The following is a 113,126-nucleotide window of genomic DNA, read 5'->3' as shown; positions in this document are numbered from 1 at the left end:
GCCGAGATGACGCTGCTCACCGCGCTGCGCACGGCCGCGACGTCGGCCCTGGCCGCCCGCTACCTCGCGCCGGCCGGGTCCCGGACCCTGGCCCTGATCGGCTGCGGCTCGCAGGCCGAGTTCCAGGCGCTCGGCATGCGGGCGGAGCTGGGCATCGAGACGCTGCGCGTCTTCGACGTCGACCGCGACGCGATGGACAAGCTGGCGCGGCACGCCAAGGCGCTCGGCTTCGACGTCGTCCTGGCCGACGACGCCGCTGACGCGGCCCGCGGCGCCGACGTCATCACGACGTGCACCGCCGACAAGCAGAACGCGACCGTGCTGCAGGACGCCGACGTGCGCGGCGGGGTCTTCATCAACGCGATCGGCGGCGACTGCCCGGGCAAGACCGAGCTGGACCCGGCGACCGTGGCCCGCGCGAGCGTGTTCGTGGAGCTCCCGGAGCAGACCCGGATCGAGGGCGAGATCCAGCGCCAGGCAGCCGACTTCCCGGTCACCGAGCTCTGGCAGGTCGTCACCGGGGCCGCGCAGGGCCGCCGGAGCCAGGACGAGCTGGTCGTATGGGACTCCGTCGGGTTCGCCGTCGAGGACTGGACCGCGCTGAAGTTCGTGCTCGACGACGTCACCGCGAACGCGCCGGAGCTGCTCCAGCACCTCGACCTGATCGCCGAGCCGGAGGACCCGAAGGACCTCTTCTCCCTGGTCGCCGAGGCCTGAGTTTCCCGGGCGCCGCGCCCGACCTGCGCTGTTCCTGCCGGCGGGCTCGATCGAGCCATGTCGCACGGCGTGTGCCAACGGCGTGTGTCGCATGACGTGTGTCGCATGACGTGTGCCAACGGCGTGTGTCGCACGCCGTGTCGCGCCGGGGGGAACGTATGCGCGCGGGGCGTGTTGCTCTGCGTAGACATCGTCTACGCAGAGCAACACGCCCCGCAGACGTGGGTTCACCCCGCCACGACACGCCGTGCGACACGCCGTGGGGCGGGTGGCAGGGGTGACCGGTCAGCTGTCCGGGTCCGGCACGGAACGGAACGGTTCACACGGAACGGTTCAGAGGAGCTCGGCGCGGAGCTCTGGCTCGGTGTCGAAGGTGTGGAACGGGTGGATCGGGGTTGCCAGGCGGTGGTGACCAAGGCGGAGCAGGTCCTGATCGACGCCGCCGGGGGTGAGCATGAGCATCCAGTCGGCGGCCATGTCGTACAGCTCGGGCTCCAGGTAGCCGATCTTCACCACGACGACGTCGGTGCCGCGCGGGTTCAGCCCGATCTTCGTGAAGTCGGACTCCAGGTGGTACGGCTTGCGCCGCTCCGTGAGGATCACGCGGAGCCCGCCCACGCGCACGACGGCGACGATCCCGGCGTCGGGGTCGCCCTCGCTGACGTGCTCGACGACGCCGCGTAGCCGCACCGGCCCGTGCGGGCCGTCGTCGACCCGGGCACCGGCCTCGACATCCACCTCGGCCCCGGCGCCGTGCTTCGCGAAGACCTCCGCGACGGCGCGAGCGGCGTCTGCGTCGGGCAGCGAGGCGTAGATCGCGGTGCGCCCGCCGATGCCGGCCGGAGATCCGCTGTGATCGGTTGGGGACTTGCCGGTGTCGGCCGGGGATCCGTCGTCATCGGCTTGGGGCTTGCCGTCCTCGGACGGCCGGGCGAAGGCCGGCTCGGCGAGGAGCTGCGCGAGTGTCCAGGTGACGTCGCCCGCGCCGCCCGCCGTGGGGTTGTCGCCCGAGTCGGACAGGAAGTAGGGCCGCTGCTCGCTCGCCAGGGCGGTCGCCACGCACTCCTCGTACGGCGCGGCCGGTGCGACGAATGCGAACTCGTCGCGCGCGTCCCAGTACTGCCGGGCGAGCTGCTCGGCCTCGCGGACGATCACCTCCTCGGAGTCGCCCGTGACGACGACGGCGGCCTGGCAGCTCGGCTCGTCCGCCCACGCGTACCCGACCCAGAGCGCCGCGTCGACCACGCCGGGCAGCTCGGCCACGCGTGCGACGTCGGCGTAGATGCCCTTCGCGGGCTCCAGGCGGGTGCTGGTCTTCTCGCCCGGGAGCAGCACGGGGACCTGCAGCCATGCCTTCTTGGGCGCGCCCCCTGACCGCAGCCGCGAGAGCAGGTTCGCGGCGGCGCGCTCGCGCGTCTCCCATGCGTCCTCGTGCGGGGCCATCCGGTAGCAGGTGATCAGGTCGCTGGCCTCGGCCAGCTCTCGCGGCACGTTGCCGTGCAGGTCCATGGTGGTGCTGATCAGGGTTCCGGATCCGACGGCGGCGCGCACGGCCGCCGCGAGGTCGGCCTCGGCGTCATCCCGCCCGGCGACGGTCATGGCGCCGTGGATGTCGAGAAGCAGGCCGTCGTACGGGCCGTGCTCGGCCTGCTGGGTGCGCAGGGTCGCGACTATCTCGTCGCGCACCGACTCGTAGACCTCTTCGGGGACGGCGCCGCCGGGCAGCGACCGCGCGTGCAGCACGCCGGTCCAGGCGGCGGCGTCGCGCAGCGGAGCACCGTCGGCGAGGAACGGGTAGTGCAGCACCAGCTCGTCGCCGCGCCGGAGCGTGAAGGCCTCCCACCCGGAGCGGTGCGGCGAGAACGTGCTGGACTCGATCGACATGCCGGCGATCGCGACCCGCGGGCGGGTGTTCGTCATCGTGGTCCTTCCGAGGGGTTGCGGGCGGGGATACGGCGTCAGCCGGCCAGGGCGTGCGGCACCAGCGCGTCCTCCAGGAGGCGGCCCACACCCACCAGGTTCGCGTCGGCGCCCAGGGCGGACGGCGCGATCACGAGGTCGCGGGTCATGAGCGGGTGCGCGCCCTCGTAGATCTGGCTGCGGATCGCCGAGACGAACGGCTCGAGCGTGGACAGGGCGCCGCCCAGGTACACCGCGCCCGGGTTGAAGAAGTTGACGACCGCGCACAGCACCTCGCCGAGATGGCGCCCAGCGGTCCTGGTCAGGGTGGTCGCCACCGGTTCGGCGTCTCGCACGAGGGCGAGGACGTCGGCGGTAGCGGCGACGTCGTACCCCTGCTCGCGGAGCAGCCGCACGAGGGCCGCACCCGAGGCGACCGTCTCCAGGCAGCCGCGGTTCCCGCAGGAGCAGGGGGTGTCGCCGCCGGCGGGGATGCGCGTGTGCGTGATGTCGCCCGCCGCGCCGCCGGTGCCGCGATGCAGCCGGTCGTCGACCAGGATCCCGGCCCCGATCGCGCTGCCCGCCTTGACCGACACCGAGTGCCGCGTCCTGCGGGCGTGCCCGAAGTGCTCGCCGACGGCCATCGCGTTGGCGTCGTTCTCGACCACGGCGGGGATGCCCAGGGCGTCCTCGAGCCAGGTGCCGACGTCGAACCCCGACCACCCGGGCATGCGCGACGGGCTGTCGAGGGCGCGCCGCGCGACGTCGACGGGGCCGGGCAGGGAGATGCCGACGCCGAGCAAGCGGCCGCCGTCGGACGCCGTGCCGGCCAGCTCCCGCAGCGCGGCCGTGACCTGCGTCAGCACCGGTTCGGGGCCGTCAGCTATCGCGAGCGCGACCTCCGTCGTCGTGGTGAGCTCGCCGCCGTGCCGCAGGATCCCGAGCCGGGCGTGGGTGCCGCCGATGTCGACGACGCCGAGGTGGCCCGTGCTGCCGGGGACGCGCAGCGCCCGGGGGCGCCGTCCGCCGCTGGACGCGCCCTCGCCCGTCTCCTCGATGGCGCCGGAGGCGAGCATCGCCTGCACCCGCTGGGAGACGGTGGAGGGCGCGATGCCGAGCGACTCGGCGATCTCCTTGCGGGACCGGGCGCGGCCGCTCGACACGAGCACGAGAATCTCCCGCTCGAGCCGTGCGGCGGCGACCCGGGGACGCGCGAGCTGAGCCACGGCCACCTCCAGACTTTTTTTCGAACGTGGAACAAGCGACGGGCAAGAGTCTGCACCACGTCGACTCCGGGTAGGGCAGAGCGGGCTTTTTGCGGTGCCGAATTAACAGCTTTGTTACGGATTCTGCATAGATTCGGGCAACTTTGTACGTCTACGGTGCTGGATTATTCGGCCGCCGAATCAAGTGCCCGAGCCGCACAGGCTCCCGCTGCGACGGCCCCGCGAACCAAGGAGACCTCTGATGCGCACCACGCATGCCGGACGGGCGGCACGGCTGGCCGTCGGCGCGGCCGCCGCCGTCGCCCTCCTCGCCGGATGCTCCGCGTCCTCCGGCGCGGACGAGGCGGCCGGCCGCACCGACGTCAACTACGCCCTGCCCGCCAACGCGACCCCCAACTGGATAGTGCCGCTGGGCATCGCGGGCAAGCTCGCGACCCACAACTCCGCGATCATGCGCACCCTCTGGGAGCCGCTCGTCGCGTACGACGGCTCCGAGGGCGAGGTGGGCCGCGTGGCGACGGCCGATCTCGCCTCCGACATCACCTTCTCCGACGACGGCCGCTCCGTGACCATCACCCTCGACGAGGGCCGCACCTGGAGCGACGGCGAGCCCGTCACCTCGGCGGACGTGAAGTTCTGGTTCGACCTCGTGCGCGCCAACACGGACGTCTGGGCCAGCTACTCCGAGGGCCGCATGCCCGACAACGTCACCGACGTCGCCACGCCCGACGACAAGACCGTCGAGCTCACGTTCGACAAGGTCTACAACCCGGAGTGGCTGCAGGCCTCCCAGCTCAACCTCATCGTGCCCCTCCCGGCCCACGCCTGGGCCAAGACCGCCGACGACGAAGAGCCCGACCCGGCGCTCGCGGAGACCGAGAAGGGCGCCAAGGCGATCTTCGACTACCTCGTCACCCAGAGCGAGGACCTGGGCACGTACGAGACCAACCCGCTGTGGCAGACAATCAACGGCCCGTACTCGCTGACCGGGTTCTCGGACGCCGGCCAGGTCGAGCTGACCAGGAACGAGAAGTACGACGGCGACGACGCCGCCTCGATCGACACCGTCAACCTGCTCCCGTACACGTCCACGGACGCCGAGGTGAACGCGGTGCGGTCCGGCGCCGTCGACTACGGGTACATCCCGACGACGGGCCTCGACGCGCCGGAGCAGTACGAGCAGCTCGGCTACGCCGTCGAGCCGTGGGCGGGCTGGTCCATCACGTATATGCCGTACAACTTCAACCACCCCGAGATGGGCCCGGTCTACCGCCAGCTCTACGTGCGCCAGGCGCTGCAGCAGCTCGTGGACCAGGAGCAGATCTCCGACGTCATCTGGAAGGGTGCGGCGCTGCCCGGCTACGGCCCCGTGCCGCAGAACCCCGAGAGCGACTTCCTCTCCGACGAGCAGAAGGAGAACCCGTACCCCTTCGACCCGGAGGCCGCGGCCGCGCTGCTGGCCGACCACGGCTGGACCGCCGGCTCGGACGGCGTGCTCGAGTGCACCGCCCCCGGCGACGGCGACGACGAGTGCGGTGACGGCATCGAGGACGGGCAGCAGCTCGCCATCACGATCCTGTCGCAGAGCGGCTCGGCCGAGACGGACAACATGTTCGCGGAGATCAAGTCCACCTTCGACCAGGCGGGCGTCGCCGTCAGCATCGAGTCGGCGCCGCTGAACACGGTGCTCTCCTCGATCGCCCCGTGCACCGCCGACCAGCCCGACTGCGACTGGGAGCTGCCGTTCTTCGGCACGGCGGGCAGCTGGTACTTCGGCGGCTACCCGAGCGGCGAGCGCGTGTTCGGCACGGGCGCGGCGTCGAACTTCGGCTCCTACTCCGACGACGAGTTCGACACGCTCATGCTCGACTCCACCGAGAGCACCGACCCGTCGGTGATGCAGGCGTACTCGAAGTACGGGGCCGAGAACCTCCCGGTCATGTGGCTGCCCAACCCCGTCTACCAGGTCTCGGTGATCAAGGACGGCCTGGAGGGCACCACGCAGGACCCGCTGGCCAGCTTCCACCCGCAGCGCTGGAGCTGGGCCGGCTGACATGACGACAGCCATCCCCGTACAGAGCGGGTCCGTCGAAGCCGGAGTCGCCGCGCCAGGGCTCGTCAGAGCCCAGCGCGGCGGCTTCGGCCGCTTCCTGGTCCGGCGCGTCCTGCAGGCGCTCGCCGTGATCCTCGTGGTCAGCGTCATCGTGTTCGCGCTGCTGCACGCGCTGCCGGGCGGACCGGCCCGCGGCGTCCTCGGCCAGCAGGCCACGCCGGAGCAGATAGCGGCGTTCGAGGCCGCCAACGGCCTGGACCAGCCCGTGGTGCTGCAGTACCTGTCGTTCCTCGGGCGATCGCTGACGGGCGACCTCGGCGAGTCGTACCTGCTGAACCAGTCGGTCGCCGACGCGATAGGCATGCGGCTGCCCAAGACGCTGCTGCTGACCGGCCTCTCGCTGGTCGTCGCTGTGATCGTCGCCGTGCCGGTCGGCGTCTACCAGGCGGTGCGCCGCAACCGCGCCGTCGACTACTGGTTCTCGACCCTCGCGATCGTCGCCTACTCGACCCCCACGTTCTTTCTCGGGATGCTCCTGATCCTGCTGCTCAGCCAGAACGCGGGGCTGTTCCCGGCGGCGGCGCCGCAGGGCAACGGGATAGCCGAGGTCCTGTCCCAGCCCGCCGGGCTCGTGCTGCCCGTGCTCACGGGCGCCGTGCCGATCGTGGCGACGTTCAGCCGCTACATGCGCTCCTCGACGCTGGACAACCTCGGCGAGGACTACGTCCGCACCGCCCGCGCCAAAGGCACCGCCTACCGGGACGTGGTGGTCCGGCACGTGCTGCGCAACTCGCTGACGCCGGTGGTCGCGATGCTCGGCTACTACCTGCCCGTCATGTTCGGCGGCGCGCTCGTCGTCGAGCAGCTGTTCAACTACCCCGGCATGGGCCTGCTGTTCTGGAGCGCCGCGCAGAGCAGCGACTTCCCGGTGCTGCTCGGCTGCGTGCTGGTCATCTCGGTGGCCACCGTCGTGGGCTCCCTGCTCGCCGACGTCATCCAGGCGCTCCTGGACCCGCGCACCCGGGGAGGCCTGCGATGACCGGGCTGCGGCGGTTCGCCACCAACCGGCTGGCCGTGGTGGGCGCGGTCGCGCTCGCGATCCTCGTGCTGTTCGCGGTGCTCGGCCCGCTGGTCCACCCCACCGAGCAGGTGGCGACCGACCTCGGCGCCGCCAACCTGCCGCCCGGTGTCGACGGGCATCCCCTCGGCACGGATGCGCTCGGCTACGACAACCTGGGCCGGCTCATGGTCGCCGGCCGGGTGTCGCTGCTGGTCGGGGTCCTGGCGGGGGCGCTCGCGACGGTGGTCGGCACCCTCTGGGGCGCGGTCGCCGGGTACGTGGGCGGCGTCGTGGACGCCGTCATGATGCGCGTGGTCGACGCCGGGATCGCGATCCCCGCGATCTTCCTGCTGCTGGTGCTGTCCACCATCGTGCGGCCGACGGTCGGGATGATGATCGTCGTCCTGGGCCTGGTGTCCTGGCTGGTGCCCGCCCGGCTGATCCGGGCGGAGGCCCTGTCGGTCCGGACGCGCGACTACGTGGTCGCGGCCCGCGCGATGGGCGCCACCCACAGCCGCACCGTGCTGTCGCACGTCATCCCGAACACCGTCGGCACCGTGGTGGTGAACGCGACCTTCCAGGTCGCCGACGCCATCCTGCTCGTCGCGTACATCAGCTTTCTCGGGATGGGCGTCCAGCCGCCCACGACCGACTGGGGCGCGATGCTCAACGACGGCATCAACTACATCTACCAGGGCGCGTGGTGGCTCATCCTGCCGCCGGGCCTCGCGATAGTGATCGTGGTGTGCGCCCTGAACTTCGTGGGTGACGGGCTGCGGGACGTCGTCGACGTGAAGGGGAGGACGGCATGAGCGCGCTGCCCGCATCCGGGCCCGGGCAGGAGGCGCCGGCCGACGACGTCGTCCTGCGCATCCGGGACCTGAACGTCACCTTCACCACCGGCTCGGGCGAGGTGCCCGCCGTGCGCGGCATCGACCTCGAGGTGCGGCGCGGCCGGGTGGTCGCCCTGGTGGGCGAGTCGGGCTCGGGCAAGAGCGTCACCTCGCTCTCGGTGCTGGGGTTGCTGCCCTCGACGGCGCGGGTCACCGGGTCGGTGGAGCTGGACGACGGCGGGCGGTTGCGCGGCGTCGTCGCCACACCCGAGGACCAGCTCGTGGACCTGCGGGGCCGCGTGGCGTCCATGGTCTTCCAGGAGCCGATGACGGCGCTCAACCCGACCATGACCCTCGGCGACCAGATCGCCGAGGCGGTGCTGAACCACGAGCGGATCCCGCGCGTCGTCGCCCGGGAGCGGGCCGTCGAGCTGCTCCGGTCGGTCGGGATCCCCGACCCGGAGCGGCGGGCGCGGCAGTACCCGCACGAACTGTCCGGCGGCCAGCGGCAGCGGGTGGTCGTCGCCATCGCGCTGGCGTGCGAGCCGCGCCTGATCGTCGCGGACGAGCCGACCACCGCGCTCGACGTCACCGTGCAGGCCGAGATCCTCGACCTGCTGCGCGAGCTGGTCGCCGAGCGCGGCACCGCGCTGCTGCTCGTCACGCACAACATGGGCGTGGTCGCGGACATCGCTGACGAGGTGGCCGTGATGAGCGGCGGCCGGATCGTGGAGCACGGGCTCGTGGAGCAGGTGCTGCTCGACCCCGCGCACGAGTACACACGCGCCCTGCTCGATGCCGTGCCGGCAGCGCCGCCGGCGAGCGCGGGGGTGGCAGGCGCTGTGTCGGACGGCGGTGCGCTGTCGGCGTCGGACCGGGTGGCTGTCGCCGATCCTGCCGATGACCGCGAGATCGTCCTGGACCTGCGCGGCGTCAGCCTCGACTACCGCGTGCAGGGCCGACACGTCCGCGCGGTCGACGGCCTGGACCTGACCGTGCGCGCGGGCGAGATGCTGGGGCTGGTCGGCGAGTCCGGCTCGGGCAAGTCGACGGCAGGGCGGGCGTGCCTCGGCCTGCTGACGCCGTCCGCGGGCGAGGTGCTGCTGCTCGGGACCTCGATCGCGCGCGCCAGGGGCCGGGCGCGCCGGCGCCTGCTGGCCGACGTCGGCGTCGTGTTCCAGGACCCGGGCGGGTCGCTGGACCCGCGCAAGCTGGTCGGCGAGTCGATCGCCGAACCGCTGGCGATCCACGGCCGGGACGGGCGGCGTCTGTCCGGGGCCGAGCGGCAGGCGCGGGTCCGCGAGCTGCTCGACGCGGTGCGGCTGCCCGCGGGCGCGGAGCGCCGCTACCCGCACGAGTTCTCCGGCGGGCAGCGTCAGCGCATCGGCCTGGCGCGCGCCCTGGCCCTGCGCCCGCGCCTGCTGGTGGCCGACGAGCCGACGAGCGCCCTCGACGTCTCCGTGCAGGCCGAGGTGCTGCAGGTCCTGCGCGACCTGCACGAGGAGCTGGGTTTCGGCTGCCTGTTCATCAGCCACGACCTCGGCGTGGTGCACGAGCTGACCGACCGGGTGGCCGTGCTGCGGTCCGGTCGCCTGGTCGAGAGCGGCCCGACGGCGGAGGTGTTCAGCGCGCCGCGCGAGCTGTACACGGCCGAGCTGCTGGCGTCCGTCCCGACGCCGGACCCGGCGGCGCAGCGCGAGCGGCGCGAGGCGCGGCTGCGGCTGGTGTCGGTTGGCGCCGAGGCCCCCGGCGCCGCCCGATGACGGACCAGCCCACGGCGGGCGTCGACATCGGTGGCACCAAGATCCGCGCCGCCGTCGTCACGCCCGACGGCGAGGTGCTCGCCTCGGCGACCGCGCCGACGCCGTCGGGCGGGGCCGCGATGCTCGACGTCGCCGCGGATCTGGTGGCGCGTGCGACGGCCTCGGCAGGGGTGCGGGTGGCGGCCGTCGGCGTCGGCGCGGCGGGCATCGTCGACCCGGTGACGGGCGAGGTGCTCGCGGCGAGCGACTCGTTCGTCGACTGGGCCGGCACGAACCTGCGCTCCGGGCTCGCGGCCCGGACCGGCCTGCCGGTCACCGTCGCGAACGACGTCGACTCGTTCCTCGTGGGCGAGGCAACCTGGGGGGCCGTCCGCGGGGTCGGGTCCGCGGCGGGCATCGCGCTCGGGACCGGCGTCGGGGGAGCGCTGTGGCTGGACGGCGCGCTGTACCGGGGCTCGGGCGCGGCCGGGGAGATCGGGCACATGCCGGGGTTCGGCGACGCGCGGTGCACGTGCGGCCAGCGGGGACACCTGGAGACGTTGGCGTCGGGGCGCTCGGTGGAGCGCCGGTACGCGGAGCTCACGGGGGGCGGCGGCAGCGCCGGGGCTGTGGGTGTTGCGAGTGCCGGGGGAGGTGGTGCCGCGAGAGCTGTGGGGAGTGCAGGTGCCGGTGGAGTCGGCGACACGAGGGCCGTCGGCGTCGGCGCTATGGAGATCGAGGCTCGGGCGCGCGCCGGCGACGAGATTGCGGCCCAGGTGCTCGCCGACGCCGGCCGCGCCGTCGGGTCGGCGGTCCTCGTGCTGGCGGCGCTGCTCGACGTCGGACACGTGGTGGTGGGCGGCGGGCTGGCCCGCGCCTGGGACCTGCTGGAGCCCGCGCTCCTGGACCGGTTGCGCGACGAGCCGCCCGTGTCGGGGCACACGATCGAGGTGCGCAGGGCGTCGCTCGGCGGGGACGCGATGGTGGTGGGTGCCGCGGCGCTGGCCCGCTGACATCAACCCAAGCGCGCGGAGGGCCGGTGACTTCGGTCCGATGTCATCTCGCGTGGATGAGATCGGTCGGTTGCCTCGAGATCGGTCAACCGTTGGACCGATCTCGAGGCAACCGACCGAAATCGGTGAGCAAGGTCAAACGTCCGACCGAAGTCGGTCGGACGTCCTGGAGCGAGAACGCGGACGGCGTCCGGCCGCGGGGTGCGGTCGGACGCCGTCGTGAGCCGGGGCCTGAGTGATCAGGCGGCGGTGGTGACCTCGATGCGCTGCGGCGTCGTGCCGGCGAAGACGCCGGGCACGGTGACCGTCAGGACGCCCGCGTCGTAGGACGCGCGGACGGCGTCGCCGTCCACGGTCTTCGGCAGCGTGACGACACGACGGAAGGAGCCGAAGCGGACCTCCGAGATGCGGCGGCCCTCGGACTCCTCCGAGCGCTGGTCCTTGCGCTCGCCGCGCACGACGAGCTTGCGGCCCTCGACCTCGACGGTGACGTCGTCGGCCGGGTCGACGCCCGGCAGGTCGAGGCGGGCGACGAGGTCCTCGCCCTCGCGGTAGACGTCGGCCGCGGGCACGGGGCCCTCGGCGGCGGCGGCGAGCTGCGAGCTCCACGGGTCGCGGACCCAGGTGCGGGCGAACGGTGAACGGGTCAGAACGGTGGTCATGATGTTCTCCTCCGGAAGGGGTTGATGATCGGTTCAACCTGAGTCGACCCGACTCAATTTCCGGGTTCGCCGACGGCGTACGGCGGCTCTGGGTCGAGGCGAGTCGCGACCGCGCGCGTTTGAGCCGCGACGGCATCCCTCACGGACCGGGTGTCAGTGCCGGGCGGTAGCGTGCGCGCCACACTCAACCACTCGATTCCACACCGGAGATGACATGACCGACGCGTACTCACCCATTTCCGAGCTGAACTTGCTCAAGGGGTTCTCCGACGGCCCCGGAGATGCCTATTTCTCGGACGGGTTCGAGTTCTACGAGTACGACCGGCCCGACGCCGGTCTGGTCGAGTGGCTGATCCTGGAGGGGCGGGAAGAGGAAGCTCGAGGCCACCTCGACCGGCTTACCCCGTTCGCACAGGCCACCGGCTCGGGTTCGTTCTACGCCCTGTGGCACTGCGATGACCGCGCCGACCTTGCCACGCTTCCCGTCATCCGCTTCGGCGACGAAGGCGATCTCGATGTGATCGAGGGTCTGCGGAACCTGTTCCGGCTGCTCGCTGTCGACGACGAGTTGTTCAGCCCTTGGGACGAGGAGCGCGAGGCGGACTCCGACGAGGAGCACTCCCCTGGGCACGAGGCGTACGTGGTCTGGCTGAAGGAGACGTTCGGCCTGACCCCTCCCACCGAAGCGGAATCCGACGAGATCCTGGGGTCGGGCGGCAAGAAGTACGGCGCCCGGTTCGTGGACTGGCTGGAGGAGTTCGGGTCCGAGGAGATCGACTTCGACTCGTGGCGCAAGGAGTTCGGCGGCTCCTGAACGTGAATGTGTCCCGGTCAGTGCCGCGTGATCGTCAGGCTCGCGCCGTCTGCCCCGATCAAGAGCTCCGCCGTCCCGCCGACCGGGAACGTGAGCAGCGGGCTCGTGTGCCCGAAGTCCACGCCGGCCAGGACCGGCTTGCCGCGCAGCGCAGGCTGACGCGCGACGATCTCGTCGAGTGCCTCGCGCGTCACGCCGGAGCTGGTCTGGAACCGGCCGATCACCAGCCCGGTGACGCCGCCGGCGTCGGGCAGCTGGAGCAGCGAGGTGAGGTGGCGCGCGAAGGCCGCCGCGTCCGACTCGAAGTCGTCCTCGAGGAAGAGCAGCGCGCCGTCGAGGGAGGGCATGTACCCCGTGCCCTGAAGCAGCGCGAGCGTGCCGAGGTTGCCGCCGACGATCCGGCCGGAGGCCTGCCCCGGGCGCAGCCGCCACCAGCCCTCGTTGGGCACCGGGGTGCGGGCGTCCTGGTCGGCGAACCACATGTCGTCGGTCCAGGCCCGCGATGGTTCGACGGCGATCGGGGCGTCGTCCGCCACCGCGGCGCGGAACCAGTCGCCGGTGGGCTCGAAGTGGTCGCGCATGCCCCAGCTCGACCAGTGCGGGCCGGAGTAGGTGACCAGGCCCGTGCGGGCGAGGATCGCGTTCTGCAGCGCGGTGATGTCCGAGTAGCCGCAGAAGACCTTCGGGTTGGCCGCGATGAGGTCGAAGTCCAGGTGGGGGAGCAGCTCGTTGCTGTTGAACCCGCCGATCACGGTGAGGATCCCGGCCACGCCGGGGTCGGCGAACGCGGCGTGCAGGTCGGCCACGCGGTGCTCGATCGAGCTGCTGCGGAACTGGTCGTCCTCGTCGACGTGCTCGCCGAACGTGAGGGTGAGCCCCATGGCGGCGAACCGCTCGTCGATCCAGCGGGTGTTGTCGTGCTCCACGACCATCGTTCGCGACATCGCGGGTGCGATCACCCGGACGGTGTCGCCGGGGCGGAGCTTGGGCGGGACGACGGTCTGTGCTGGTTCGAACATGCCAGCAGCCTAGATCCACATCGGGTATGGGTCCGCTTCGACCTGAGTGGACAGGCCGCGGCGTTCGGACGAACATCGCGGATATCCGTACACGGGAGGGCACAATGCGCGCCGCACGCATCACGGCCAACCTTCGAGTGGCCGACATCGAGACGGCGAAGAGCTTCTACGCCGACTACCTCGGGCTCAGCACCGAGGAGCTCAACCTGGGCTGGGTGGCCCGCTACACCTCCCCCGATACCGGGGCGCACGTCCAGCTCGTGACGGGCGATGCGACGTCACCCGAGGACTCGGTGATCTCGGTCCACACGCCGGACGTCGACGCCGCTTACGAAGAGGCGCAGCGGCTCGGCTACGAGATCGTGCACCCGCTCACCACGGAGCCGTGGGGCGTGCGCCGGTTCCTCGTGCGGGCGCCGGACGGCAACGTGATCAACGTCGTGCACCACCTGGACTGAGCCCACGTCAGATGCGCCGACCAAGCAGCCGACCTCGCACAGGTGCGACCGCTTCATCCAGTAGCCGAGCGTCGGCGCTGCGCAAGATGCCGTCCAGAACGCACGAAGGCCTGTCCTGCGAATGGCCTGGCCACAGTGTCCGTGGTTTCGGAGTTGTGGTGGGTGTCGGGTAGTGAGCTAGGACCGCTCAAGCCATACCGCAGGTCCACCATCCGTCCTCGATGGGAGTCGGGTCCTCACAGGCCATGCCGCGCATGTCGTACCCCGCGGGGCTCGCGGCAGGCGAGTAGAAATAGCCGCCCGCGTCGTCAACAAGCCGAGCCCACTGCGGGACGAAGATCGTGAGAGTTCCTGCCTGCTCCGATCCCGCGACGTCGACGGTTCCCGTCACGGACACGAAGCCAAGAGTCGCGGGCAACTCGACGGAGTAGCCCTGTTCACCGTTGTCGGCGAACCATTCCACGACGCGGTCGAGCCCGGGGCGCAGCGTGCGGAAATCCTGCAGCGCGTCGCGATGGGTCAGACCATTCGTTCCCTGAAACAGCGCCGACGACGCCCACGGCGTGATGCCGATGGCCACGGCGAGGCACATCAACGCCACGGTCAGCCGGAACGTATTGAGAGTGCGGCGGTGCCGGACTATGAGCACAGACACAGCAACCGTCATGGCGAGGCCCACCAGGTAGGACGCACTCCGTACCAGCACCGCCCCGACGTTCTCCGGCAGGAGACCATTGCTGCCGCCGTTGTCCAAGAACCACCACATCTGCAACGGCAGGACGCGCCACGAGTACGCCATCCAAGCCCAGGACTCCAACGTCGCGACAACGAACAGTCCGACAGCGGCCGACGCGAGCAACAGGGCTACTCGACCGCGCCGTGAGATCGGCCCCGGTGCAGGTGGCTGCAGAGCGTTCTTGCCCGAGGCGGTCATGGACCGATCGTAGCGATACCGTCGCTTTCGTCGGCGGGCGTGCGTTAGGGCCGACGGCTCGGCGATTCACCGGACACGGCGTAATCGATCTCGCCTGCAGCGAGGCCTGCGACGTGCTTGGTGCTCACGTCTACTTCGATGTCGTCAAGAGCGGCGTCGAGGGTGACGGCGATGAGCTCGCGGGCCATCTGGCCGGCGTCAGCGAGGCGGCGAGACTGGGTGAGGCCGTCGATCTCGGGGACGTGGATCATCCACCAGCCGTCCTCGCGAGTAACGGTGGCTCGGTAGGTCGTGGTCATCTCTCTAGCCTCCTTGGCTCTCCTTGATCGTGCCGTGGATCGGGCCTTTCGTCTTGCTCAGGGGGCGGGCCGAGGCGCCCGACCTGGCCGCGATCATCTCCGCCGCGATCGAGACGGCGGTCTCGTCCGGGGTGCGCGCACCGAGGTCCAGCCCGATCGGGCTGCGCGGCCGGGCCAGCGCCTCGGGCGGAACGCCGTCCTCGACCAGCCGGGCCTCCCGCTCGGCGTGGGTCCGATGCCGCACGAGTTGCCGGTACGCCTGACACGCCGGGGCATCCGGGGAGATGATGGAGGGGATCGCAACGACGCGAGGAGGACCCGATGAGAGCAGCAGTGGGCGACCGGATCGTCACGGCGTCCGGAGTGGTCGGCGGCGCGGTACGCGACGGCGTGGTGACCGAGTGTCCCCACGGCGACGGTTCGCCGCCCTACCGGGTGCGGTGGTCCGACACCGGCGAGGAGACGCTCGTCTACCCGGGCGCGGACACGTTCGTGGACCCGCAGACCGAGGCGGGCTCGGGCGAGTGGAGCGAGGCGCGCCAGGGGCGCGCGCTCACCTGGGACGTCCGGATCACCCTGGTCGAGACGGCGGGCAGCACGACGGCGGAGGCAACCGTGATGAACGGTCCGCCGGACGCGCTGCGCGGCGTCGGGCACGCCAGGAAGTCACCGGACGACGACGAGGTGCCTCTGATCGGCGACGAGATCGCCGCCGGCCGGGCGCTGCGGCGGCTGGCCGACCGGCTGCTCGCCGTGGCCGAGGCGGACGTCTCGGCGGCGGTCGGGCACCGGGCGCACCTGCACAGGTAAGCCCTGGGCCGGGCCGGTTACGCCAGGATGCCGGTGGCGTTCAGTGCGGCGCGCACCTCGTCGTCGAGCCATGGCTCGATGCCCTCCCACGTGGTGCGCCACGAGATGCCGGTGATCACGCTGCCGTCGGGGAACGTCTCGATGTAGTCGGCCTGGAGCACACCGAAGTTGTCGCACCAGAACGCGTTCGCGGGGGTGCCGTCGAGGAGCTGGTCGATGCGCATCGCCGACGTCGAGACGCCGTCGGGCAGCACGAGCGGCTGGGTGTCGGTGCGGACCAGCAGGGCCTGCCGCGTGCGCGTCGGGTCGGCGTCGTCGAGCTGGGTGTACTCGACCCAGGCGCCGACGGTCGCGAGCTCCAGCACCAGCAGGTACCGCGCGAACGAGGGGACGCCGTTCCCGACGCCGGGCGGCAGGTCGGCGCGCTCGAACGCGACGTCCACGCCGCCGGGCTCGCGCTGCAGGGAGTAACGCACCCAGCCGCGGATGTCGCCGTCGTACTCGACGCGCTGCCTGGCATGCAGCACGACGTCGGGCACGGGGCGCATGGCCAGCACGGAGTCGAGGACCCGCAGACCGTCATGGGTCCACGAGTCCCGGCGCACGAGGACGCCGTCGGGCGTGGTCCCGTTGTTGCTCAGCGCGTGGATGTACATGGTTGATTCTTGCGCGCGGCCCCGGGGTAGTACACCTCATCGCCGGGTGGTTCTTGCGCCGAGCAGACGATGACCACGCAGAGCAACACGGCTGGCGGAGGTCGGTACCGCCCGGGCGGGGCGGCTCCGGGATAGGTTGCGGACATGAGCGAGCGCGTGGACGTGGAACAGCACCGGACCGACGTCGCGGAGCTCCTCGCGGAGCTCGCCGACCGGCCGGCCACGGAGGTGTCTATCGACCGGGGCGTGCTCGGCCGGGTCCTGGCGCGCGACGTCGTCGCCCCGGGGCCGCTGCCGCGCTTCCGCAACTCGCAGATGGACGGGTTCGCGGTGCGCGCCGCCGACGTCGCCTCGGCCGCCCCGGGCGCGCCCGTCACCCTGCCCGTGGCGGGCGACGTCGCCGCCGCGCCGGGCGAGCCGGCTCCGCTGGAGCCGGGCACCGCGGTCCGGATCATGACCGGCGCACCAATGCCCGACGGCGCGGACGCCGTGATCCCCGTCGAGGACACCGACCACATGACCTTCAACAGGGCGCCGGGCACCGCGGGGGCGGGCACCGCGGCGGTGGGCACCGCGGAGGCGGGCGACACGGTGGCGGGCGACGCCGGGGCGGGCAACGTGGCGGCGGGCAACGGGGCCGCGGCCGCTCCGGCGGCCTCGGCGACGCACGTCGTGGTGGCACGCGGGCGGGCGGCCGGGGAGTTCGTCCGGGAGTCGGGGTCCGACGTCGCTCCGGGCGCCGTCGTGCTGCGGGCCGGGACCGTCCTGGCGCCGCACCACGTGGCCGCGGCCGCGGCGTGCGGTATCGCCCGGCTGACGGTCCTGGTGCCGGTCTCGGTGGCGGTCGTGTCCACGGGCAGCGAGCTCGTCGCGGCGGACGGCGAGCCCGGCCCCGGCCAGATCTGGGACGCCAACGGCCCGGCGCTGGACGCCGCCGTCCGGGCCGCGGGCGGGCGGGTCGGCCTGCGCCTGACCGTCCCCGACGACCCGGAGATCGTGCGCGTCGGCCTGGAACGCGCAGCGGCGCTGTGCGACCTCGTGCTCACGACCGGGGGCGTCAGCCAGGGCGCGTACGAGGTGGTCAAGGACGCCCTGCCGGAGGTCACCTTTCGCTCGGTTGCCATGCAGCCCGGCGGCCCCCAGGGCCTCGGCCGCATCAACGGCACGCCCGTGCTCGCCTTCCCGGGCAACCCCGTCAGCGCGCAGGTCTCGTTCGTGGTGTTCCTCCGGGACATCCTGCGGCGGGCGGGCGGCCTGCCGCCGGTCGAGCGGGTCGCGGCGGTGCTCGACGGCGCGATCGGCTCCCCGGCCGGGAAGCGGCAGCTGCTGCGCGGGCGCTGGGTGCGCGGCGGCGGCGCGGCGGGTTCTCGACCGGCGGGCTCGGCGGACTCGGCGGGGTCGGCTGGCTCGGCCGGCTCGACGGTGCCGACGGACTCGGCAGGGTCTGCCGGCGCCGCGGTGCCGACGGGCTCGGTGACGCCGCGCGTCGCCGTCGTCGGCGGACCCGGCTCGCACCTCGTGGCGTCGATGGCCGCCGCGGACGTGCTGATCGAGGTCCCCGCCGCCGCGACTACGCTCGAACCGGGTGCCGAGGTGGCCGTGTGGCCGCTTTGACACCGCACCCGCCGGCGGACGAGGACTCTGGAACGAGGGATACGTGATGGACGAGGTCGTGCGCGTGACGCAGGAGGTGCTCGACGACGCCGTCGGGCACGCCGTCGAGGCGGTAGTGGCCGCGCCCGAGTGCGGCGCGGTGGTCACGTTCCGGGGCGTGGTCCGCTCGGACGACGGCGGCCGCGACGTCACGAGCCTCGACTACGAGGCGCACCCCGACGCGACCGCCGTCCTGCAAAAAGTGTGTCAGGCGGTGGCCGACGAGACCGGCCTCCGGGTGGCCGCGACGCACCGGTACGGGCACCTCGAGGTGGGGGACGTCGCGCTCGTGGCGTCAGCGTCGGCCGGGCACCGCAAGGAGGCGTTCGAGGCGTGCTCCCTGCTCGTGGAGCGCATCAAGGCCGAGGTGCCGATCTGGAAGAAGCAGCAGTTCACGGACGGCGAGTCCGAATGGGTCGGTCTCTAGATTCTGGTAGCCATCCAGCGCACCTGACAAGTGCGTAGGTCGACTCTCTGGACCGGCTGTCGGTAGCACCTGTGCCGCACCGGATCACGTGGGCGAGGGCACGCGCGCTGCGGTGTGCGATGGGCCCTCGTGCTCGGCGGGCAGCGGCGGCTCGTTCCTTGCCTCAAAGTGAAAGGTCAGCGCTATCCAGGCTGGAGCGGCCAGAGTGGCAATTATGCAGATAATGTCCGTGACCCACATCCACGCCCCACTTGGCGGCGACCGAAAGATTGACAGAATGGCGAAGACAAAGAACGTCGCCGGCGCCGCGAATTCAAAAAATGTTCCGAGCAACACAAATTTCGGTTTGAGCGCGTGGCCCGCGGCGAAGCGCTCCCATCCGGGCGAATCTGTCTGCTCGCCTAGTTCCTGAAGCCTCGGCCAGATGTCCCGCCGAATGTACATGCCGAGGAACAGAATCCAGTACCAGTTAGAGACGCTCAACAGACTCATAGACATTGCTGCAATCGGAATGAATGTTGTTGCCGTATCATCCCCGAAACTGAAGAAAGCGCCGAACGCGGTCACGCTGATGCCGATGCTTGCCGTCTGGGCCGAAACGCGCGCGACCATTTCCGAACGAAGTGCATTGAACTCGGCGAGCGTGACTTCAAGCGCCGCGCGGCGGGTGTCCTCTGTGTGGCCCATGTGAGCATGTTGCCAGCCGCGATCTGCCCGGAGAAGTGTGTTATGTGGTGAGTTGGGTAGATTTGTGCGTAACGCTCTGACCTGCAGGGTTGCTAGCTGGCACTCAGGTTCGGTAGATCGAGGCTGATCGGCCGCGTTTGACAGGCTCCCACCCGCCGACCGCAAAGGATGCGAGCGCGCGACTCGACGGTCCTGGTCGGCCGCCGATCTCCCCCGACCTTTGTCGTGAGCGCAACCGTTGCGACTGCCTGCCCGCTCTGGGCGCAATGGCTGCGCTCACAACAAGAGGTCGTGCTCAGTCCTGCGCGCCCAGGTACGGCTCCACGTTCTCGGTGTACGCCGTCTCGATGCGCGGCGTGACCGACTCGAACGCCGTCTTCGGGTCGGTGCCCTCGATGACTATCTGCTCGAGGGCCTCGTTGAGCAGCGCGTCGGCGCCGGGCACGAAGACGCGGACGTCGTCCTGCTTGCGGGCCTTGTCGGCGAGCTGGTCCACCGCGGTACGGAACTGCGGCGTCTGCTCGTAGGTCTTTGTCATCGTGTCGCTCTCCACCGCGGAGGTGCGCACGGGCATGTAGCCCGTGTTCTGCGAGAACGCGGCGGTGTTCTCGGTGTTGGTGAGGAACTCGAGGAACATCGCGGCCGCGAGCTGCTCCTCCGGGGTCTTGGACGACGGGATGGCGAGGCCCGTGCCGCCGGTCGGGGTGCCCCCGCCCTGCGGGCCGTCGGGCAGGTAGGCCGTACCGACGTCGAACTTCGCCGCGTCGAGCGCGCCCTTGAGCGAGCCCGTCGAGCCGATGGTGGAGGCGATGAGGCCGGACGAGAAGTCGGCCATCGCGTCGTCCGCCGACAGCGTCGCCACACCCGACTCGTGGAAGAGGTCGTGCACGAACTGGCCGCCCGCGATCGCCTCAGGGGCGTCGAGGGTGAGCTCGAAGCCGTCCGAGTACGCCCCGCCCTGGCCCCAGATCATGTTCTCGAACCACCAGGCGCCCCACGACGGGCCGGTCGACAGGCCGAACGTCGAACCCTTCTCGGGGACCTCCTTCTTGAGGGAGGCGTCCCACTCCTCGAGCTCGGCCCAGGTCTCCGGGCCGCGGTCGGGGAGGCCGGCGCCGGCCCACAGGTCCTTGTTGTAGTAGAACAGCGGAGTCGAGCGCGCGTACGGCACGGCCCAGTGCTGGTCGTCGTACTCGTAGTCGGAGTACAGCGCGGGCTGGAAGTCAGCGGCGTCGGCGTCGAGGAACTCCATGACGTCGTCGAGGGGCATGATCTGGTCGTTCAGGTGGTAGCGGAACCACCACACGTCGGACGCGATGACGAGGTCCGGCAGCTCGTCCGTCTGCGATGCCGCCTGGAAGCGCTGCGCGACCTCGTCGTAGTCGGCACCCGCGGTCACGAGGTTCACGCTGATGCCGGTCTCGGCCTTGAACTCGTCGATGAACTTCTCCTCGACCACCTTCGACTCGCCCGGGTGGTTGCTCCACCAGGTGATCTCCTTGGCCGGCTCGACCTGCGACCAGTCGACGGCCTCGGCGGTCGCGTCGTCGGATCCGGCGGTCGCGCCGACGCTCGGGCCGGCGCACGCGGTGATGGTCAGGGCGGTGGCCGCGGCGAGCGCGGTGACGACGACGGTGCGCGCACGCCTGGCGGCGCGGCGGGCAGGACTGTGGGACACGGGATGCTCCTTGAGCTCACGGGAAGGTCGCGCACCCAGGTCAGGGTGCGGGGGTCTGGTGGGCGGTGGGTGGGGACCAGGGCTGTGGCTGTCGCGGCTCAGCCGGTGACGGCGCCCGCGGTGAGGCCGTCGACGAGCCGGCGCTGCAGGACCAGGAAGACGAGCAGGATGGGGAGGGTCACGACGACGGTCGCGGCGAGCAGCACGCCCCAGTCCGACATGCCGTCGGTGTTCTGCAGCAGCGTGAGGCCGACGGGCAGCGTCATCGTCTCCGGGTGGTCGACGACCAGGAACGGCCACAGGTAGTCGTTCCACTCCGTCACCACCGACACCAGCGCGACGGCGGCGAGCGTCGGCGTGCTCATCGGCACGACGAACCGCCACAGCTTGCGCCAGTGCCCTGCGCCGTCGAGCTCGGCCGCCTCGAGGATGGAGGCAGGCAGCGTGAGGAAGTGCTGGCGGAACAGGAAGGTGCCGAACGCGCTGGCCAGTCCCGGCACGAGGATCCCCTGATACGTGTTGAGCCAGCCGAGGCTCGCCACCAGCGTGTAGTTGGGGATGATCGTGATCTGCGGCGGGATCATCAGGGTCACGATCACCAGCCCGAACACGGCCTTCCTGAACGGGAAGTCCAGGAAGACCAGCGCGTACGCGCAGCACAGGCCGAGCACTACCTTGAGACCGGCGCCGACGACCGTCAGGCCGATGCTGTTGGCCAGCAGCCGGCCGAGCGGGATGGCGCTCGCGGCCTGCGCGTAGTTGTCGAGGTCCGGCCGGGCCGGGAGCCACTGCAGCGGCAGCTGGTAGAGCTCGTCGGGGGCCTTGAGGCTCGCGAGCGCCAGCCACAGCAGCGGGGCGCCGACGACGACGGTCGCGAAGATCATCGTGACGTAGCCGGCTACCCGCGGCGACCGCCGTCGTCGGGCGGCCGGGTCCGCGAGGCGCGGGGCCGTGGTGGCGGTCACGCGTAGTGGACCTTCCGCTGGACGAACCGCATCTGCACGGCGGTGACGGCCAGCAGCACGAGGAACAGGATGGTGGCGACGGCGGACGCGTAGCCCGCGCGGCCGTTGACGAAGCTCTCCTCGTAGATCGAGTACATGAGCGTCGTGGTGGAGCCCAGCGGACCGCCCTGGGTCATCGCCTTGATGATGTCGAACGACTGCAGCGAGCTGAGCAGCATCGTCACGAGCAGGAAGAACGTGGTCGGCGTGAGCAGCGGCAGCACCACCGAGCGCAGCGTGCGGGCGGACGACGCGCCGTCGAGCGCGGCGGCGTCCCTGAGGTCCTGCGGCACCGCCTGCAGGCCCGCCAGGTAGATGAGGGCGACGTACCCGAGGTTCTTCCACAGGTAGACGACGATCACCATGACCAGCGGCCACGGGCGGCCCGTGTACCACTGGGGGGACGCGAGGCCCACCCAGCCGAGCACCTCCTGGATCAGGCCGTAGCGCGGGTCGAACATGAACAGCCAGAGGATGCCGACGGCGAAGCCGCCCAGCACGTACGGCGCGAACGCCACGGTGCGGGCGACGCCGCGGCCCCTGAGCCTGCTGTTGAGGAGCAGCGCCAGGCCGAGGCCCAGCACCATCGCGCCGCCGACGGTCGCGACGGTGAAGACGATGGTCGTGGTGACGATCCGCCCGGTGGTGGGAGCGCTGAACCACTCGATGTAGTTGCCGAGCCCCACGAACCGCGCGGTGGGCGAGCCGAGGTTCCACTGCAGGGTCGAGAGGTACAGGCTCTGCAGCAGCGGCCGGTACACGAAGACCAGGAGGAGGACGACGTTCGGGCCGGCGAGGAGCAGCGCCCAGAGGAGGGCCTTGCGCCGGCGGCTGGCGCCGAGGCGGCTGCGGTGCAGGCGCTGCGGCCGGGTTCGCCCCGGGATGGCGGAGCGGGCCGGTCCGGCGCCGGAGTCCTCCGGGGCCCGTGGCGTCGCGGTGGTGGTCACGGCCGGGAGCCTAGGAAGTCGTCCGGGTGCTATGTGGGGTTTTGTCCGTCGGGGGGCCGAGGCTTCGGGCAACGTACATCCCGCCGTCCCCGGGGCGTCATCTGGGACGGCTGGGCGTCACGTGGGCGACACGTCGGGCGCGGCCCGATTGAACGTGTCGACGGGTCCGTGCTGTGCAGATGGACGGGTTCCTGCTGTGCAGATGGACGACTTGCTCAGCCGCCGATGGCGCCCATGCTGCGCTGTGTCTCGGCGAAGGCGTCGGCCGCCAGCTCGACGGCGTCGCTGCCGTGCGCGCGAGGCTTGGCCCACATGGCGGCGCGCCACGCGTCGCCGACCTCGTCGTCCGTGGCACCGTTACGCAGCAGGGACTTCAGGTCGGTCTCCTCGTTGCCGAACAGGCAGGAGCGGACAGTGCCCTCGGCGGTCAGCCGGGTGCGGTCGCACGCCCCGCAGAAGGAGCGGGTCACGGAGGCGATGATCCCGACGGTGGCCGGTCCGTCGTCGACCAGCCACTCCTCCGCCGGGGCCGACGGGTCCTCGCGGCCCGCCGGGGTCAGGGTGAAGCGCTCGCCGAGCCGGTTCAGCAGGTCGGCGGCACTCACGACGTCGTCGCGCGTCCAGCGCCCGTCGGCGTCGAGCGGCATCTCCTCGATGAACCGCAGGTTGCAGCCGTGCTCGACGGCCCAGGCGAGCAGGTCGGCCGCGCCCTCCAGGGTCTCCGGCAGGAGCACCGCGTTGATCTTGACCGGCGCCAGCCCGGCGGCGAGGGCCGCGCGGATGCCCTTGAGCACGTCGTCCAGGCGGTCGCGCCGCGTCAGGGTCGCGAACGCCTCCCGGTCCACGGTGTCCAGGGAGATGTTGACCCGGTCCAGCCCGGCCGCGACCAGCGCGTCCACCCGCTTGTCGAGCCCGAGTGCGTTGGAGGTGATGGCGATGCGGACGCGTTCGCCCGACGTCGTTGTGCCTGACGCCGGGCTGCCCGGCTTCGTGCCGCTCGGCGTCGTGCCGCTCGACGTCGCGCCACTCGACGTCGCGCCGCTTGCCGAGGTGTCGTGCCGGAGCGAGGCCATCCCGTCGTCGGCCGCGGTCCGTGCCGCGCTAATGATCTGCTCGAGGTCGCGCCGCATGAGCGGCTCGCCGCCCGTGAACCGGATGTCGCGGATGCCGAGGTCGCGGACGCCGATGCCGACGAGCCGGCCGATCTCGTCCGGCGTCATCAGCTCGTCGCGCGGCACAAGGGGCAGGCCCTCGGCCGGCATGCAGTAGGTGCAGCGCAGGGAGCACGCCGTCGTGATCGAGACGCGCAGGTCCCGCGCGACGCGCCCGTACCGGTCGACGAGCAGCGGGGTCTCGGGGCGCGGTTTGCCCCCCGGGGTGGTGGCGCGCCGGGGCACGCCTCGCACCGACGGGATCCCGAGTGTCACAGCGGTCATCTTCCGAGACTAGTCGAGTGCGACCCCGGGATCGGCGGCTTGCCAATCCCCTGATACGCAGCTGTCCGCGGATGGCGCGCCCAAGGTTGGCCCTTTCCTGCGGGGATCGGCAGTTTGCACCGAGATCGGCTCAGGCCTGAGCCGATCTCAGTGCCAACTGCCGAGTTTGCTGGGCAAAGTGCCGACCCCGCTCGGTTCAGGAAGTTGCCGACCCAGGGTTCCCGCTGGATCTGCTGGATCTGCTGGCCGCTGGCTGCTGGCTGCTGGCTCCGCTGGCAGCGGGCTGCTGGCTGCTGGCTGCAGGCTGCTGGATCCGCTGGATCCGCTAGATCCGCGCGAGGGCGTCGAGCAGGTTCTCGGCCAGCTCGAGGTCGTTCCGTAGGTCTCGGTCGGTGTCGTCGGTCGGGAGTGCCGCCGTGACCTTGAGCGCGTCGTGCAGCGGGCCCGCGGGGAGGTCCACACCGCGCTGGCGGAGCAGTCGCACGGCGCCGACGAGCTCGCAGGCGAGCAGCGTCCGGTAGGCGGCGACCGCGCGCTCGGCCTGGACGACGGCCTGCGACGCGAAGCTCGCGTCCTCCTCCGTGCCGCGGGAGAGCGAGACGGAACCGAGCGAGGCGGGCTGAGCGGCCGCGCGCAGCTCGCCGAGGGCGCTCGCGGCGACGTACTCGGCCATCATCAGGCCGGAGGCGCCCTCGGGACCGGTCGCGAGGAACGGCCGTAGCCCGGTGAGGGCGGGCTCGTTGAGCATTCCGATCCGGGACATCACGAGCGGTCCGGTCTGCGCGAGGGCGAGGTTGCACCCGTCGAGCGCGAGCCCCAGCGCGGCCTGGTGGAAGGCGCCGTGATGAACGACGGCCGCACCGGCCAGGTCGAAAAACGGATTCTCCTGCGCGACGCCGAGGACCCGGCCGGCCTGCTCGGCCAGCGTCCCGAGCGCATGCGTGAAGGCGCCCTGGCTGATCGGGAACACGCGCAGCCCGAAGGCGTCCTGGATCCGGGCCGGCTGCCCGGCCCCGGCCTCAACCCCAGCCCCTGCTCCGGCGTCGGCTCCGACCTCAACCCCGGCTGATCGTTCAGCCGACCCGGCCCCGGCCCCCAGCAACCGCAGCGCACGCCCAGCCACCACATCCACCCCGGGCGCTGCCGCGGCGCGCACCGCGGTGGGGGAGAGGACCGAGGGATTCCCGTCGAGCCCCCGGAAGCTGAGCGCGTACACGACCGCGGCGGCGCGGTCGAGCCGGTCGAGGGCGTCGACCACCAGGCAGGCGCGGCCGATCGTGAGGGCGTTGGAGCTGATGAACGGCAGCGCGCTGTCCCGGTTCCACGGCTCCATGGGTTCGAGCGGCCCCGTCGCCGGGCGCTCGCCCATGAGGGTCAGCGCGGTCCCGGCGAGCGCGCCGAGGTCGCCTGTGCCGATGGAGGCGTGCGCGCGGACGGTTGGCGGGGCGTCCGTGTTCAGCATCCGCTCCAGCGCGGGAAGCACCACCGGGTCGACGCCGGAGCCCGCCACGCAGAGCTGGTTGAGCCGCACGGCGAGCATCGCCCGCACCGCCCGGGCGGGGAGCTCCGCGCCGGCGTCCACCGCGTGGCTGCGCAGGAGCCGGAGCCCGTGGGCACCGTCGTCCTCGACGACGGCGGTCTTGTTCGCGCCGACGCCGGTGGTCCGGCCGTAGGTCGGCACCTCCGCGACGAGCCGCTGCGTCAGCGCATGCGCCCGGCCCACGGCCTCGACGACGGCGTCGGGCACACGAACGGGTGCGCCATCGGCGATCGCGACCACGTCCGTCAGCCTCGCGGTCCCGGCGAGCTCGATCATCGGTGCGCCCTCTCCCTTGCGTTCGTACCGGACACCTGCCATTGTGCCGGTCAGCCTAGTGCCAGCCAGTGGCAAGCGAGTTTTACACAGTGGCAATGCGGTGGCGATGTGCCGAAAACTCTCGGCTCCTACGTTCGCTGCAGGGACACAGCTGCAGGAAGACAGCAGAGCACCCGACGACGTGGGAGGACCGAGACATGGCAGAAGCTGGGACCAGGACCGCCGAGCGGGTGCTCGCGCTCCTCGCCGTCGTCTGCGAACGGGGGCGGGCCAACCTCTCCGAGGCCGCCCGCGCCACCGAGCTCGCCCCGAGCACCGCACTGCGGCTCCTGCGCACGCTGGAAGGCGCGGGGTTCGTCCGCCGGGACGAGGACGCCTCGTTCACCCCGGGCGGGCGGATCATCCAGCTCGGTGCGCAGGCACTGAGCAACGAGTCCCTCGTCGATCTCACGCGGCCCGCGATGAAGGTCCTGGCGGAGGCGACGGGCGAGTCCGTCTACCTCAGCACGGTCGGCCACCACGAGTCCGCGCTCTACATCGCCATCGTGGAGGGCTCGCACTCCGTCCGGCACCGGAGCTGGGTGGGCGGCACGATCCCGCTCGACGGCACGGCCGCGGGACAGGCGCTCACCGGCGCGGTCCCGCCCGGATCGTGGGCGCTCGCCAGGAGCGGCGTCGAGAGCGACGTCACCGCCATCGCCGCGCCGATCCGGGTGGGCCGTCGCGTCGTCGCCGCCCTCAGTCTCGTCGCACCGAGCTACCGCATCGGCGAGGACGACGAGTCCCGCTACGGCCGCCTCCTCGCCACCGAGGTCGCCGCCATCTCGGCGGAGCTCGGCGGCCCGGCCGAAAAGACCCCGGCCGCCGGGGCCCCGGCCGCGGGGCCGACGGCGACCGACACCCCGGCTCCGACCACGGACGCACAGACGGCCAACCACCCGGAAGGAGCGACGGCATGATCACGTTCGAGCACGTCTCCAAGGTGTACCCCGACGGCACGCACGCCGTGCACGACCTCACCTTCGATGCCCCGAGCGGCCGGCTGACGGTACTCGTCGGCCCCTCGGGCTGCGGCAAGACGACGTCGATGCGGATGATCAACCGGCTGATCGACCCGACCGAGGGCGTCGTCAGCCTCGACGGCGAGGACACCCGGTCCGTCGACGCGATCGACCTGCGCCGCAAGATCGGCTACGTCATCCAGAGCGCCGGCCTGTTCCCGCACCGGACCGTCGTCGACAACGTCGCCGCGCTGCCCCGCCTGCTCGGCGCGGGCAAGAAGGAGGCCCGGGCCGACGCGCTGGCGCTGCTGGAGAAGGTCGGCCTGGACGAGCGCTACGCCCTGCGCTATCCCTACCAGCTCTCCGGCGGGCAGCAGCAGCGCGTCGGCGTGGCCCGGGCGCTCGCCACGGACCCGCCCTTCCTGCTCATGGACGAGCCCTTCAGCGCCGTCGACCCCGTCGTCCGCACCCAGCTCCAGGACTCCTTCCTCCAGCTGCAGCGGGACATCGGCAAGACGATAGTGATGGTCACCCACGACATCGACGAGGCGCTCAAGCTGGGCGACCGGGTCGCCGTCTTCCGGGAGGGCGGGACGCTGGCCCAGGTCGCGACACCGGCCGAGCTGCTCGCTCACCCTGCTGATCCGTTCGTCGCGGACTTCGTCGGGGCCTCGCGCGGGTACCGCGCCCTCGGCTTCGTCGAGGCGACGGCGACCGTCCGGCTCGCCGAGGAGGTGACGGTCCGGGTCGGCGCCCGCCCCGCCGACGTCGGCGGGGCCGACCCCTCGACCGGCTCAGGGCAGCGTGACGGCTGGAGCGTCGTCGTCGACGACGACGGCGCGCCGCTCGGCTGGGTGGACCTGAAGGCCACCGGCGAGGTCGTCGAGGAGCGCCACATCGACTTCTCGGGGACTGTCGCGCGCGCCGACGGCAGCCTCCGCGACCTGCTCGACGCCGCCCTCTCCAGCCCCACCGGGCGCGGCCTCGTGGCCGGACCCGACGGCCGTCTGCGGGGGAGCGTCGTCGCTGACGAAGTGCTCCGCCACCTGGGCCGTGGGCGGGAAGCGGAGGTCGCATCATGATCGGCGACTGGTTCGCGAGCAACGCCGCCCGCATCGGCGAGCTCACCGCGTGGCATGCGGCACTGAGCGTCATCCCCACGGTGCTCGGCCTGGTCATCGCGGTGCCGCTGGCATGGTGGGCGTCGCGCTCCGCGCGCATCTACCCCCTGGTCGTCGGCGCATCGGGCCTGCTCTACACGGTCCCGTCGATCGCGCTGTTCGTCCTCCTGCCCCAGGTCCTCGGCACCAAGATCCTCGACCCGCTCAATGTCGTCGTCGCCCTGACGCTCTACAGCGTCGCGCTGCTGGTCCGGGTCGTCGCGGACGGCCTGGCGTCGGTCCCGCACGACACGGTCCAGGCGGCGACGGCGATGGGCTACCGCCCGTGGCAGCGGCTCCTGCTCGTGGAGCTGCCCGTGGCCGTGCCGGCGATCGGCGGCGGCCTGCGCGTCGCCGTCGTCTCGAACGTGAGCATCGTGACGATGGCGGCCCTGCTCGGCATCCCGCAGCTGGGGTCGCTCTTCACCGAGGGGTTCTCGCTGCGGCTGACCCTGCCGATAGTGGTCGGGATCCTGCTGTGCCTGGTGCTGTCGGTGGTCCTGGACGTGCTCGTGCACGCGGGCACCCGGGCGCTGACCCCTTGGCAGCAGAAGCTGGAGACGGCATGAACATCCCCGGCTGGTTCCTCGACCCCGCGCACTGGACCGGTGCGGACTCCATCCCGGTCCAGGTCGGCTACCACCTCCTGTACTCGGGCATCGCGCTGCTCATCGCCCTGGCGATCGCCGTACCGCTGGGCGTCTACATCGGCTACACCGGGCGCGGGGAGCTCCTCGTCGCGGGCGCTGCCAACGCCCTGCGGGCACTGCCGACGTTCGGCCTCCTCGTGCTCGTCGTCATGCTCGTCGCGCCGCACATCGGCTCCCGGCTCGCGTTCGTCGGGCCGACGATCGTCGTCCTCGTGCTGCTCGCGGTGCCGCCGATTCTGTCGGGGACCGTCGCGGGGATCCAGGGCGCCGACCCGGGCGCCGTCGGCGCGGCCCGCGCGACGGGTTACACGCGCCCGCAGATCTTGTGGCACGTCCAGGTCCCGTGCGCGCTGCCGCTCTTCCTGTCCGGAGTCCGCAACGCGACGCTGCAGATCGTCTCCACCGCGACCGTCGCCGCTTACGTCTCCCTCAACGGCCTCGGCCGGTACATCATCGACGGCCGCGCCTCCTCCGACTACACGCAGATGGCCGCGGGCGCGATCCTCGTCGCGATCGTCGCCCTCGTGCTCGAGCTCGGATTCCTCGGCCTGGGCCGCGTCATCGTCTCGCCGGGCCTGACCAGGGCCGCGGCTCCCACCTTCCGGCGGAACCGGACAGCCCGCCCGGGCCCCGCCTCCGCCGTCGGCCCCGTTTCCCCCGCCACCCCCGTTTCCCCCAGCAGTCCAAGAGAGGCAACATCATGAAGCGACCCTCCGCCCGCGCCGGCCTGGCCGGCCTCACCGGCATCGCCCTGCTCGCCCTCACCGCCTGCGCCGGCGGCGACCCGCTCGAGGCGGACGCCGGAGGCGACGCGGACTCGGGCTCCGGCGTCGTCATCGGCTCCGCGGACTTCTCCGAGAGCCAGCTCCTCGCCACCATCTACTCCAGGGCCCTGCAGGACGCCGGCGTCGAGGTCGACGAGAAGTTCAACATCGGCAGCCGCGAGGTCTACATCGAGGCGGTGCAGGACGGCTCGATCGATCTGGTCCCGGACTACTCCGGCGCCCTGCTCAAGTACCTCGACACCGAGTCCACCGCGAGCAGCACCGAGGACGTGCTCGCCGAGCTGGAGGAGAAGCTGCCCGACGACCTCACCATGCTCGAGGCCTCGGACGCGCAGGACAAGGACGTGCTCGCCGTGACGCAGGAGACGGCCGACAAGTACGACCTCACGACCATCTCGGACCTCCAGCCGGTGGCGGGCGAGATCTCCCTCGGCGGGCCGCCGGAATGGAAGACGCGCGTCAACGGCGTCGTCGGCCTCGAGGACGTCTACGGCCTGAAGTTCAAGGAGTTCGTCCCGCTGGACGCGGGCGGCCCGCTGACCATGACGGCGCTGACCTCCGGTCAGGTCCAGGCCGGCGACATCTTCAGCACCGACCCCGGCATCGCCGAGAACGACCTCGTGGCGCTCGAGGACGACAAGTCCCTGTTCGCCGCCGAGAACGTCCTGCCCATCGTCCGCTCGGACAAGGTGGACGACACGATCACCGCGACGCTGAACGAGGTGTCCGCGGCGCTGACCACCGAGGACCTGATCGAGATGAACGGCCGCGCCGCAACGGGCGAGCCCCTCTCGGACATCGCCACCGACTGGCTGACTGACGCTGGCATCAGCTGAGGTGGTCTTGGACCGGTGACCATGCGGTTGTTACGGAATCAGTGCCCTGATTCCGTAACAACCGCATGGTCAACGCCCTAAAGGCCTCAGCGGGTCCGGGTGGTTGTCGGTGGGGCGACGACGAGCGGGGCGACCGTCACCCTGTCGATGTCGGGTGCCCAGGCCGAGGGGTTCCCGATCCGGATGTCGCCGTTGCTCGTGGTCAGCGTGACGGGCACGGTGCGCTGCCAGAAGCTGGTCCACGAGTAGGTGTAGCGGAAGAACGCGGAGCCGACGGGCGTCGCCTGCGCGCCCTCGGTCACGACGGCCTGGCGGTCGACCACCTGCGGGTTGTAGTCGTGCTCCCCGGCCAGCTCGGCGTTCGCGTAGTGGACGACGAGGTCATAGTCGCCCGGGGTGTCGAACCCGTCGCCGCGGGGGATCGCTATGTGGTTCTCGCTCCCCATGCCGACCCACCCGACGTACTTGCCGCCGGAGGCGTTCGACCCCGAGGCGGGATCGACGCTCGCCAAGGCGGCGTCCCCGCTCAGCGTCAGGTCCTCGGCCTCGAAGGTGGACGCCGCCGCGTCGCCGTCCGGCGCCCGCGTGACGGTCACCGACTTCACGCGGGCCCCTCGCGTCGACCGCAGCTCTAGCTCGTTGATCCCCTCGGTCAGGTGGGCGCGGACCGTGGTGCGGCGGTGGCCGCCGTTCGGGACCTGCACGTTCGCGAGGGAGCGGCCCCCGAGGTCGAGGCGCAGGTCAGAGGCCCCGGCCGTGTGGTACTCCACCGCGACGTCGTAGTAGCCGGTCTCCATCGCGTTGAGGTAGGCGTCGGCCCGCTGGCCCTGGCCGGCGATGCCGCCGAAGCCGCGCGTGCCCGACTGCCAGCCGAGGCCCGCCCCGCCGTAGTAGCGCAAGGTGCTCGCGGGGTACGTGGTCGGCTCGCCGTCGGTGACGTCGGTCAGGACGAACTTGTCCAGCGTGATGTCCGAGCCGGGCAGGACCTGGCTGCCGTCCTGGCTCGCGCGGACGGACAGGACATGGGTCCCCGCGGTGAGCTGCACCGCCACCTCCGTGCTGCCCCGGTACTGCCACCGGGCGGTGTTTGTGAGCGCGAGATCGGCCGTGTACTGGATATTGGTCCGGTGCGCGCCGTCGACGAAGAGGGCGTGCCTGCCGGGTGCGCCGGGCGTCGCGCCGATGATCTGGAACCGATAGGTGCCGGTCCGGGGAACGGTGACGGTCCAGTCGGCCTTGGAGGACGGCTGGTTGAACGACCCGACGTCGTGGCCGCCCGAGGCGAGGAACTTCCAGCCGCCGCCCGCCTGCGGGTCCTGGAAGTAGGTCTGGGCTGCGGTGAGGTCGGTGTCCTCGGCCTCGATGCTGGTCGTCCAGACCGGGTCCACCGTGACCGTCCGGTCCTGCGCCGGCGTGACGACCACCTGGTAGGCGGCGTACCGGTCGTACGTCGGGACCGTGAGGTTCAGCGTGCCGTTCGCCACGAGGGCGCCGTCGACGGCGTGGACGACGCGCGGCGTACCGGCGAGACCCTCGGCGCCGGTGACCGTGACCTCACGGACCTCGACGTCGACGGTGTTGCCGAAGACGGCGGGCGAGAGGCCGCGCAGGTCGAGCCGGACGTCCGAGTCGGTGCCGCCGTAGAGCACCGTCGCGCGGCGGTTGGCCGCGTCGATCGCGCCGATGCCCTGGAGGCTGTCGACGGCGTTCAGCTCGGGCGGTGTCACCCGGACGGTCTGCGACCCCGCCAGGTCGCCGTACCACTTGAACATCCACCAGCCGGCGTTGGCGCCGCCCGGCCGGGCGGTGTTGTCGGAGAGGTTGCCGGCGTAGTTCCAGTAGGCGGTCTGCGCGTCGACCTTGGTGTCCTCGAACATGGAGAGCCACTGGACGAGCTGCCCGGGCACGCCCATGTCGCGCAGCATGCCGTACTCGGTGATGTTGACGTGGATCGGCGAGATGCCCAGCCGCTGCTCGAGCGCGCGGTAGTCGGCGAAGTGCGACCGGTACGTGGCGAGGTTGTTGATGCCCAGCTCGTGCCAGATGAACACGTCCGGCAGGGTGCCGTCGTCCCGCGTGTACGTCAGGAAGTCGGCGGACCGTTCGGGCTGCCAGCGGGTGTCGCCGGGGCCGCCGATGCGCGCGTGCCCGAGGCCGTGGGCCTGCCACACCTCCTGGATCTTCGCGTGGACCGCCGACCAGTCGCCGAGGAACTGGTCGCGCTGGGTCGCCCAGTTCGGGTACCAGTTCCCGCCGTCCGGCTCGTTGAACGGGATGAACAGGTAGTCCTCGGGGTGGTCGGACTGGGTGGCCACGGCCTCGGTCACGAACTCCACGATCTCGAGGTAGTCCCAGACACCGTTCGGCGTCTCGGTGTACTCGCCGGTGGCCAGGTCGTAGGTGCGGGTGTCACCCGGGCGCTTCCCGCCGTTGTAGGCCCAGTCGGGGTAGTAGTCCTGGATGTAGATCGCCAGCTCCTCGCCGTGCTTGGCGAAGAACCCGTCCTCGATCCGCAGCGCGTCGCCGCTCGGGTGCTGGGTGCCGTACGGGGCGCGCTGGGACGAGTTGGTGATGTGGGCGCCGTTGACGAGCGCCGACGTCGGGACGCCGATGTCGCCGAACCCGTAGAGCGTGCCGGTCGCGCCGCCCCGGAACGCTCCGGTAGTGGTCCCGAAGTCCACCGTGAGGCTCTCGGGGTCGGCCGCGGCCGGCTGCGCGACCGTCAGGGTCGCAGCTACAAGGGTCATCACCGCGACACCGCTCCATCCTTGTCGACCGGTCCATCCTCGCCGACGGCGGGGCCGTCGCTCGAATCGGATCTGATCTGCGCTATCAGGAATGTTCACCTGTGTTCCACTCCTTCGTGGATCTGGACCATCGGTTGATCCTCCCTGCCGCCCGGCGTCGCAACGCCGCTGGGCCGGAGGAGGGCGGCGGTCGCGTCGAAGGCGCGGCGCCCGGGAACATGAAAGCGTCAATCATCCGGCTTGGCAAGGGCGGCCCCCGTGACCGACGCGGTTTGCACGTAACCTGGCCTCGTGGAACCTGATCGCCCGATGAAGCCGCCTGTCATCGCCGACGTCGCGCGCGTCGCCGGCGTCTCCGTCCCGACCGTCTCGCGCGTGCTCAGCGGCTCGGTGCCGGTCGGCCCTGAGCGCCGGGCCCGCGTCATGGCCGCGATCAAGGAGCTGGGGTTCCGGCCGAACGGTGCCGCGCGGGCGCTGGCGACCGGCGGCCAGCCGATGATCGCGGTGTTCGCGGGCAACACGACGCGGTACGGCTACGCCTCGACCCTCCAGGGCATCGAGGAGGCCGCGCGCCAGGCCGGCTACATGGTGGTCATCTCGGTCGTCGAGACCGACGACAAGCGCACCGTCGACGCGGCGATCGACCACGCGCTCGGCCAGCCGATGGCCGGCGCGATAGTCCTCGAGTACGACCCGCCGGGTGTGGCCGCGCTCGCGGCGATCCCGCCGTGGCTGCCCGTCGTCGCGGCGGCCTCGGGCCGGCCGGCCGACGAGCAGGTAGCGCACGCGTTCATGGACGACCGGTTCGCCGCCGCCCGCGCGACCAAGCATCTGCTGGAGATCGGCCACCGCACGGTGCACCACGTGGCGATCCCGTCGCCCGGCCGTCCGAGCGCCCGCATGCTGGGCTGGCGCGACGCACTCACCGAGGCGGGCGCGCCCGTCCCGGAGGTGCTCTACGCCGACTGGGCGCCGGACTCCGGCTACGACGCGGGCACGCGGCTCGCACTCTCGCCCGACGTGACGGCGGTGCTGTGCGGCAACGACGAGCTCGCCATGGGCCTGGCCAAGGGGCTGGCCGACGCGGGCAAGAGCGTCCCCGAGGCGGTCAGCGTCATCGGCTTCGACGACCATCCGCTCAGCCACCTGTGGACGCCGCCCCTGACGACCGTGCGGCAGGACTTCGTCCGGCTGGGGCAGAAGGCGTTCCAGCTGCTCAACGCGCAGATCGACAGCGGGACGGTCCCCGCGTCCGTGCGGTTCGTCCCCGACCTGATCCTCAGGTCGTCGGCGGCGCCGCGCGCCGCCCAGCCCGCCTGAAAGCGGTTGCGCCCCCGTAGGGCCCTGAATAACTGCCTGCCGGATGCGGTCTTGCGCTCCGTTCTGATATGCGCTTTCATGGCGTCGTGCAAGGAAGCCAGCCGACGACGGCGAACCACCGCTCCGCAGTGACGCGAGCAGTCCTCTGGACCCGGGACGAGGTCGAGCTCGCGCTCGTCCTGCCCGACGACGCCCCGGCCGGCCTGGCCACGAGCGGCGGCGCGGGAACACCGACGCAGCCCCTCGTGGAGATCCTCGCGGTCGGGCAGGGCCGGGCCAGCGGCAACACCCGCAACACGGCGACGGCGATCGGCGCGCGCCTGCGCGTGCTGGGTCACGACGTGACGTCGGAAGACGGCTGGACCGTCGTCCGGGTCTTCCAGGGCGACGCCGTCACCGGGCTGCACGTGACCTCGCACCTCCGGGTCCGCGAGGGTGGCAGCTCGCTCCAGTCGTGGACGTCCGTCCGCAACGACGGCTCCGCGCCGGTCGTGCTCCAGGCGGTGTCGTCCCTGATGATCGGCCACCCGGTCGGCACCGTCCCGGTCGCCGACACGCTCTCGCTGGAGGGCCACGGCGAGTGGGTCGGCGAGAACCGCTGGGCCTGGACGCGGCTCTCGGGCCAGGACGGGCTCGTCGGGCTCGACCTGCCCGCGCACCAGCACCAGGACGCGCGCGGCGCCCGCACCCTGGTCAGCACCGGCTCGTGGTCGTCGGGGCGGCACAACCCGTCCGGCGTCGTCCTGGCCGATGGCGGCTCTGCGGCGGCCGACGGCGGCCCCGCGCTGGCCTGGCAGGTCGAGCACAACGGCGCGTGGCGTGCCGAGCTCGGCGTCCGCCTCGATTCGAGCGACTCCGAAGTGCTCGTCCTGGGCCTGCTCGGCCCCACCGACGACGACCACGCCTGGACCCGCGTCCTCGGGGCCGGCGAGTCGTTCGACTCGGTCCGGGTCTCCCTCGCGGCGGCGTCGGGGTGGCAGGAGTCGCTGGCGGAGCTGACCCGGCACCGCCGGGCGCTGCGCCGCAACCCGCGCCGGCCCGCCGTCGTCTTCAACGACTACATGAACACGCTCATGGGGGACCCGACCACTGCCAAGCTCCTGCCGCTGGTCGACGCCGCGGCCCGGACCGGGGCCGAGTACTTCTGCATAGACGCCGGGTGGTACGACGACGGCGGCGACTGGTGGGACTCCGTCGGCCTCTGGGAGCCGTCGGTCTCGCGGTTCCCCGACGGCGGCCTGCGGCGGGTCGTCGACGCGATCCGCGCGGGCGGCATGGTGCCCGGCCTCTGGCTCGAGCCCGAGGTGGTGGGCGTGCGCAGCCCCCTGGCGGAGAGCCTGCCGGACGAGGCGTTCCTGCAGCGCCACGGCGTGCGGATCACCGAGCACGGCAGGCACCTGCTCGACCTGCGGCACCGCGATGTCGTCAAGCACCTGGACGAGGTGGTCGACCGCCTGGTCGAGGACTTCGGCGTCGGCTACTTCAAGCTCGATTACAACGTCACGCCCGGCGCGGGCACCGACCTGGGCGCCGACAGCCCGGGCGACGGCCTGCTCCAGCAGAACCGGGCGCACCTCGACTGGATCGACGGCGTCCTGGAGCGGCACCCCGACCTGGTGATCGAGAACTGCGCGTCAGGCGCCATGCGCGCCGACTACGCGCTGCTCTCCCGGCTCGACCTGCAGTCGACGTCGGACCAGCAGAACCCGCTGCTCTACCCGCCGATCGCCGCCGGCGCCCTGGTCGGGATCCTGCCCGAGCAGGCGGCGAACTGGGCCTACCCCCAGCCCGACATGACCGACGAGCAGATCGTCTTCACCATGAGCACGGGGCTCGCCGGCCGGCTCTACCTCTCCGGCAAGCTGCACGACATGACGCCCGAGCAGGCGGCGCTCGTCACGAGCGGGGTCGACCTGGCGAAGCGGTGGACGTCACGGCTGGTCGGCTCCGTCCCGTTCTGGCCGGTGGGCTTGCCGGCCTGGAGCGCGCCGCTCGTGGCCTCCGGCCTGCGGGACGCCGACGAGTCGCTCGTCGCCGTCTGGTGGCGCGGGACCGAGGCCACGACCCTCGACCTCGACCTTCCCGCGGGAGCGGTCGACATCGCGTATGGGCCGCCCGACGACGGGTGGCACGTCACGCGCGACGCGGACGGCCCCGTCCGTGTCCGCATCCCCGCCGGCCCGCAGGCCCGCGTCCTCAGAGTCCGGCACGCCGGCCTCGCCTGACCATCGGGGCCGCAGGACGGCCCCGCACGACCCGCAGTCGGCGAAGACTGCGTCCATCCAAGGAGTCGATATGAAGAGGTATCTGACCATCACGGCAGCGGCTGTCGCCGTCGGCCTCCTCGCGACCGGGTGCAGCGACCCGACCGCGGGCCCGGGCGGCGACGACGGCACCGGCTCGGCCACCGGGTCGACGGAGTGGCCCGCGCAGGACACGGACCTGACCGGGACCACGCTCACGATCTGGGCCGCGCAGAACTCCAACACCGCGCCCGACGCCGTCATCGCCGGGTTCGAGGAGCTGACCGGGGCGAAGGTGGACGTCGTCACGATCCCCGACCCGTACGAGCAGGGCGTGCAGACCAAGGTCGCCACCGGGGACAAGCCCGACCTGGCGTTCTGGCAGCCGACCGGCTCGATGCTGACCGCGCTCAACGCCCCGACCAACCTGCAGCCGCTCGACGGCGCGCCGTGGGTCGACTCGTACAGCGAGGGGCTCGCCGACATCACCGGCATCCTGGACGACACCCGCTACGCGGCCCTGATCACCAGCCCCGCGGTCGAGGGCGTGTACTACAACAAGGAGGTGTTCGCCGAGCACGGGATCACCGAGACGCCCACCGACTGGGACAGCTTCGTCGAGACCGCCCGCACCCTGAAGTCCGACGGCGAGACGCCGTTCTTCGAGATGGCCGGTGACCGCTGGGCCACGCAGTGGTGGGTCCAGGTCCAGCTCGCCGACGCCGCCAAGGACGGCCTGTGGGACCGCGTGAACACCGGCGAGGAGAAGTTCACCGACCCGACGATCCTCGGGGCCATCGAGACCTACCAGGGCCTGATCGACGACGGCCTCTTCAACGAGGACATCAAGACCGCGACGTTCGAGGACCAGGCGGACGCCCTGCTCGCCGGGGACGCCGCCATGGCGGTCCAGGTGAACTCGTTCTTCGGCCAGCTCCAGGCCAAGGTGGACTCCGACGAGCTCAACGAGAAGATCGGCTTCTTCCCGATCTCGCCCACCGGGAACGTCGGCACGTTCATCCCCGACCAGTCGAACGCGCTCGTCGCGTTCAAGACCGGCGACGCCGACCAGGAAGCCGCGGCGCGCCAGCTGCTCGCCTACTGGCTCGGTGACGGGTACGCCGACTTCGTGGCGGACCGCGACACGATCTCGCTGCAGGACAACGTCCCGACGCCGGACTCCGTGCCGCAGGCGCTCCTCGACGTGCACGCGTCCCTCGGCGAGTCCGTCGGCTCCATGCAGGCGCTCGCCGTGGCGAACCCCGACCTGTACATCTACCTGGCCGACATGATCCAGGGCACGACCACGCCCGAAGAGGTCGCGCAGCAGACCCAGGACCAGTTCGCCCAGCTCGCCCGCGCCCAGGGCATCGAAGGCTTCTGACCCAGACCCACCGGGTGCCGGGCCGTCGCGAGGCGGCCCGGCACCCACCGTCCGAGGACTGATCGTGACCGCACAGACCACCGCCATCTCGCCGATGCCGCCGACGCGACCCTCCACGTCGCGCCGGGCGACGGCACGTACCAACCAGGGCCATCGCGCCAACCACCCGGCCAGCTTCCTCATCCCGGCCTTCGCGGTCCTCGGCGTGTTCTTCTTCCTGCCGACGATCTTCAACTTCGTCTACGCGCTCACCGACTGGTCGAGCTTCAAGAGCGAGATCCGGTTCGTCGGGCTGCAGAACTTCCAGGACCTGATCTCGAGCGGCACCCTCCTGTCGTCCCTGCGGATCACCCTGGTCTACGCGGTCCTCGTGGCGATCTTCCAGAACCTCTTCGGGCTGCTGCTCGCGCTCCTCCTCGAACGCGATACCAGGATCAACCGCTTCGCCCGGGTCATGTTCTTCATCCCGGTGGTCATGTCCGCCCTCGCCGCCGGCTACGTGTTCCAGGCGATCCTCAAGCCGGACGGCGCGGCCAACGCGATCATCGGCGCCGTGGTCGGGCACCCGGTCACCATCCCCTGGCTGGGGGACACCACGTGGACGCTGGTGGTGGTCGCGCTGATCCACTCCTGGAAGTGGATGGGCCTGTCCATGCTCATCTACCTCGCGGGCCTGAAGACCATCAGCGAGGACGTGCTCGAAGCCGCCCGGCTGGACGGCGCCTCGGCGTGGAAGACCTTCCGCGACATCCGGTTCCCGCTCCTCGCGCCCGCGCTGACCTTCAACGTCGCGACCGCCCTGCTCGGCTCCATGAACGGGTTCGACATCGTCCAGGCGACGACCGGCGGCGGTCCGGCGCGCACCACCGAGCTGCTCAACATCTTCGTCTTCCGCACGTTCGGGCAGGGGCTGTTCGCGCAGGCCACGACCATGAGCCTCGTGCTCTTTGTCGTAGTGGTGGCCCTCGCGTTCCCCGTCATCCGGACCCTGCGCAAGCGAGAGGAAGTCCTGTGAACGCCACGACCCCCATATCGAGCCCCGGCCGGCGTCGCGCCGTGCGTCCCGGAGGGCGGGACGGCGTCTGGCGGCGCGTCCAGCCGGCCGTGGCGATCCTCGCCGTCGCCCTGCTCATCGGCATGCCGCTGTGGATCGTCGTGGTCACCGCGGGCAAGACCCAGGGCGAGGCCCTCAACCCCGACCTGTCCCTGCCCACTACCTGGCAGTACGCCGAGAACTTCGCGGCGGTCTGGGAGCAGGGCCGGGTGCCCGCGGCGTTCTTCGGGAGCCTGCTGGTCATGGTCCCGGCCGTCATCGGGGTGCTCGCGCTCGGGTCGCTCGCCTCGTGGGTGCTCGCGCGCCGCAGCTCGCGGCTCATGGCGGTGCTCTACGCACTGGCCATCAGCGGCATCGTGCTGCCGCCCGCCGTCGTGACCGTGGTGCTCCTGCTGCGCCAGCTCGGCCTGGCGGGCACGGCCATCGGGATGATCGGCGTCTACATGGGCATGTACATGTCGACGGTGATCTTCTTCGTCACCGGGTTCATCCGCACCATCCCGATCGAGCTCGAGGAGGCCGCTCGGGTCGACGGCGCCGGCCCGCTGCGCGTGTTCGGCAGGATCATCCTGCCGCTGCTCGCCCCCGTGCTGTCGACGGCGACGATCCTGATCTGCCTGTACGTGTGGAACGACGTCTTCTACGCGTTCTTCGTGGTCGGCGGGCGGCTGGACACCCTGCCGCTGAACCTGTTCCAGGTCGCCAGCGCCGGGCTGTACCTCGACAACTGGCACCTGATCTTCGCCTACGTGGTGCTCATGAGCCTGCCGCTGCTGGTCGTCTTTGTCGTCGCCCAGCGCAAGATCATCTCCGGGATCACGTCCGGGGCGGTCAAGTAGGTCTTCGTTGTGGGCGCGACCGTTGCGACTACGTGCCTGCTTTAGGCACAACGGTCGCGCCCACAACCAAGGACTCAGACGTAGCCGGCCTTGACGACCAGGACCGGGGCAGGGGAGTCGAGCAGCACCCGCTGCGTCGTCGACCCGACGAGGAACTTGCCGACCGTGGAGTGCTTGCGCGAGCCGATCACGACGAGGTCCGCGGAGACGGCCTCGGCCCGGTCGACTATCGCGTCGGCGACGTCGGCCTGCTCGGCGCGGAAGGCGATGGGCGCGATGGCTACCGTGGCGGGGACGACGTCGAGCAGGTGGGCGAGCGACGCGGGGACCTTGGTGTCCGCCTGCGGCGTGAGCACAAGGACGGCCAGCCCCTGCCGGCGCCGCACCGCCTCGGCGACTGCGGCGCGCATCGCGGCCTCACCCTGGGGTGACTCGTTGTACGCCACGAGGACGGTCATCGGTCCTTGCACCTCCGGACAGGTTCGCCGGGCTGTCACCCTGCCGGTGAAACTCTCTCACATGTCCGCTGGTCCGGCAGTCGTCGGCCACCAGGTCTCGCGTCAGGACGCGAGTTGTTCGCGGATGACGGCCTAGATCAAATTGACAAACTGACACACCAGATCGGCAAATATTGTATATTTGACAGGTGGAGAGTGTCAGTTTGAGCGTCGCGGACGTCGTCGACCTGCTACGGGCCGAGGGGAGCGATGTCAGTGACATCGAAGCGAAGGCTGCGCGCCGAGGCTATCCCCAGGACCTCGCGCCGACGCTCTCGGCGTTCGGGAACATGCCTGGTGGCGGCGTGGTTGTGCTGGGACTCGACGAGCGGGCCGGATTCGAGGCTGTCGGTGTCTACGATGCCGCGGATGCGCAGAGCCGCCTCGCGGCACAGGCACGCCAGGCAGTCGCTCCCCCGCTCCGGGTGTCGTTCGTGACCGACGTCGTCGAGGGAAGCACCGTCGTCCTCGCCCGCGTGCGAGAGCTGCCAACGACGGACAAGCCCTGTGAGGTCACCGCCACAGGGCATGCCTACCTACGTTCCTACGACGGCGACTATCCCCTCTCCGACCTTGAGCGCCAGGGCTTCGTGGCGAACCGCGGCGTGGCCCGCCACGACCAGGCAGCTGCTGACGGAGCGGCGCGGAGTGACCTGGATGACGTTCTGGTCGCCACGTACATCGCGAACTGCCGGGCGAGGTCGCCGCGTCTCGCCGCGATGCCGGACGACGACATCTTGCGGCACACCCGAGTCGTGACGCGCGACGGCATACCGACCCTCGCGGGCCTCTACGCGCTTGCAACATACCCGCAGACGCAGTACCCGACGCTGTCGATCACGGCGAGCGTCGCGCCCCGTCCCAACGACCCGGCGGGAACGCGCAGTGCCGACGTCGCCCACTTCGACGGGCCACTGCCTGAGCTGCTCGATCAGGCCGTCGCGTGGGTTCGGCGCAACACCAGGACCCGAGTGCGGTTCGGAGCCGACGGACACGGACGGGACGAGCCGGAGTACCCGGCAGAAGCAGTGCGTGAACTCGTCGCCAATGCACTCGTCCACCGCGACCTCGGTCCGCACGCCCTGAGCACCCGCGTCGCGATGACACTGCGGCACGACCGCCTCGTCATCGCGAACCCAGGAGGTCTCCATGGGCTCACTGTCGAACAGCTCGGCGCCGGGACCGGTGGTAGTGCTCGCAACCAGAGCCTTTATGACATCTGCAAGGACGTCCGCACACCCGATGGACGCCGGGTGATCGAAGGCATCGGGTCGGGGATCGCCACCGTCCGGCAGTCGCTGAACGAAGCTGGGATGACACCGCCCCACTTCGTCGACGCCGGTGTCAGGTTCACCGCGATCGTGCCCGACCACGCGCTGCTCGACCAGGACGACCTCGCATGGCTAGCCACACTTCCCGGAGCCCGCGGGCTGACCGATACGCAGCGGCACGTCCTGGCACTGATGCGGCACGGTGTGTCGTGGACGAACCGTTCGCTTCGCGACAGATTCCCGATGGACTCCACGCAGGCTCGCTCGCTCTTGACAGACCTCGTGGAACGCCAGCTCGCAGAACCGCTCGGAGACGGACGCGGACGGGCGTACCGGCTGGGGCCGGCAGCGGACCAGGGTTCGCGCGAAGTGAAGCCCGCAGACCACACGAAAAACAGCCAGGTGATCCTCAGCCTCCTTGCCGACGGCCCGCTCGGCGTCAAGGCGCTTGCCGATGCCAGCGGGCTGTCAGAGCGCCAGGTGCGCTACGCCGTCGCCCGGCTCCGCGACACAGGGGCGGTCGAGCTGCTTGGTGGAACTGGCCGGGCGGGCACGGTGTACCGGCGGACGGACCAGACCGGCTGACGGTCGTCTCGCCGCGCCCTTGCGGACCACCAGCAGAGCAGGGGCGCGAAGGAGGGCCGGTCACCGCCACGCTACCCGTGGCGGTGACCGACACATTGCGGAGGATCGCTAGGTCGTCAGGTAGTCGGGACTTCGGATTACCGACTACCTGACAGTCAGCCGATCACTCCGTGCGGCCCGGCGCTCCGTCCGCGCGGCGGGCCAGCCTCGAGCGCAGCACGATCAGAGCCGAGCCCGTCACCAGCAGTGCGAGCGCCGTCCAGATCGGCCAGCCGCCGGAGAACCCGGTCGCGGCCAGCTCGCCGTCGTCCGGACGGCCGGCGTCCGGGGTGGGCTCGGCGTCGTCGGGCTTGCTGTCGTCGGGCTTGTCACTACCGGGACCGTCGTTGTCGGGATCGTCGGTGCCGGGACCATCGCCGGGCGTCGTCGGGGTCGGGGTCGGTGTGGGTTCCGGGGCCTCCGGTTCCGGCTCCGGCAGCGTTCCGCCGCCGAGCCACGCCGTGCCGGCGTCGGCTTCCGGGTCGACGTCGCGGTCCGCCACCGCCTCGAACTTCGCGCTCTCCACGCTCTGCGGCAGGGTCGGGTGCTCCCGCTCGAACTGCGCCTCGGGCATCGGGTCGCGCGGGGCGTCGGGGAGCGCGATCCCGCCGGTGACGTCCTGGTAGTAGTCCATACCGCCGTGTTCGTACTCGTAGCGGAACTGCACGGTCTGCCGCGCCTCGAGGAACTCGTCGTACACGGACTGCGGGTCCCAGCCCTCCCGCACCGGCCACTGCGACACGTCGCCGCTGTCGATGATGTCGTGGAACGCCCCCGGCCGGACGGCGTCTCGCTCCCGGAGCCACTCCGCCGCGATCCGCGCGGTGTAGACGCGGCGCAGGTCGGCGTACTCGGGGGCGGTGTTCACGGCCTCCTCGACCAGCGGGGTCATGCTCTCGATGAGCCGCTGGAGGTTCCGGTCCGCGACATCCTCGGACACCAGGTCCTCGCAGGTGGCGGTGCCGGGCGGTGCCCCGTCGACGTCGAACGGCTCCATCTGGACCCGCAGCGGCGCGTCCAGGATGTACAGCTGGTCGCCGTCCTCACGGGCCGACGCCGGCAGCGGCTCGACCCACATGCGCCACGAGCTCCAGCAGAGCTCACCGTTGGGGCCGGGCTCGAGCGACTCGAAGAACTCCGCTCCCGACTCGGTCTCCGGGTTCATGTTGTCGTAGAGGCTGCTCTTGAGCTCGAAGTCCGACTCGAGCAGGACGCGCCCCGCCTCGGTGGTCGCGAACTGCTCGTCGATGATCGTGTCGGGCTGGTCGGGGTTGAGATTCACCCAGAACTGGCGCCGGTCGAGGGCGAGCCAGGTGAACAGCGCGTCCGACGACAGGTCGAGCACCGCCTCGCCGCCGTACGACGGCTCCGCGCCCTCGGGCATCTCGGTGGCCGAGAAGGCGTAGTCGAACTCCTGCGAGGCCGGGTCGTCCGAGACGTACCGCAGCTCCAGGGACCGCCAGTCGATGCCGCCGAACCGGAAGTTCGACTGGAACCCGCGCGGGGAGGAGTTCGTCAGCTGGTTGCTGGCGGTGCGCATGTTCGCGGCGTTGGCTGCGCTGGTGCCCGAGTTGCGTGCCATGTTGTTCACGGCACCGCCGCTCGCACGCCAGCTGCACCTCGCCCGCTTGTTGCAGTCCGGGTTGAACGGCCCGTTGCCGGGCGGGGGCGGGTTGGTCTGTACCCCGGTCGACCGCTGCACGGAGTAGGTCGCGCCGGAGGCCCGGACCTGCTGCGCCGTGTTCGTGCTCGGCGTGGTGCTGAACACGTGGTGCGCCCGGTAGCCGACGCGGGTCAGGTCCTTGTACGACTTGAGCTGGGCCCTCGAGATCGTGTTTCCAGGAGAGACGTTGACGAACTGTCGCGTCCGGTTGTTGACCGCACTCGTGGTCCGGCCGTTCTGCAGTTTGGTGTCCCGGCACAGCCATTCGGCGGTGTCCATCGGGTGGAAGGCCGAGAGCGCCGCCCGCTCGTAGGCCAGGCCTCGGCTCTGGTCACGGTTGACGCCCCCGTAGAGCCCCTTCCACTGATCCCAAGACAGATGGGGGCCCTCCCCAGCGAGATGAGTCTTGTACTCCCAGTCGAGGCGCTTCCTGGTGTCCATCGGCTCGGCGGCCCACTCGTCGGGGGCCCGGTCCAGATACTCCCTGGTCGGTTCCACATAGGAGTCGAGGATCGCGTCGAGCTCGGCCTCGTAGTCGTAGTTCTCGCCGTCGGTCTCGACGGGCGGGGCCCCCTCCTCGGGGAACTCCTCGTAGATGTACTCCTCGGACTGTTCGACGAGCTCCGAGCAGAGCTCCGTGTGCGAGTGCGCCCGCGCGTCCGGTAGATCGAGTACCGGTACAAGCACCGCCCCGCCGACGGCGGCGGTCACGCCGACGGCGACGATGCGGAGCAGGGGCCTTCCAGGACGTTTCCACCAGTGGTGGCGTACCGGCTCGGGATCTCGGGTCTCGGGCAGGTTCACTTCGGTCTTCCCCCTCGTGGTCGCGGACGGCGTGCCGGCTCGGGCAGCGCCGAGAGCAGATCGCCGTGACGCTAGTGCCCGGCCGATGCGGCGGACCAGGTATTGCAGCAGGACGCAATAGTGCGACCCGCTCGGGCGGGGGTGACGTTGACCTGCGGAAAGGCTGCTTTTCTTCCCCGTGTCGTACACGGCTTGTAAAGTCCGAGTGCCCGCAGCGTCCGGGCGGGAAACAGACGAGGGAGCGCGGCATGGGCCTGCTGGACAAGATCAAGGGCGAGCTGGTCGACATCGTCGAATGGCTCGACGACACGCGGGACACGATCGTGTGGCGGTTCCCCCGCTACGAGAACGAGATCAAGATGGGCGCGCGGCTCGTGGTGCGCGAGTCCCAGACCGCCGTCTTCGTCAACGAAGGCCAGATCGCCGACGTGTTCGAGCCCGGCACGTACACGCTCGAGACCCAGAACCTGCCCGTGCTGTCGACGCTCAAGGGCTGGAAGCACGGCTTCCACTCGCCGTTCAAGGCCGAGGTGTACTTCGTCAGCACCCGCCAGTTCACCGACATGAAGTGGGGCACCAAGAACCCCGTCATGATGCGGGACCCGGAGCTCGGCATGGTGCGGGTGCGTGCCTTCGGCGCGTACTCGGTCCGGGTCACCGACCCGCAGAAGCTGCTGCGCGAGCTGGTCGGCACGGACCCGCAGTTCCGCACCGACGAGGTGCACGAGTACCTGCGCCAGAACGTGGTGAGCCACTTCGCGAGCGTGCTCGCCTCGGCCGGCATCCCCGTCGTCGAGCTCGCCGCCCACCACGGTGACCTCGGCGACCAGCTCGCGGCCAGGCTCACCGACGAGCTGGCGGAGCTGGGCATCTCCGTGCCCAACTTCGTCATCGAGAACATCTCGCTGCCGCCCGAGGTCGAGGAGGCACTCGACAAGCGCACTTCCATGGGCATCGTCTCGTCCGGAACCGTGGGCAGCATGGCCGCCTTCCAGCAGTTCCAGGCCGGCCAGGCGATGGAGGCGGCGGCCGACGGCGGCGGCAGCGCCGGCGCCGTGATCGGCATGGGGCTCGGGCAGTCGGTGGGCAACGCGATAGTTCCGCCCGCCCAGCCCGCGCCGGCGGCGCCGTCCGCGCCCGCGCCGACGTCGGGCCCGCCGCCCCTGCCCGGGTGGTACCTGGGCAACGGCGGCTCACAGAGCGGCCCGTTCGACGACGCCGCGCTCGCCGGCCAGGTAGCGGCAGGCACCCTCACGCCCGCCACGCTCATCTGGCGCGCCGGGATGGCCGGCTGGGAGCCGGCGTCGTCCGTGCCCGACGTCGCGAAGCACCTCGGCGCGACACCGCCGCCGCTCCCGCCGCAGGCCTGAGCATGGCCGAGCTCATCGACGGTGGCACTACCGCCCACCACGCCTACCCGTGCGAGCAGTGCGGGGCCAGCGTCGAGTTCGCGGCCGGGACCGGGACGCTGACCTGCCCGTACTGCGGGCACGCGCAGCAGGTCGACGTCGGCACCCGGGAGGTGCGCGAGCACGACTTCGCGACGCTGGCCGCGACGCAGCGGCCCGTCGCACCGGCCACGCAGGACTACCGGTGCGGCAAGTGCGGCGCCGTCACGACCAGCGACCACCTGTCACAGAAGTGCGGGTTCTGCGGGTCGCCGATGGTCGCCGAGGTGGAGACCCTCGGGCTGGTCGAGCCGGAGGCCGTGCTCCCCTTCGAGGTCGACAGGGCATCCATGCAGAGTGCCCTGCAGAAGTGGGTGCGCTCGCGGTGGTTCGCGCCGTCGGCCCTGAAGAAGGTGGTGTCCGCCGAGCAGGCGCACGGCGTCTACCTGCCGCACTGGACCTTCGACGCACGGACGCGCTCCGACTACGTCGGGCAGCGGGGCGAGCACTACTGGGTCACCGAGACATACACCACCACCGACTCCGAGGGCCGGAGCCAGACCCACACCCGGCAGGTGCAGAAGACCCGGTGGTACCACGCGTCGGGCACGGTGGCACGGGACTTCGACGACGTGCTCGTCGCCGGGACCGGGCGGGTCATGCCCGAGCACTTGGCGAAGCTCAGCCCGTGGCCGCTGGACAAGGCGCTGTCGTACCAGCCCGACTATCTCGCCGGCTACGAGACCCTGCGGTACGACGTCGAGCCCGAGGCCGGGCTGGACGTGGCCAAGCAGGAGATGGCGCCGGTCATCGAGAACGACTGCGAGCGGGACATCGGCGGCGACGTGCAACGCGTGCACCAGGTAAGCACCGGTTACGCCGACGTGACGTACAAGCTCCTGCTGCTGCCGGTGTGGATCGCCACCTACCTGTACGGCGGCAAGCCGTTCCAGGTGCTGGTCAACGCGCGCACTGCCGAGGTGGTGGGGCAGCGGCCGTGGTCGGCCTGGAAGATCGTGCTCACCGTCCTCGCGGGGCTGCTCCTGATCGGCGCGATCGTATGGGCGGTTGTGGCGGCGCAGGGCGGCTGGACGGTGAGTGTCGTCAACTCGGATCTTGCGCTCAGCGGACATCCAGCGACCCGTGAGAGCGTGGGGCTCTACGCGGATCCGGGGTTGTAGGAACCGCACTACCGGCCCGTCCGTTGGTTGACCAGCAGACGACGACCGCAAGGAGACCATCCCGATGCTGTGCCCAATCGACCAGACCACGCTCGTCATGTCCGAGCGCAAGGGGATCGAGATCGACTACTGCCCCACGTGCCGTGGCGTGTGGCTCGACCGTGGTGAGCTCGACAAGGTCATCGACCGTTCGGTCGAGAACGAGATCGCCGCAGAGAACCGGCCGACGACGCCGTCCGCCCCCGCCGTTCCCGTCGCGCCGCCGGTGCCGAACCCCGTGCAGGCGGGTCCGGCGTACGGCTCGCCGCAGCCGGCCTACGACCCGCGGTACGACGACCGCCGTCGCGACGACGACCGCCGCTATGACCGTGACCGCCGGTACGACGACGACCGCCGGTACGACTCGTACAGCGGCGACCGCCGGCACGACCCGCGGTACAAGAAGAAGCGCAAGGAGTCGTTCCTCGAGGACCTCTTCGACTTCTGAGGTCGGCACTCTCGTGTGACGTCGGCAGCTTGCATCGAGGTCGGTCCAGTGCTGGGCCGACCTCGATGCAAGCTGCCGACTCCGTTGTGCAGACCGTCGAACGTTCAGGCGGCTGCCGACCTCGACGGGCAAGCCGCCGACCGCGCAGTGGCGAGCCCGCCGCGCTTGACCTCAAGTGCGCTTGAGGTCTTAGCGTCCAGCGCAGACAGGACGTGCGGACCAGGTCCGCGATCTGCGACGGGAGCTGCTGATGAGCGAGTTCGAGCTGGGGCCGCTGGGCCTTGTCCTCAATGTGGCGGAGGACCGTGCCCACATCGAGCAGGCCGCCGAGGCCGAACGGCTGGGCTTCTCCACGCTATGGCTGCCCGGCGGCCAGCTGGAGTCGTTGGAGCCGCTGGTCGAGCTGCTGCGCGCCACGGAGAAGGTAGCGGTCGCCCCAGGGATCATCGCGCTGGACGTCCACGGTGTCGCGGACGTCGTCCGCCTCGTCGACCTGCTGGACGACGGCGAGGCAGAGCGGCTGGTCGCGGGCTTCGGCGCGTCCCAGCGGGCGGCTCGGCCGCTCGCTGGAATGCGGGAGTTCCTGGACGAGCTCGATGCCGCGGAGGTGTTGCTGCCGGCCGGGCGCCGGCTGATCGCAGCGCTCGGCCCCCGCAAGCTGGAGCTCGCGCGGGAGCGCGCGGCGGGCGCCATCATGATGCTGGTGACGCCCGGCCACACGGCATGGGCCCGGGAGCTTCTCGGCCCGGACGCGACGCTGGTCGTGCACCAGCTGGTGGTCCTGGACACCGACGCCGAACGCGCGCGGCAGACCGTGCGCGGACCGCTGGGCTTCCTGCTGAGCATCGGCGGCTACGCGGCGAACGCGCGCCGGATGGGCTTCGGCGACGACGACATCGCCGGCCTGACCGACAACCTCGTCGACGCGATCGCGACCACCGGCGACGTGGAGGCGATAGTCGCCGGGGTACGGGCACACCTGGATGCCGGAGCCGATCACGTGGCGCTGTCCGTGCTCTCCGACGGCAACCAGCCCGGACCGATCGAGGTGGCCCGCGCCGTCGCGGCCGCCGACCCGACCCTGGCGAGGTAGACGGGCATCAGAGGGACGTCAGGGTCCTCGAAGCCCGCGTCAACATTCCGTCAAGGACCGCTTCTACGGGTCGCGCACCGGCGTAGACCAGTGGCATGACCGATCTGGCCTTCATCCTCCTGACCGTGGTGTTCTTCGCCGCGGTGGCCGTGGTGGCGCGTCGCGCCGCAACGCACGAGCCCGCCACGCGCGACTCCGTCGACCCTCAGGGGAGGCGGAGATGAACCCGTTCGACGCCGTGGGCCTGGTGCTTACCCTCGCCGGCCTCGTATACCTCTTCGTCGCGCTGATCCGCGCCGACCGGACGCGGTGATCACACCGTGAACACCGCAGTCCTCATGGCAGTGGCGCAGATCCTCGTCCTGGTCGCCGCCCTCGCCGCCGTGCACGCGCCGCTCGGCGCGTACATGGCGCGCACCTTCACCAGCCCCAAGCACCTGCGGGTCGAGCGCCTCTGGTACCGCGCGGTCCGCGTGGATCCGGACGCCGAGCAGCGCTGGACCACCTACCTGATGTCCCTGCTGGGTTTCTCGCTCGTCTCCGTCCTCTTCCTCTACGGGATGCTGCGCCTGCAGGCGTACCTGCCGCTGAGCCTCGGCTTCACCGGGTTCGACCCGGCCGGCGCCTGGAACACCGCGGTCAGCTTCACCACGAACACCAACTGGCAGTGGTACTCGGGCGAGGCGGCCGCTGGCCACCTGGTGCAGATGGCCGGGCTGGCCGTGCAGAACTTCGTCTCGGCGGCCGTGGGCCTGGCTGTCGCGATCGCCCTGGTGCGCGGCTTCGCCCGCTCCGGGACCGACGCCCGCATCGGCAACTTCTGGTCCGACCTGACCCGCGGCGTGATCCGCATCCTGCTGCCCCTGTCCGTGGTAGCGGCGATCGTGCTCATCGCCGGCGGCGTGATCCAGAACCTCGACCCGCACACCGCGCTCACCACTGTCGAGGGCGCCACGCAGCACGCGCTCGGCGGCCCGATCGCCTCCCAGGAGGCCATCAAGGAGCTCGGCACCAACGGTGGCGGCCCGTTCAACGCGAACTCCGCGCACCCGTTCGAGAACCCGACACCGTTCACGAACATCGTCGAGATCTTCCTGCTGCTGCTCATCCCGTTCACGCTGCCCCGCACGTTCGGCATCATGGTCGGCGACAAGCGCCAGGGCTGGGCGATCCTGGGCGTGATGGCCGGCCTGTTCGCCGTGTCGGTAGCGCTCGCCACCTGGGCCGAGCTGGCCGGGCCGGGCGCGGCGCCCCAGGCGGCGGGCGCCGCCATGGAGGGCAAGGAGACCCGGTTCGGGCTCGCCGGCAGCGCCCTGTTCGCGGCCGCGACGACGGCGACGTCGACAGGCGCGGTGAACTCCATGCACGACTCGTTCACGGCGCCGGGCGGAGGTGTCGTCCTGTTCAACATGCTGCTGGGCGAGGTCTCGCCGGGCGGGGTGGGCGCAGGGCTGTACGGCATGCTCGTCCTGGCCGTGGTCGCGGTGTTCATCGCGGGCCTCATGGTGGGCCGCACGCCCGAGTACCTGGGCAAGAAGATCGGCCGGCAGGAGATGACGCTGGTCGCGCTGTACGTGCTGACGGTGCCCGCGCTGATCCTGGTGGGCACGTCGATCGCCGTCGTCGTCGAGCCGGGCCTCGTGGGTATCCAGGAGTCGGGTCCGCACGGCCTGTCCGAGGTGCTGTACGCGTACGCGTCGGCGGCCAACAACAACGGCTCGGCGTTCGGCGGCCTGACCACCGGCACCCCGTTCTACGAGGTGACGCAGGGCCTGGCGATGCTCGCCGGGCGGTTCATCCCGATCGCCCTCGTGCTGGCCCTCGCCGGCCGGCTGGCGAGCCAGAAGTCGGTGCCCGCGACCGTTGGCACCCTGCCGACGCACCAGCCGCTGTTCGTGGGCCTGGTGGGCGCCGTGGCGCTCGTCGTCGTCGGGCTCACCTTCATCCCCGTACTTTCCCTCGGTCCCATCGTGGAGTCCCTGTCATGACCATCGACACCCGGAACATCCCGGACGTCCCCACTCACGAGCCTGCGCCCGGCGGCGGGATCCAGCACCACTCGAAGCGCGCGGCGCCCCGGGCCCTGACCTGGGCGCAGCTGCGTTCCGCGTTCCCGGGTGCGTTGCGCAAGCTCGACCCGCGCTTGCTGTACACCTCGCCCGTGATGTTCGTCGTCGAGGTGGGCGCGTTCGTGACGACCGTGCTGGCGATCATCGAGCCGGGCGTGTTCGCCTGGTGGATAGCGGTGTGGCTGTGGGCCACGGTGCTCTTCGCGACCCTCGCGGAGTCCGTGGCGGAGTCCCGCGGCAAGGCGCAGGCCTCCACCCTGCGCGCCACGCAGAAGCAGACGACGGCGCGCAAGGTCAGCGTTCCCCAGGACACCCTGGACACGGGCACGCGGCTCGACCTGCTGCCGACGGTCGAGGTGCCGTCCTCGACGCTGCAGGTGGGCGACGTCGTAGTGGTCATCGCCGGGGAGACCATCCCCGGTGACGGCGACGTCATCGAGGGCGTCGCGTCCGTTGACGAGTCGGCGATCACCGGCGAGTCGGCGCCCGTCATCCGGGAGTCGGGTGGCGACCGCAGCGCCGTCACGGGCGGCACGGTGGTGCTGTCCGACCAGATCGTCGTGCGCATCACGGCGCCCGCCGGGTCCACGTTCGTGGACCGGATGATCGCCCTGGTCGAGGGCAGCGAGCGGCAGAAGACGCCGAACGAGATCGCGCTGAACATCCTGCTCACGTCGCTGACCATCGTCTTCCTCCTGGCGGTCGCCACGCTGCAGCCGTTCGCGATCTACTCCGGCTCGCGGCAGTCGCTGCTGGTCCTGGTGGCGCTGCTGGTCTGCCTGATCCCGACCACCATCGGTGCGCTGCTCAGCGCGATCGGCATCGCAGGTATGGACCGGCTGGTGCAGCGCAACGTGCTGGCGATGTCCGGCCGCGCGGTCGAGGCGGCGGGCGACGTCGACGTGCTGCTGCTCGACAAGACCGGCACCATCACCTACGGCAACCGGCGTGCCACCCAGGTGCTGCCGGTGAGCAGGGTGACGCCGCAGGAGCTCGCCGTGGCGGCGCGCCTCGCATCGCTGGCCGACGAGACCCCGGAGGGGCGCAGCATCGTCGAGCTCGTGGACGGCAAGTACGGCCCGGGCGACGAGCTGCCGCTGGACGCCGAGCTGGTGCCGTTCACGGCGCAGACCCGCATGTCGGGCGTGGACCTGCCGCTCACTGACGGCGCCGGCCACACCGAGATGCACCGCATCCGCAAGGGTGCGGGCAGCGCGATCCAGCGCTGGGTGCACAGCACGGGTGCGCAGGTCTCCGCCAAGGAGGCCCAGGACCTGGAGAAGCACGTCGACGCGGTCTCCCGGGCGGGCGGCACGCCGCTCGTCGTCGCGGAGCAGGTGGGCGAGGCGCCGGCGCGGGTGCTCGGCGTCGTCCGCCTGAAGGACGTGGTCAAGGAGGGCATGCGCGAGCGGTTCGACGAGCTGCGCGCCATGGGCATCCGGTCCGTCATGGTCACGGGCGACAACGCCGTGACCGCACGGGCGATCGCGGCCGAGGCGGGGGTGGACGACGTCCTGGCGGAGGCCACGCCCGAGGACAAACTCGACCTGATCCGCCGCGAGCAGGAGGGCGGCAAGCTGGTCGCGATGGCCGGTGACGGCACGAACGACGCCCCGGCGCTCGCCCAGTCCGACGTCGGCGTCGCGATGAACACCGGGACGTCCGCCGCCAAGGAGGCGGGCAACATGGTGGACCTCGACTCCGATCCCACCAAGCTCATCGAGATCGTGGAGATCGGCAAGCAGCTGCTCATCACGCGCGGTGCGCTGACCACGTTCTCCGTGGCGAACGACGTCGCGAAGTACTTCGCGATCCTGCCCGCGATGTTCGTGACGGTGTTCCCGCAGCTCGACGTGCTGAACATCATGCGGCTGGCGAGCCCCGGCTCGGCGATCCTGTCGGCCGTCATCTTCAACGCGCTGATCATCCTGGCCCTGATCCCGCTGTCGCTGCGCGGCGTGCGGTACCGGCCGGCGTCGGCGTCGTCGCTGCTGACGCGCAACCTGTTGATCTACGGCCTCGGCGGGCTGGTGGCGCCGTTCATCGGCATCAAGCTCATCGACCTCGTCGTCTCGCTGCTCCCGGGCCTGTAACCCGGCCCTCGCATCGGCTGAGAAAGGAACTGACATGGCAACGACAACAGTGGCGAGCGACCTCGCGACGCTGACCCGCCACTCGATGGCCGGGCTGCGCATGCTGCTCGCCTTCACCCTCGTGACGGGGCTGGCCTACCCGCTCGCGATGACCGCCGTCGGGCAGGTGGCCTTCCCCTGGCAGGCCAACGGCTCGCTCGTCCAGGCCGACGGCGCCCGCACCACCTCGCGCTCCGATGCGGTGGGCTCCGCGCTCATCGCCCAGGGCTTCACGGGCGAGGAGTACTTCCACCCGCGGCCGTCGGCAGCGGGCGACGGGTACGACACGCTGGCCTCCGCCGGGTCGAACCTGGGGCCCCTCAACCCCGACCTGGTGGCGACGATCGAGGAGCGCAAGGCCGCGGTCGCCGAGGAGGAGGGTGTGGACCCCGCCGACGTGCCGGCTGACGCCGTCACGGCGTCGGGCTCGGGCCTGGACCCGCAGATCAGCCCTGAGTACGCGGCCATCCAGGTGGCGCGGGTCGCCAAGGCGCGCGGCCTGTCCGACGCCGACGTGGAGGCCCTCGTGGCGGAGCACACCGCCGGGCGCGACCTGGGCGTGCTGGGCGAGCCGCGGGTGAACGTCCTGGAGCTCAACCTGGCCCTCGATGCCGCGGACAGTGGTGCGGCGACCGAGTAGCGCGGAAATGCCGCAGACTGAAGACATGACCACCGGACGCCGGGGCCGCCTCACCGTCTACCTGGGGGCGGCCCCGGGCGTGGGCAAGACCTACGGCATGCTCGACGAGGCGCACCGGCGCCGCGCGCGGGGAACCGACGTCGTGATCGGTCTCGTGGAGACGCACGGCCGGGCCGCGACGATCGACCGGATCGGCGATCTCGAGATGCTCCAGCGGCGGCTCGTCGAGCACCGCGGGACCACGCTCACCGAGCTCGACGTCCAGGCCGTGCTGCGGCGCGCGCCCGAGGTGGCGCTCGTGGACGAGCTCGCGCACACCAACGCCCCGGGATCGGAGCACCCGAAGCGCTGGCAGGACGTGCACGACCTGCTGGACGCGGGTATCGACGTGGTGACCACGGTCAACGTGCAGCACCTCGCGTCGCTGACGGACGACGTCGAGGCCATCACCGGCGTCCGGCAGCGTGAGACGGTGCCCGACAAGGTGGTGCGCGAGGCGGACCAGATCCAGCTCGTGGACCTCTCCCCGGAGCAGCTGCGGCGCCGGCTCGCGCACGGCAACGTCTACCGGGCGGAGCAGATCGACGCCTCGATGTCGTCGTTCTTCCGCGTCGGGAACCTGACGGCGCTGCGCGAGCTCGCCCTGCTGTGGCTCGCCGACCGCGTCGACGACGCCCTGACCAGGTACCGCGCCGACCACGCGATCGGCGGCACGTGGCCCGCCCGCGAGCGCATAGTGGTGGCCGTCACCGGCGGTCCGGAGACGGAGACGCTGCTGCGCCGGGCCTCGCGCATCGCCCAGCGGGCCGCAGGCACCGAGCTGCTCGCGGTGCACGTGCTGCCCACCGACGGGCTGCCGTCGACGCCGTCGGCCACCATCGCAGCCCACCGCGCGCTCGCCGAGTCGCTCGGCGGCGTGTTCCACACTGTGGTGGGCGAGGACGTGCCGACCGCCGTCGTGGACTTCGCGCACGGGGTCAACGCGACGATGATCGTGGTGGGCGTGTCCCGGCACCCCGTGTGGCGGCAGGCGCTTCTCGGCTCGTCGAGCGCGGAGATCGCGCGGCTGTCCGGCACTATCGACGTGCACCTGGTGACACACGAGCAGGCGCGTGGCGGCGTTGGTGTGCGCTCGCGGTACTCGTCGCTGTCACCAGCCCGCCGGGCGGCGGGCTGGGGGTCGTCCCTGGTGGTACCCGCGGTCCTGACGACCGGTCTGCTGCTGATCGGCAGGGGCGACGTGGCTTTGGCCACGGACGCCATGCTGCTCCTGGCGGGCGTGGTCGGGGTGGCGCTGATCGGCGGGCTGTGGCCCGCGGTCGTGGCCGCGATCGTGTCCAACCTGTGCCTCAACTACTTCTTCGCGCCGCCGGTGGGCCGCCTGACGATCGCCGAGGCGGAGAACGTGTTCGCCCTGGCCGTGTTCGTGGTGGTCGCCGTCGCCGTCGCCTCGGTGGTCGACCTTGCGGCGCGGCGCACGACCCAGGCCTACCGGGCGCGCGCGGAGGCGTCCACGCTGGCCGCGCTGTCCCGCTCCGTGCTGTCGGGGCAGGACACGGCGCAGGCGATCGTGCAGCGACTTGCGCAGACCTTCGCGATGGCCGAGGTGCGCATCGAGGAGCGGGACGACGACCGCTCGCCGTGGACCGTGGTGGCGCACGAGAGATGGGTTACCGAACCGGGATCCGGGGCGGGGTCGGGCGCCACACCGGCCGGCTCGGGAGAGGGCGTCACCGAGGTGGCGATCGACGACCTGCATCGGCTCGTCCTCGTCGGCCGGGTGCTCCCGGCGAGCGACCGGCAGGTGGTCGAGGCGTTCGGGGCGCAGGCCGGCATCGTGCTGGAGCACCGGCGGCTGCGTGAGCAGGCCGCGCAGGCCGAGGTGCTGGAGCGGACCGAGAGCACCAGGACCGCGCTGCTCGCCGCCGTCTCGCACGACCTGCGGACGCCGCTCGCGGTGATCCGCACGGCCGTGGACGGCCTCGGCTCACCCGACGTCGAGCTCGACCGGGAGGACCGAGACGTCCTCACGGCCACGATCGCCGACTCGACCTACCGGCTGGAGCGGCTCATCGGCAACCTCCTGGACCTGTCCCGCCTGCAGACCGGCGCGGTGCGGCCGACCCTGCGTGCCGCGTCCCTGGAGGAGGTGGTGCCGATCGCCGTCGAGCCGTGGCTGTCCGACCTCGCGCTGGACGTACCGGAGGACCTGCCGCTCGTGCACACCGATCCCGGCCTGTTCGAGCGGGTCGTGGCGAACGTGGTCTCCAACGCGGTGCGGCACTCCCCGCCCGGCGCGAAGGTGCTGTTCACGGCGTCCGCCGTGCGGGACTCGGTGGAGCTCCGCGTCGCCGATACCGGCCCCGGCGTGCCCGACGACCGCAAGGCCACCATGTTCGAGCCGTTCCAGCGGCTCGACGACACCAGCACAGGAGGCCTGGGCCTCGGCCTGGCCGTGGCGTCGGGGCTCGCGACCGCCGTCGGCGCGCGGATCGCGGCCGAGGACACTCCCGGAGGGGGCCTGACGATGGTGCTGACGGTGCCGCGCGAACGGGTTGCTGAGGACGCGGCCCCCGATGATGTGGTCCCCGATGATGTGGTCGCCGAGTGATGTGGTTTCGAGCGATGGGGGTAGTTGCGTGATGGGATGGTCCCGTGACCGGTGAGTCGGACGGCGAGGGCGAGCAGGCGGCGTTCGGCAACCGCGTGCTCGTGGTGGACGACGACGCCGCGCTGGCCCGCGCACTGACCATCAACCTGCGAGCGCACGGCTGGGACGTGACGGCCGCGCCGACGGGTGCGGCCGCGCTGGACGCCGTGGCGTCGGCTCGGCCTGACGTGGTGCTGCTCGACCTCGGCCTGCCCGACATGCCCGGGCTCGACGTCATCGAGGGGATCCGGGGCTGGACCCGGGTGCCGATAGTGGTGCTGTCGGCCCGGCAGCTCGGCGACGACAAGGTCGACGCCCTCGACGCCGGCGCCGACGACTACGTGACCAAGCCGTTCGCGATGAACGAGCTGCTCGCGCGGCTGCGCGCCGCCGTGCGCCGGGCCTTGCCGACGCAGTCGGAGGAGCCAGTGGTCATGGCGGGCGAGCTGCGGATCGACCTGGCCCGGCGGCAGGTGTCGCGTGGCGGGGCCGACGTGCGGCTGAGCCCGACCGAGTGGGCGCTGCTGGAGGTGCTCGTGCGCAACCGCGGCCGGCTCGTGGACCGCAAGCAGCTGCTGCACGAGGTCTGGGGTCCGGCGTACTCGACGGAGACCAACTACCTCCGCGTCTACACGGCGCAGCTGCGGCGCAAGCTGGAGAAGGACGCGTCGCACCCGCGCCACATCCTCACCCACCCGGGGGCGGGGTACCGGTTCGAGGAGTGACCCGGGCGCCTCGAGGTCGCCGGCACGCCGGCGATGGTCAGGTCGTAGCTTTTCCTTCGTCGCGCACGGCGGCGACCTGGTCAGCCAGGAGGACCGCGATCAATCGTTGTTCGCGAGTCGCGAAGGTCAAGCTCGACACCGCGGTGACCAGGAAGTGGCCGATGACCTCAGGGCCCCGACGCACCAGGACGGCGATGTACTCGTCGGTCGGCAGACCGACACGATCGACGTCGACCGCACGACCGTTCCGGGTCAGGACGCCGTCCTGGTCCAGGACGGCGTTGCGCGTGTCTCGCACCGGGCCCACGACGTAGGTGCAGTCGTCAGCGCCGAGCACGTCGGTGATCTGACGTGCGACGAGATCGATCACCGTTTCTCTGGGCATGCCCTCGGCCGCCGCGCGTGCGGCGCCAAGCACTCCCGCAAGGTAGCCGGAGCGCCGGGCAGCTCGTCGTTGCTGACGGTTCCCCCACAGAGCGATCTCCGTCACCACAAGACTGATCACGACGAGAAGAACGGTCGCTTCGATGTCGTCGGCGTCGGCGATGGTGAAGCGCAAGTACGGCTCGGTGAGGAAGAAGTCGAACCACGCCCCTGCCGAGAATGCGGCGAGGAGGGCGGCCGGCCGGTCACCGGTGGCCGCGGCAGCCACGACCAGCACGACCAGGACCAGCACCGACGTCGCAGCGGTGACATCGTCGCGGACCGTCGACAGGATCGCGCAAGCCAGCAGTGGTGCCAGCACCGCCGTCACCCGCACTGACGGACGCCACCACGCCGCTTGAGGCCATGCCGAGACGCTTCCGGTCATGCTGCTCCCCACCTCTACGTCAAGTTTCCCATCATGGTGGCGCTCACGGTGATCCCACGCGAGCGCTGGAACCTTCACGAGCAGCATCGCGACGCCGGGCTCCGCAGAGCGGGCGATGCCGCTGATCGACGGCTACCGGTCGCTCGTCACCATGGCACGGTGGGCGGCGGACCTTCCCTGGAAGCGCCACCAGGTGCGCTGGATCACGAGGCACAGCACCGCGCCGGCCACGATCATGGTGACGTTGATGGCGAACTGGGCCAGCGAGCCCACGGTCTCCTCGCCGACGCCGTAGGCGAGCGCGACGGCGGCGTTGCCCACGGCCGGGACCGTGGTCACGGAGATGAGCACGCCCACGAGGACGCCGGACCGGCCAGTGGTCAGCGAGATCATGCCGGCCGCCCCGGCGAGGGCGCCGACCACCCAGCTCAGTGCGTCGGGTGCCCAGATGAACGACGTCTGCGGCCGGTCGGCCAGCAGTGTCGCCTGGTCGGCCAGGCCCCACGCCTGCAGGAGCAGGGCCATGACGACCGACGCCGCGAAGCCGGCCCCGAACCCGGCCGCCAGCGTGGCCACGGCGCGCCCGGCAGTGCGCCAGCGCCGTCCGACCAGAGCTACCGAGATCGCGGCGAGCGGGCCGAAGTCGGGGCCGACCACCATGGCGCCGACGACGAGGATCGGCTGGTCGAACAGGACGCCGATCATGCCGATGGTCGTGGCCAGGGCCATGAGGGCGAGATAACCCAGCGAGGTGCGCGACTCGGCTTCCGTGCGGTCCACGACCTCGTGCCACACGAGCGCGTCCTCCGAGAGACCGGGGGCGGCGTCCTCCGCGCGCGTGGCGTGTTGTGACAGTGAGGTGTCCACCGCCTCCACCGCAAGGGAGCCCTCGCGGTGCAGGCCCATGTCGGTCAGCCGGTCCAGGATCGGGTGGAGCGCCTCGCGTGCGATGTCGGCCATGACGACGTCGCCCGGCGGGTCGACCGCGCAGTCAGGGAGCACCACCACGTTGGTCGCGGCGGGGCTGGACTTCAACAGGTCCACGACGTCGGCAGTGGTCGCGGACGGGCTGACCACACGCAGGTGTTGCATCACGCCGCAACCGTATAGGGCGAACGGCGTCGGACGGTCTGGTTACGGACTGCCTGCGACCACGGTCGTTCGCGTGGAGCGGACGAGACAAGCTGCGATTGGCGTCAAGGTTCCGTTAAAGCCGCGCCAAGGTGCCCGGCACCTCTGTTTGACTCAGCCAGTGAATGCGCGCACTTCGGCCCCGCTCCTGAGCCGGCTCAACACCTGGCTCCTCGCCGACGGACCTCAGCGGCCAGAGCATCTGGGGCCCCACGCCGACCAGCGTGAGCCGGAGAAGACCCACTCGTGGTGGAAGGTCATGTGCCTGACGGGCGTGGACTACTTCTCCACGCTTGGCTACCAGCCAGGGATCGCGGCGGTAGCCGCAGGGCTGCTCTCCCCGGTGGCGACGCTCGTGCTCGTGGCGCTCACCCTCCTCGGCGCGCTGCCCGTCTACCGCCGGGTGGCCGCCGAGAGCCCGCACGGCCAGGGCTCGATCGCCATGCTCGAGCGGCTCCTCACCTTCTGGAACGGCAAGCTGTTCGTGCTGGTCCTGCTGGGCTTCGCCGCTACCGACTTCGTCATCACGATCACCCTGTCCGCCGCCGACGGCGCCGCGCACGTCGTCGAGAACCCGCACGTGGCGGAACTGTTCCACGGTGGCGAGATGTGGATCACGCTGGGCCTGATCGCCCTGCTCGGCGCGGTCTTCCTGCGCGGGTTCACCGAGGCGATCGGGGTGGCCGTCGCGATCGTCGCGGTCTACCTCGCCCTGAACGTCGTGGTGATCGCCGTCTCGCTGGTGCACGTCGTCGCCGAGCCGTTCGTCATCACCGCCTGGTCCACGGCGCTCATCACGCAGCACGGCAACCCGGTCATGATCGTCGCGCTCGCCCTGCTCGTCTTTCCCAAGCTGGCACTGGGTATGTCCGGCTTCGAGACGGGCGTAGCGGTCATGACCCACGTCAAGGGCGACCCGGGCGATACGGAGGCCCGGCCCGCCGGCCGCATCCGGAACACGAAGAAGCTCCTCACGGCCGCGGCGATCACCATGAGCTGCTTCCTCCTGGCGAGCAGCGTCGTGACCACGTGGCTCATCCCGGCCGAGGAGTTCCAGGACGGCGGGGCGGCGTCGGGCCGGGCGCTCGCGTTCCTGGCGCACCAGTACCTGGGCGACTGGTTCGGCACCGTCTACGATGTGTCGACCATCGCGATCCTGTGGTTCGCCGGGGCGTCGGCCATGGCCGGCCTGCTCAACCTCATCCCGCGGTACCTGCCGCGCTACGGCATGGCCCCCGAGTGGACGGCGGCGGTGCGGCCGCTGGTCGTGGTCATCACCGCCATCGCCTTCCTGATCACCTGGATCTTCGACGCCGACGTCAACGCGCAGGGCGGCGCCTACGCCACCGGTGTCCTGGTGCTGTTCTCGTCCGCGTGCGTGGCGGTCACGCTGGCGGCGCGCCGCGCCGGGCAGCACCGGCTCATGTGGGCGTTCGCGGTCATCACGGTCATCTTCCTCTACACCACCGCCGTGAACGTCGTGGAGCGGCCCGACGGCGTCAAGATCGGCGCCTGCTTCGTGCTCGCCATCGTCGCCGTCTCCCTGGCCTCCCGCCTCACCCGCGCGTTCGAGCTGCGCACCACGCACGTCGTCCTCGACCACCGTGCGGAGGCGTTCCTGCGCGACTGCGCCCGGCGCAGCATCCGCCTGGTCGCCAACGAGCCCGAGGAGCGCGACACCGCCGAGTACCTCGCCAAGGTGGAGCAGATCGTCGAGGACAACGACCTGCCCGACGAGAACGACATCATCTTCGTCGAGGTCACCGTCACCGACCCCTCGGACTTCGAGTCCGTGGTCGAGGCCCACGGCGAGGTCCGCGACGGCCGGTTCCGGGTGATCACCATGGAGGCGCCGAGCGTTCCCAACGGCCTGGCCGCGCTGCTCCTGCACGTCCAGGCGCACACGGGCGTCAAGCCGCACATCTACTTCGAGTGGACCGAGGGCAACCCGGTGCCGAACCTGCTGCGGTTCTTGCTGTTCGGCGTGGGCGAGGTCGCCCCCGTCACGCGCGAGGTCCTCCGCCGGGCCCAGCCCGACCGCGCGCTGCGCCCGCACGTGCACGTGGGCTGAGGCGCTTGCCGGTTGTCGGCGCACTGCGCGGTCGGATCGGCCTGGCCGTGCGGCCGGCGAAGGAGCTCACCGGAAGTTGGTGCATCACAGGACGGAGATGCCGTCTCCCAGCATCTTCGCGCCGATGACCAGGAGCAGGACGGCCATGATCGCCGCGTTGTTGTGGATCATCCACGTCTTCAGCTCATCGAGGACCTGGGCCGCCCGGGCCCCCATGGAGAAGTAGATGACGACCGGCGTGACCACGCCGGCGCTGGCCACCACCGCGAACACGATCGAGGCCACGACCGTCGCTGTGGTGTCCGCGGGCTGCGCTGCCGCGATGGCCACTCCACCGGACACGGTCAGGAGCAGGTTCTTCGGGTTGACGGCGCCGAGCAGCACCGCGAGCCCGGCGGACTTCACCGGAGTGAACTGCTCGATGGCCGCCATCCACTTCGGGGCCGGCGGCTCGGCGCCGTGCCGTGGCCTGCCCTGCCACTGCCGCACGCTGAGGAACAGCAACAGGACACCGAGGACGACCTTCAGCCAGCCCGTCCACGCGGCGGGCCCGTCGTCGTCGGGCGCAGCGGTCCCGGCCAGCAGCGCGACCACGCCGACCAGTACGAGGACTGCCAGGAACCAAGCGACCACGAACGCCAGCGCGTTCGCACGCGCCCGCTCGCTGACAAGCATCAGCACGACCGCGACGATCGGCAGGGGACTGACGAGCACTCCCACCGCAATGGGCAGGGACTGACCGATCGCCGCGCTCACACCGGCCACCTCCATCCGGGACGGACCTGGCCGTCCAGATCCGATCGGCCACCCGGCCGACGCTAGGCAACCGGTGGTCGGGCCGAGTCACCCGAACAGGGTGACCGTCCGGGCGGACCCGCGCCCCGTAGGCACCGGGTAATTCCGGTGCGTCGACGAACCGCGAACCCTAGATTGCGTGGCGTGAACCTCTCGCATCTCGGGACGCCGATCGGGCCGATGACCCGCGTCCACGGCGGGTTCGCCAACCGGATGTACCGGCTCGACACCGACCAGGGATCGTTCGCGGTGAAGGAGCTCAACGTCGTCGACCGCCGCTCGACCTACCACGTCGAGGACGTGTTCAGGTTCGAGCGGGCGGCCTTCGCCGCCGGCGTCCCGATGCCGGAGCCGATCTCGGCCAGCCACGACACGCTCGTCCACCGGTGGGTCGAGGGAGAGAAGATGCCCGAGGCGCCGGTGTCGGCGGCGTACGGGTCCGAGATCGGTGAGATCCTCGCGCGCATCCACGCGCTCGACGTCGAGTGGACCCACGTGCCGATCGAGGACCCGACGGCACGGGACTGGCCCGAGCTGGCCGAGCGGGCGGCGGCGACCGGGCAGCCGTGGGCCGACGAGCTCGCCTCCCACGTCGAGACGTTCCTCGCGATCGCCCGCTTCGTCGACACCTGCGAACGGCCGGGCCCCGTCGTGCTGACCCACAAGGACGTCCAACCGTGGAACCTGCTCGCTCGAGACGGTCGGCCGGTACTGCTCGACTGGGAGCTCTCGGGGATGCTGGACCTGTCCGGTGAGCTCGGCTCGACCGCGCTGAGCCTCGCGAAAGGACCTGGCTTCGACACCATCGAGCCCGCCATCTTCCGGTCGGTCCTCGACGGGTACGTCGCGGGGGGCGGGACGCTGCCGCCGTCGGGCCCGAGCTGGTTCGTCTTCATGATCGGCGGCTGGCTCGGGCACACGAGGTGGAACATCCTCCGCTGCCTCGCCGGCGCCGAGGCGACCACCGGTCCCGACCTCGCGTTGTCGCACGAGTCCGCGCGCAACGGCATTCGCGGTCTCCCCGACATGTTCGGCCGGCTTCCGGAGCTCGAGGCGCTGCTCGGGTGACGGCGCGTCGTTTCCGTGCTGGGTGCATTGTGAAACGCGCGCTCCCGATCCATCTCGCGGCGACGCCGCTGCCTGACGGGGTGCGGACCGGATCGGCGTCTTCACGACCCCTTCCGCGTCTCGCGGCTGATAAGTTCGATTGGGTCGGCTCCTGGTGTATCAACCGGAGATCTCATCTGTAGTGCATCGTGGAGAACACAGGGGGCCGCCAGTGACGTCGGACCCGGTCGTGCAGTGGGCCGTAACAGGTGTCTTCATCGCGTTGAGCGCTCACTCCCTCTGGCGCCTGGTCGCCGCCCGGAAACCGTTCGTCGGGCTGGGCTACCTGTTCCACCTGGGTATGAACCTCGGCATGGTGGTCATGGTGTGGCCGTGGTGGACCCGGCTACCGGCCCTTCCGCAGCTCGCGTTCTTCGTCGTGGCGGTGGCGTTCTTCGCGGCTGCCGCGGGGTGGCACGCGGTCGACGCGCTGTCCCAGGGCCCGGCGACGGGCCGACGGCGGACGAGTCATCACCGGGACGCCCGGGCTCAGGCGGTGCACGCCGTCATGATGCTGGCGATGGTGTGGGCGGTGGCGGTCATGAGCCGGACGCACTCCGTCGGGGCCCAGCACATCGGTCACGGGGCGGGCCGCGCGCAGCTGGGCACCTGGGCGACCGTCGCGGGAGCGGTGCTCGCCGCGGCGCTCGTGGCCGGCGGCGCCCTGTTCCTCGTCTACCTCGCCCGGCACCTGCGTGAGCGCGGCTCGGTCCTGGACCGCACCGGCACCGACTACCTCGCGAGCGCTCTCGCGAGCTTCGGGACGGTCGCCATGTGCGGGCTCATGCTTGTCGGCTGACCGGCCACCGCCGGCTCACCCTGCCTGACGCCTGCGCAGGGCGTGCCTCGGCCGCAGCGCACGTTCCAGCGTCTCGACGTCCCGCGCGGTCAAGTGGTCCGCGAACCGGACAAGTGCTTCCTCGCGGTCACCCGTGCCTTCGAGCGCCGACAGCATCGCCGCTCCCGCGCGTTCGCCGTCCGACCGGGTCGGCCTGAAGCGGACCTTTCGGGGGGAGGTCGCGATCCGGACCACCTCGCCCTTTTTCTGGAGCCGATCGAGCACCGTCAGGAGCGTCGTGTACGCCGGGACGTGACCGTCCCCGAACGCCTCCTGGATCACTCGCGCTCCGATCGCACCCTCGTGATCCCACAGGATGCGCATGACCTCCGCCTCGAGCTGACCGCGCTCGCGAGTCCTGCCAGACATGTTGCCCTCCTGGCAGGACCCTACTCCTCAGGTGACTGCCCACTCGGTAGTGGGCAGCCACCTGCGGCGTCGTCCGGTGAGTCGGACCCTGGCCCGGGGTCAGGCCGGCAGGAGCGCAGGCGCGTCCAGCGCGCCGCTGCGGGCCTGCTCCACCAGGTCTTCGAGCTGGTCCTGGCTCATCTGGATCCGCTGCCCGAAGTCGTCGGTGATCACGATCCGCTTCTCGGGCTCGGCGGTCGGGTCGACGAACAGCTCCGGGCAGCCGCAGTCGCACTTGCCGCAGAACGTGGCCACATGAACAAGCTGAGGGTTGTCGCTCATATTTGTCTCCTCTGCATGGAACGAATGGAACGGACTGGTACCGGGCTCGCGCGATGCCCTCTACGAGGGTCACGTATATCTCTACAAGACGTCAAGATGTGGAGGGTGTGGACCGGGCAGGGCCCGTGCGCATCCCCAGCACGACGCCGGCGACCACCACGGCGACGCCGAGCCACACGACCGGGCCGGGCACCGGGCCGCCCAGCAGCACGCCGCCCACCGCCGACGCCACGGGCACCACCCCGGTGAACAGCCCGGCGCGCCCCGGGCCGATCCGGCCGACCGCCGTGTACCAGAGCAGGAACGCCACGACGGTGACGGACAGCGCGAGGTGCAGCGTGGCGGGCACGTGCTCGGCCCGCAGGGTCAGGACGGCGGATGGGCCCTCCGTCGTCAGGGTCAGCGCCCACAGGGCCACCGCCGCGATCCACACGGCGTGGAGCGAGACGCCGTGCGGCCCGAGCCGGCGCAGCACCGGCACCGCCAGCAGCGTGAACCCGGCCTCGCAGACCAGCGTGAGGGCCGCGTAGCCCAGCCCCGCGGCGTCCGTGCGTCCGCCACCGGTGACCAGGACGGCGCCCAGCGTCACCACGAGCGCGGCGACCACCACCGACGGCGTGGGCCGGGTCCGCCCGAGCAGCGGCCCCACCAGCGCAAGCAGCACGGGCACGGCGGCGACCGCCACACCGATCACCGCGGGCTCGGCGTGCGCGACGCCGCGCACGACGCCCACGTTGAACAGCACCAGCCCGCTCAGCGCCACACCCACCAGCCATGCCCACTCCCGGCCGCGCGGCACGGGAACCGCCCGGCCGGTGGCCCGCAGGACCAGCAGCAGCGCCAGGGCCGCCAGCGTGTACCGGACGGCCTGCACGGCGAAGAGCGGCGCGTCGGCGAGCACCCCCGACACCGCTACCTGGCTGCCCACCAGCGCCATGCCGAGCCCCGCGAACAGCGGGCCCGACCAGGACCGCGCATGCGGGCCCGGTCGGGTGCTGCCGTCGGTGCTGTTGTGCGTGCCGTTCGCGGTGCCGTGCTCTGCGCCGGCGGGTCCGACGGCGTCGCCGGGTCCGACGGCGCCGGCCGGTCCGACAGCGCCGCCGGGTCCGGGGGACTCCGCCGCCGGTCGCGTCCTGGTTGTCATGCCCGCGAGCCTGCCTGCGCTTTGGTATACCTGACAGAGCCAAGATCGTGTCTTTCGAGGGGACCAAGATGGTTGGTGCCGACTTCCTCCAGCTCGACCCCGCCCAGGCCCGCCCCGGGAGCCTGACAGCGTGGCTCGCCGAGGCCGTGCGGGGCGCGGTGGCCGACGGTCGTCTCGCCCCGGGCGACCGGCTGCCCGCCACCCGCGTGCTGGCCGACCAGCTCGGCTGCTCACGCGGAGTGGTGGTCGACGCCTATCGGCGGCTCACGGACGAGGGCCTGCTGTCGGGTCGGCACGGTGGTGGCACGACGGTCCGTTCCGCCTGGGCACCGTCGTCCGACTCGTTGGCGCGGCTCGCCGGCCCCGGAGCGCGCCCCGCCGACCCCGGAGCACAGCCCGCCGGTGCGAGGACGCGGCCGGCCAGCACTGGGGTACGGCCCGCCGGCGTCGTCGGGCACGCTGCGCCGTCGGGCATGGCGAGCGCGATGCCGCCGGACCTGACCGGCCCGGACACCTCGGCAACCAACCTCATCGACCTCTCACCCGGCCTGCCCGACCTGTCCGCCTTCCCGCGCGCCGCCTGGGCTCGCGCCGAGCGCGCGGCGCTGAGCGGCCTGGCATCGAGCGAGCTCGGCTACGGCGACCCGCGCGGCCTGCCCGCGCTCCGCGAGGCGCTGGCGGGCTGGCTCGCCCGGACGCGGGGGCTGCGCGCGCACCCGGACGACATCCTCGTGGTCACCGGGGTGTCGCAGGGCCTGATGCTCCTCGCCAGGGCGCTCAGCCTCCGCGGAGCGAGCCGGATCGGGTTCGAGGACCCGGGCTCGTTCGGCGCGCGCGAGCACCTCCGGCGGTGGGACCTGGAACCCGTTCCCGTCCGGGTGGACCAGGACGGGCTCGACGTGGAGGCACTCGCCAGCACAGGGCTCGACGCCGTCCTGGTCACGCCCGCGCACCAGTTCCCCACGGGCGTCGTGCTCGCTCCGGACCGCCGCCGGGCCCTGATCGCCTGGGCGCGAGCCGGGCCGCCGTCGGGCCCCGGCGGGCTGCCCGGACGCCTGGTCATCGAGGACGACTACGACGCCGAGCACCGCTACGACCGCCCGCCGGTCCCGGCGTTGCGCGCCCTCGCACCCGACCACGTGGTGCACCTGGGCAGCGTCTCCAAGACGCTGGCCCCGGCCATCCGGATCGGCTGGCTGCTCGCGCCCGCCGCACTCCAGTCCGAGCTCGTCGAGGCCCGGTACTGGACCGATCTCGCCAGTCCCGCGCTGCCCCAGCTCGCGCTGGCGCACTTCATCACCTCGGGCGGGTTCGAGCGGCACCTGCGCCAGGTCCGACGTCGGCACCGCGCCCGCCGCGACGCCCTGCTGACGGCGCTCGCGGCCCACCTGCCCGGCGGCACCGCCCACGGCGTGGCCGCCGGCCTGCACCTGCTGGTCACGCTGCCGGGCGTCGACGACGCCGCCGTGGCCCGACGGGCTGCCGAGGCCGGGGTTCGAGTGCACCCCCTGTCGGCGCACCGGGTGGGCGACGGGCCGCCCGGGCTGGTGATCGGCTATGCCGCGAACACCCCGGACCGGCTGCACGAGGCGGTGCGCCGGATCGCGGGGATCGTCAACCCCGCACCAGTCGCCACAGCGAGGTGACCTCCCGGCGGTGCGGAACCCTCTCCGGTTGCCCGCCGCACGCTGGCAGACTGTCGCCGTGGAGAACATGTCGACCCGGTTCGCGCAGCACTGGGCCCAGGAGATCTCGCCGACGGCGTTCTGGCGGCGGACCGCGGAGCTGGACCGACAGGTGTTGCGAGGGTTGCCCCACTACGCGGCCGCCGTCGACGCAGTCGTGGGCGACTACCACGTCGAGGTCCGGGACGCGCGGACGGAGATCGACGCTCGGACTCGCCGCGTGGATCCCGCGGTGGCCGATCTCCGTTCCCCGCGGCGTACCGTCGGCACCGTGCTCGGCGCGCTCGGCATCGGTGGTGCGTTCGCGTTCTTCTTCAGCCGAGCCGACTTCGACCTGGTCGCCGTCCTCCCGTGGTCGTCGGCGTTCCTCGCGGCCGGGACCGTCGGTGTACTGATGGCGCTGCTCCCGGTCCGACGCTCGGCCCCGGCCACGCGTGGTCTCGTCCAGCGTTCGTGGTTGCTCGCGGGCTTTGCCACCGCCGCGGCGGTCGCTCCGCTCTTCTTCATCACCTTCTCGGAGCTTCCGGGGGCGGCACGCACCTCGCTCGGCGTGAACCTCGTGCTCGCCGGGGTTTGCTGCGCGGCGTCCGCGCTGGTCACGGTGACCTGGCTCCGTCTCGGAACGGAGGAGCACAGTGCCGTCGAGCGCCAGGTCGACGACGTCTCCGCGCAGCGCGAAGCAGTCGCCGAGTCCGCGCTGACCCGGTACCGCACCAGCCTTGAGGAGCTCCACCGAGACCTTGCTGCCGAGGAGCGGGAAATGCTGCACGGGGCGTACACCGCGGCGGGGGAGACCCTCGTAACGCGCGGCGTCGTCGACACGGTGGACCAGGTGTGCTCGCACGTCCCTGGGATGCTCATGCTCCAGGCGATCGCCGCCGCCACGATCCGCAACCGGACCGTCGTCCTCGTACCGCACCTGGCCCCGCCGCAGCGCTGACACACGCCGACCGACCCAGGTGAGTCGCCCGCCCGCGATTTCTCCTCGTCAGGGCGCGCGGGCGGTTGGCATGATCGCCGCATGACCCGCGTCCGACCCACCTGGCCAGACCTCCCCGCGCACGTACGCGACGCCATCGTCGCGAAGCTCGGCGGCCCGGTCACAGCGTGGGCGTCGCACGACGGCGGATACTCGCCCGGCTGGGCGCTCTCGCTGGAGTCGGCGTCCGGCAGCGCCTTCGTGAAGGTCGCCTCGACCGAGTACGAGGTCGCGGCGCGCCTGCACCGCCGCGAGGCCCAGCGCGCCGCGGCGTTGCCCGACGGCGTCCCCGCGCCCGCCTTCCGCTGGATCATGGAGCTGCCCGACGCCGGTGCGGCGGACCGTGCCGCGGTGGACCGTGCCGTGGTTGACCGCGGTGCGGTTGACCCTGGTGCGGTGGAGCCTGCCGTGGTTGACCGCGGTGCGGTTGACCCCGGAGTGGCGGATCCCGCGTGGGTGGTGATCGCGTCCGACGTCGTCCACGGGCGGGTGCCCCGCACCGAGCCGTGGGACCTGGACGACCTCGACCGCCTGCAACACCTCGCTTGCCGCATCGCCGAGCACGAGGTCCCGGCCGGCGGCGTTTTCCCCGCCTTCAGCGACAAGGTATGGCCTGACGCCGCCCTGCTGGCCGACGAACGACCGGCCGGGCTGACGACCTACGATCCCTGGCTCGCGGCGAACCTCGACCAGGTCGCCGCGCTGGCCGCGCCCGAGCGGCAGGCCGAGGCGTTCGCCGGACCGCACCTGGTGCACGCCGACCTGCGCGCCGACAACGCGCTCATCGTCCGGCGGCCGGCCGGGGAGGAAGCGGTGGCCGTCGACTGGCCGCACGCCCTGCGCGGTGCGCCGTTCCTGGACCAGACCGGCATGCTCCCGGCCGTGCACGCCACCGGTGGCCCCGCCCCGCACGAGGTCCTGGAGCGGACGCCGCTCCCGAACGGTTTCGACCCCGAGGCCGTCACCGTCTGGGTGGCGGTGCTGACCGCCTACTTCGCGCGAAACTCCCTGCAGGACCCGCCGCCCGGCATCCCGCACCTTCGGGCGTTCCAGCGGATCCAGGCCGAGGCGTGCATCCCGTGGCTGCGTGACCGCATCAACAACGCTGAGTAACTAGTCTTGGGCGACGGCTCGCTCCGCGCGCCGTCGGATCCAGGACCAGAACCTACGAAATTGGAGCATCCAGCGATGGCTCGCCACCTTGTCACCAGTGCGCTTCCGTACATCAACGGCATCAAGCACCTGGGGAACATGGTCGGGTCGATGCTCCCGGCCGACGTCTACGCGCGGTACCTGCGGCAGCGCGGCCACGACGTGCTGTACATCTGCGCCACGGACGAGCACGGCACGCCGGCCGAGCTCGCGGCGGCCGAGGCGGGCCTTCCGGTCGCGGAGTTCTGCGCGCAGGCGCACGAGACGCAGAAGAAGATCTACGACGGCTTCGGGCTGTCGTTCGACTACTTCGGGCGGAGCTCGTCGGCGCAGAACGCCGAGACGACGCAGCACTTCGCGCGCCGCCTGCACGAGAACGGCTTCATCGAGGAGCGCGCGATCCGGCAGGTGTACTCGCCGGTCGACGGCCGGTTCCTGCCCGACCGCTACGTCGAGGGCACGTGCCCACACTGCGGGTACGACCGGGCGCGCGGCGACCAGTGCGAGAACTGCACGCGCGTGCTGGACCCCACCGACCTGATCGAGCCCCGCTCGGCGATCAGCGGCTCCACCGACCTGGAGGTGCGCGAGACCAAGCACCTGTTCCTGCTCCAGTCGAAGCTCCAGGGCGAGGTCGAGGCGTGGATCGACCAGAACAGCAAGGACTGGCCCCTGCTGTCGACGTCGATCGCGCGCAAGTGGCTCACCGAGGGCCTCCAGGACCGCGCGATCACGCGTGACCTGGAGTGGGGCGTGCCCGTCCCGGCCGACACGTGGCCGGAGCTCGCGGCGGAGGGCAAGGTCTTCTACGTCTGGTTCGACGCCCCGATCGAGTACATCGGCTCCACCCAGGAGTGGGCGGACGCCGCCGCGCCGGGCGAGACCCGGGACTGGAAGTCCTGGTGGTACGAGGCCGACGACGTGCGCTACACGCAGTTCATGGCCAAGGACAACGTCCCGTTCCACACGGTGATGTTCCCCGCCACGCAGCTCGGCGTCCGCGAGCCGTGGACCATGGTCGACTACGTCAAGGGCTTCAGCTGGCTGACCTACTACGGCGGCAAGTTCTCGACGTCGCAGAAGCGGGGCGTCTTCACCGACGCCGCGCTGGAGATCCTGCCGGCCGACTACTGGCGGTACTTCCTGGTCGCGAACGCGCCTGAGTCCGACGACTCGTCGTTCACGTGGGAGCACTTCGCCGGGACGGTGAACAAGGACCTGGCGGACACGCTCGGCAACTTCGTCAACCGGGTCCTGACGTTCTCCGCCAAGCGGTTCGGGGACACCGTCCCCGCGGGCGGCGAGCCGGGTGCGGCCGAGGAGCGGCTCGGCGCGGAGGTGGCCCGGCTCCTCGCGGAGCTCGAGGAGCACATGGAGGCCCTCCAGTACCGCAAGGCCACGAACGCGCTGCGCGCGCTGTGGTCGGCGGGCAACGCGTACCTCGTCGAGAAGGAGCCCTGGAAGCAGGTCAAGGTCGACCCCGAGGCCGCTGCGGTCTCGCTGCGCACCGCGATGAACCTGATCCACCTGTACGCGGTGGTCTCCGAGCCGTTCATCCCGGAGACCGCCGCGACGCTCCGCGGCGTGTTCGCCCTCGACACCGACGCCACGACCTGGTTCACCCCCGAGGCCGCGACGTCGCTCGACGCCGTCCCGCCCGGGACGGCCTTCACCGTCCCGCCGGTCCTGTTCGCCAAGATCACCGACGAAGACCTGGACGCCTACCGCGACCGCTTCGGCGGCGGCGAGGCCTGACACCAGAAAGTCCGCCTCCAGCAAGCAGTTAGGCCTGGTAATCGCGAGGTTTTCAGGCCTAACTGCTTGGTGGAAGCGGACTTTCCGCGACCGCGCGGCTCAGACCTGCGCCGCCGCGAGCTGCTCCCGGACCTGGCGCTTGGCGCGGGTCAGCATGCCCGCCATGCCGTTCAGGCGCAGCGGGCTGACCAGCTTCGTCAGACCGAACTGCAGCGGGAAGTCCTCCGGCACGTCCAGCACCTGCTGGGCGGTCAGCCCGGTCAGGCCCTGCGCCAGGATCGACGCGAAGCCCCGCGTGGTGGGCGCCTCCTCCGGTGCGGTCGCGTGGAAGGCGACCACTCCGGCGTCGTCCACCTCGGCGAAGGCGTAGACCGGGGACTGGCACTCCTGGACCCGCTCCAGTCGCTCCGGCGCGTCCGCGTACCTGTCGGGCAGTGGCGGCAGCTCGCGCGACACCTCCAGCAGCAGCTGGAGGCGGTCGCGCTCGGGCGTGTCCAGGAAGGCGTCCCGGAGCTCGGCGAGGGCCTCGGGCAGGTCGACGTCGTTGGTGCTCATCTCTTCATCCTCCCACCGCTCGTCCGCCGGTCGTGGCGGCGTCAGACGGTGCCTGCCTCGGCGCCCGTGGCGACCGGGACCCGTACTGCGTTACCCCACTCGGTCCACGAGCCGTCGTAGTTGCGCACGGCTGTATAGCCGAGCAGGTAGGTGAGCGCGAACCAGGTGTGGCTGGAGCGCTCGCCGATGCGGCAGTAGGTGATCACTGCGTCGTCCGCGCTCAGGCCCAGGCCGGACGTGTAGATCGCGTCGAGCTCCGCGCGCGTCTTGTAGGTGCCGTCCTCGGCGACCGCCGTCGCCCACGGGACGTTGCGCGCCGTCGGGATGTGGCCGCCGCGCAGCACGCCCTCCTCCGGGTAGTCCGGGATGGCGATGCGCTCGCCGGTGTACTCCTGCGGGGAGCGGATGTCGACGAGCGGGCCGTTGCCCAGGTGCGCCAGGACATCCTCGCGGAAGGCGCGGATCGTGGTGTCGTCGCGCTCGACCGTCGGGTACTCGACCGGCGCGGGCGCCGGGACGTCGGTGGTGAGCTCGCGGCCCTCGGCGCTCCAGAGCCCGCGGCCGCCGTCGAGCAGGCGCACGTCCGAGTGGCCGAACAGCGTGAAGACCCACGCCGTGTACGCGGCCCACCAGTTGTTCTTGTCGCCGTACAGCACGATCGTGGTGTCGCGCGTGATGCCCTTGCTGCCCATCAGGGCGGCGAACGCCGCGCCGTCCAGGTAGTCGCGCATCTCGGGGTGCTGCAGCTCGGTGTGCCAGTCGACCTTTACAGCGCCCGGGATGTGCCCGGTCTCGTAGAGCAGGACGTCCTCGTCGGACTCGACCACGACGATCCCCGGGTCCTTCAGGCGCTGGGCCAGCCAGGTGGTGCTCACGAGGCGTTCGGGGTGGGCGTACTGCGCGATCTTGTCCGACGGGTCGATGGGGGCGGGCATGATTCCTCCTCGTAGAGCGCGTGCACTGACAAGAGGGGCAACACGGGGCCGCGTCAAAAAGATCCCGGGTTGCTCGACGGCGGAGTGGTCGGCCGCAACCGCACCGACGGTCACGACAGCTGCCGCTCCAGCACGCCCGGGTGCGCCCACGCTCGCGCCGACTGCGGCCCGCCCGGTTCCGCCAGAGGGGCCAGGTGCGTCCACGCCGCCACGAGGCCGCGACGACGGGGTCGATCCCGTCGGGCTCCTGCGCGCCAGCAGAACCGACGAAGCTCTCATATGCCGCGCGAACCCAGATCGCGTCCCGGTGTGGCACCTGCGTCATGCTGCCCCCGAACCTGTCCCGACGCCGTTGTCGAACCACGCCAGTGTAGGCACCGGACCATGGTCATCAACAGGTCGTCCACCGTTATCCCCAAGTTATCCACCGTCTCAGGGCGGTTTTCCACAGATCACAGATGCATTACGGCTTCGCCGCGCGAGACCGAGAAAGTAGTCCTAGCGTCATTCGCACCGGTTGTTTAGCGGGCCTCGAGTCCGACAGTTTGTTTTCATCGAACTCTCTTTGGGGGAAGAGTTGAACACCGTCGCTTTAGTCAGGCCGGAACCCACCATGTCAGGAACGGACGAAGAGCCGGGCGACAGTCCGGCTCTCCAACTACCCGAGCTCGCGCCGGCTCAGCTCCCCGCGCTGCCGGCGCTCGACACACCCGAACCTCCGCCCCTCGATCTGGCCGGTGCCCGCGGCCGCCGGCGCTGGACCTTCGGCGCGGCGATGGTCACCGGTGTCGCAGTCGCGATCAGCCTCTGGGCCGTGTCGGCCCGCGCCGACGAGGCCAGCCACCTCCTGACCCTCGCCGCCCAGATCGACAGCCAGGTCACCAGCACCTCCGCCCGCTCCCACGACCTGGCCGCAGTCATGGACACGGCCGAGCGGGTCTACGAGCACTCCGCCGGCCAGGTCGCGGACCCCGCCACCCGTGACGTCCTCGCCCAGGCGCTCGCCGAAGCCCGCCAGGCCGTGGCCCAGCGCATGACCGATGCCCCGCCGACCTCCGTGACGCAGGCCCGTACCCTGCTCGCCCAGGCCACCCACATGGAGAGCTCGCTCGACTGGGCCACGGAGGACCTCCGCGTCGCCGTCGACATGGTCCAGCAGTCGCAGGGCGCGCAGGGCGTCCTGGACTCCCGGGATCCGGTCGGCAACCGGACGCAGCTCACGTCGCACGACGGATCCTGACCGATCCGCGTCACCCGGCTCTCGGTCAATCGGTCCGCATCGAGAATGACCTCGGGCGCCAGAATGCGCCCAGATCGGTAACCAAAGGCATTCTCGAAGCGGGACAGATCCCGGAGAAGTCCGTGATTCTGCAGCGATCACGGTCGGCCGAAAATTCCGCGACCGACCACAGGTCGAAAACAACTTCCCGTGCATTCTGTATGTCTTTCGATGCGCCGCGTCGAAATCACAGGGCGTGGAGAAGGCCGAGCAAGGTCGAGATCACGCCAGGCCGCGGTAGGCGTCCACCAGGTCGACGAACTCCGCCCGCAGCCCGTACGGGTCCTCGCCCAGGGCGCCAGCCGCCCGCTCTTGGACCGCGTCGAGGTTCGCCCCGGCCTTGTACTCGGAGCCCGTGGCGATCAGCCCGAGCTCGGCCACCGCCGAGGCGAAGGCGAAGTCCGCCGTCGGTGTCGTCGTGAACGCGTCGGCGCCGACGGGGAACTCGACCTCGGTGCTGGCAGCGGTGCCGGTGGTGGTCTCGTTGCCGCCCGGCTCCTTGTACCGCACGTGCACGGTCATGAAGTCGTCGCTCGTGCCGACCTCCCGGTCGGAGTACTTCAGCTCGCCGTCGTCCGAGGTGTCGTCGCCGTCCGCGTCTGCAGGGACCAGCTCGTAGAACGCGGTGACGGAGTGCCCCGCCCCGACGTCGCCCGCGTCCTTGGTGTCGTCGTCGAAGTCCTCGTCCTCAAGGCGCCGGTTGTCGTACCCGATCAGCCGGTAGGAGGCGACGGCGGCCGGGTTGAGCTCGACCTGCAGCTTCAGGTCCTTGGCCACCACGAACATGGTCGAGCCGTACTCGTCGACCAGGACCTTGCGCGCCTCGGCAAGGGTGTCGATGTAGGCGTAGTTGCCGTTCCCGTGGTCGGCGATCGCCTCCATCGTGTTGTCCTTCAGGTTGTACATGCCGAAGCCCAGCACGGACAGGTAGACCCCGGACTCGCGCTCGGTCTCGATCAGCTCGGTGAGCTCCTCGGGCGTGGACGGGCCCACGTTGAAGTCGCCGTCGGTCGCGAGGATCACCCGGTTGTTGCCGCCCTCGACGAAGTTCTTCTCGGCCAGCTCGTACGCCGTCCGCAGCCCGGCCGCCCCGCCCGTGGACCCGCCGGCGCGCAGCGACCGCAGGTGGTCCACGAGCACGCCGTGCTCCGAACCCGGCACCGAGTCCGCGACCACCTGGTTGTCGCCCGCGTAGGTCACTATCGACACCCGGTCGTCCTCGTCGAGCTGCTCCACCAGGAGTGCGAACGACTCCGCAAGCAGCGGCAGCTTGTTCGGCTCGTCCATCGACCCGGACACGTCCAGCAGGAAGACGATGTTGTTGCCCTCCGACGTCGGTATCGCCTCCGTGGCCTGCACGCCCACCATCGCGAGCTGGTGTTCCGGGTTCCACGGCGCCCTCGCTACCTGGGTCGACACCGAGAACGGGTGCTCCGCACCGGCGTCGGGCGCCGGGTAGTCGTAGTCGAAGTAGTTGACCAGCTCCTCGATGCGCACGCCCTCGGGCGCCACTCCCTGGTTCACCTGGCGGCGCAGGTTCGAGTACGACGCCGTGTCGACGTCGGCCGAGAACGTGGACAGCGGGCTCGTGGCGACGTCCTGGAACGGAGTCTCGGGGGAGTCGTCGTACTCCTCCTGCTCCTCGATCAGCTGCCGCTGGTCTGTCGCGGGGCCGGTCTGCGCCGGCCCTGGGAGCAACGGCGCGGCCTCGGCGCCGCTCAGCGCCTCCGTGTCGCTGGGCGCCTCCAGGGCCGGAGCCGGCAGCTCCGCCGAGTCGACGGTGGTCTCTGACGGCTCGCCCTGGGCGGTGCAGCCCGTGAGTGCCAGCACCACGGTCAGCGCCGCGGCCAGCGGCACCATCAGTGGCACCGTCGGTGGCACGGCTCGCGGTCGTGCGCCTGCGGTGCGGTGGGTCCGGTCGGGTGCGGGGGTCATGGGGACGCCTCTCATCGTGGTCTGGGCAGGGTGGTCCGGGCAGGGTGCCCGGCTCGTCGTGTCCGGCTTCGTCGGTCCGCCGATCTGTCCTCTGCAGTCCATTTGTCCCGTCGCCCGCGCGGCTTGCGCCGCGAGGTCACGGTCCGGTTGCAGCTATCTGCAACCCAGACCTTCACCGAGGTGGCCCGCGGCGACGCCGACGACGCCGACGAGATCGACCGGGCCCCCGACGCCGCGCACGGCGCCGCGCCGACCTGGGGACGCGCGTCGGTCACGCAGCACGCGACGATCTCGATGCGGATCGGTCAGTCGGGGGACAGGGCCACGACGCCGTCCACCGTCGCGAGGAAGAACGCGGCGACCGCGAGGTCGTGCTCCGCGGCCGCCGCGCGGAGCGCCACCCGCCAGGCGTGGTCCTCGAACGAAGCCGCCGCCGAGCCGGGCCGCTCGAGCATGAGCAGGATCGACGCACCGGGCTCGCCCTGCAGGATCTCGCGCCAGGCGCTGCCCAGGTCGTTCACCATGTGCGGGTCGGGCTCGTCCGGCACGTGGTCGACCGGGACGATCACCGGCAGCGGACGGCGCTCGCCGTCGAGCATGACGAACCAGAGCGTGCGGCGGCGGGGCGTGACGTCGTCGTGCAGGAAGTTTGCGAAGGCGAGCAGCGCGGCGTCGTCGACTAGCGGTTGATCCGGGATGATCTCGTTTGATGATGTCATGCGGCTCAGTATTACCCCGCTGGCTGCCGCCGGGCCGTTATCCACAGGTGGTCATCGCCAGCGCCGCGCGCCCGTTGAAAAATAGGGGTTGAAGTTGACGCGGCGTCAACCTCTACCGTGGTGCACATGCAATGGTCCATCCAGGAGATAGCGCGGCTGACCGGCGTCACGAGCCGGACGCTGCGCCACTACGACGCCGTCGGGCTGCTGCCCGCCGCCCGGACGACGGCGAGCGGCCCGCGCCGCTACGACCGCACCGCGCTGGTGCGGCTGCAGCGGATCCTGCTGCTGCGCGACCTCGGGCTCGGTCTCGGCGACATCGCCGAGGTGCTCGACACCGACCAGGGCGAGGCGGAGGCGCTACGCACCCATCTCGTCTCGTTGCGGGCGGAGCAGGACCGGCTGGCGCGGCAGATCGCGTCGGTCGAACGGACCGTCGCAGCTCTCGAGAAGGACCCGGACACGAAGGAGGACATCATGGCGAAGGACATGTTCGACGGTTTTGACCACACGCAGTACGAGCAGGAGGTGACCGAGCGCTGGGGCCGCGACGCGTACCAGAAGAGCGACGCGTGGTGGCGCGGGCTTGGTGAGCAGGGGCAGCAGCAATGGAAGGCGCGGCTGGAAACGCTGATCAAGGCCTGGACCGACGCGGCGGAGGCGGGCCTGGACCCGGCTTCGGACGAGGCACAGGCGATTGCCGCCCGGCACGCCGAGTGGCTCGTCGCCGTCCCCGGCACGCCCGGCCACGAGCAGGGTCGCCCCGACCGGGGCTACCTGCTCGGCCTGGCCGACATGTACGTCGCGGACGAGCGGTTCGCCGCGAACTACGGCGGCACCGAAGGGGCGACGTTCGTTCGGGACGTGCTGCGCGTCTACGCGGACCAGGTCTACTGAGAGGCTCCGCCGGTGGGCAATGACGTTGCCCACCGGCGGGACCCCCAAGGACGGCGAGCGCCGAGCTCTTTACGGGTGTCAGCGGCGCCGCGGAGGTATGGTCGGCCTGGTCGTCGTCATGTTTGCGCGGTATGCCCGGTCTCTGACACTCGGTTTCAAAGGTAGCCTCTGCACATGTCCGACGCTCCAGCCGAAGCTCATCAAAAACTGCCTGTGACCTGCTGGTTTGCTGGTTTGGCGACGCTGGATGTGATCCATCGCAGCGCCGTCCGGCCGGGGCCCAACCAGAAGGTCACGGCTGTCCGTCAGGACGTGTCGGCGGGCGGTCCCGCGGCAAACGCCGCGGTCACGGCCGCGACGCTCGGGGCGCGGGCGCTGCTGATCAGCGCGATGGGTTCGGGTCCGGTTGCCTCGGCCGCACGGGGCGACCTGGAGCGCCACGGCGTGGAGATCCTCGACGCGGCGGAGGGGCGCGAGATTCCCCTCGCCGTGTCGGCCGTGATGGTCGACCAGGAGACCGGCGACAGGTCGGTGGTCTCGCCCGACGCTGCCCTCGCCGCCGGCTTCGACGTCACGCACGCAGCCCTCGACGCTCTGCCCCGGCCCGACGTCGTCCTGCTCGACGGCCACCATCCCGACCTGGCCAGGAGCGTGCTCGCGTACGCGAAGTCCCTCGAACCCCGCCCCCTGATCGTGCTCGACGCCGGCCGGTGGCGCCCGGTCTTCGCCGACCTCCTCGGCTCGGCGGACGTCACGGCCCGGTCCGCGGACTTCCGCGCGCCGGACGGTGTCGAGCAGTCCCGAGCCGTCGTCGCGACGCACGGTCCCGGGCCCGTGACCTGGTGCGACAAGGACGGCCGGCGCGGATCCACCGACGTGCCGACGGTCGCCGTGCGCGACACCCTCGGCGCGGGGGACGCCTTCCACGGCGCGCTGTCGGTGGCGCTCGCCCGAGGCGCCGGCCTGGAGGCCGCGGTCGAGGAGGCGGTGCGGGTCGCGACCATCCGGGTGCAGTACGTCGGCCCTCGCTCCTGGCTGGAGCACCTGTCGTGCGCCTGACCACCGGCGAGCTCGTCGAGCGCGCGGCCGGGCTCGCCGCCGAGGCCGCTCGGGCGGGCGGGGCGCGTGTCCTCGGGATCACCGGACCGCCCGGCGCCGGGAAGTCGACGCTGGCCACCGCCCTTGCCGCGGGCCTCCCGTCCGGCACGGCCGTGGTGGTCGGCATGGACGGCTTCCACCTGTCGAACAGGGTCCTGGAGGCCCACGGCAGCCGCGCCCGCAAGGGCGCGATCGACACGTTCGACGACGCCGGTTACGCCGCCCTGATCGACCGGATCGCGGACCGTCGGCCGGGCAGCCCGCCCGTCTACGCGCCGGAGTTCCGCCGCGAGATCGAGGAGCCGATAGCGGCCGGCACCGCCGTCACCGACGAGCCCCTGGTGATCACGGAGGGCAACTACCTCCTCGCCCCCGGCGGCGCCTGGCCCGCGGCCCGCGCCCGGATGGCAGAGGTCTGGTACATCGACCTGCCCGACGCCGAGCGCCTGCGGCGCCTCGTCGCGCGCCATCGGGCCTTCGGCAAGCCTCCGTCCGACGCCGAGGCGTGGGCGCGTGGTTCCGACCAGCGCAACGCGGACGTCATCGCGACCACCCGGGACGCCGCCGACCTGATCGTCGAGTGGGCGTAGCCGGCGCGGATCCGTGCCCGGCCGAAGCTGCTCAGCCGATCTCCAGGACCGCTACCCGCCAGACTCCCCGCCGCGCCTCCAGCCGGACCGCGGCGGCGCGCACCCGGCCCTCGTCGTGCAGGATCACAGTCGCCTCCGCCGACGTCGCGCCCAGCCGGACCATCCGCACGCGCCGGACCACCGCCGCATGCGCCTTGGGCCGAGGCGGCCGCACCTGCCGGGCCTCCCGCATGAGCCGGCCTCGTTCCAGCAGCTGGTCGTAGACCTGCGGCGTGACCCAGCGCGCGAGCTGAGCCGCGGGACGCTCGCCGCGGAGCACCTCCACGGCGGCGCGGACCACGCGGCACACCTGCGCGGTGGGGTCGGGCAGGGTGGGGTCCGGCTCGGGTACCGGGCGTCCGGACAGTGCTTCGAGGGCCGCGGCCGCGTTCTGCAGCTCGGGGTACGGCGTGCCGCCGATCCGCATGCGCCGCAGCCGCTGACCGATCCCCGGCCCGGTGACGGGTCCGACCGGCGGTGTGACAGGCCGCCGGGTCGGCGTCACCGTGCTGCTGGTGGTGCGCGGCGCCGTGCCGATGGCGAGTTGCGCCGGGGCCGGGGCCGGGGTGTCGGGACGGGGCCGCGCGGGTGCGGTCTCGGGCGGGACGTCGAGTGTGGTCACGCGGGATCTCCTGGGGACGATGCGGATCGGGAGCCGGTCGGGATGGTGGAGCTGTCAGGGCCGATGCAGCGCTGTGCCCGGAAGGATCAGGTCGGGGTTCGTGCCCAGCACCCGGCGGTTGGCGTCGTGCCACTGAGCGACCGCCTCGGCGATCTCGGCGTCGGACGGCGCGGTGTCGGTGTGGTCGACGCCGTCGCCAGCGGTGGCCGGTGTCGTGGCGTGCCGGTCCGCTGCGAGCTGGTCCGCGGCGATCGCCCACAGGGTGTCGCCTGACTCGACCACGACCAGCGGCTCACGCACCGATCCCGTGTGCCCGCCCCGGTTTACCAGCGACGATCGATCGGGTGCGGGATCGTGCAGCGGCGACACGGAGCGGCTCCGTGTGCGGTTGGCCGGCGGTTCCTGATCGGTCGCTCTCCCACCGGTCTTCTGCTCACGGGTCTTCTGCTGGCTGGTCTTCTGCTGGTCGGTCGCCTTCCGGTCCGTCGTCTCGTGGCTCGTCGGCTGCCAGCCGAGGTCGAGCACGACGGCGGGCCCGGCGTCCGCCGCCGCGGGGGTTCCGGGTGGGTCGGGCAGGGCCATCGCCGTGGGGGTTGTGAGTGCGAGACCGAGCCCGGCGCCCGCGGCCACGCGAGCGAGGCGGCGCACCACTGCCGGTGCGTGCCGCGCCACGGTCCGTTCGCCCGCCGCCCAGCGCACGCCGCGCCGATCCGCAAGGACGCACGTCAGCGCGACGAGCGCGTGCAGCCCGACCCAGCCCGCAACCACCGTGCCGACGGCGACCGCGGCGAGCTCGACGATGTCCTCGATCGGGAAGAGCGCCGAGCCGAGGCCCGCGCCGACCTGCCACGTGCGCGCCCCGAGCGCGCCGGCCGCCGCGGTGAGCGCGGCGCCGACGGCAAGCAGTCCGAGGAGCCCGCGCCTGGTGCCCGCCGTGTTCCGCGGCCCGTTCTCCGTCGTGTTCTCGGCCGTGTCTGCGATGCCCGCCGGTAGCCGGTCTCCCTGAGGCTCCGCCCGGCGATCCCTGACGCGACCCGCGGAAGGTGTGTGGTTGAGGGCATTGGTCGACATGGTTCCCCCTGCAGTATCCGATTTCGAACATGATGAGCCCATCAGGCGATGTTGATGCCTGTTGATGTTGTCCGGCGATCGATATTCAACATCGGTGTCGACAGGGTGTCTACCGGGGGGCGAGATGCCTGTGGATAGCGCATGGTTGTGTCCATGACGTCCCTGCACCCGGCCAGTCCTACGCGCTGGGAGTCGCTCTTCAGCGATCTCGAGGCGCAGGCTCGCGCGCAGTCAGCGGCCGAGGCCGACGCGCTCGTGTCCGAGATGACGCGTGCCGAGCACGCGACGATGACGCTCGCGGACCGGTTCCGCGCCGCGGTCGGGACGGTGGTCACGCTCGAGCTGCTCGACGGCGCACCGTTGCGCGGCGTCGTGCGGGAGGTGGCGGACGAGTGGGTGCTGCTGCAGGGGGTCCGGCCCGAACCGGCAAGCCAGCACCTCGTGCCGTTGGGCGCGGTGGCGGGCGTGCGCGGCCTTGCCCGTCAAGCGGCGTCCGCGACGTCGCGGCGGGACACGCTCGGGCTGGGGCCGGTGCTGCGGACCCTCCAGCGTGATCGGGCGCGTGTCACGGTGCGCACGCTGAGCGGCGCCGTGGGCGGCCGGATCGGGCGGGTCGGCCGTGACCACCTGGACATCGACGTGCTCGATGATCGCGGAACTCGGCTGGTCCCGTTCACGGCCTTGCTCGTCGTGAGCGAGGCGCCCTGAAGGCGTCGAGAAAACCCGGCAAATGGAGAGCGGGACCGGTGTCACTCCGCTTGGAGTGCGCCGGTCCCGTCGGTGTGCGGTGAGGCCTTTCAGCCGTCCGTGGCCGCGGAACCCTTGAGCCGCTCACGGCTCTTTGCGTACATACGCTCGATGTATGACTCGAGCTCGGCTGCTTCGACGCGCCAGACCTTCTTAGGGCCCACCTGGATGGCGGGAAGGTCGCCGGTCCGAACCAGTGCATAGCCCTGGGCCATCGAGATGTTCAGGGTCTCGACCACATCGGCCAGAGAGAGAAAGCGCTTTTCCATGGGAACAGTGTGGCACGAGACACCGACATGAGGGGGTTATCCACAAGAAGTGTTTATCTGATGCCGGATCAGCGACGTTCGATCACTATGGTTCCGGCGCTCTGCCCAGGCTGTGCACCATTCTGTGTGGGTTCGCCCTTCACTTGTAGTCGAAGGTCTACCCAAAGTCTACGAAAGTACGCGGAAGGACCGAGAGATGACGTATGCCCCGGCCGCCCCAGCGCGCACCGACCCGGGTCAGGGCCTTCCCGAACCGGCCGCGACCCGGCTGCGCCGACCCCGCTGGCGCGACCCGCGGCTCCTGACCGGTGTCGTCATCGTCGCGCTGTCGGTCGCGTTCGGTTCGTGGGTGGTCTCGGCGGCGAGCCGCATGGTCCCGGTCTTCGTGGCGGACGGCGCCCTGACTCCCGGCGAGCCCCTCACCGCCGACCTGGTCCGCGCCGTCGACGTCCGGCTCGGTGCCGGGACGAGCCGCTACCTTCCCGCCGACGAGCCGCTGCCGACCGACCTGGTGGTGCTCCGCGTGGTGGACGACGGCGAGCTGGTCCCGCTCACGGCCCTCGGCGCGGGCGCCGACGTCCGGTCCGTCGCCGTGCCCGTCGCCTCGGGCCTCTCGGACCGGATCCGGGCCGGCGCGGTGGTGGACCTGTGGTTCGTGCCGGACGCGCCGGTCACGCCGGAGGCGGGTGCCGACGAACCGGACCCGAGCACGCTCGCCAAGAACGTGGTGGTCGAGCAGGTCGACGCCGAGGACGGCGCGATAGTCGTGGACGGCACCGTCACGCTGCACGTGCTCGTCCCGACCGACGTGCTGCCGACCGTGCTGGCCGCGCTCTCGGACGCCGGCACCGTCGCCGTCGTGCCCGTGGCGGGCGGCGTCCGATGAGCGACGAGCGGGTGGTCACCGTCCTGGTCGCGGTGCAGGTGCCCGAGGAGGAAGCGGCAGCCGTTACCGTGCTCGGCGCACAGCCGCAGGTGACCGTGGCCCGGCGGTGCGCGGAGCTCACCGAGCTCCTGGCGGCGGCCGAGGCCGGAGCCGGCACGGCCGCCGTCGTCTCGGGGGACCTGCCCGGGCTGGACCGCGACGCGGTGGCGAGGCTGCGCCGAGCGGGCCTGCGGGTGGTCGCGATCGAGGATCCGGCCGCGCCGGCGGAACGGCTCGGGGGGCTGGGCTGCGACGCCGTCGTCGCGGGCGGGGACGCGGAGAACCTGGTTGCCGCGATTCGCGGCGACGCCCCGGAGACCGGCGAGCCCGTGGCCTCGGCGGAGCCCGACCTCGGCGCCCGGCCGGGCACCGTCATCGCCGTCTGGGGACCGGCGGGGTCGCCCGGCCGGACCACCACCGCGATCGAGCTCGCCGCAGCCCTCGCGGGGGTGGGTGCCGCGCCGCCGCGCCGTTCCGGCCTGCTGCGCCAGTCCGGCCTGCTGCGCCGGTCACGCCCCGCAGTTCCGCGGGCCGGTTCGAGGCCACGCGGTTCGGGGCCCAACGGCTCGGGGCCCCAAGGATCGAGCACGGTGCTCCTGGCCGACGCCGACACCTACGCCTCCTCGGTGACCTCCCGCCTCGGGCTGCTCGACGACGCCCCCGGCCTGGCCGCCGCAGCCCGCGCGGCCGGGCAGGGTGTGCTCGACGTCGTGACCCTGGCCGGGCACAGCCCGGTCGTGCTGCCGGGCGTGCGCGTACTGACTGGCATCACGCGCGCGTCGCGCTGGCCCGAGCTGCCGGCCAGCTCGCTCGACGTGGTGTTCCAGCGGTGCCGCGAGCTCGCGTCCTGGACCGTGGTCGACTGCGGTTCGGTGCTCGAGACCGACGAGGACCTCATGTACGACACGCGCGCGCCGCAGCGTAACGGCGCGACCCTGAGCGCCCTGGCGGCGGCGGACGTCGTCGTGGTGGTCGGCGGGGCCGACCCCGTTGGCCTCCAGCGCCTGGTGCGCGGCCTGGAGGACCTGCGCGAGGTCGCGGTCCCGGTCGCCGCCGCGCGCCTCGTGGTGGTGAACCGGGTGCGCGCCGCCGTCGTCGGACGGCGGGCCGAGGCCCAGGTGCGCGACGCGCTCGCACGCTACGGGGGCGTCGACGACTTGCACCTCGTGCCGGACGACCCCGCCGGGCTCGACGCCGCGCTGCTGGCGGGGCGGGCGCTCGCGGAGTGCGCGCCGGGATCGCCGGCGCGGGCCGCGTTCGAGGGGCTCGCCGCCCGGGTCCGGGAGCAGGTGCCTGCGGCCGTCTGACCGCACCCGCCCGGAGCCGCTTCGACCCCGAGCAGGGACTTCCCGCGTAACAATCCGCCCGACCGGCGCGGCTTGGCGACATAACTGTGACATCCGGCGCTAGGTTGTGCCCGTGGCCGCCGTGACGAAGGACAACTACGCCGACGACCTGCGTCTGGCGCACGTGATCGCCGACCAGGTCGATTCCATCACCATGTCCCGCTTCCGGGCGCTGGACCTCAAGGTGGAGACCAAGCCGGACCTGACGCCGGTGTCCGACGCCGACCGCGCGGCCGAGGACTTCATCCGCGGCCAGCTCGCCCGCGCCCGCACTCGCGACGCGATAGTCGGGGAGGAGTACGGCTCCGCCGGCAACGGCGCGCGCCGCTGGATCATCGACCCGATCGACGGCACCAAGAACTTCGTGCGCGGAGTCCCCGTCTGGGCCACGCTGATCGCCCTGGCCGACGGCGAAGAGGTGGTCGTGGGCCTGGTCAGCGCGCCAGCACTGGGCCGGCGCTGGTGGGCCGCGAAGGGCTCGGGCGCGTGGACGGGCAAGTCGTTGGCCGCCGCGTCGCGCATGTCGGTCTCCGGGATCTCGCGCGTGGCCGACGCGTCGTTCAGCTACGCGTCCCTCGGCGGCTGGGAGGAGCGCGGCAAGCTCGACGGGTTCCTCAACCTGACGCGGGCGTGCGCGCGTACCCGCGGGTTCGGCGACTTCTGGTCGTACATGCTGGTGGCCGACGGCGGCGTCGACATCGCCGCCGAGCCCGAGCTCGAGGTGTACGACATGGCCGCGCTCGTGCCGATCGTCACCGAGGCCGGCGGCACCTTCACGTCGCTCGAGGGCAAGCCCGGACCGTGGGGCGGCAACGCGATCGCTACCAACGGCAAGCTGCACAAGGAAGCGCTCGACTTCCTGTCCTGATCAGGCGCTGTGCCCTCTGCGAGCCTTCCCCGGGCCGGGCCGGGCCGGGCCGGGCGGGGCCCTGCGCCCGCCGCGTTCTCAGGCGCGGGGGACGTCCTTCAGCTCGCTCCAGTCGTACCAGAGCAGGTCGCGGTCGGTGACGCGCTGCAGCGCCTCGTCGAGAGCGGTCTCCGACTCCTCGCCGACCTCCGCCGTCGCCTCGGCATCGCTCTCCTCGTCCGCGGCGGCGAGCACGTCCGCGATGTCTGCGGCCGCCTCCACCTCGTCGACGTGCACGCAGATGATCGCGACGTGCTCGACGGTGCTGGTCACCTGGATCTCGGAGGCGACCGGCTCGTCGTCGTCCGATGCCTCCGAGACAAGGCCGATCGCCGCGTCCGGGACCTCCACCGTGATGATCACGCGCTGGTGCGGGGCATCGGGACGGCCGGCGATCAGCGCAAGGGAGTCGTCGGCGGCATTGAGCGCGGCGATGTACTCGAGGCCCTCGGCGTCCTCGTCGGGCAGGGCGGCCTCGAGGTCCTTCGTGACGGCGTGCGCGCGGCGCGGGGCTACGGTCCAGCGGGTCGCGTCGGTGGCGTGGGTGACGGCGTCGAGCTCGTCGAGCGTGGCGGGCACGTAGATGCGCATGTGCTCAGTCTGCCGCCGATCAGGCGACGGCGTGGCCGACGCGGCGGCGTGACCCTCATACGCCCGCCGACGCCGGTCGCCCGGCCGGGTCCACGTCGACCGCGCGGCCCTCGCGCCACGACCGGTAGGCAGCCTCGACGATCGCGGTGGTGCGGACTCCCACGTGGCCGTCCGGCTGGGGCGTCGCCCCGGTGCGCACCGCGTCCAGGAACGTCACCAGGAGTGCCTCGTCGAGGTCCGGCCCGTAGCCGAGCGCCAGCTCGTTGGCGGCGGACTCCGACCAGCCGGAGACCCGGGGCGCGAACGGGTCGACGTCGACCAGGCCGGCGTCGGACACCACGGAGAGCGTCAGGCCGCCCCAGATCGAGTGCGAGGCCGGGCGCGACCAGCTGCAGTCGATGGTGAGGTTGGTGCCGTCCGCGTAGGTGACCGTGACGATGCCCGCCGTCTCCACCGCGGCGTCCGGGTGCAGCAGGTTGTTGGCCGTGGCGTGCACACGCACGGCGGGCACGCCGCTGAGCAGGGCGTCGACCAGGTCGGCGAGGTGCACCGTGTGGTCGGTCATCGCGCCCCCGCCCGCCAGCACGGGATCGGTGAACCAGGCCCGCGCCGCGGGCACCTGGCCGTTGTTCGTGCCGGTGATCGCGTGGACCTTGCCGAGCGCGCCCGCCCGGTACTGATCGGCGAGGTCGGTGAACGCGGGGGAGAAGCGGACCGGGAACGCGACCATCAGCGGCACGCCCGCGGTCGCGCAGGCGGCGACCATCGCCTCGGCGTCGGCGACCGACGTCGCCAGCGGCTTCTCGCAGAGCACCGCCGCGCCCGCCGCGGCCGCGGCCTCGACGTGCGCGCGGTGGCGTGTGTTCTCGGAGCAGACGACGACGGCGTCCGGACCCCAGGCCAGCAGCTCGTCGTAGGTGTCCACGTAGTCGACGCCGAGCTCCGCGGCCAGCGCGGCGCCGCCGGACTCGCCGGCCGGGCGCGTGACGGCGTCCGGGTCGGAGGTGAGCAGCTCGACGCCGGGCATCGCAGCGAGCAGGCGTGCGTACCCGAGGGCGTGCGTGTGCGCGAACGACATCAGGGCGACCTTCATCGTGCTCCCTCCAGGGTGGTGTCGAGGCTGGTGTCCAGGTTGACGACCTCGCCCAGGGCGAGGGAGCGGCGCGCGGCATCCACTATGCGGACGGCCGCGAGCCCGTCGGCGGCGGTGACGCGGGGCTGCGGGCCACCGTGGATCGCCGCGAGGAACTCCCGCAGCTCGGTCACGTACGGGCTCTCGCCGAGCGTCGCCTTCGGCGCATAACCGTCGGCTCCCGCCGCCGCGCCCCCGTTGACCCAGGTCGTGGGGTTGGTGGTGGAGTCGTACCGCAGCACCCCGCCGGTCCCGGCCACCTCGAAGCGGGTGCGGAAGGCCACCGGCCGGGCAGACCAGACCCCGCCGATGCTGCTCACGCTGCCCGAGGCGTGGGTGAGGACGAGCTGGGCCGCGACCGTGCCCGACTCGTCCGGCACGGAACGCACCGCACGCAGGGACGCAACGGGTCCCGCGTTCCACCGTGCGAAGTCGATGTCGTGAATCATCAGGTCCGTGACGATCCCGCCCGAGAGCTCGTCGTCGAGGAACCAGGGGGAGACCGGCATGGTGCCCTGGCGGTCGTAGCGCTGCACGGCGACCGTCCCCAGGTCGCCGCGCTCGACGGCGTCGTGCACCGCCACGTGCTCGGGGAAGTACCGCACCACGTGGGCCGGGTAGAGGGCGACGCCGGCGTCCGCGCACGCGGCGATCATCGCCTCCGTGTCCTCGACGGTGAGCGCGAAGGGCTTCTCGCACACCACGTCACGACCGGCCGCGGCCGCGGCCTCCACCAGCGCCCGGTGCGTGAACGTCGGGGTGCAGACGTCGACGATGTCGCACTGGGCGAGCAGGTCGTCCAGCGACGAGGCGACCCGTCCGCCGTACCGGGCGACCAGCTTCGGTGCGCCCTCCCGGCTGTGGACGACGACGTCCACCCCGAGCTGGAGCCAGCCGGCGATGTGGGCGCCGGCGATTCCGCCGGCGCCGAGAAGTCCGACAGTGGTCATGAGCGATCCTGCCTTGTCTCTTCGTGTGGCACGTCGTGTCCTGGTGGCCACCCTAGGGTCATTGCTGTTCGTCGTGGGCGGCCTGCCTGCCGAACGTCTCGGCCGTGCCGGACGTCCGGGAGGGCCGTGGTGGTTCCTCGACCGAGGCGCTCGGCGGCGTCCGGGCTCATCCTGGAGCGCATTCTCACGGCGGATGCCGTGGACCGGCTGGTCGCGAGGGCCGAGAGCGATCGGGTGATCTTGGCCGTCGCTCCGCCGTTCGAGATGCGCGTCGGTAGGGTCTCGCTAGCCTGTCGGCGAGCAACGAGGGGGACGTGTGGGAGTGAAGACCGCGATGCTGGTGTACGCGGACGGAGACGTGGCGACAGGGCTGGAGGGGGCTGCCGAGTTCGCGGACGAGGCGAGCGCGGCCGAGCTGCTCGCGCTGCTGTGGCCACCAGCGCGGATCCGGCCGGACGGCGAGGAGCCGTGGGACCTCGGCGACGCCGTGTTCCCGCCGGAGGGCCGGGCGTGTGCGCTCTCGACGCCGGAGGTGGACATCCTGTGCGACCAGGCGCTGATGCTCGACCGACCCTCCCGGCTACCCGCGCACCTGGTCGATGCGAGCGTTGGCCGCACCCTGTACCTGCACGCGATGCACAGCGCGGTGGACTGGTTCGCCTTCGCGGTGTGGCGGGACGGCACGCTCGTCCGGTCGCTGAGCCTGTCGCCGGACGACGGCGTCCTGGAGAACACGGGGGAGCGGCTCGCCTTCGAGGAGCCGTTCTGGGCGGGGCAGCATCCCGGCCCGGGAGGCGACGCCTATCCGTTCCCGTTCCATCCGCTGGTCCTGGGCGACCACGCCCTCCGCGAGTTCTTCGGCTTCAGCGGCGAGGGGGCCGACGACGGCGGCCCGTCCGCCGGGCGGCTGGACCCGTGGGCCGTCGAGCTGTTCGGCTTCCAGGTCGTGTAGCGGTTCCGCGCTCGACAGATCCTGAAAAAACTCGTACAGTTGTTCGAAAGCGAGGAGGTCTGTCACATGCCTGAACCCACAGTCCTGCCTGAACCAGCTGTCGTGGCAGAACCCGCAGTGATTCCCATGCTGTCCTACCAGGACGGCGTCGCCGCCATGGACTGGCTCATCGAGGCGTTCGGCTTCACCGAGGCGGAGCGCTGGCTGGACGACGACGGCCACCTCTCCCACGGCGAGCTCCACGCCGGAGGCGGGCGCGTGATGCTCTCCGAGCTCGCGTCCTACGAAGGGCCCACCGCGCATCGTCGGCACTGCGCGGCGGCGGACGCCTGGCTGTCGACACCCTGGGTGATCGACGGCGTCCTGGTCCACGTGGCCGACGTCGACGCCCACTACGCCCGTGCGCAGGCGGCCGGCGCCGGGCTGCTCTCGAAGATCGAGGAGGAACCGTACGGCAGGCTGTACCGGGCGGAGGACGTGGAGGGCCACCGCTGGATGTTCCTCCAGCCGTGAGCCGGCGGCGGTAGGCCGATTGGGCGGCCCGGTCGGGCTGCTCAGCGCGGTGCTTGATCTGGTGCTTGTTCTGAGGCTCGCGCCGGCGCCCGCTCAGGGCGGCCGGCGTCGCGCTGCGGCTTAGGTGCGGCTGGCGTCGCGCCGCGGTTCAGGGGCGGCCGTCGTCGCGCCGCGGTTCAGGTGCGGCTGGCGTCGCGCCGCGGGCCAGCCGGTCCACACGTCGGAGCGCATCGGGGAACCGGGCGTCGCCCGCCATCTCTCGCACCAGATCCGCTGCGGCGTCGAGCGCCATCCCCGACGCCGTGACGTACAGCGGCCTGGCGGACTGCCCGCGCAGCACCTCGGCGGCGTGCGTCGCGGCCCGGAACCGGGTCTTGGCGACGCCGAGCACCACGGGCGCCAGGCCGGCGTCGGCAACGTGTGCACCCAGCCCGGGGCTCCCGGCGGGGTCGAGGTCCACGTATCCGTCCACGATCAGCAGGTCCAAGGGCAAGACGCCGGACAGCACCTGCCGCAGCGGTGGCAGCTCGCGCTCGTAGAACCTTCCGGGCCGGTACTCCGCCACCTGCTCGACGAGCACTGTGCGCTCGTCCACCACGGCGGCGAATGCCGGGTCCTCGGCGACGACCAGCGCGGCCCGCGCCCCGCCGTCGTCCAGGTACTGCACGTCCACCGCGCCGAAGCGCGTGGTGCTGCCCGCTACGGGCGCCGCGCTGAGTTCGTCAGTCACACGCACAGTCTGACGTGGACAGAAACCCGGTGTGAGCTGCGCGGGCCCGCTGGCTCGAGTCTCGCGCGCATTGACGATCGGGCGCCGGCCAGTGCCAGAGGCCGGCAGCGTCCGCCCGACCCGACCCGGCCCGGCGACGCCGAACCGCAAGCCGATGTTCGATCCGGGCGCCGAACCGAAGGCTGCGCGTCCATTGGGCGTCATATCGACGAGCAAGTTGCGGTTGGGCGCCTGGGATGACCACCGACTTGCGGTTCGGTGACTGGGCTGACCAGCAGGTTGCGGTTCGACGCCGCTCGCGGGGCCTATGGACGAACTTCTTGCGGTTCGACGCCGCCGGCCGGTCCGATGAACCATCAACTTGGGGCCGATGGACGAACTTCTTGCGGTTCGGCGCCCGGGTGGACGTGCAGGTTGCGGTTCGACGCCGTTCGCCGGTCCGATGAAGCATCAACTTGCGGTTCGCGGCGCGGTCTGGCGTCCGAGCGTGTCCTCGTCAGGCGTCCGAGCCCGTTCTGGAGGAGAGCAGGCGGCGGAACGACGTCAGCCGGGCCGCGCGGGCCGGCCGTTCGTCCTCCGGGGAGGCCTCGATCCAGTCGTCGAGGGCGCAGTCCGGGGCGTCCGCGAGGTGCGTGCAGCCGCGCGGGCACTCCTGTGCCACCTCGTCGAGGTCCTCGAACGCGTGCAGCAGGTGCCCTACCTCGACGTGAGCCAGCCCGAACGAGCGCACGCCTGGCGTGTCGACCACCCAGCCGTCGAACGTCTCCGCCACGGGCAGCCGCAGCGCCACCGCCGACGTCGAGGTGTGCCGGCCCCGGCCCGTCACGTCGTTGACGACCCCGGTGGCGCGCATGGCCTCGGGCACCAGGGCGTTGATCAGTGTCGACTTGCCCACGCCGGAGTGGCCCACCAGCACTGACACGAGGCCGCGCAGCCGGTCCCGAACCTCCTCGACGGACTCGGGCGCCAGGGCCATACCACCGGCCGTCTCGCCTGCGCTGTTCGCGCCGTCGGCCGCGTCGTCAGCCTCGCCATCGGACGGCGCCCGCCGCGTCACCACGACCTCTACCCCCAGCGGCTCGTAGAGCTCGCGGAGCACGTCGGGGGAGGCGAGGTCGGCCTTCGTCAGGCAGAGCAGCACCGACATCCCGGCGTCGTAGGCGGCCACCACGCAGCGGTCGATCATGCCGGTGCGGGGCTCGGGCTGGGCCAGCGCCGTCACGATGACGAGCTGGTCCGCGTTGGCGACGACTATTCGCTCGTACGGGTCCGTGTCGTCGGCGGTGCGGCGCAGCGTGGAGGTGCGTTCCTGGATGCGCACGATGCGCGCGAGCGATCCCTCCCCGCCGGAGACGTCGCCTACGACGTCGACCCGGTCGCCCACGACCACGCGCGTCCGGGTGAGCTCCCGCGCCTTCATCGCGGTCACTATCGTCTCGTCGGACGCGCTGCCGGCAGTCGTGCCTGGCGCTTTGCCGGCGGTCTTGCCCACCGCTCTGCCCGGAGACTTGCCCGCCACGCCGTCCGGCGCTTTGCCCGCCGCGCCGCCCGCCGTGCCGTCCGCCACGCCGCCCGCCACGCCCCCGACGAGGAGCGTGTAGCGCCCGCGGTCCACGCCCGTGACGAGGCCGGTCACGGCGTCGGAGTGCTCCGGACGCTGCTTGGTCCGGGGGCGTGAGCCGCGCTTGGACGGCCGGGAATGGAAGTCCGACTCGTCGCGGACGTCACGCCGGCCCATCAGGCCGGCCTCATCGGACGCGTCCCATCAGCGAGCGCCCATCAGGCGGCCGAGCCGAGCATGCCCAGCCACATGCCGGTGAAGTCAGGCAGGGTCTTGGCCGTGGTGCCGACGTTCTCCACCAGCACCCCGGGCACGCGCAGGCCGAGCAGCGCGGCGGACGTCGCCATCCGGTGGTCGGCATACGTGCGCACGACGTCGCCGCGCAGCGGCCGCGGGGTGATGACCAGGCCGTCGCGGGTCTCCTCCGCCTGCCCGCCGAGCCGGGTGATCTCGCGGGCCAGCGCGGCCAGGCGGTCGGTCTCGTGGCCCCGGAGGTGCGCGATCCCGCGCAGCCTGGACGGGGAGTCGGCCAGCGCGGCCAGCGCCGCGAACGTCGGCGCGAGCTCGCCGCCGGCGTGCAGGTCGACGTCGATCCCGTGCACCTCGCCCGTGCCGGTGACGCTCAGCACGCCGTCGGCCAGGGTGAACGTGCCGCCCATGCGCTCCAGCAGCTCGGGGACCATGGCGCCGGGCTGGGTGGTCAGCGTCGGCCAGCCGGGGACGCGGACGGTGCCGCCCGCCACCAGCGCGGACGCGAGGAACGGTGCGGCGTTGGACAGGTCGGGCTCGACGCGGACGTCGCGGCCGGCGATGGGACCGGGGGAGACGTCCCACATGCCGTCACGGGAGTCGTCGACGACGACGCCGGCGTCGCGCAGCGTGGCGACCGTCATCTCGATGTGCGGCAGGCTCGGCAGCGTCGCGCCGATGTGTCGCAGCGTGAGGCCGCGCTCGAAGCGCGGCGCGGCGAGCAGGAGCCCGGACACGAACTGGGAGGACCCGGAGGCGTCGACGTCGACGGCGCCGCCCCGCACTCCGCCCCGGCCCTCCACCGTGAAGGGGAGGTGGGTCGGCAGGTCCGCAGTGCCCGAGCCGGTCGGGCCCGCCGAACGGTCGTGCACGGTGACGCCGAGCGCGCTCAGCGCGGCGAGTACCGGCAGCATCGGGCGGACACGGGCCTCGGGGTCGCCGTCGAACCGGACCGGGCCGTCGGCGAGGGCCGCGAAGGGCGGCAGGAACCGCATCACCGTGCCGGCCAGCCCGGTGTCGACCTCGGTGCCGCCGGTGACCGGTCCGGGCGTCACGTGCAGCGTGCTCGGGTGGTCGCCCTCCTCGATGTGCGCGCCGAGCGCGCGCAGCGCGCCGATCATGAGGTCGGCGTCCCGGCTGCGCAGGGCCCCGCGCAGGGTGCCGGGGGCGTCCGCGAGGGCGGCGAGCACCAGGAGCCGGTTGGTGAGCGACTTGCTGCCCGGTATCTCGACCGTCGCGTCCAGCGGGGCGCCGGCGAGCGGCGCCTCCCATGTCGGTGCGGGCGCGGTGGTGGAGGAAGTCATGTGCCGAGATTATCGCGGACCGCACCGGAGCGGCCGCTCCGTGTCAGACGCACGGGCCACCCGAGTGGCCCGTGGTGACACTGCTCGTCCGTTGCGGGCGGGTCACGCCTCGGCGGCGGCCGCCTTCGCGTCCGCGCGCGCCGCACGCGCCTGCTGGACGCGCCACGTCAGGCCGGGCCGGCCCTCGAGGTCCGCGCCCGCGATGAGCGCCGCGCCCACGGCGGCGAGGTTGCGCAGGAACCGGTCCGTGCGCGGGCCGCGCTCCTCCTTGGGGGCGGTGAAGGGCTGGTTCACCACGGCGAGCGGCAGCGTGAGCAGCGCCAGCGCGACGGCGGACGCGCGGGGCGCCTTCCCGAGCGCGAGCAGCACGCCGGCGGTGGCGGTCGCCACCCCGTGCGCGCGCACGAGCGCGGTGACCTGCTTCTCGCTGAGCGGTTCCGCCCCGAGCGCCTGGGTGGCCAGGGCGGAGCCCGTCTTCGCGGCGGCCACGTGCTCGCTCGGCTTCCGGGCAGCCTGCAGTCCGTCGTAGATGAACGATGAGGCCAGCAGGGGTCGCGCGATGTGTCGAAGCAGCATGCCTCCACCTTGGCAGATGAGGGCGATCGATGCAGCAGGATGCCGGTGCGGAATGGCGCACAGGTGACGGCGGCCCCCAGCGGTAGGCCCGGCGAGAACCCCAGGGACAAGGCAGGAGCACGCATGGCCCCCGACACACCGGGAATTCGACGCCGCGGGCAAGGGTTGAACCGGACGTGGAGCGATGCCTCGAGAAGGATGCGGTGAAGAACACGGTGATCGGTACGGTGACAAACGCAGTAGCGAGTGCAGTGACAAGCCCGGCCACGGGCGCGCTGACCGATCCGGTGGCGGGGGCAGCGAGCCCGACGGCGGCCGCGCAGGGCGCTCCCCTGATGTTCGGAGCGGTCCCGGCGCATCTGCTGGACACCGGTGCGGACTCGGCGAAGTCCACCGCGGATGCTCTGTCGGCGGCCCTGGCGAACACCGGATGGCCGACGCGGCTAGGCTCAAGTGCGATGACTGACACTTCCCGCGAGCAGAACCAGGGCACCGGCGGCGACACCGTCGGCGCCGATGCCGGGGCGCGCCCCGGCAAGAACGCGAGCGAGGGTGTTGTCGGGACCACGGAAGCGACCGCGGCCGAGAGCACCATCGAGCGCACGAGCCCGGCCGTCGACAGCCCGGTCACCGGCGAACGGGCCACCGGCAGCCAGGCGACCAGCGACGAGATCGCCGGCGAAGAGGAGGGCACCGAGCGATCCCCGCAGGAGGAGGACGCGACGGCCCGTGCCGCGCGCTTCGAGCGGGACGCCCTCCAGTACCTCGACCAGCTCTACTCCGCGGCGCTGCGCATGACGCGTAACCCCGCGGACGCCGAGGACCTGGTGCAGGAGACGTTCGCCAAGGCGTTCGCCGCGTTCCACCAGTACCGGCCGGGCACCAACCTGAAGGCATGGCTGTACCGCATCCTGACGAACACGTTCATCAACAGCTACCGCAAGAAGCAGCGCGAGCCGCAGCAGTCCCAGACCGAGGACGTCGAGGACTGGCAGATCGCGCGGGCGGCGTCGCACACGTCGCGCGGGCTGCGCTCGGCCGAGGCCGAGGCGCTGGACCGGCTCCCGGACAGCGATGTGAAGCGGGCGCTCGCCGAGCTCCCGGAGGACCGTCGGATGGTCGTCTACTACGCCGACGTCGAAGGCTTCCCCTACAAGGAGATCGCGGAGATCATGGGGACTCCCATCGGGACCGTGATGTCCCGACTCCACCGCGGACGCCGGCAGCTGCGTGAGCTCCTCGCCGACTACGCCGCGCAGCGAGGACTCGTCAGCCAGGCGCCCGGAGGTGCGCAGTGAACAACGTCGAACCCATCCCGCACGACACCGCGGGGGAGTCCGAGTGCGAGCACGCACTCAAGCACCTGTACGAGTACCTGGACTCCGAGATGACGCCGGACGACGAGCAGCGCATGCGCGCACACGTCGCCCACTGCTCGCCGTGCCTGGCGGAGCTGAGCGTCGAGGACCTCGTGAAGCAGCTGGTACGCCGGTCGTGCAGCGAGCGCGCGCCGGACACGCTGCGGATACGCATCCACGAGCAGCTGACGGTGATGTCGGTAGCCGAGTGACGGCGTAGCAACAGGACACCGGGCATGACGAAGGGCCGGGACCCATAGGGTTCCGGCCCTTTCGTGTGCCCAGCTGGGCGGCTCGCGGTCCTGACGGACGCTCGAGCCGGCTCAGGTGTTGGGACGCTTGCCGTGGTTCGCTGCCTTGCCGGCACGGCTACGGCGCTTGCGACCGCGCTTGCTCATCTGTGTCTCCTGACAGGTGACGGACTGAATCGCTCCATGGTCCCACAGATCACGGGGCGGTCGCGTCACGGGGTCCGCGCGGCAAAAGGGGTTGCCGGCTTCGGGAACGCGATATATCGTGTCTGAGGTCAACGCGATATATCGCGTCCAGCGATCGACAGTCCGAGCCAGTCACGAGCACCGGAGGAACCATGAGCGCAGACAGCTGGACCGTCACCGGTCCGCAGACCATCGAGCTCGACGGTGTGACCACCGTCGACGCCCACGTCGTCGACGGCCGGCTCGACATCGTGGCCCACGACGAGCCGGTGGTCCGGGTGGAGGTGCACTCCGTCGAGGGCCGGTCCCTCGAGGTGCGCCTCGTGGACGGTCGCCTGGTGATCGAGCACGAGAGCGGCCTGTCGGGCTGGGGCTCGTTCGTGAAGCGGTTCGCCGACTTCGGTGGCAAGGCGCGCGCCGACATCCACGTGGCGGTGCCCGCGAGCACCACCGTGCGGCTCGGCACCGTCCGCGGCGAGGGCCTCCTGGCGGGGACGACGGCGGGCGCGTCCGCGTCCACCGTGTCCGGGTCGCTGCTGGTCTCCCGCACCGCAGGCGACCTCAAGCTGAACACCGTCTCCGGCGAGGTGACGGTCCGCGACCACGTGGGTGACGTCACGAGCAACACCGTCTCCGCCGACATCGTGGTCAGCGGGTCCGCCGACTCCGTCGTCTCGTCGTCGGTCTCCGGGGACGTGACGTTCGACCTGGTGACCCAGCCGCGGTCGGTGAAGGTCAACTCGGTGTCCGGGAACATGCTCCTGCGGGTACCGGACGAGCGGGCGGTCGAGGTGTCGGTGCAGAGCGTCAGCGGGCGCGTGACGATCGGCGGCCTGCAGTTCACCGGCGGCGGAGGCGCGAAGGTCACCGGTGGCGGCGAGCGGTCCACGAAGCCGGGCAGCATGCAGCTTCGGGTGACCGGCGTGTCCGGCGACGTGACGGTCATCGGCGCGCCGCAGGACGCCGTGGACGACGCCCCGGCCGCGCCCGCGGACCACTCGCCCGTGGAGCTGTAATGCCACCTGTCTTTGCCCACGGTGAGCTGCGCCTGTACCTGCTGGTGCTGCTCCTGGACGGGCCGCGGCACGGGTACGAGCTCATCACCGAGCTCACCCGGCGATTCGGCGGTACCTACCGCCCCAGCGCCGGGACGATCTACCCGCGCCTCGCCCGGCTCGAGGAGGAGGGCCTGGTGCGCCGCTCCGTGCCGGGTGCGCCGGAGACGCCGGGCTCGCCCGGCGCCGGGCGCAAGGCGACCTACGAGCTGACCCCGGCCGGCCACGCCGAGATCGACGCCCGGCTCGACGACGTCAAGCGCCTGGAGCGCAGCGTCGCCGAGACGGTGCGCAGCCTCGCGGACGAGGTCCGGGCGGACATCCGCGACACGATGCGCGGCCTGCGGGCCGAGCTCGCGGCCGCGGCGCAGGAGGCCCGCTCCCGGCCGCGACCGGGACCGGGCACCGCGCCGGACCCGCACCGCACGCAGTCCAACTCGCTGCGGCACGACGCCGAGGCGGTGCTGCAGCGGTTCCGCAACGACGTCCTGGCCGACCTGCGCGAGGCCGACGTCGCCGGTACGGTGTCGGCGCTGACCCTCGACACGCTGCGTACCGTCCTCGACTCGGCGCGTGCCGCTATCCGTGGGACGCTGCCGACCGGCACGTCCGCGCCGCATCGCACCAACTCACTCAGTGACCCACACCAGTGAACCCACACCCCCATGAACGGAGCACAGCGATGACCACCGAGTCCTGGAGCGTGGCCGCACCGCAGACCATCGAGGTCGACGGCGCCACAACCCTGACCGTCCGACTGACGAACGGCCGCGCCGAGATCGTGGCCGACCCGAACCGCACGTCCGGCGCAGTCGTCGAGGTCCTTGAGGTCTCGACGCGGCCGCTGCAGATCCTCGCCGAGCACGGCAACCTCCGGGTGGCCTACGACTTCCCGGGCATGGAGGGCTTCGTGGACCGCTTCCGCGGCCTCAAGGACAAGGACAGCGCCGTCGTACGGGTGACCGTCCCGGCCACGTCCGTGGTCGACGTCGCAACCGTCGGTGCCGAGGTCGTCGTGACCGGGGCGCAGGCGGGCGTCAACGTCAAGACCGCGGGCGGCGCCATCACCGTCACCGGCACCACCGGGTCCGTCGCCGCGAAGTCCGGCACGGGCGCCGTCTCGATCGCCGAGCACTCCGGCGACGCGTCGGCCTCGACGGTGTCGGGCGCCGTGTCCCTCAGGGGCGCCCTGGGCCGGGTCTCCGTCCAGACCGTTTCGGGCGCCGTCGACGTCACCGCCGTCGGCACCACGCCGCTGGTCAACGCGAAGACGGTCTCGGGCTCGGCTGCGGTGCAGCTCGACGCCGGGTCGCCGGTCAATCTCCGTGCGCGGAGCATGACGGGCAAGGTGGTGATCGACGGGGCCCAGGCGACGTCCAGCGCGCAGCGCACCGTCGTCGTCGACCACGCGGAGCCGGGCGCGGCGGCCTACATCTCCACCAACACCGTCTCGGGAACGGCAACGATCACCCGCGGCTGATGCCGAGGTAGGACTGCCCCGAAGGAGAAGCGGGGCCGGAGTGCTGATCAGCACTCCGGCCCCGCTCCTACTTTGTCCTGGGTCAGGCCACCTCGTCCTGGGGGAGGCCAAGCCAGCTGTGCCAGCCCGTGTGCAGCACGAGCCACGCCATGAGCCCGTACCCGGCCTGGCCGGGGTAGGTGCCCCCGCCCTGCGCCAGGTCGGCCAGCCACTGCTCGTGCTGCGCCAGCGGCGTGTACGTGTCGACGTACGGCACCCGGCGCCGGCTCGCGACGTCGGCGAACGCGTCGGAGAGCTCCGCGATCCGGTTGCCCTCCGCGGGCGCCCCGGGAGGCGGGCCGACGACGAACGCCGCCGTGCGGTTCGCGTCCGCGACGTCCAGGATGTTCGCCAGGTTCAGGCGCGAGCGCGCGACGGTGAGCCCCGAGGCGACGTCGTGCCGCCCCAGGGCCACCACCAGGCGGTTCTCGGTCTCCGAGTCCGGCCCGAACCGCGCGGCCGTCTCCGCCTCCCAGCGGGCGCCGAGCTGCGTGCTGGTCTCGCCGGGGACGGCGAGGGTGAAGAGCATGGCGGGCCGGGAGAAGTGGGTGCGCGCGACGACGCGGCCGGTCCAACCGAGTGCCCGGGCGTCTCCGACGCCCGTGGCCAGCTCGTCACCGACGACGCAGATGCGCACCTCGCGATCCTGCAACGGACTCTCCTTGCCTGTTACGGCCTGTTCCCGGCAGCCTGGCGGACGGCCGGTTCCCCATTGTGGTGCACGGACCGTAACCGATCCCGACAACGCGCCGACGGCGGAGGCTCCCGTGTCGATGCAGATTCATCAAGGCCAGGTTGTCAGGGGTCGATGTCGGGGCAGATGTCAGAGCAGCGTCATCCCCCAGCGGACGCCGTGGTGCTCGCCCGGGTCGAGGTGCACGAGCCGTTCGCCCGTGCGGAACGCGTCGGCGACGCAGCTCATCGGCTCGGCGGCCAGGCCCATACGACGCCGGTCCGGGGCGATGTGGTCGCCCGTGCAGACCTGCCAGACATCCTGCGACTCGTCCATCCAGACCGCGGCCGTGCGGCCGTCGGGGGCGGTCAGGTGGGCCCAGGACAGGCCGTCGTCGTCCCGCACCACGTCCACGTACGCGTCGTCGAGGTCCAGGCCGGCCGCGCTGCGCGCCTCACGCAGGTCGTAGGTGCCCGACGCCGGCTCGGTGCCGGTCGGCAGCAGCCGCTCGTCGGTCGTGACGCGGGTCGCGGCGTCGAGGCGCACGGTGCACTCGTCCAGGTCAGCGCCGCCCGTGGACAGCCACGGGTGGAACCCGCACCCGTAGGGCGCGGTGCTCGGCCCCACGTTGGTGACGTCGAGGGTGACCTCGAGCCCGGCGTCGGACAGGGCGTAGCGCATCTGCGCGACCAGCTGGAACGGATAGCCGGGCCGGGCCACGAGCTCGAGCTCGAGCGTGACGGCGGAGCCCGTGTGCTCCACCACCGACCAGCGCTCCCACGCCGCGAGGCCGTGCAGCGCTGTGTTGCGCGCCGGCTCCGTCACGGGCAGCTGATGGGTCACGCCGGCGAACTCGTAGGCGCCGTCGCGGAGCCGGTTGGGCCAGGGGATCAGGACCGCGCAGTTGAACACGGGACTGATCTCGTCGACGTCGAAGGGCACCACGACATCGCGCCCGTCCACCGAGTACTCTCGCAGCGCCGCACCCACCTGGGTAACGGTCGCTCGGTGTCTCTCCTGGCCAGGGCCTTCGTGGCTGATGCGGAACTGGTCCCCGGAAGGATGGGGCCTTGCGGCAGCAACCGGAGGAATTTCTGTCGTCACACTCACACGGTAACCGTAGGGCAAATAACGCCTGCGCCACGTAGCGTGAGACAGCAGACTAGAGGGCCGGGTTGCACACAGTGCGAAGCAGCCCGCTACGAACTGGACCTGAAGGCGGGTCCGCGCGGGCAAGTCTGCCCGCCCCAGCAGTAGGAGGAACGATGGAACAGCAGGTACTCGGACGGACTGGTCGGCTCGTATCGGCGGTGGGCCTGGGGACCTGGCAGCTCGGCGCTGACTGGGGTGAGGTCAGCGAGGGCGACGCCCACGCCGTTCTCGGGGCCTCCCTCGAGGCCGGGGTGACCTTCTTCGACACGGCGGACGTCTATGGCGACGGCCGCAGCGAGCAGCTGATCGGTGCGTTCCTCAAGAACCACCCCGAAGCCGGGATCACCGTCGCCACGAAGATGGGCCGGCGCATGGACCAGGTGCCGGAGAACTACGTGCTGGAGAACTTCCGCGAGTGGACCGACCGGTCCCGGCGGAACCTCGGCGTCGACCGGCTGGACCTGGTCCAGCTGCACTGCCCGCCCACTGCCGTCTACTCCACGGACGCCGTGTACGACGCGCTGGACGAGCTCGTGTCCGACGGCGTCATCGCCGCGTACGGCGTGAGCGTCGAGACGACGTCGGAGGCCCTGGAGGCCATCGCGCGCCCGAACGTAGCCTCCGTGCAGATCATCCTGAACGCGTTCCGGCTCAAGCCGCTCGAGGAGGTGCTGCCCGCGGCCTCGGCGGCGGGCGTCGGCATCATCGCGCGCGTGCCGCTCGCCTCCGGCCTGCTCTCCGGCAAGTACACGAAGGAGACGGTGTTCGCGGAGAACGACCACCGCAGCTTCAACCGCGACGGCGCCGCGTTCGACGTCGGCGAGACGTTCTCCGGCGTGCCCTACGAGGTGGGGCTCGAGGCCGCGGCCCGGTTCACCGAGCTGGCCAGGGACCTCGTCGGCGACACCCTCACCCCGGCCCAGGCGGCGATCGCCTGGGCGTGGCAGCGGCCGGGCGTCTCGTCAGTGATCCCGGGCGCGCGCAACGTGGAGCAGGCCCGGGCCAACGCCGCCGCGGGCTCCGCCGCGACGCTGGGCCCGCTGTTCATGTCGGGCGTGCGGGAGATCTACGAGGAGAGCATCAAGGAGCACGTCCACGACAAGTGGTGAGCTCATCCCGCCGAGGTAGAGCTGTGGCGAGAAAGAACTGGGGCCGGAGCGCTGATCAGCGCTCCGGCCCCAGTTCTATCTCGGCGTAAGGGTCAGCGGGTGAAGGCCTGCTCCACGAGCGTCTTCTGCTGCGCCTGGTGCGCCTTCGCGGTGCCCGCGGCCGTCGATGCCGACGCCGGGCGGGAGACCACCTTGACGTACGGGAAGTCCAGCGGCAGGGCGAGGTGGATGAAGCCCCACGCACCCTGGTTCTGCGGCTCGTCCTGCACCCAGACCACCTCGGCGTCGCCGTACTTGGCGAGCTCCGCGCGAAGCTGCGCCTCCGGGAACGGGTAGAGCTGCTCCAGGCGGACGATGGCCACGCCCTCGTCGCCGCGCTTGGTGCGCTCGGCGAGGAGGTCGTAGTACACGCGGCCGGTGCACAGGAGCACGCGGTCGACCTTGGCGGGGACCGCCGTCGCGTCCGGGATGACCTCCTGGAACGTGCCCGCGGTGAAGTCCTCCACCGCGGACGCCGCCGCCTTGAGGCGCAGCAGCTGCTTCGGCGTGAACACCACGAGCGGACGGCGCGGCCGGGCGTACGCCTGGCGACGCAGCAGGTGGAAGTACGACGCCGGCGTGGACGGCTGCGCGATAGTGATGTTGTTCTCGGCGCCCAGCTGCAGGAACCGCTCGATGCGGGCGGACGAGTGGTCCGGTCCCTGGCCCTCGTAGCCGTGCGGCAGCAGCATGACCACCGACGACGACTGGCCCCACTTCTGCTCGGCCGACGAGATGAACTCGTCGATCACCGTCTGGGCGCCGTTGACGAAGTCGCCGAACTGCGCCTCCCAGAGCACCAGGGCGTCCGGGCGCTCCACCGAGTAGCCGTACTCGAAGCCGAGTGCCGCGTACTCCGACAGCGAGGAGTCGTAGACCCAGAACTTGGCCTGGTCGCCCGAGAGGTACAGCAGCGGGGTCCACTCGGCGCCGGTCTCCCGGTCGTGGAGCACCGCGTGCCGCTGGACGAACGTGCCACGGCGGGAGTCCTGCCCGGCGAGGCGCACCGGGGTGCCCTCGATGAGGAGCGAGCCGAAAGCCACGAGCTCACCGAAGCCCCAGTCGATGCCGCCGTCCTTCGCCATGAGCTGGCGCTTCTCGAGCAGCTGGGCGAGCTTCGGGTGGATCGTGAAGCCCTCCGGCGGCGTGACGTGCGCGTCGCCGACCCGCTGCAGGGCGTCGTGGGAGATCGCCGTCTGCCAGCCAACCATGGTGCCCGCGTCCTGGCGCTGGGACTCGGGGCGCTCCAAGCCGGCGAGGTGCTCCGTCTGCGGGGCGGGGGTGAAGCCGGACTTGGTCTCGGTGAAGACCCGCTCGAGCTGCGACTGGTAGTCCTGCAGCGCGTGCTCGGCCTCCTCCACGGTGATGTCACCGCGTGCGACCAGGTTCTCGGTGTAGAGCTTGCGCACCGAGCGCTTGGTCTCGATGAGGTTGTACATGAGCGGCTGCGTCATCGACGGGTCGTCGCCCTCGTTGTGCCCGCGGCGGCGGTAGCAGATGAGGTCGATGATGACGTCCTGGCCGAACTGCTCGCGGAACGCGAAGGCGAGCTCGGCGGTCCGCACGACGGCCTCGGGGTCGTCGCCGTTCACGTGCATCACGGGGACCTGGTAGCCCTTGGCGACGTCCGTCGCGTAGGTGGTCGACCGCGACGCCGTCGGGCCGGTGGTGAAGCCCACCTGGTTGTTGACGACCACGTGGATGGTGCCGCCGGTGCGGTAGCCGCGCAGCTGCGACAGGTTCAGCACCTCGGGGACCACGCCCTGGCCGGCGAAGGCCGCGTCGCCGTGCACGAGGATCGGCAGCACGGAGAAGCCGTCACCGCCGAGGTCGATGCGGTCCTGCTTGGCGCGGACGATGCCCTCGAGCACCGGGTCCACGGCCTCCAGGTGCGACGGGTTGGCCGCGAGGTAGACGCGCGTCGTGGCGCCGGACTCGGAGGTGAACGTGCCCTCGGTGCCGAGGTGGTACTTGACGTCGCCCGAGCCCTGAACGCTCTTCGGGTCGAGCTGGCCCTCGAACTCCTTGAAGATCTGGCCGTAGCTCTTGCCCGCGATGTTCGCCAGCACGTTGAGGCGGCCGCGGTGGGCCATGCCGATGCCGACCTCGTCGAGGCCGCCCTCGGCGGCGCGCGACAGGATCGCGTCGAGCAGCGGGATCAGGGACTCGCCGCCCTCCAGCGAGAAGCGCTTCTGGCCGACGAACTTGGTCTGCAGGAACGTCTCGAACGCCTCGGCGGAGTTGAGCCGGCGCAGGATGCGCAGCTGGTCCTCACGCGGCGTCTTGGCGTAGCCCGCCTCCAGGCGCTCCTGGAGCCACTTGCGCTGCGCCGGGTCCGCGATGTGCATGTACTCGATGCCGATGGTGCGGCAGTACGAGTCGCGCAGCAGGCCCAGGACGTCGCGCAGCGTCGCCTTCGGCTTGGGGCCGAAGCCCGCCGTCGGGAACGTGCGGTCCAGGTCCCACAGCGTGAGGCCGTGGTTCTGGATGTCCAGGTCGGGGTGCTTGCGCTGGCGGTAGGCGAGCGGGTCGGTGTCCGCCATGAGGTGGCCGCGCGAGCGGTAGGACTGGATGACCTCGGCGATCTTGGCCGGCTTGGCGGCCTCGACGTCGGCGTCGACGGTGTTGTCGCGCACCCAGCGGACGGGCTCGTACGGGACGCGCAGCGCCGCGAAGACGCGGTCGTAGAAGCCGTCCAGGCCGAGCAGCTTCCCCGCGATGATCTTCAGGAACTCGCCGGACTGGGCGCCCTGGATGATGCGGTGGTCGTAGGTCGACGTGATCGTCATGACCTTCGAGATGCCCATCTTGGCGAGCTGTTCCTCGGACGCGCCGGCGAACTCCGCCGGGTAGTCCATGGCGCCGACGCCGATGATGGTGCCCTGGCCCTGCATGAGGCGGGGCACCGAGTGCACGGTGCCGATGCCACCCGGGTTGGTCAGCGAGATCGTGGTGCCCTGGAAGTCGGGCACGGCGAGCTTGTTGCCGCGGGCCTTGCGGACCAGCTCCTCGTAGGCCGCCCAGAACTCGGCGAAGTCGAGCTCCTCGGCCTTCTTGATGCTCGGCACCAGGAGCTGGCGCGAGCCGTCCGGCTTGGCCAGGTCGATCGCGAGGCCGAAGCCCACGTGCGCCGGCTGGTTCACGCCCGGCTTGCCGTCGACCGGCTCGTAGTGGGCGTTCATGACGGGCATGTCCGCCAGCGCCTCGACCAGCGCGAAGCCGATGAGGTGCGTGAACGAGATCTTGCCGCCGCGGCCGCGCTTGAGGTGGTTGTTGATGACTATGCGGTTGTCGACCATCAGCTTGGCGGGCACGGCGCGCACCGAGGTGGCGGTGGGGACCTCGAGCGAGGCCTCCATGTTCGTGACCACGCGCGCGGCGGGGCCGCGCAGCTTCTGGATGTCGTCGACGGCGTCCGGGTGCGCAATGGGGCGCTCGAACGTGTCCGCGTAGTGCGTGGTGGGCGGGGTGGCGATCGGGCTGGCCGGGTTGACCTTCGGGTCGGCAGGCAGGGCCTTCTCCCGCACCGGCTGCTCGGCCTCCGCGGCGGCGGTGCCGCCCGTCACCGGGGTGGCGGCCTGCTGGGCGGGCGCCGCCGGCGCCGTCGCCGGTGTGGCCGCTACCGGTGCGGCAGCAGGAGCGGTGGGGGCGGACGCCGTGGGCGCGGCAGGAGCCGCGGCGGTCGGTGTCGAGGAGGCCGGAGTCGGGGCGGCTGTCGAAGCGCCGTCCTTGGTGGAACCGTTCTCGCCCGGTGTGTAGTCGGCGAAGAAGTCCCACCACGCGGGGTCCACCGCGTTCTTGTCCTTCAGATACTGCTGGTAGAGCTCGTCCACAAGCCATTCGTTGGCTCCGAATGACGAGCTCGCCACGCTGATCGACTCTGAACCAGCATTAGCTGACACGCGCGGATCGCCCACCTTCACCACAGTTGCGTTCGTCGCGCGCCACATTGCCGCGGCACGCGCAGCCCGAATGTTTTCGGACCCTCCAAGGGTAGGCCCTTCCCGCTCCTTGGTGGGCGGGTTCGCGCGGGCGCCGCGGGGTGTCGCGGGGCCAAGGAAGATGGTTCGTCATGTTTCTCGCACCCAGAGCAAAAAGGGGGCAACGTTCGGCCTCGAAGTCGCCAACGCGGCGTTACGGGGTTTGTCGCCGGACGGACAATCTTTGGCGTCTGTGACAGAAATCACGCGACTCCGTCTCACGCTTTGACCGCCCGCGCCACTAGGCTCCTCGGTTTCGCGCGGGCGCCGGCCCGCCCATGCCGGCTCGTTGCGCCGGGTCGCAGCACCTGATCACACCGTGTGCGTCGTCGTGACACCCGGTGCCGGGTGCGCCCGCGCGGGGAGGGTGACCCGCATCGTCGCGCCCTGTTCCGAGTCGACCACCTGGACGTGCCCGCCGTGCAGCTCGACCGCCCAGCGGACGATCGCGAGTCCGATCCCGGTCCCGCCGCTCGATCCGACGGTACTGCCCGTCGTGTCGTCCATCGTGTCGACGACCGTCTCGCCCGAGGTCGCGGTCCTGACCTTGTCGCCCCTGCCTCGGCTGCCCCAGCCGCTCCGGCCGGTATCGCTCCGGCCGGTATCGCTCCTGCTCGCGTCGCCGCGCGGGGCGGTAGTGGGTCCGGTGCCGCGGACGAACCGCTGGAAGATCCGGTCCCGGTCGGCGACGGCGATGCCGGGCCCCTCGTCACTGACCTCGAGCACGACGTCGGCCCCCTCCGTGCCGTCGACGGGGTAGGCGTCCAGGCGGACGACGCCGCCCGGCGGCGAGTGCCGGATCGCGTTCTGCAGCAGGTTGATGACCACCTGGTGCAGGCGTTCGGCGTCGCCCTCGATCACGAGGTCCTCCGGCGTGACGTCGACGACGTAGTGCAGGTCCTTCGCGGCGTCGACCATCTGGAGGTCCTCCGCGCAGTCCTCGAGGAAGTCGCCCACGGCGATCTCGCCGACGTTCAGCGCCGAGGCGCCCGCCTCGATCCGAGAGAGGTCCAGCAGGTAGGTGACGAGCCGGGTCAGGCGCTCGGTCTGCGCGTGCGCCTGCTCCAGCGCGGCCGGGGTGGGCTGCACGACGCCGTCGACCATGTTCTCCAGCTGCGCCTGGAGCGCGGCGACGGGCGTTCGCAGCTCGTGCGACACGTTGGCGATCAGGTCGCGACGGGTCTGCTCGACCGAGGCCAGGTCCTCGGCCATGCGGTTGAACGCGTGCGCGAGCTGCCCCACCTCGTCGCTGCTCGTCGCGCGCACTCGGCGCGTGTAGTCGCCGTCGGCCATCGCCTGGACGGCCTCGGTGATCTCCCGCAGCGGCGACGTCATGCCGCGGGCCAGGACCTGGGTGACCAGCAGCGACAGGATGATCGCCAGGGGGAACGTGCGGCTCGGCCCCAGGGAGGCCTGGAGGCCGAGCCAGGTGATGAGCACTGCGGCCGTCACGGTCGCCGCCACCAGCACGCCGAGCTTGATCTTGAGGGAACGCAGGGGGTCGAGCGGCCGCACGTCGGGGACGCGGGGCACGTGCGGTCTCATCGGAACTCCTGAGCTACTGGTTCGCCGGCGGCTCGAACGCGTACCCGACGCCGTGCACCGTACGGATCAGGTCGGGGCCGAGCTTGCGGCGCAGCGCCTTGATGTGGGAGTCGACGGTGCGCGTGCCGCTGGCGTCCGCCCAGTCCCAGACCTCGGCGAGCAGGCGCTCGCGCGTGAGCACGGTCTTGGGGGAGCCGGCGAGCATGACCAGCAGCTCGAACTCCGTGGGGGTCAGGTGGACCTCCTCGCCCCCGCGGTAGACACGGCGCTGGGCGCGGTCCACCGTGACGTCGCCCATGGTCATGGGCGGGTCCGCGGGGGTGGTCGCGGCGGCCTGGGCCGCGCGGTCGACGCGGCGCAGCAGGGCCTTGATGCGGGCCACCAGCTCGCGCATGGAGAACGGCTTGGTCATGTAGTCGTCGGCGCCGACGCCAAGACCGACCAGCATGTCGGTCTCGTCGTCACGCGCGGTGAGCATGAGGATCGGGACCGGATGGTCGGCCTGGATGCGGCGTGTGACCTCGAGCCCGTCGATGCCGGGCAGCATCACGTCGAGCACCACGAGGTCAGGGCGCAGCCGGGACGCGGCGTCGACGCCGGAGAGGCCGTCGCGTGCTACTTCGACGCGCCAGCCCTCGGCGGACAGCCGCTGGGCGATCGCGGTGGCGATCGTTGGCTCGTCCTCCACCACGAGAACGGTCGCGCTCTGCTGACCGGTCGAGGCTGCGGCAGACGCCGGGCCGGGCTGCTGCGGGGCCCCAGACGGCTGGGGAATACCAGATGACATAGGTCAATCATGCCCGCACCTGCCTGATAAGACACTGAAGCCAGCCTGAGAGTCGGACCAAGAGGCGCTCGGTACGTTGCCCGGCGCGGTGTTCCCGCTACGATCTAACCCACGATGATCGAGCGATATCCCGACCGAAAACCCTGGAAGATACTGGCCCCCCAGAGTGCCCTCCGGAGCGCGAGATGACCGGTGACTGGATCATGGTCGCCGTCGGCGTTCTCCTCACAGCAGGTACTGCTGTCTTCGTGGCCGGGGAGTTCTCCCTCGTCACCATCGACCCCGCCGTGCTCGGCGACTCCGACGACTCGGAGGGAGACAGACCCGGCCGGACCAGGTCTTCTTCCCAGCCTTCTTCCCCGTCCGACTCGCGGTCCACGCACGCTGCCCGGCCCGCGTTGGGTCAGGGTCTGCGGGACCGCAGCGTGCGCACCGCGCTGCGCCACCTCTCGACGGAGCTGAGCTCCGCCCAGGTCGGCATCACGCTGACCACGATCCTGCTCGGCTACACCGCCCAGCCCGCGCTGAACTCCCTGCTGTCGGCCGCGTTCGGCGCGGCATCCGTGCCGACCGCCGTCTCCGCGGGGCTCGCGGGGGTGCTGGCGGTCGTCCTGGTGAACGTCTTCTCCATGGTGTGCGGCGAGCTGATCCCCAAGAACTTCGCGCTCTCGGCGCCCCTGGCCACCGCGCGCCTCGTGGTGCCGGTCCAGCGAGTGTTCACCATGGCGTTCAAGCCGCTGATCGCGGTGCTCAACGGCTCGGCCAACGCGCTGCTGCGCCGCCTGGGCGTCGAGCCGCGGGAGGAGCTGTCCGGGGCGCGGTCCGCGTCCGAGCTCGCCTCGCTGGTGCGCCGCTCGGCCGAGGAGGGCACGCTCGAGGAGTCCGTGGCGACCCTGCTGACCAACTCGATCGAGCTGGACACGCTCAGCGCGCGCGACGTCATGACCGACCGCCTGCGCATGTCAGTGGTGGACCGGGACGCGACGGCGGACGACGTCGTCGCGCTCGCCCGGCGCACCGGCCACTCGCGGTTCCCCGTGATCGGGGAGGACCGGGACGACATCGTCGGCCTGGTGCACCTGCGGCGGGCCGTCGGCGTGCCGCACGACCGGCGCGGCGAGGTGCCGGCGGCCGCCCTCATGGTGGGCGCGCCGCGTGTCCCCGAGACGGTGCGGCTCGGCCCGCTGCTCGTGGAGCTGCGCGGGTTCGGGCTGCAGATGGCCGTCGTCGTCGACGAGTACGGCGGCACCTCCGGCGTCGTTACGCTGGAGGACGTCGTCGAGGAGCTCGTGGGCGACGTCGCCGACGAGCACGACCCCCGGCGTGCGGGCGCCGCCCGCGCCGCAGACGGGTCGTGGATCGTGCCGGGCGTGTTCCGCCCCGACGAGCTCGACGAGTACACCGGGATCGAGGTCCCGGAGGGCGCCGCTTACGAGACGCTCGGCGGCCTCGTGATGGCCGAGCTGGGCCGCATGCCCGCCGTCGGCGACGAGGTCACCGTGGGACACCCGCCCGGCCAGGGCCGGCCCGGGCGCGTCAGACTGCGCGTGGAGGCCATGGACGGCCGCCGCGTCGAGCGCATCCGGGTCCGGCCGCTGCCCGACGGCGGTGCGGCCGGCGCCGACCGGGCAGGTTCCGAGAAGGGGGCGAGCCGATGAGCACGACCACCGCACTCGTCATCGGCCTCGTGCTGCTCGCGGGGAACGCGTTCTTCGTCGGCGCGGAGTTCGCCGTCATCTCGGCGCGCCGCAGCGCCATCGAGCCGCTCGCCGCGGCCGGTGACCGGCGCGCCGTCACCGTCCTGTGGGCGATGGAGCACGTCTCGCTCATGCTCGCCTGCGCGCAGCTGGGCGTGACCGTCTGTTCCACGGGTCTGGGCATCGTGGCGGAGCCCGCCATCGCGAGCCTCCTCGAGGGGCCGCTGCACAGCATGGGCGTGAGCGAGGACCTCACCCACCCGATCGCGCTGGTCATCGCGCTGTCCCTCGTCGTGTACCTGCACGTGGTGCTCGGCGAGATGGTGCCGAAGAACCTGGCGGTGTCCGGTCCGGACAGGGCGGTCATGTGGTTCGGGCCCCCGCTGGTGTTCCTCGGCCGCGTGCTGCGGCCCGTCATCGTCGCCCTGAACTGGATCGCGAACCACGCGGTGCGGCTCGCGGGCGTGGAGCCCAAGGACGAGGTCAACTCGGCGTTCACCGCCGAGGAGGTCCAGTCCATCGTGGAGCACTCCCAGGCCGAGGGCGTGCTGCGGGACGAGCAGGGCCTCCTGACCGGTGCCATCGAGTTCTCCAACCGCACGGCGGGCGACGTCATGGTGCCGGTCGACGACCTGGTGGCCCTCGACGAGACCAGCACGCCCGACGACGTCGAACGGCTCGTGTCGAAGCACGGCTTCAGCCGGTTCCCCGTCGTGACGCGCCGGCCCGAGGGCGACGAGCTGGTCGGGTACCTGCACCTCAAGGACGTCCTGTACGCGACGGGCCCCGCTCGGTTCGAGCCGGTGGCGGTCTGGCGCGTGCGCGCGCTGGCCGCCGTCGCGCCGGACGACGAGGTCGAGGACGCCCTGCGCGTCATGCAGCGCTCGGGGTCGCACCTGGCGCGGGTCGAGGGCCCGGCGGCAGATGGTGCGGCGGGCGAGCTCCTCGGCGTCGTCTTCCTCGAGGACATCCTGGAGGAGCTCGTGGGCGAGGTGCGCGACGCCATGCAGCGCCGTTGATCGGGCATTTGTTTACCAGGCGCTGGTAATCCACAGACCGGGGTTGGCAGGTCAGCCGACCCCGGTTAGTGTCTCGTGCAGACATACCGCGAGGGGCCGCGGACACCTGACAACGGAGGACCTGTGGAGTCCACGGCTGTAACGAGTACGCAGCCCGCCCTCACGACGCGCCGCGCGCGGCGTGAGGCGGAGCAGCACACTCAGGCAATGCGCATGCAGGCGGCGCGGAGGACGACGTCGTTCGACCGGCTGGTCACCGGAGTCACTCCCAGCGTGTCCAAGAGCTCCAGGCCGACCTCCTCGGTGCCCGCCGGGCAGCGCTTCATCTCCCGGGCAACGGTGATCGGCACGCTGGCCGCCGCGACCATCGCGGCGCCGCTCGTGCAGGCAGCGGACCAGCCGGGCGAGTCCCCGTTCGACGTCGAGGCGCCGCCGACCGGGCCGACCGTGCTGGACCTCGTGACGCAGCCCGTCGAGCGGCCCGCGGCCTCCGCGTCGGTGGTGCGTGCCGAGGCGATCACGCGGCCCGAGTCGGCCGCGAGCCGTTCCCTCGACCGCAGCCCGCTGCCGAACTGCGACGTCAACGCCCCCGTCGACGGGACGAACGGCGCGCTCGCGGACCACTCGCTGTGCGAGCTGTGGCAGGCGGGGGAGTACCTGCGGCCCGACGCCGCGATGTCGCTCAGCGCGCTCAACGAGGCGTTCCGTGCGTCGTTCGGCCGTGAGATGTGTCTCGTCGCGAGCTACCGCACCTTGGACGCCCAGTACGCGATCCAGGCGTCGCGCGGCTGGTACGCCGCCTCGCCGGGAACGTCCATGCACGGCTGGGGCCTCGCGATCGACCTCTGCACCAAGGAGACCGGCGACAGCGACGTCTACTCGTGGCTCTGGGCCAACGCGCCGTCCTACGGCTGGCAGAACCCCTCGTGGGCGCAGCTCGGCGGCAGCAAGTACGAGCCGTGGCACTGGGAGTTCGTGTCGGGCGTCGTCGAGAAGGGCGAGTGGCACGGGTAGTGCGTCGCCCGGCTTGAGGTTCCGCTCAGAGGCGTAGGTGGGTGTTCGGCCCGAAGTCCTGGCGGAACATCGGCCCGTCGCTCGCGAGCTCCGCGGCGAACGACGGCGCCCACGCGCTGTACGGCTCCATGGCGAGCGACTCGTTGGAGAACCGGCGGTCGTCGGTGATCTCGGTGACGCAGAAGTCCGGGATCTGCAGGCTCGTGACCGGGCCGGAGCGCTCGCACTCGGCCACCACGAGCGGATGGTTGGCGCCGCCGAAGACGTCGATCGACCAGCCGTCTGCCCCGAGCCACGCGGCGTACCGGATCTTGACGATGGGGGCGCCGCCGCGGCGGACCAGCTCGACGCCGACGCGCGGGTCCAGCTCGCGCTCCGCCTCGTAACGGGTGCCGCCGACGGCCGGTCCCTTCACGGTGACGGCGGCGAAGTCGATGTCCGGGATGTGCGCCCGGAGGAGCTCGGCGGGATCGGTGTCGGCGGTCAGGTCGGCGTCGATGTCACCGGCCTGGACGCGGACGCGGAGGGCGTAGCCGTCGTCGGCCAGGAAGTAGGACTGGACGATGAGGGCGGGCGCGTCCCGGAGCTCGGCCGGGAGGTCGCGCACGAAGAACCGGCGCTCGAACTCGAAGTCGGCGTAGCCGCGGTCGGCGTCGGCCGCGGCAGGCTCGTCGAAGCGATCGTCGCTCATGAGAGGTCCCTTGCCCTGCTCGCACGCGTGCTCGGCAGATGATTCTCGGCGGATGGTCCTAGAAGTCTACGCAACCGGCTTCGTGCGGGACGGGCGACCGGCCACGAACTCGCTCAACGCCGCCGAGAGCTCCTCCGGGCGGCTGTCGATGCTCCCCGGCTTGAGCACCACCGGCGTCCCGACCAGGAGCGAGTTCACCGACGCGGCGATGCGCCGGACGAACGTCCGCTGCCGGCCGACGACCGCCCTCGGGTCCGCGACGTCCACGGCGAGCACGCGCCGGAAGGCCAGCCGGGTCTCGCGGACGCCGGTGACCTCGGACCACAGCACCTGCTCGACGCCGAGGTTAGGCAGCCAGTCGGTGAGGCCGTCGTCGTCGAGCGTGAGGACGGGCCAGGTCGGGAGCAGCAGGCGGCGCACCACGATGAGCCCCAGGCCGGTGAAGACCAGGACCCCGATCGCGCTCGCGGACACGGCGAACAGCGCGAGCGGTGAGCCGCTGGTCTGCGCGACGTCGAAACCGAGTCGCGCGGCGACCGCGCAGAGCACAACCAGCGCGAGGGTGGCGAGGGCGAGCGTGAGGACGTGCGCACGGGACGGGTAGAAGTCCACGGACTCGTCGGGCATACCGGGACACTATCGGCACTTGGGATGTCACCGGTAGCCCGCGTGCGAGCGGCGGAGTGTCGCCGCAGGTGGCGGGTCCCCCGCCGTCCGCTGATCGAGGTTCAGCAGGCTGCGGACGGCCGTAATGGGCCCGACTACGGCTCGTCCTGACCTGCTGAACCTCGGTCAGCTCGTGTATGGACCTGGCGCGTCAGGCCAGGAGGAGTCGCGCGCCTGCCGCGGCCGTGGCGATCAGCACGACCGTGCTGAACACCGGGCCCGAGATGCGGTGCGCGACGAGACGGCCGAGCAGCAGGCCCGCGACCATGCCGGGCAGGAGCACGAGGGACACGTGGAGCGAGTCGGCGGAGACGAGCCCCAGGCCCGTGCTGAACGGCAGCTTGGCGACGTTCACGGTGAGGAAGAAGAGCGCGACGGTGCCGAGCAGGCCGGCCCGTGAGACGCCGGTCCGGAGCAGGTACAGGCTCATCGGTGGACCGCCCGCGTTCGCGATCATTGTCGAGACGCCGGCGGTGGCGCCGAGGGCGGTTCGTGCGATCCGGTCGCGTAGGCGGGTGGGGGTGGGGACGACGCCGCCGTCGGGCACGGGTCTCTCGGCTGCGCCGGCCGTTGGACCGCTTGCGGGACTGCTCACCGGACCGGTTGCTGAGCCGGACGGCGGGCTGCCGCCGGGTGGTGGGTCTGCTGG

The 113,126-nt window shown here is 71.6% G+C and carries 105 protein-coding genes (2 of these 105 cut by a window edge); 59 read left to right on the top strand and 46 right to left on the bottom strand.

The genetic code is table 11. The features are described 5' to 3' along the window. Positions 1–717, top strand: the 3' portion of a protein-coding gene (locus C8K30_RS06310) for an ornithine cyclodeaminase (protein WP_108492058.1). Its footprint begins 312 nt before the window's first position; the window shows 717 of its 1,029 coding nt (coding positions 313–1,029); its start codon lies off the left edge, out of view; its stop codon occupies positions 715–717. Between the two features lie 333 nt (positions 718–1,050). On the opposite strand, the gene C8K30_RS06305 is transcribed toward C8K30_RS06310, so the two are convergent. Together C8K30_RS06305 and C8K30_RS06300 are read right to left on the bottom strand one after the other, a co-directional pair. Next, complete coding sequence (locus C8K30_RS06305) at positions 1,051–2,637, bottom strand: M81 family metallopeptidase (protein ID WP_108492057.1); 1,587 nt, start codon at positions 2,635–2,637, stop codon at positions 1,051–1,053. Between the two features lie 38 nt (positions 2,638–2,675). After that, positions 2,676–3,842 carry an ROK family transcriptional regulator gene (locus tag C8K30_RS06300; protein ID WP_108492550.1) on the bottom strand — a complete coding sequence of 389 codons (1,167 nt, stop codon included), beginning with the start codon at positions 3,840–3,842 and terminating at the stop codon, positions 2,676–2,678. Between the two features lie 241 nt (positions 3,843–4,083). On the opposite strand from C8K30_RS06300, the gene C8K30_RS06295 reads away from it, so the two are divergent. The 5 genes from C8K30_RS06295 to C8K30_RS06275 are packed head-to-tail and all read left to right on the top strand — an operon-like array spanning position 4,084 to position 10,543. Continuing rightward, entirely contained in the window at positions 4,084–5,895 is a 1,812-nt protein-coding gene (locus C8K30_RS06295) for a peptide ABC transporter substrate-binding protein (RefSeq protein WP_108492056.1), read from the top strand. Between the two features lies 1 nt (position 5,896). Next, entirely contained in the window at positions 5,897–6,934 is a 1,038-nt protein-coding gene (locus tag C8K30_RS06290; protein ID WP_108492055.1) for an ABC transporter permease, read from the top strand. Next, positions 6,931–7,767, top strand: a complete 837-nt coding sequence (locus tag C8K30_RS06285) for an ABC transporter permease (RefSeq protein WP_108492054.1) — start codon at positions 6,931–6,933, stop codon at positions 7,765–7,767. Before C8K30_RS06290 ends, C8K30_RS06285 begins: the two co-directional genes overlap by 4 nt. Then, complete coding sequence (locus tag C8K30_RS06280) at positions 7,764–9,551, top strand: ABC transporter ATP-binding protein (RefSeq protein ID WP_108492053.1); 1,788 nt, start codon at positions 7,764–7,766, stop codon at positions 9,549–9,551. Before C8K30_RS06285 ends, C8K30_RS06280 begins: the two co-directional genes overlap by 4 nt. Beyond that, positions 9,548–10,543: an ROK family protein gene (locus C8K30_RS06275; protein ID WP_108492052.1), complete on the top strand. Its 996-nt coding sequence runs from the start codon at positions 9,548–9,550 to the stop codon at positions 10,541–10,543. The genes C8K30_RS06280 and C8K30_RS06275 overlap by 4 nt, the downstream gene beginning before the upstream one ends. Before the next feature lie 239 nt (positions 10,544–10,782). On the opposite strand, the gene C8K30_RS06270 is transcribed toward C8K30_RS06275, so the two are convergent. Further along, positions 10,783–11,205, bottom strand: coding sequence for an Hsp20/alpha crystallin family protein (locus C8K30_RS06270; protein ID WP_108492051.1), 423 nt, complete (start codon positions 11,203–11,205; stop codon positions 10,783–10,785). A 214-nt stretch (positions 11,206–11,419) separates the two neighbouring features. On the opposite strand from C8K30_RS06270, the gene C8K30_RS06265 reads away from it, so the two are divergent. Next, positions 11,420–12,019 carry a hypothetical protein gene (locus tag C8K30_RS06265; RefSeq protein ID WP_108492050.1) on the top strand — a complete coding sequence of 200 codons (600 nt, stop codon included), beginning with the start codon at positions 11,420–11,422 and terminating at the stop codon, positions 12,017–12,019. 17 nt (positions 12,020–12,036) lie between these two features. On the opposite strand, the gene C8K30_RS06260 is transcribed toward C8K30_RS06265, so the two are convergent. Beyond that, the gene (locus C8K30_RS06260) at positions 12,037–13,038 is read right to left on the bottom strand and encodes a S66 peptidase family protein (protein ID WP_108492049.1); all 1,002 of its coding nucleotides are present in this window, start codon (positions 13,036–13,038) and stop codon (positions 12,037–12,039) included. 104 nt (positions 13,039–13,142) lie between these two features. Here C8K30_RS06260 and C8K30_RS06255 point away from each other — a divergent pair, with 104 nt between their 5' ends. Then, positions 13,143–13,496, top strand: coding sequence for a VOC family protein (locus C8K30_RS06255; RefSeq protein ID WP_108492048.1), 354 nt, complete (start codon positions 13,143–13,145; stop codon positions 13,494–13,496). A gap of 187 nt (positions 13,497–13,683) precedes the next feature. On the opposite strand, the gene C8K30_RS06250 is transcribed toward C8K30_RS06255, so the two are convergent. Genes C8K30_RS06250 through C8K30_RS06240 form a run of 3 tightly spaced genes read right to left on the bottom strand, consistent with a single transcriptional unit; the run spans position 13,684 to position 14,973 of the window. Beyond that, complete coding sequence (locus C8K30_RS06250; protein ID WP_132231510.1) at positions 13,684–14,430, bottom strand: hypothetical protein; 747 nt, start codon at positions 14,428–14,430, stop codon at positions 13,684–13,686. Between the two features lie 44 nt (positions 14,431–14,474). Next, positions 14,475–14,729, bottom strand: coding sequence for a type II toxin-antitoxin system HicB family antitoxin (locus tag C8K30_RS06245; RefSeq protein ID WP_199230375.1), 255 nt, complete (start codon positions 14,727–14,729; stop codon positions 14,475–14,477). A 4-nt stretch (positions 14,730–14,733) separates the two neighbouring features. After that, on the bottom strand, positions 14,734–14,973 hold the full coding sequence (locus C8K30_RS06240) for an XdhC family protein (RefSeq protein WP_369939398.1): 240 nt from the start codon (positions 14,971–14,973) through the stop codon (positions 14,734–14,736). A 77-nt stretch (positions 14,974–15,050) separates the two neighbouring features. On the opposite strand from C8K30_RS06240, the gene C8K30_RS06235 reads away from it, so the two are divergent. Next, positions 15,051–15,539, top strand: a complete 489-nt coding sequence (locus C8K30_RS06235; RefSeq protein ID WP_165919379.1) for a dsRBD fold-containing protein — start codon at positions 15,051–15,053, stop codon at positions 15,537–15,539. A gap of 17 nt (positions 15,540–15,556) precedes the next feature. On the opposite strand, the gene C8K30_RS06230 is transcribed toward C8K30_RS06235, so the two are convergent. After that, positions 15,557–16,195, bottom strand: a complete 639-nt coding sequence (locus C8K30_RS06230; RefSeq protein WP_108492045.1) for a hypothetical protein — start codon at positions 16,193–16,195, stop codon at positions 15,557–15,559. A gap of 144 nt (positions 16,196–16,339) precedes the next feature. Between C8K30_RS06230 and glp the strand changes: the two genes are divergently transcribed. Further along, complete coding sequence (glp, locus tag C8K30_RS06225) at positions 16,340–17,809, top strand: gephyrin-like molybdotransferase Glp (RefSeq protein ID WP_108492044.1); 1,470 nt, start codon at positions 16,340–16,342, stop codon at positions 17,807–17,809. Between the two features lie 46 nt (positions 17,810–17,855). Beyond that, positions 17,856–18,275: a molybdenum cofactor biosynthesis protein MoaE gene (locus C8K30_RS06220; protein ID WP_108492043.1), complete on the top strand. Its 420-nt coding sequence runs from the start codon at positions 17,856–17,858 to the stop codon at positions 18,273–18,275. 84 nt (positions 18,276–18,359) lie between these two features. On the opposite strand, the gene C8K30_RS06215 is transcribed toward C8K30_RS06220, so the two are convergent. The 6 genes from C8K30_RS06215 to C8K30_RS06190 all read right to left on the bottom strand — a co-directional run bounded on the left by C8K30_RS06215 (position 18,360) and on the right by C8K30_RS06190 (position 25,885). Then, positions 18,360–18,962 (bottom strand): hypothetical protein, encoded by a 603-nt coding sequence (locus tag C8K30_RS06215; RefSeq protein WP_146197370.1) that lies wholly within the window; start codon positions 18,960–18,962, stop codon positions 18,360–18,362. 295 nt (positions 18,963–19,257) lie between these two features. Then, a complete protein-coding gene (locus tag C8K30_RS06210) occupies positions 19,258–20,640 on the bottom strand; it encodes an ABC transporter substrate-binding protein (RefSeq protein WP_108492041.1) in 1,383 nt (460 codons plus the stop codon). Positions 20,641–20,738: 98 nt separating this feature from the next. Continuing rightward, on the bottom strand, positions 20,739–21,605 hold the full coding sequence (locus tag C8K30_RS06205) for a carbohydrate ABC transporter permease (RefSeq protein WP_108492040.1): 867 nt from the start codon (positions 21,603–21,605) through the stop codon (positions 20,739–20,741). Beyond that, positions 21,602–22,591 carry a carbohydrate ABC transporter permease gene (locus tag C8K30_RS06200; protein ID WP_108492039.1) on the bottom strand — a complete coding sequence of 330 codons (990 nt, stop codon included), beginning with the start codon at positions 22,589–22,591 and terminating at the stop codon, positions 21,602–21,604. The genes C8K30_RS06205 and C8K30_RS06200 overlap by 4 nt, the downstream gene beginning before the upstream one ends. Positions 22,592–22,806: 215 nt before the next feature. Next, the gene (locus tag C8K30_RS06195; RefSeq protein WP_233257019.1) at positions 22,807–24,027 is read right to left on the bottom strand and encodes a GTP 3',8-cyclase MoaA; all 1,221 of its coding nucleotides are present in this window, start codon (positions 24,025–24,027) and stop codon (positions 22,807–22,809) included. A 325-nt stretch (positions 24,028–24,352) separates the two neighbouring features. Further along, the gene (locus C8K30_RS06190) at positions 24,353–25,885 is read right to left on the bottom strand and encodes an aromatic amino acid ammonia-lyase (protein ID WP_199230374.1); all 1,533 of its coding nucleotides are present in this window, start codon (positions 25,883–25,885) and stop codon (positions 24,353–24,355) included. 155 nt (positions 25,886–26,040) lie between these two features. Here C8K30_RS06190 and C8K30_RS06185 point away from each other — a divergent pair, with 155 nt between their 5' ends. The 5 genes from C8K30_RS06185 to C8K30_RS06165 are packed head-to-tail and all read left to right on the top strand — an operon-like array spanning position 26,041 to position 30,275. After that, positions 26,041–26,802: an IclR family transcriptional regulator gene (locus C8K30_RS06185; protein ID WP_108492037.1), complete on the top strand. Its 762-nt coding sequence runs from the start codon at positions 26,041–26,043 to the stop codon at positions 26,800–26,802. Next, positions 26,799–27,926, top strand: a complete 1,128-nt coding sequence (locus tag C8K30_RS06180; protein WP_108492036.1) for an ABC transporter ATP-binding protein — start codon at positions 26,799–26,801, stop codon at positions 27,924–27,926. The genes C8K30_RS06185 and C8K30_RS06180 overlap by 4 nt, the downstream gene beginning before the upstream one ends. Next, positions 27,923–28,573, top strand: coding sequence for an ABC transporter permease (locus C8K30_RS06175; RefSeq protein ID WP_108492035.1), 651 nt, complete (start codon positions 27,923–27,925; stop codon positions 28,571–28,573). The genes C8K30_RS06180 and C8K30_RS06175 overlap by 4 nt, the downstream gene beginning before the upstream one ends. Continuing rightward, complete coding sequence (locus C8K30_RS06170; protein WP_199230373.1) at positions 28,570–29,358, top strand: ABC transporter permease; 789 nt, start codon at positions 28,570–28,572, stop codon at positions 29,356–29,358. Before C8K30_RS06175 ends, C8K30_RS06170 begins: the two co-directional genes overlap by 4 nt. Continuing rightward, complete coding sequence (locus C8K30_RS06165; RefSeq protein WP_108492034.1) at positions 29,355–30,275, top strand: ABC transporter substrate-binding protein; 921 nt, start codon at positions 29,355–29,357, stop codon at positions 30,273–30,275. Before C8K30_RS06170 ends, C8K30_RS06165 begins: the two co-directional genes overlap by 4 nt. Positions 30,276–30,361: 86 nt before the next feature. On the opposite strand, the gene C8K30_RS06160 is transcribed toward C8K30_RS06165, so the two are convergent. Beyond that, positions 30,362–33,022 carry a hypothetical protein gene (locus C8K30_RS06160; protein ID WP_108492033.1) on the bottom strand — a complete coding sequence of 887 codons (2,661 nt, stop codon included), beginning with the start codon at positions 33,020–33,022 and terminating at the stop codon, positions 30,362–30,364. Positions 33,023–33,313: 291 nt separating this feature from the next. Here C8K30_RS06160 and C8K30_RS06155 point away from each other — a divergent pair, with 291 nt between their 5' ends. The 5 genes from C8K30_RS06155 to C8K30_RS06135 all read left to right on the top strand — a co-directional run bounded on the left by C8K30_RS06155 (position 33,314) and on the right by C8K30_RS06135 (position 39,862). Further along, entirely contained in the window at positions 33,314–34,342 is a 1,029-nt protein-coding gene (locus tag C8K30_RS06155; protein WP_233257018.1) for a LacI family DNA-binding transcriptional regulator, read from the top strand. 86 nt (positions 34,343–34,428) lie between these two features. Further along, positions 34,429–36,567, top strand: a complete 2,139-nt coding sequence (locus C8K30_RS06150; protein ID WP_158280946.1) for a glycoside hydrolase family 36 protein — start codon at positions 34,429–34,431, stop codon at positions 36,565–36,567. A gap of 70 nt (positions 36,568–36,637) precedes the next feature. Next, positions 36,638–37,969 carry an extracellular solute-binding protein gene (locus C8K30_RS06145; protein WP_108492030.1) on the top strand — a complete coding sequence of 444 codons (1,332 nt, stop codon included), beginning with the start codon at positions 36,638–36,640 and terminating at the stop codon, positions 37,967–37,969. A 64-nt stretch (positions 37,970–38,033) separates the two neighbouring features. Beyond that, positions 38,034–38,984, top strand: a complete 951-nt coding sequence (locus C8K30_RS06140; RefSeq protein ID WP_233257017.1) for a carbohydrate ABC transporter permease — start codon at positions 38,034–38,036, stop codon at positions 38,982–38,984. After that, positions 38,981–39,862 (top strand): carbohydrate ABC transporter permease, encoded by an 882-nt coding sequence (locus tag C8K30_RS06135; RefSeq protein WP_233257016.1) that lies wholly within the window; start codon positions 38,981–38,983, stop codon positions 39,860–39,862. The genes C8K30_RS06140 and C8K30_RS06135 overlap by 4 nt, the downstream gene beginning before the upstream one ends. A 74-nt stretch (positions 39,863–39,936) precedes the next feature. On the opposite strand, the gene C8K30_RS06130 is transcribed toward C8K30_RS06135, so the two are convergent. Continuing rightward, positions 39,937–40,320 (bottom strand): universal stress protein, encoded by a 384-nt coding sequence (locus tag C8K30_RS06130; RefSeq protein WP_108492029.1) that lies wholly within the window; start codon positions 40,318–40,320, stop codon positions 39,937–39,939. A gap of 188 nt (positions 40,321–40,508) precedes the next feature. On the opposite strand from C8K30_RS06130, the gene C8K30_RS06125 reads away from it, so the two are divergent. Beyond that, complete coding sequence (locus C8K30_RS06125) at positions 40,509–42,215, top strand: ATP-binding protein (RefSeq protein WP_108492028.1); 1,707 nt, start codon at positions 40,509–40,511, stop codon at positions 42,213–42,215. Between the two features lie 163 nt (positions 42,216–42,378). Here C8K30_RS06125 and C8K30_RS06120 read toward each other — a convergent pair whose 3' ends face one another. After that, the gene (locus tag C8K30_RS06120) at positions 42,379–44,721 is read right to left on the bottom strand and encodes a hypothetical protein (RefSeq protein WP_146197369.1); all 2,343 of its coding nucleotides are present in this window, start codon (positions 44,719–44,721) and stop codon (positions 42,379–42,381) included. Positions 44,722–44,969: 248 nt separating this feature from the next. Between C8K30_RS06120 and C8K30_RS06115 the strand changes: the two genes are divergently transcribed. The 11 genes from C8K30_RS06115 to C8K30_RS06070 all read left to right on the top strand — a co-directional run bounded on the left by C8K30_RS06115 (position 44,970) and on the right by C8K30_RS06070 (position 57,086). After that, positions 44,970–46,091 carry an SPFH domain-containing protein gene (locus tag C8K30_RS06115; protein WP_108492026.1) on the top strand — a complete coding sequence of 374 codons (1,122 nt, stop codon included), beginning with the start codon at positions 44,970–44,972 and terminating at the stop codon, positions 46,089–46,091. 2 nt (positions 46,092–46,093) lie between these two features. Then, a complete protein-coding gene (locus C8K30_RS06110; RefSeq protein ID WP_233257015.1) occupies positions 46,094–47,290 on the top strand; it encodes a hypothetical protein in 1,197 nt (398 codons plus the stop codon). A gap of 64 nt (positions 47,291–47,354) precedes the next feature. After that, the gene (locus C8K30_RS06105; RefSeq protein WP_108492025.1) at positions 47,355–47,777 is read left to right on the top strand and encodes a zf-TFIIB domain-containing protein; all 423 of its coding nucleotides are present in this window, start codon (positions 47,355–47,357) and stop codon (positions 47,775–47,777) included. Positions 47,778–48,027: 250 nt separating this feature from the next. Next, entirely contained in the window at positions 48,028–48,870 is an 843-nt protein-coding gene (locus C8K30_RS06100; RefSeq protein WP_108492024.1) for a TIGR03620 family F420-dependent LLM class oxidoreductase, read from the top strand. 95 nt (positions 48,871–48,965) lie between these two features. Next, positions 48,966–49,094 carry a hypothetical protein gene (locus C8K30_RS31600; protein WP_255415706.1) on the top strand — a complete coding sequence of 43 codons (129 nt, stop codon included), beginning with the start codon at positions 48,966–48,968 and terminating at the stop codon, positions 49,092–49,094. After that, entirely contained in the window at positions 49,091–49,183 is a 93-nt protein-coding gene (gene kdpF / locus C8K30_RS06095) for a K(+)-transporting ATPase subunit F (protein WP_020016455.1), read from the top strand. Before C8K30_RS31600 ends, kdpF begins: the two co-directional genes overlap by 4 nt. Before the next feature lie 25 nt (positions 49,184–49,208). Then, positions 49,209–50,858 (top strand): potassium-transporting ATPase subunit KdpA, encoded by a 1,650-nt coding sequence (kdpA, locus tag C8K30_RS06090; RefSeq protein ID WP_108492545.1) that lies wholly within the window; start codon positions 49,209–49,211, stop codon positions 50,856–50,858. Continuing rightward, complete coding sequence (gene kdpB / locus C8K30_RS06085; RefSeq protein ID WP_108492023.1) at positions 50,855–53,032, top strand: potassium-transporting ATPase subunit KdpB; 2,178 nt, start codon at positions 50,855–50,857, stop codon at positions 53,030–53,032. Before kdpA ends, kdpB begins: the two co-directional genes overlap by 4 nt. Positions 53,033–53,066: 34 nt before the next feature. Beyond that, positions 53,067–53,711, top strand: coding sequence for a potassium-transporting ATPase subunit KdpC (kdpC, locus tag C8K30_RS06080; protein WP_304590804.1), 645 nt, complete (start codon positions 53,067–53,069; stop codon positions 53,709–53,711). A 25-nt stretch (positions 53,712–53,736) separates the two neighbouring features. After that, complete coding sequence (locus C8K30_RS06075; RefSeq protein ID WP_108492022.1) at positions 53,737–56,322, top strand: DUF4118 domain-containing protein; 2,586 nt, start codon at positions 53,737–53,739, stop codon at positions 56,320–56,322. A gap of 44 nt (positions 56,323–56,366) precedes the next feature. After that, positions 56,367–57,086: a response regulator gene (locus C8K30_RS06070; RefSeq protein ID WP_108492021.1), complete on the top strand. Its 720-nt coding sequence runs from the start codon at positions 56,367–56,369 to the stop codon at positions 57,084–57,086. Between the two features lie 37 nt (positions 57,087–57,123). Here C8K30_RS06070 and C8K30_RS06065 read toward each other — a convergent pair whose 3' ends face one another. Together C8K30_RS06065 and C8K30_RS06060 are read right to left on the bottom strand one after the other, a co-directional pair. Further along, positions 57,124–57,897: a DUF4118 domain-containing protein gene (locus C8K30_RS06065; RefSeq protein WP_108492020.1), complete on the bottom strand. Its 774-nt coding sequence runs from the start codon at positions 57,895–57,897 to the stop codon at positions 57,124–57,126. 132 nt (positions 57,898–58,029) lie between these two features. Further along, on the bottom strand, positions 58,030–58,989 hold the full coding sequence (locus C8K30_RS06060; protein WP_108492019.1) for a DUF389 domain-containing protein: 960 nt from the start codon (positions 58,987–58,989) through the stop codon (positions 58,030–58,032). 298 nt (positions 58,990–59,287) lie between these two features. Here C8K30_RS06060 and C8K30_RS06055 point away from each other — a divergent pair, with 298 nt between their 5' ends. Next, positions 59,288–61,099 carry an amino acid transporter gene (locus tag C8K30_RS06055; RefSeq protein WP_199230410.1) on the top strand — a complete coding sequence of 604 codons (1,812 nt, stop codon included), beginning with the start codon at positions 59,288–59,290 and terminating at the stop codon, positions 61,097–61,099. Between the two features lie 84 nt (positions 61,100–61,183). Here the strand turns inward: C8K30_RS06055 and C8K30_RS06050 are convergent, their stop codons facing one another. Beyond that, complete coding sequence (locus tag C8K30_RS06050; RefSeq protein ID WP_108492543.1) at positions 61,184–61,855, bottom strand: GAP family protein; 672 nt, start codon at positions 61,853–61,855, stop codon at positions 61,184–61,186. 183 nt (positions 61,856–62,038) lie between these two features. Here C8K30_RS06050 and C8K30_RS06045 point away from each other — a divergent pair, with 183 nt between their 5' ends. Next, entirely contained in the window at positions 62,039–62,962 is a 924-nt protein-coding gene (locus C8K30_RS06045; RefSeq protein WP_108492017.1) for a phosphotransferase family protein, read from the top strand. Between the two features lie 262 nt (positions 62,963–63,224). After that, positions 63,225–63,800: a DUF5134 domain-containing protein gene (locus tag C8K30_RS06040; protein ID WP_146197368.1), complete on the top strand. Its 576-nt coding sequence runs from the start codon at positions 63,225–63,227 to the stop codon at positions 63,798–63,800. A gap of 15 nt (positions 63,801–63,815) precedes the next feature. On the opposite strand, the gene C8K30_RS06035 is transcribed toward C8K30_RS06040, so the two are convergent. The 3 genes from C8K30_RS06035 to C8K30_RS06025 all read right to left on the bottom strand — a co-directional run bounded on the left by C8K30_RS06035 (position 63,816) and on the right by C8K30_RS06025 (position 65,673). Then, positions 63,816–64,208: a BlaI/MecI/CopY family transcriptional regulator gene (locus C8K30_RS06035; protein ID WP_108492015.1), complete on the bottom strand. Its 393-nt coding sequence runs from the start codon at positions 64,206–64,208 to the stop codon at positions 63,816–63,818. 99 nt (positions 64,209–64,307) lie between these two features. Beyond that, positions 64,308–64,529, bottom strand: coding sequence for a hypothetical protein (locus C8K30_RS06030; protein WP_108492014.1), 222 nt, complete (start codon positions 64,527–64,529; stop codon positions 64,308–64,310). Between the two features lie 91 nt (positions 64,530–64,620). Next, the gene (locus C8K30_RS06025; RefSeq protein ID WP_233257014.1) at positions 64,621–65,673 is read right to left on the bottom strand and encodes a DMT family transporter; all 1,053 of its coding nucleotides are present in this window, start codon (positions 65,671–65,673) and stop codon (positions 64,621–64,623) included. Between the two features lie 68 nt (positions 65,674–65,741). Here C8K30_RS06025 and C8K30_RS06020 point away from each other — a divergent pair, with 68 nt between their 5' ends. The 4 genes from C8K30_RS06020 (at position 65,742) to metG (ending at position 71,244) form a co-directional block, all read left to right on the top strand. Continuing rightward, entirely contained in the window at positions 65,742–67,319 is a 1,578-nt protein-coding gene (locus tag C8K30_RS06020) for a PLP-dependent aminotransferase family protein (RefSeq protein WP_108492013.1), read from the top strand. A gap of 58 nt (positions 67,320–67,377) precedes the next feature. Continuing rightward, a complete protein-coding gene (locus C8K30_RS06015; RefSeq protein ID WP_146197367.1) occupies positions 67,378–68,298 on the top strand; it encodes a hypothetical protein in 921 nt (306 codons plus the stop codon). An 81-nt stretch (positions 68,299–68,379) separates the two neighbouring features. Continuing rightward, a complete protein-coding gene (locus C8K30_RS06010; RefSeq protein ID WP_108492011.1) occupies positions 68,380–69,450 on the top strand; it encodes a hypothetical protein in 1,071 nt (356 codons plus the stop codon). 75 nt (positions 69,451–69,525) lie between these two features. Continuing rightward, entirely contained in the window at positions 69,526–71,244 is a 1,719-nt protein-coding gene (gene metG / locus C8K30_RS06005; protein WP_108492010.1) for a methionine--tRNA ligase, read from the top strand. A gap of 99 nt (positions 71,245–71,343) precedes the next feature. Here metG and C8K30_RS06000 read toward each other — a convergent pair whose 3' ends face one another. Then, positions 71,344–71,799 carry a SufE family protein gene (locus C8K30_RS06000; protein ID WP_108492009.1) on the bottom strand — a complete coding sequence of 152 codons (456 nt, stop codon included), beginning with the start codon at positions 71,797–71,799 and terminating at the stop codon, positions 71,344–71,346. A gap of 41 nt (positions 71,800–71,840) precedes the next feature. Then, a complete protein-coding gene (locus C8K30_RS05995) occupies positions 71,841–72,734 on the bottom strand; it encodes a sulfurtransferase (RefSeq protein ID WP_108492008.1) in 894 nt (297 codons plus the stop codon). 613 nt (positions 72,735–73,347) lie between these two features. Here C8K30_RS05995 and C8K30_RS05990 point away from each other — a divergent pair. Beyond that, positions 73,348–73,974: a hypothetical protein gene (locus tag C8K30_RS05990; protein ID WP_108492007.1), complete on the top strand. Its 627-nt coding sequence runs from the start codon at positions 73,348–73,350 to the stop codon at positions 73,972–73,974. Positions 73,975–74,235: 261 nt separating this feature from the next. Here the strand turns inward: C8K30_RS05990 and C8K30_RS05985 are convergent, their stop codons facing one another. Beyond that, positions 74,236–75,948 carry a von Willebrand factor type A domain-containing protein gene (locus C8K30_RS05985; protein WP_108492006.1) on the bottom strand — a complete coding sequence of 571 codons (1,713 nt, stop codon included), beginning with the start codon at positions 75,946–75,948 and terminating at the stop codon, positions 74,236–74,238. A 305-nt stretch (positions 75,949–76,253) separates the two neighbouring features. Further along, positions 76,254–76,667: a hypothetical protein gene (locus C8K30_RS30925; RefSeq protein ID WP_199230371.1), complete on the bottom strand. Its 414-nt coding sequence runs from the start codon at positions 76,665–76,667 to the stop codon at positions 76,254–76,256. A gap of 126 nt (positions 76,668–76,793) precedes the next feature. Here C8K30_RS30925 and C8K30_RS05975 point away from each other — a divergent pair, with 126 nt between their 5' ends. The 3 genes from C8K30_RS05975 (at position 76,794) to C8K30_RS05965 (ending at position 79,252) form a co-directional block, all read left to right on the top strand. Further along, the gene (locus tag C8K30_RS05975) at positions 76,794–77,564 is read left to right on the top strand and encodes a MerR family transcriptional regulator (protein ID WP_108492541.1); all 771 of its coding nucleotides are present in this window, start codon (positions 76,794–76,796) and stop codon (positions 77,562–77,564) included. 234 nt (positions 77,565–77,798) lie between these two features. Beyond that, entirely contained in the window at positions 77,799–78,623 is an 825-nt protein-coding gene (locus tag C8K30_RS05970; RefSeq protein WP_233257013.1) for a PfkB family carbohydrate kinase, read from the top strand. Further along, the gene (locus tag C8K30_RS05965; RefSeq protein ID WP_108492003.1) at positions 78,614–79,252 is read left to right on the top strand and encodes a nucleoside/nucleotide kinase family protein; all 639 of its coding nucleotides are present in this window, start codon (positions 78,614–78,616) and stop codon (positions 79,250–79,252) included. Before C8K30_RS05970 ends, C8K30_RS05965 begins: the two co-directional genes overlap by 10 nt. A 31-nt stretch (positions 79,253–79,283) precedes the next feature. Here C8K30_RS05965 and C8K30_RS05960 read toward each other — a convergent pair whose 3' ends face one another. Both C8K30_RS05960 and C8K30_RS05955 read right to left on the bottom strand, forming a co-directional pair. Next, complete coding sequence (locus tag C8K30_RS05960; RefSeq protein ID WP_233257012.1) at positions 79,284–79,913, bottom strand: Rv3235 family protein; 630 nt, start codon at positions 79,911–79,913, stop codon at positions 79,284–79,286. Between the two features lie 54 nt (positions 79,914–79,967). Continuing rightward, positions 79,968–80,984: a hypothetical protein gene (locus tag C8K30_RS05955; RefSeq protein WP_108492002.1), complete on the bottom strand. Its 1,017-nt coding sequence runs from the start codon at positions 80,982–80,984 to the stop codon at positions 79,968–79,970. 153 nt (positions 80,985–81,137) lie between these two features. On the opposite strand from C8K30_RS05955, the gene C8K30_RS05950 reads away from it, so the two are divergent. Then, positions 81,138–81,692, top strand: coding sequence for a hypothetical protein (locus C8K30_RS05950; RefSeq protein ID WP_233257011.1), 555 nt, complete (start codon positions 81,138–81,140; stop codon positions 81,690–81,692). Between the two features lie 89 nt (positions 81,693–81,781). Here C8K30_RS05950 and C8K30_RS05945 read toward each other — a convergent pair whose 3' ends face one another. Next, entirely contained in the window at positions 81,782–82,000 is a 219-nt protein-coding gene (locus C8K30_RS05945) for an AlpA family transcriptional regulator (RefSeq protein ID WP_108492001.1), read from the bottom strand. Between the two features lie 196 nt (positions 82,001–82,196). On the opposite strand from C8K30_RS05945, the gene C8K30_RS05940 reads away from it, so the two are divergent. The 3 genes from C8K30_RS05940 to hisN all read left to right on the top strand — a co-directional run bounded on the left by C8K30_RS05940 (position 82,197) and on the right by hisN (position 85,139). Then, on the top strand, positions 82,197–82,886 hold the full coding sequence (locus C8K30_RS05940) for a hypothetical protein (RefSeq protein ID WP_108492000.1): 690 nt from the start codon (positions 82,197–82,199) through the stop codon (positions 82,884–82,886). Further along, positions 82,883–84,232, top strand: a complete 1,350-nt coding sequence (locus C8K30_RS05935; protein ID WP_108491999.1) for a hypothetical protein — start codon at positions 82,883–82,885, stop codon at positions 84,230–84,232. The genes C8K30_RS05940 and C8K30_RS05935 overlap by 4 nt, the downstream gene beginning before the upstream one ends. Positions 84,233–84,338: 106 nt before the next feature. Then, the gene (gene hisN, locus C8K30_RS05930; protein ID WP_199230370.1) at positions 84,339–85,139 is read left to right on the top strand and encodes a histidinol-phosphatase; all 801 of its coding nucleotides are present in this window, start codon (positions 84,339–84,341) and stop codon (positions 85,137–85,139) included. A 78-nt stretch (positions 85,140–85,217) separates the two neighbouring features. Here hisN and C8K30_RS05925 read toward each other — a convergent pair whose 3' ends face one another. From C8K30_RS05925 to C8K30_RS05915, 3 genes are read right to left on the bottom strand one after another with little or no spacing between them, the layout of a single operon-like run. Further along, positions 85,218–85,769, bottom strand: a complete 552-nt coding sequence (locus C8K30_RS05925; protein ID WP_108491998.1) for a hypothetical protein — start codon at positions 85,767–85,769, stop codon at positions 85,218–85,220. A gap of 55 nt (positions 85,770–85,824) precedes the next feature. Further along, positions 85,825–86,862 carry a Gfo/Idh/MocA family protein gene (locus tag C8K30_RS05920; RefSeq protein ID WP_108491997.1) on the bottom strand — a complete coding sequence of 346 codons (1,038 nt, stop codon included), beginning with the start codon at positions 86,860–86,862 and terminating at the stop codon, positions 85,825–85,827. Further along, positions 86,859–87,851: a Gfo/Idh/MocA family protein gene (locus C8K30_RS05915; protein WP_108491996.1), complete on the bottom strand. Its 993-nt coding sequence runs from the start codon at positions 87,849–87,851 to the stop codon at positions 86,859–86,861. Before C8K30_RS05915 ends, C8K30_RS05920 begins: the two co-directional genes overlap by 4 nt. A 316-nt stretch (positions 87,852–88,167) precedes the next feature. On the opposite strand from C8K30_RS05915, the gene C8K30_RS05910 reads away from it, so the two are divergent. Next, entirely contained in the window at positions 88,168–88,803 is a 636-nt protein-coding gene (locus C8K30_RS05910; RefSeq protein ID WP_146197366.1) for a hypothetical protein, read from the top strand. A gap of 66 nt (positions 88,804–88,869) precedes the next feature. After that, a complete protein-coding gene (locus C8K30_RS05905) occupies positions 88,870–89,316 on the top strand; it encodes a VOC family protein (protein ID WP_108491994.1) in 447 nt (148 codons plus the stop codon). Positions 89,317–89,464: 148 nt separating this feature from the next. Here C8K30_RS05905 and C8K30_RS05900 read toward each other — a convergent pair whose 3' ends face one another. From C8K30_RS05900 to C8K30_RS05880, 4 genes are all read right to left on the bottom strand, one after another. Then, on the bottom strand, positions 89,465–90,046 hold the full coding sequence (locus C8K30_RS05900; protein ID WP_108491993.1) for an endonuclease V: 582 nt from the start codon (positions 90,044–90,046) through the stop codon (positions 89,465–89,467). A gap of 496 nt (positions 90,047–90,542) precedes the next feature. Beyond that, on the bottom strand, positions 90,543–91,784 hold the full coding sequence (locus tag C8K30_RS05895) for a ribosome small subunit-dependent GTPase A (RefSeq protein ID WP_233257010.1): 1,242 nt from the start codon (positions 91,782–91,784) through the stop codon (positions 90,543–90,545). 41 nt (positions 91,785–91,825) lie between these two features. Continuing rightward, positions 91,826–93,160, bottom strand: coding sequence for a 3-phosphoshikimate 1-carboxyvinyltransferase (gene aroA, locus C8K30_RS05885; RefSeq protein ID WP_108491992.1), 1,335 nt, complete (start codon positions 93,158–93,160; stop codon positions 91,826–91,828). Positions 93,161–93,262: 102 nt separating this feature from the next. Next, a complete protein-coding gene (locus C8K30_RS05880; protein ID WP_108491991.1) occupies positions 93,263–93,736 on the bottom strand; it encodes a DoxX family membrane protein in 474 nt (157 codons plus the stop codon). Between the two features lie 458 nt (positions 93,737–94,194). Between C8K30_RS05880 and C8K30_RS05875 the strand changes: the two genes are divergently transcribed. Next, positions 94,195–95,034 (top strand): sigma-70 family RNA polymerase sigma factor, encoded by an 840-nt coding sequence (locus tag C8K30_RS05875; protein WP_304590803.1) that lies wholly within the window; start codon positions 94,195–94,197, stop codon positions 95,032–95,034. Continuing rightward, positions 95,031–95,306 (top strand): mycothiol system anti-sigma-R factor, encoded by a 276-nt coding sequence (rsrA, locus tag C8K30_RS05870; RefSeq protein WP_108491990.1) that lies wholly within the window; start codon positions 95,031–95,033, stop codon positions 95,304–95,306. The genes C8K30_RS05875 and rsrA overlap by 4 nt, the downstream gene beginning before the upstream one ends. Before the next feature lie 111 nt (positions 95,307–95,417). On the opposite strand, the gene C8K30_RS31775 is transcribed toward rsrA, so the two are convergent. After that, positions 95,418–95,492 carry a 50S ribosomal protein bL37 gene (locus tag C8K30_RS31775; RefSeq protein ID WP_369939587.1) on the bottom strand — a complete coding sequence of 25 codons (75 nt, stop codon included), beginning with the start codon at positions 95,490–95,492 and terminating at the stop codon, positions 95,418–95,420. A 191-nt stretch (positions 95,493–95,683) separates the two neighbouring features. On the opposite strand from C8K30_RS31775, the gene C8K30_RS05865 reads away from it, so the two are divergent. The 3 genes from C8K30_RS05865 to C8K30_RS05855 are packed head-to-tail and all read left to right on the top strand — an operon-like array spanning position 95,684 to position 98,066. Then, entirely contained in the window at positions 95,684–96,547 is an 864-nt protein-coding gene (locus C8K30_RS05865) for a DUF4097 family beta strand repeat-containing protein (RefSeq protein ID WP_108491989.1), read from the top strand. Continuing rightward, complete coding sequence (locus C8K30_RS05860) at positions 96,547–97,239, top strand: PadR family transcriptional regulator (protein WP_108491988.1); 693 nt, start codon at positions 96,547–96,549, stop codon at positions 97,237–97,239. Before C8K30_RS05865 ends, C8K30_RS05860 begins: the two co-directional genes overlap by 1 nt. A gap of 29 nt (positions 97,240–97,268) precedes the next feature. Beyond that, positions 97,269–98,066: a hypothetical protein gene (locus tag C8K30_RS05855; protein ID WP_108491987.1), complete on the top strand. Its 798-nt coding sequence runs from the start codon at positions 97,269–97,271 to the stop codon at positions 98,064–98,066. A gap of 82 nt (positions 98,067–98,148) precedes the next feature. Here the strand turns inward: C8K30_RS05855 and C8K30_RS05850 are convergent, their stop codons facing one another. Together C8K30_RS05850 and C8K30_RS05845 are read right to left on the bottom strand one after the other, a co-directional pair. Continuing rightward, positions 98,149–98,757, bottom strand: coding sequence for a GDSL-type esterase/lipase family protein (locus tag C8K30_RS05850; RefSeq protein ID WP_233257009.1), 609 nt, complete (start codon positions 98,755–98,757; stop codon positions 98,149–98,151). A gap of 171 nt (positions 98,758–98,928) precedes the next feature. Continuing rightward, a complete protein-coding gene (locus C8K30_RS05845) occupies positions 98,929–99,882 on the bottom strand; it encodes an aldose 1-epimerase family protein (protein ID WP_255415711.1) in 954 nt (317 codons plus the stop codon). 161 nt (positions 99,883–100,043) lie between these two features. On the opposite strand from C8K30_RS05845, the gene C8K30_RS05840 reads away from it, so the two are divergent. Next, the gene (locus C8K30_RS05840) at positions 100,044–101,039 is read left to right on the top strand and encodes an aldo/keto reductase (protein ID WP_108491986.1); all 996 of its coding nucleotides are present in this window, start codon (positions 100,044–100,046) and stop codon (positions 101,037–101,039) included. Between the two features lie 92 nt (positions 101,040–101,131). Here the strand turns inward: C8K30_RS05840 and C8K30_RS05835 are convergent, their stop codons facing one another. The 3 genes from C8K30_RS05835 to C8K30_RS05825 form a co-directional block, all read right to left on the bottom strand. Next, the gene (locus C8K30_RS05835) at positions 101,132–105,028 is read right to left on the bottom strand and encodes a multifunctional oxoglutarate decarboxylase/oxoglutarate dehydrogenase thiamine pyrophosphate-binding subunit/dihydrolipoyllysine-residue succinyltransferase subunit (protein ID WP_233257007.1); all 3,897 of its coding nucleotides are present in this window, start codon (positions 105,026–105,028) and stop codon (positions 101,132–101,134) included. Between the two features lie 342 nt (positions 105,029–105,370). Next, positions 105,371–106,603, bottom strand: a complete 1,233-nt coding sequence (locus C8K30_RS05830) for a cell wall metabolism sensor histidine kinase WalK (RefSeq protein WP_199230368.1) — start codon at positions 106,601–106,603, stop codon at positions 105,371–105,373. Positions 106,604–106,616: 13 nt separating this feature from the next. Beyond that, the gene (locus C8K30_RS05825; RefSeq protein ID WP_108491984.1) at positions 106,617–107,294 is read right to left on the bottom strand and encodes a response regulator transcription factor; all 678 of its coding nucleotides are present in this window, start codon (positions 107,292–107,294) and stop codon (positions 106,617–106,619) included. Positions 107,295–107,575: 281 nt separating this feature from the next. Between C8K30_RS05825 and C8K30_RS05820 the strand changes: the two genes are divergently transcribed. The 3 genes from C8K30_RS05820 (at position 107,576) to C8K30_RS05810 (ending at position 111,120) form a co-directional block, all read left to right on the top strand. Beyond that, positions 107,576–109,048, top strand: coding sequence for a hemolysin family protein (locus C8K30_RS05820; protein WP_108491983.1), 1,473 nt, complete (start codon positions 107,576–107,578; stop codon positions 109,046–109,048). Then, on the top strand, positions 109,045–110,106 hold the full coding sequence (locus C8K30_RS05815; protein WP_108491982.1) for a hemolysin family protein: 1,062 nt from the start codon (positions 109,045–109,047) through the stop codon (positions 110,104–110,106). The genes C8K30_RS05820 and C8K30_RS05815 overlap by 4 nt, the downstream gene beginning before the upstream one ends. A gap of 207 nt (positions 110,107–110,313) precedes the next feature. Next, positions 110,314–111,120, top strand: a complete 807-nt coding sequence (locus C8K30_RS05810; protein WP_233257006.1) for a M15 family metallopeptidase — start codon at positions 110,314–110,316, stop codon at positions 111,118–111,120. 25 nt (positions 111,121–111,145) lie between these two features. On the opposite strand, the gene C8K30_RS05805 is transcribed toward C8K30_RS05810, so the two are convergent. From C8K30_RS05805 to C8K30_RS05795, 3 genes are all read right to left on the bottom strand, one after another. Then, positions 111,146–111,811 carry a CYTH domain-containing protein gene (locus C8K30_RS05805; protein WP_108491980.1) on the bottom strand — a complete coding sequence of 222 codons (666 nt, stop codon included), beginning with the start codon at positions 111,809–111,811 and terminating at the stop codon, positions 111,146–111,148. 66 nt (positions 111,812–111,877) lie between these two features. Continuing rightward, positions 111,878–112,438, bottom strand: a complete 561-nt coding sequence (locus tag C8K30_RS05800; protein WP_108491979.1) for an STM3941 family protein — start codon at positions 112,436–112,438, stop codon at positions 111,878–111,880. A 190-nt stretch (positions 112,439–112,628) separates the two neighbouring features. Beyond that, positions 112,629–113,126: the 3' portion of a TSUP family transporter gene (locus C8K30_RS05795; RefSeq protein ID WP_108491978.1), read on the bottom strand. Its footprint extends 396 nt past the window's final position; the window shows 498 of its 894 coding nt (coding positions 397–894); its start codon lies off the right edge, out of view; the stop codon is at positions 112,629–112,631.

It is taken from the genome of Promicromonospora sp. AC04, from assembly GCF_003058225.1.
In the GTDB taxonomy this organism is placed as follows: Bacteria; Actinomycetota; Actinomycetes; order Actinomycetales; family Cellulomonadaceae; genus Promicromonospora.
This window is presented reverse-complemented; position numbering and strand designations above follow the sequence as displayed.

Coding starts and splice junctions, on each gene's coding strand:
- C8K30_RS05985 (WP_108492006.1), bottom strand. CDS start 75,948: ATGACCCCCGCACCCGACCGGACCCACCGCACCGCAGGCGCACGACCG.
- aroA (WP_108491992.1), bottom strand. CDS start 93,160: ATGACTTCCTCCACCACCGCGCCCGCACCGACATGGGAGGCGCCGCTC.
- C8K30_RS06170 (WP_199230373.1), top strand. CDS start 28,570: ATGAACATCCCCGGCTGGTTCCTCGACCCCGCGCACTGGACCGGTGCG.
- kdpB (WP_108492023.1), top strand. CDS start 50,855: ATGACCATCGACACCCGGAACATCCCGGACGTCCCCACTCACGAGCCT.
- C8K30_RS06105 (WP_108492025.1), top strand. CDS start 47,355: ATGCTGTGCCCAATCGACCAGACCACGCTCGTCATGTCCGAGCGCAAG.
- C8K30_RS06110 (WP_233257015.1), top strand. CDS start 46,094: ATGGCCGAGCTCATCGACGGTGGCACTACCGCCCACCACGCCTACCCG.
- C8K30_RS06065 (WP_108492020.1), bottom strand. CDS start 57,897: ATGACCGGAAGCGTCTCGGCATGGCCTCAAGCGGCGTGGTGGCGTCCG.
- C8K30_RS05895 (WP_233257010.1), bottom strand. CDS start 91,784: ATGGGCCGGCGTGACGTCCGCGACGAGTCGGACTTCCATTCCCGGCCG.
- C8K30_RS06165 (WP_108492034.1), top strand. CDS start 29,355: ATGAAGCGACCCTCCGCCCGCGCCGGCCTGGCCGGCCTCACCGGCATC.
- C8K30_RS06115 (WP_108492026.1), top strand. CDS start 44,970: ATGGGCCTGCTGGACAAGATCAAGGGCGAGCTGGTCGACATCGTCGAA.
- C8K30_RS06255 (WP_108492048.1), top strand. CDS start 13,143: ATGCGCGCCGCACGCATCACGGCCAACCTTCGAGTGGCCGACATCGAG.
- C8K30_RS06145 (WP_108492030.1), top strand. CDS start 36,638: ATGAAGAGGTATCTGACCATCACGGCAGCGGCTGTCGCCGTCGGCCTC.
- metG (WP_108492010.1), top strand. CDS start 69,526: ATGGCTCGCCACCTTGTCACCAGTGCGCTTCCGTACATCAACGGCATC.
- C8K30_RS06020 (WP_108492013.1), top strand. CDS start 65,742: ATGGTTGGTGCCGACTTCCTCCAGCTCGACCCCGCCCAGGCCCGCCCC.
- C8K30_RS05810 (WP_233257006.1), top strand. CDS start 110,314: ATGCGCATGCAGGCGGCGCGGAGGACGACGTCGTTCGACCGGCTGGTC.
- C8K30_RS31600 (WP_255415706.1), top strand. CDS start 48,966: ATGACCGATCTGGCCTTCATCCTCCTGACCGTGGTGTTCTTCGCCGCG.
- C8K30_RS06175 (WP_108492035.1), top strand. CDS start 27,923: ATGATCGGCGACTGGTTCGCGAGCAACGCCGCCCGCATCGGCGAGCTC.
- C8K30_RS06075 (WP_108492022.1), top strand. CDS start 53,737: ATGACCACCGGACGCCGGGGCCGCCTCACCGTCTACCTGGGGGCGGCC.
- C8K30_RS05950 (WP_233257011.1), top strand. CDS start 81,138: ATGACGTCCCTGCACCCGGCCAGTCCTACGCGCTGGGAGTCGCTCTTC.
- C8K30_RS06305 (WP_108492057.1), bottom strand. CDS start 2,637: ATGACGAACACCCGCCCGCGGGTCGCGATCGCCGGCATGTCGATCGAG.
- C8K30_RS05915 (WP_108491996.1), bottom strand. CDS start 87,851: ATGACCACTGTCGGACTTCTCGGCGCCGGCGGAATCGCCGGCGCCCAC.
- C8K30_RS06290 (WP_108492055.1), top strand. CDS start 5,897: ATGACGACAGCCATCCCCGTACAGAGCGGGTCCGTCGAAGCCGGAGTC.
- C8K30_RS05925 (WP_108491998.1), bottom strand. CDS start 85,769: ATGCGCATCTACGTGCCCGCCACGCTCGACGAGCTCGACGCCGTCACC.
- C8K30_RS06260 (WP_108492049.1), bottom strand. CDS start 13,038: ATGTTCGAACCAGCACAGACCGTCGTCCCGCCCAAGCTCCGCCCCGGC.
- C8K30_RS05875 (WP_304590803.1), top strand. CDS start 94,195: ATGACTGACACTTCCCGCGAGCAGAACCAGGGCACCGGCGGCGACACC.
- C8K30_RS06035 (WP_108492015.1), bottom strand. CDS start 64,208: ATGTCTGGCAGGACTCGCGAGCGCGGTCAGCTCGAGGCGGAGGTCATG.
- C8K30_RS06100 (WP_108492024.1), top strand. CDS start 48,028: ATGAGCGAGTTCGAGCTGGGGCCGCTGGGCCTTGTCCTCAATGTGGCG.
- C8K30_RS06185 (WP_108492037.1), top strand. CDS start 26,041: ATGGCAGAAGCTGGGACCAGGACCGCCGAGCGGGTGCTCGCGCTCCTC.
- C8K30_RS06010 (WP_108492011.1), top strand. CDS start 68,380: ATGACCCGCGTCCGACCCACCTGGCCAGACCTCCCCGCGCACGTACGC.
- C8K30_RS05830 (WP_199230368.1), bottom strand. CDS start 106,603: ATGAGACCGCACGTGCCCCGCGTCCCCGACGTGCGGCCGCTCGACCCC.
- C8K30_RS05865 (WP_108491989.1), top strand. CDS start 95,684: ATGAGCGCAGACAGCTGGACCGTCACCGGTCCGCAGACCATCGAGCTC.
- C8K30_RS06025 (WP_233257014.1), bottom strand. CDS start 65,673: ATGACAACCAGGACGCGACCGGCGGCGGAGTCCCCCGGACCCGGCGGC.
- C8K30_RS30925 (WP_199230371.1), bottom strand. CDS start 76,667: ATGACATCATCAAACGAGATCATCCCGGATCAACCGCTAGTCGACGAC.
- C8K30_RS06130 (WP_108492029.1), bottom strand. CDS start 40,320: ATGACCGTCCTCGTGGCGTACAACGAGTCACCCCAGGGTGAGGCCGCG.
- kdpA (WP_108492545.1), top strand. CDS start 49,209: ATGGCAGTGGCGCAGATCCTCGTCCTGGTCGCCGCCCTCGCCGCCGTG.
- kdpF (WP_020016455.1), top strand. CDS start 49,091: ATGAACCCGTTCGACGCCGTGGGCCTGGTGCTTACCCTCGCCGGCCTC.
- C8K30_RS05955 (WP_108492002.1), bottom strand. CDS start 80,984: ATGTCGACCAATGCCCTCAACCACACACCTTCCGCGGGTCGCGTCAGG.
- glp (WP_108492044.1), top strand. CDS start 16,340: ATGAGCGAGCGCGTGGACGTGGAACAGCACCGGACCGACGTCGCGGAG.
- C8K30_RS05815 (WP_108491982.1), top strand. CDS start 109,045: ATGAGCACGACCACCGCACTCGTCATCGGCCTCGTGCTGCTCGCGGGG.
- C8K30_RS05920 (WP_108491997.1), bottom strand. CDS start 86,862: ATGAAGGTCGCCCTGATGTCGTTCGCGCACACGCACGCCCTCGGGTAC.
- C8K30_RS06235 (WP_165919379.1), top strand. CDS start 15,051: ATGAGAGCAGCAGTGGGCGACCGGATCGTCACGGCGTCCGGAGTGGTC.
- C8K30_RS06055 (WP_199230410.1), top strand. CDS start 59,288: ATGTGCCTGACGGGCGTGGACTACTTCTCCACGCTTGGCTACCAGCCA.
- C8K30_RS06230 (WP_108492045.1), bottom strand. CDS start 16,195: ATGTACATCCACGCGCTGAGCAACAACGGGACCACGCCCGACGGCGTC.
- C8K30_RS06000 (WP_108492009.1), bottom strand. CDS start 71,799: ATGAGCACCAACGACGTCGACCTGCCCGAGGCCCTCGCCGAGCTCCGG.
- C8K30_RS06280 (WP_108492053.1), top strand. CDS start 7,764: ATGAGCGCGCTGCCCGCATCCGGGCCCGGGCAGGAGGCGCCGGCCGAC.
- kdpC (WP_304590804.1), top strand. CDS start 53,067: ATGGCAACGACAACAGTGGCGAGCGACCTCGCGACGCTGACCCGCCAC.
- C8K30_RS06220 (WP_108492043.1), top strand. CDS start 17,856: ATGGACGAGGTCGTGCGCGTGACGCAGGAGGTGCTCGACGACGCCGTC.
- C8K30_RS05820 (WP_108491983.1), top strand. CDS start 107,576: ATGACCGGTGACTGGATCATGGTCGCCGTCGGCGTTCTCCTCACAGCA.
- C8K30_RS06215 (WP_146197370.1), bottom strand. CDS start 18,962: ATGGGCCACACAGAGGACACCCGCCGCGCGGCGCTTGAAGTCACGCTC.
- C8K30_RS05860 (WP_108491988.1), top strand. CDS start 96,547: ATGCCACCTGTCTTTGCCCACGGTGAGCTGCGCCTGTACCTGCTGGTG.
- C8K30_RS06270 (WP_108492051.1), bottom strand. CDS start 11,205: ATGACCACCGTTCTGACCCGTTCACCGTTCGCCCGCACCTGGGTCCGC.
- C8K30_RS05835 (WP_233257007.1), bottom strand. CDS start 105,028: ATGTGGCGCGCGACGAACGCAACTGTGGTGAAGGTGGGCGATCCGCGC.
- C8K30_RS06245 (WP_199230375.1), bottom strand. CDS start 14,729: ATGACCACGACCTACCGAGCCACCGTTACTCGCGAGGACGGCTGGTGG.
- C8K30_RS06030 (WP_108492014.1), bottom strand. CDS start 64,529: ATGAGCGACAACCCTCAGCTTGTTCATGTGGCCACGTTCTGCGGCAAG.
- C8K30_RS05905 (WP_108491994.1), top strand. CDS start 88,870: ATGCCTGAACCCACAGTCCTGCCTGAACCAGCTGTCGTGGCAGAACCC.
- C8K30_RS05935 (WP_108491999.1), top strand. CDS start 82,883: ATGAGCGACGAGCGGGTGGTCACCGTCCTGGTCGCGGTGCAGGTGCCC.
- C8K30_RS06285 (WP_108492054.1), top strand. CDS start 6,931: ATGACCGGGCTGCGGCGGTTCGCCACCAACCGGCTGGCCGTGGTGGGC.
- C8K30_RS05940 (WP_108492000.1), top strand. CDS start 82,197: ATGACGTATGCCCCGGCCGCCCCAGCGCGCACCGACCCGGGTCAGGGC.
- C8K30_RS06250 (WP_132231510.1), bottom strand. CDS start 14,430: ATGACCGCCTCGGGCAAGAACGCTCTGCAGCCACCTGCACCGGGGCCG.
- C8K30_RS06295 (WP_108492056.1), top strand. CDS start 4,084: ATGCGCACCACGCATGCCGGACGGGCGGCACGGCTGGCCGTCGGCGCG.
- C8K30_RS06195 (WP_233257019.1), bottom strand. CDS start 24,027: ATGACCGCTGTGACACTCGGGATCCCGTCGGTGCGAGGCGTGCCCCGG.
- C8K30_RS05840 (WP_108491986.1), top strand. CDS start 100,044: ATGGAACAGCAGGTACTCGGACGGACTGGTCGGCTCGTATCGGCGGTG.
- C8K30_RS06265 (WP_108492050.1), top strand. CDS start 11,420: ATGACCGACGCGTACTCACCCATTTCCGAGCTGAACTTGCTCAAGGGG.
- C8K30_RS06060 (WP_108492019.1), bottom strand. CDS start 58,989: ATGCAACACCTGCGTGTGGTCAGCCCGTCCGCGACCACTGCCGACGTC.
- C8K30_RS05805 (WP_108491980.1), bottom strand. CDS start 111,811: ATGAGCGACGATCGCTTCGACGAGCCTGCCGCGGCCGACGCCGACCGC.
- C8K30_RS05855 (WP_108491987.1), top strand. CDS start 97,269: ATGACCACCGAGTCCTGGAGCGTGGCCGCACCGCAGACCATCGAGGTC.
- C8K30_RS05975 (WP_108492541.1), top strand. CDS start 76,794: ATGCAATGGTCCATCCAGGAGATAGCGCGGCTGACCGGCGTCACGAGC.
- C8K30_RS06160 (WP_108492033.1), bottom strand. CDS start 33,022: ATGACCCTTGTAGCTGCGACCCTGACGGTCGCGCAGCCGGCCGCGGCC.
- C8K30_RS06180 (WP_108492036.1), top strand. CDS start 26,799: ATGATCACGTTCGAGCACGTCTCCAAGGTGTACCCCGACGGCACGCAC.
- C8K30_RS06190 (WP_199230374.1), bottom strand. CDS start 25,885: ATGGCAGGTGTCCGGTACGAACGCAAGGGAGAGGGCGCACCGATGATC.
- C8K30_RS05995 (WP_108492008.1), bottom strand. CDS start 72,734: ATGCCCGCCCCCATCGACCCGTCGGACAAGATCGCGCAGTACGCCCAC.
- C8K30_RS05800 (WP_108491979.1), bottom strand. CDS start 112,438: ATGCCCGACGAGTCCGTGGACTTCTACCCGTCCCGTGCGCACGTCCTC.
- C8K30_RS05990 (WP_108492007.1), top strand. CDS start 73,348: ATGTCAGGAACGGACGAAGAGCCGGGCGACAGTCCGGCTCTCCAACTA.
- C8K30_RS05880 (WP_108491991.1), bottom strand. CDS start 93,736: ATGCTGCTTCGACACATCGCGCGACCCCTGCTGGCCTCATCGTTCATC.
- C8K30_RS05945 (WP_108492001.1), bottom strand. CDS start 82,000: ATGGAAAAGCGCTTTCTCTCTCTGGCCGATGTGGTCGAGACCCTGAAC.
- C8K30_RS06275 (WP_108492052.1), top strand. CDS start 9,548: ATGACGGACCAGCCCACGGCGGGCGTCGACATCGGTGGCACCAAGATC.